Source organism: Chitinimonas arctica (assembly GCF_007431345.1).
GTDB classification, from domain to species: domain Bacteria; phylum Pseudomonadota; class Gammaproteobacteria; order Burkholderiales; family Chitinimonadaceae; genus Chitinimonas; species Chitinimonas arctica.
In genome coordinates, this window is the sequence record NZ_CP041730.1 from 4,565,399 (window position 1) to 4,678,768 (window position 113,370).

Sequence of the window (113,370 nt, forward strand, 5' to 3'; positions counted from 1 at the left end):
ATAGCTCGGCACGCCTGGAGCGTTATCTGCAGATGTGCGCCGAGCACAATGTGCAGGTGATCATGCCGTCCGAGGCCAGCCAGATGTTCCACGTGCTGCGTCGCCAGCAGCTGCGGCCTTACCGCAAGCCGCTGATCATCCTGATGTCCAAGCGCCTGCTGCGCTACAAGGATGCGATGAGCTCGCTGGATGCCTTCACCCAGGGCGGCTTCCGTCCCGTCATCGGCGATCCGGTCAATCCGGACACCAAGAAGGTGAAGCGCGTCATCGTCTGTTCCGGCCAGGTCTACTACGACCTGCACAACGCCCGCAGCGAGCGCGAACAGAAGGATGTCGCCATCGTGCGCGTCGAACAGCTCTATCCCTTCCCGACCGATGAATTGAAGGCCGAACTGGGTAAGTACACGGCCGCCAAGGAAATCATGTGGGTACAGGAAGAGCCGAAGAACCAGGGCGCCTGGCACCAGATCCGGCACCGGCTGGAAGCCTGTATGTCGGCCAAGCAGACCTTGTTGTACGCTGGCCGTCCGTCGTCCGCCTCGCCGGCGGTCGGCTATATGAGCAAGCATGCCGCCCAGCTCAAGGCCTTCCTCGACGAAGCCATGAACCTCGCCAAATAAATAAGCACCGCGAGCGGCGGTCCGGCACTCGCGCCGGATCGCCGCTCCAGCCAACCCACAAACCCAACGTAGGCCGCCAACGGAGCCGAATAATATGCTGATCGAAGTCAAAGTCCCCCAACTGCCCGAGTCCGTATCCGAAGCCACCCTTGTCAGCTGGAAGAAGAAGGTAGGCGACTATGTCGAGCGGGATGAAAACCTGATCGACCTGGAAACCGACAAGGTGGTTCTGGAACTGCCCGCCCCGCAAGCCGGTGTGATCGTCAGCCTGGTCAAGGGCGATGGCGCGACCGTGGTCAGCCAGGAATTGATTGCGACCATCGATACCGAAGCCAAGGCTGGCGCTGCCGCACCTGCCGCCGCCGCTCCCGCTCCGGCCGCTGCCGCCGAGCCGAGCCGCGTGGCAGCAGCAGCCGCCGCCGCAGGCGTACCGGAAAACGCCATTGGTTTCGGCACCGCCGTGATGCCGGCCGCCAAGAAGGCCGCCGCCGATGCCGGCGTCGATACTGCCAAGGTCCAGGGCACTGGCCGCGATGGCCGGGTGCTGAAGGAAGATGTCGTGGCTGCCGCTGCCAAGCCGGCTGCCGCCAAGCCGGCCGCGCCAGCTGCCCCGGCCGCCGCCGCACCCGCCATGGGTGACCGCGCCGAGCAGCGCGTGCCGATGTCGCGCCTGCGCCAACGCGTGGCCGAGCGCCTGCTGGAATCGCAAGCCACCGCCGCCATCCTCACCACCTTCAATGAAGTGAACATGAAGCCGGTGATGGAACTGCGCAACCGCTACAAGGACAAGTTCGAAAAGGAACACGGCATCAAGCTGGGTTTCATGGGCTTCTTCGTCAAGGCTGCCGTACACGCCCTGAAGAAGTACCCCATCGTCAACGCCTCGGTGGATGGCAGCGATATCGTCTACCACGGCTACTATGATATCGGTGTGGCCGTGGGTAGCCCGCGCGGCCTGGTGGTGCCGGTGATCCGCAATGCCGACCAGCTGAGCCTGGCGCAGATCGAAAAGCAGATCGCCGATTTCGGTAAGCGCGCGCAGGAAGGCAAGCTGACCATGGATGAGCTGACCGGTGGCACCTATACCATCTCCAATGGCGGTACCTTCGGTTCGATGATGTCCACGCCTATCATCAACCCGCCGCAAAGCGCCATTTTGGGCATGCATGCCACGCGCGAACGCGCCATGGTCGAAAACGGCCAAGTGGTGGTCCTGCCGATGATGTACCTGGCCCAGTCCTACGATCACCGCATCATCGACGGCCGCGAAGCCGTGCTGTCGCTGGTGGCGATCAAGGAAGCCATCGAAGACCCGGCGCGCCTGTTGCTGGATATCTGATCGGTCCCGAGCGGCCGGGGGCGGGCTTAGCCCGCCCGATTGCAACGGCGGGCCAGGCCCGCCTTACGTATTGGTGAAATCTATGTCCCAACAATTCGACGTCGTCGTGATCGGCGGCGGACCCGGCGGTTATGTCGCAGCCATCCGCGCCGCCCAACTCGGCTTCAAGACAGCCTGTATCGATGCCACCAGCAATGCCGAAGGCAAGCAAAGCCTCGGCGGTACCTGCCTGAACGTCGGCTGCATCCCCTCCAAGGCGCTGCTGCAATCGTCCGAGAACTTCCATCATGCCGCCCACAGCTTTGCCGACCATGGCATCAGCACCGGTACGGTCAAGATGGATGTGGCGCAGATGCTCAAGCGCAAGGAAGAGATCATCGCCAAGAACACCGGCGGTATTGCTTTCCTGTTCCGTAAGAACAAGGTGACCAGTTTTCACGGTACCGGCGCCTTCAAGTCCAAGAATGGCGACAAGTATGTGCTGGAAGCCAAGCTGGCCGACGGCAAGACCGAACTGATCGAAGCCAGCCATGTAATCGTGGCCACCGGCTCAAGCGTGCGCCAGTTGCCCGGCGTGACCATCGATAACAAGCTGGTGCTCGATAATGAAGGTGCGCTGGCCATCCCCGCCGTGCCTAAGCGTCTGGGCGTGATCGGCGCCGGCGTGATCGGCCTGGAAATGGGTTCGGTCTGGAAGCGTCTGGGCTCGGAAGTGACCGTGCTGGAAGCCATGCCGACCTTCCTCGGCGCCGCCGACGACCAGGTCGCACGCGAAGCATTGAAATTCCTGACCAAGGACACCGGCCTGGTGATCAATACCGGTGTAAAGATCGGTGAGATCAAGGTCGGCAAGAAAGATGTCACCGTCAACTACGTCGATGCCGCCGGTGCCGAGCAGAAGGCGGTCTACGACAAGCTGATCGTTTCCATCGGCCGTATCCCGAATACCGCCGGCCTGAATGCCGACGCCGTCGGCCTGAAACTGACCGAGCGCGGCCAGGTGGAAGTGGACGACGATTGCCGTACCAACCTGCCCAATGTCTGGGCGGTGGGCGACGTGGTGCGTGGCCCGATGTTGGCGCACAAGGCTTCGGAAGAGGGTGTGGCGGTGGCCGAGCGTATTGCCGGCCAGCATCCGCACGTCGATTTCAATACCGTGCCGTGGGTGATCTACACCAGTCCGGAAATCGCCTGGGTGGGCAAGACCGAGCAGCAGCTCAAGGCCGAAGGCACCGAGTACAAGAAGGGGCAATTCCTGTTCTCGGCCAATGGCCGCGCGCTGGCATTGGGCGAGGCCAAGGGCTTCGTCAAGATGTTGGCCGACAAGAAGACCGACCGCATCCTGGGCGTCCATATCGTCGGTCCATTCGCTTCCGAACTGATTTCGGAAGCGGTTGTGGCGATGGAATTCAGCGCCTCGTCTGAAGACATCGCCCGTATCGTTCACGCGCATCCATCCTTGTCCGAAGCGCTGCACGAAGCGGCGCTGGGCTGTGACGGCCGTACCCTGCATAGCTGAACGATTTTAAAGGGCGGGAACCTTGGTCGGTTGCCGCCCTATCAAGCAAATCTCTCAAAAAGGGAAAACATAATGAATCTGCACGAATACCAAGCGAAAGATCTGCTGGCGAAATATGGCCTGCCTGTACAAAAGGGCATTCTGGCCAACACGCCGGAAGAAACCGCCAACGCCTTCCGTTCCATGGGTGGCAAGTTCGCCGTGGTAAAGGCGCAGGTACATGCCGGTGGTCGCGGCAAGGCTGGCGGCGTCAAGGTCGTGAAGAGTGCCGAAGAAGCTGCCGATGTCGCCAAGACCTTGCTGGGCAAGCGTCTGGTGACTTACCAGACCGATGCCAAGGGCCAGCCGGTCGGCTCGCTGCTGGTATGCGAAGATATGTATCCGGTGCAGCGTGAACTGTACCTGGGCGCCGTGGTGGACCGTTCCACCCGCAGCATCGTCTTTATGACTTCCACCGAAGGCGGCGTGGAAATCGAAGAAGTCGCGCACAACACCCCGGAAAAGATCATCAAGACCGTGGTCGATCCGCTGGTTGGCCTGCAGCCTTACCAGGCACGCGAAGCCGGCTTTGCGCTGGGCTTGGACGAAAAGCAGATCAAGCAGTTCACCGGCCTGATGATGGGCGCCTACAAGGCTTTCGTGGAAAACGATTTCGCCCTGTTCGAAATCAACCCGCTGGCCATCCGTGGCGACGGCACCCTGTGCTGCGTGGATGCCAAGATCGGCATCGACTCCAATGCCGCTTTCCGCCTGCCGTCCATCGTGGCGCTGCGCGACAAGTCGCAAGAGAATGAGCGCGAGCTGAAGGCTTCCGAGTTCGATCTGAACTACGTCGCCCTGGAAGGCAATATCGGCTGCATGGTGAACGGCGCCGGCCTGGCCATGGCGACCATGGACATCATCAAGCTGAAGGGCGGCCAACCGGCCAACTTCCTGGACGTGGGCGGTGGCGCCACCAAGGAACGCGTGATCGAAGCCTTCAAGCTGATCCTGGCCGACGAATCGGTCAAGGGCGTGCTGATCAACATCTTCGGCGGCATCGTCCGTTGCGACATGATCGCCGAAGCCATCATCGCCGCCGTGAAGGAAGTGAACGTGACCGTGCCGGTCGTGGTTCGCCTGGAAGGCAACAATGCGGAGCTGGGCGCCAAGATTCTGAACGAATCCGGCCTCAAGCTGACCTCGGCACAAGGCCTGAACGACGCCGCCGAGAAGATCGTGGCCGCCGTCGCCATGCTCGCTTAATCACCCGCACAGAATCAGGAGTTATTCAATGAGCGTTCTAGTCAACAAGAACACCAAGGTGCTGGTACAAGGCTTCACCGGCAAGAACGGTACCTTCCACGCCGAACAGGCGCTGAAGGTCGGCACCAAGGTCGTCGGCGGCGTGACCCCCGGCAAGGGCGGCAGCGAGCATCTGGGCCTGCCCGTCTTCAACACCATGCGCGATGCCGCCAAGGCAACCCAGGCCGACGCTTCGGTCATCTATGTACCGGCGCCTTTCGCCAAGGATTCCATCCTGGAAGCCATCGATGCCGGCATCAAGCTGATCGTCTGCATCACCGAAGGCGTGCCCACCATCGATATGCTGTACGTCAAGCGCGCTGTCGATGAAGCCGGTATCCGCCTGATCGGACCGAACTGCCCCGGCGTCATCACCCCGGGCGAGTGCAAGATCGGCATCATGCCGTGGCATATCCACAATCCAGGCCGTATCGGCATCGTGTCGCGTTCCGGCACGCTGACCTACGAAGCCGTGGCGCAGACCACCGCCTTGGGCCTGGGCCAGTCCACCTGTATCGGTATCGGCGGCGACCCCATCCCAGGCACCAGCCATATCGATGCGCTCAAGCTGTTCCAGGACGATCCCGATACCGACGCCATCATCATGATCGGTGAAATCGGTGGCTCGGCCGAAGAAGAAGCGGCCGAATTCGCCAAGGCCTATGTGACCAAGCCAGTGGTCGGCTACATTGCCGGCGTCACTGCCCCCAAGGGCAAGCGCATGGGCCACGCCGGTGCCATCATCTCCGGCGGCAAGGGTACGGCCGAAGAGAAGTTCGCGGCTTTCGAGCGTGCAGGCATCGCCTACACCCGTAGCCCGGCCGAAATCGGCAAGACCATGTTCGAGCTGCTGAAAAGCAAGGGCATGATCAAGTAAGACGGCAGTATCGGTAACAAACGGCAACGCCACCTTAGGGTGGCGTTGCCGTTTGTGGTTCTCCCCGGCCTTCCGTGCCTGCTTGAATCCAGCGGGGGCGGCAAAGAGTGGTGATGAATATCGGAGCGAACGCTGTGAAAAGAATCAAAGCGGCGTGGGCGTTCAGGATTGCCGCTCCCTTAAGGCACTATCTTCCGATAGCGTATAGGCGTGTAATCCGCCAACTCCACCGCGGAATAGGTCGTTTCGCAAACGCCCCCGCAACTGACCGAGGATTCCAGCATCTTGAAGCGGATATCCGTTCCACTGCTCCGGCCGATATAGAGCCGGGCATGGTGTTGGCGCCAGACCAGGGCATCGCCGGGTTCCAGGGCCTCCAGCGAGGGGAGCGGCGTCGATACCCTGAATAGCGCATCGGTGGTGTGATGAGGTATGCCCCATGCATTGGAGACGTAGCCGGAGCAATCCACGCCGGTTGCGATACGCGTGATGCAAAACCTTCTGTGCGGGTCGCGGCAGCTACAGATATCGCCGGCCAGCGCACCCTTGGCGATCCTTTTCCGGAATTGCTCCGGCGAGTTGTCGCCACCCCATTGGTAGGGCATGGCGGTAATCTCCTGGCCCTGGCGGCCCTCGAGCTGCTTTGGACGTTGCCAGTACTTGCCAGCCCCGACATCGCATTCAGAGGGTATGTTGGGGTGGGCATAGTTTCGTTCGCCCAGTACCCAGGTCATGCTGAGATACCGATAAGCCTCGGCCAGTACATCGCCGCGAGGGCGGGGCGGGTAGCCATCCAAGGACTGCGGCGGCAGCGCGCCATTCTCCTGCGCACTCTGCTCGCGGAAGGCTTGCTCCAGTTCATCGTCCGATTGCTGTTCGTCCTGAGGCGTCACCACGGGCGGCGCCGGCCGATGCAACACGGCGTCCTCGGGCGAGGTCAGCTCAAGTGGCAGCAGGAAGGCTTGCTTGCCCGCGGCGCCTTGGAAATAGGCCCGGCCGTCCGGCGCAAGGGCCACATACCGTGCCGGGAGTTGCTCGGCCAGCTCGGTGGGTACGCGGACCAACCGGGACAACCGTCCCTCCGGGGTGAAGCGTCCGACCCAGGCAGTGGGACGAGGCTCGGACAGTTCCTCCCACCAGAGCAGGATGGCGCCATCGGCAAGTGTTTGTACGCCATTTACCGAAGCCGCTTTTCCGCCCAGCAGGGAAGGTAGACCCACCCGCCAGTCCCGTCCAGCCGCGCCCCGGCCCGATGTAAACAGGGTGCCGTCGCTGCTACGTTCAACCTTGAATGAGGGTGGCTGGCGGCGCACGAGGTAAGTGCCTGCCGGCAAATCGCGTGGCGGGATCTGCCAGGCGATCTTCCCGCCCGCCGCGACCGCTACCGTGTCGACCTCGGCCAGTATTTCCCCCTGGCGTGAAAGCAATGCAAGCAAGCCGTTTTCCACCTTCAGGGAAGTGGCCTGGCCGGCTATTTTCGGTAGGGGGATTTCATCGGTGTGCCCCCCGTCCACCGCCACGCGCAGCAAGCGCTGCCGGACGACATCGAGCGTAGCCAGGTTGGCGGCATCCAGCATGACAATACCACCCGGACCGATACCGGCTTGATCCGGCTCGTTCGGCACGACGGATAGTGATGGCAGCAACAGCTTTTCGGCAGCCATGGTCGGCGTGGCGTAATTGAGGATGGCCAGCATGGCTACGTGACGAAAAGCCGTTGCCAACAAGCGGCGAGTCTTCAACATATTCGTCTCCATCTAACAGGGTTTAGGTCCCGATGGAGGAGGCTCGCTTTGCCGGGCGCTATCGCATAAAGACGTGACTATCAAAAACCGCCGCATCTCTTGGCGATGCCTGGCCCCGCCAGTGCGAACGGCCGTGGGTAAGACGCCTTGCCAAACGGCCCCGCATACGCTCAAATTCACCGTCGGCCATCCGGCCTAAACGAGATTTCTTGCCATGAAAAATCTGCTCGTCCTGTGTTCCCTGCTGGCTGGCCTGTATTCCCACGCCGGCGAGATGCCCTACAACGAGTCCAGCGATGCCAAGCGAGATGTCAAACAGGCGCTGATCGAGGCCGCCAAGGCGAAAAAGCCGGTATTGCTGGTATTTGGCGCCAACTGGTGCGAGGACTGCCGGGCCTTGGATACTTCACTCAAGACCGACAGGAACGCCAAGCTGATGGCCGAGGAGTTCAAGGTGGTGAAGATCGATGTCGGCCGCTTCGACAAGAACCTCGATCTGGACACGGTCTACGGCAATCCCATCAAGAAGGGCATACCCGCCGTGGTGGTATTGGCGCCGGATCAGCGGGTCCTGTACGCCACCCGGGCCGGCGAGTTGGCCAATGCGAGGGGAATGGACGCGGCAGGGGTGTATGGATTCTTTCACCGCATCGTTGAAGAGGCGGCCAAGCCGGCTAAGTAAACCGGGGACATTCCGGAGAAGTTCGGATAATTTCGCCTTGGCATCAACTATACAGATTGCTTGGAACATGTTTTTTCCCATCCAAGTCTGACCTTAGGCCGGCGCATCCAACCCCGCCGGCGCCTGGTCCGCCAACGCACGCTGCCAGGCATGCTCATAGCCCGCTTCCAAAGCGCGGATAGTGGCGGCGGTATCGAACAGCGGGCAATCGAGGCGCTGGCTGGCCAGCCGCTTGCGCAATGCCGCCAGTTCGTCGGGCTGCCGTGCCAGCCGTCGTGCCAATGCGGCATAGTCGGCCAGCGTGGTGGTGACCAGCTCCGGCAAGCCGGCTGCAAGGAGGCAGCTGGCGGCCACCCGGCTGGCGAAGCTGTCCGCCGTGCAGGTCAGCAAGGGCAGGCCGGCCCAGAGAGCGTCGCTGGCCGTGGTATGGGCATTGCAGGGGAGGGTGTCGAGCGCCAGGTCGGCCAGGGCCAGGCGCGACAGGTGCTCCGCTTGCGGTAGCGGCGGCGCGAAGATCAAGCGCGCGGCTGGTACGCCCCGGCGTTCCGCTTCGTGCTGCAGGCGGCGCCGCTGGCGGGGGTGTCCGTCGAGCAGCCAGAGTATGCTGCCCGGCGTGTCGCGCAGGAGCCGCATCCAGAGATCGAACAGGCCGGGCAGAATCTTGTAGTGCTGATTGAAGCAGCAGAAGACAAAGGCGTCTTCGGGCAGTCCGGCTGCCTGGCGGTTGGAGGGAGGTGCGATGGCACGTGCCCGGTCGTTGATCTGGTAGCTGTGCGGCAAGCGGATGATGGACTCGCTGTAATGCTGTTCCATCCCCGGTGGTATTACCGTGGCATCCGCGATCAGATAGTCGCACCAGTCGGCGCCCAGTGTGCCGGGGTAGGCCAGGTAATGCATCTGGACCGGCGCCGGCCGCCAGGCCAGTACGTCGCAGCGGCTGGCACGGGTCCAGCCCTTCAGATCGACCAGGATATCGATGCCGTCCGATCGAATGCGTTGCGCCAGCGCCTGGCTATCCAGGTGCCGTACCGCTACGAATCGGTCAAAGCCGGCATCCAGGCGGGCACGCAGGGCGGAGCCATCGTTTTCGCCGTGGTCGTAGCCGAAAACCTCGAAGCGCGTACGGTCATGGCCGGAGAAGAGGCCCGCGCTTAGCCAGGCAGTGGCATGGGTATGGAAATCGCCGCCCAGGTAGCCCAGGCGGATACGTTCACCTTGGGCCGTGGGGCGGGCCGGTAGCGGCGTGGGCCGGTAGCTGCGGGCCCAGCGGCGGGCAATCGACAGCTGCCGGGCGGGATCGCTATCCAGCGCCAGCATGGCAAAGGGTGAGATGCGGGCAGCGGGATGGGCGGCCAAGGCCGTGCCTAGCTCGGCCATCTTCCGCTCCAGGCCATCCCATTCGAGCCCATGCAGCCGCATCAGCAAGGCGCCCGAGATGGCTTCCGCATAGTCGGGCCGCAGCATGGCGGCCCGCTCGTAGGCGGTCAGCGCCTCCGCGTATAGCGATTGCTCCTGCAGCAGCGCGGCGTAGTTCTTCCAGGCGATGGCATACTGCGGATCCAGCTCGATGGCGCGGCGGAAGTGGTGCATGGCCTGGGCGACCATGCCATTTTGCTGCAGCAGGGCGGCGTAATTGTTGTGCACGCGTGGCTGGCGCTCGTCCAGGCGCAGCGCATGCCGATACGCGGCCGCCGCCGCCTCGCCCTTGCCCAGATGGTGGGCGTGCATGCCCAGCTGATTCCAGGCTTGCGGCCATTCCGGCCGCAGGGTGGCGGCCCGGCGGTAGGCGAGGTGGGCAGCCGGATGCCGCTCCAGCCCATGCCAGATCTCCCCGCATGCCAGCTGCAGGTCCGCATCTTCCGGCGCCAGGCCTTGCGCCCGTGTTACCCATTCCGCCGCCTGCGCCGGTCTGCCGGCTTGCCAGGCCAGTTGGGCGCGCAACAGCCACGCTTGCGCACGGCCCGGATATTTCTCCGTCACCATGGCGGCAAAGTTGTCGGCGGCGGCGTGGTCGCCGGCCGCTTGGCGTTGCCGGGCCAGGTCCAGCAGTTCGGTGTCCGAAAGAGAAGCGTTCATCGCGCGGATTTTAGCCACCCGGGCGTAAAAAAACTCAGTGACAGGTGAGTTGTACTCCAAAAATTGGACACAGCTCCAACCTTTTAGGTGACATTCTGCGCCCATACCTGCGTAGCAGACCTATATCAATAGATCCTCCAATTTCTGATCATTCATCCCAAGAGAAGTGAATTGCTTGGCCCTGACAGCTTTTTTCCTCAAGCTAATGTTGCTGTTGGACAGGGGGCAAAACTACGCCCAGTCCAGATGGTTGGGGAAATGGATATTGGGGAGCAGGCAGGTCCATCAACTTCGCTTTCGTTGCTGCTGACACATGCTCACATAAGCCATGCTGTTGCCCTCCATAGGAATGGAGATAGGGAGCAATCAGGTCGAATCCCCGAGCATCTTGTGCTTCATCGCGACGAAAGATCCAATAGGCCACGAGGTCGGCAAGCTGGATCAATCTGGATGCTTTCGAATCAATGAACAGTGGTACCTCGGCAAAGTTTCTCAATTTCCCATTTGCATGGCCTGCATGCTTAAAATGATGGCTGAGGAACTGCACGTTATTCTCGAAGTCTGCGCGATCAAAGATTACCAGCCCGCGTGCAGCCTCACCTTTGTTGTGGTATCGCGAAGCAAGATAGCCATCGAACTGGGTGGCTACGGCTTCAAATGCCATAGGTATGACGTGCTGCGAATTTGGGACCAGCTGTTTTTCGATGACAGCGGCGAACACTTTTACCCGCAGTTGGGTACTGGACAGGAGGTGTAGCGCATCCACCACTGCTTGGACTCGGTCACTGGGTGAGAAGCGCTTCCATCCGTCACTGCCGCTTCGCATTGGATTGGCGTGGAGCTCCACATTCTCTGGTTGCGCAGGGTCAAAGCGAGCAGCGATTGGTGTCAGATGGTTATCCAACCAATGCGTCTGTCGCTCGAAAACACAGATACCACCCATCACAAAGAATTGCTGGGACTTGTCTGTCGGGGAACCCGAATCATCCAGATAGAGCAGGTACACGAGCGCTCCATATAGCTAAAGGCCGCACCAGGCGGCCTTTAGACGATATCGGTTAGTTGGGTGAGGCAATCGCTCAGCGCACCGCGATAACATTGGTCGGTGCTCCCAACCTGGGCCTGACCATACGCTATTTCTCTTTTTTGATCAACCATGCGTGTTACATCCAGGCCGGTACGTTCGAGAGAATACATGGCGTCATCAGTACAAAACTAAATGGGCTGAGTCCTGTGCGGTACAGAACTCAGCCCTTTGCGGCTTGATCCGCTTTCCTAACCGCCCAACTTCTTTGGACAGTTCAAGGGTCGCGGGTTTCTTGCCTCACGTAAATATATAAATTCAATCCACGTGGTAGTTCGGCGCTTCCTTGGTGATCTGCACGTCATGCACATGCGATTCACGGATGCCGGCCGAGGTGATCTCGACGAACTCGGCCCGTTCGTGCACTTCCTTGATGGAACCGCAGCCCAGATACCCCATGGAGGAGCGCAGGCCGCCCATCAGCTGGTGGATAGCGGCGGTCAGCGTGCCCTTGTACGGTACGCGGCCTTCGATGCCTTCCGGCACGAATTTGTCCGGCTTGCTGGTGGTGTCCTGGAAGTACCGATCGCTGGAGCCTTGCTGCATGGCGCCCAGTGAACCCATACCGCGATAGCTCTTGTAGGAGCGGCCTTGGTACAGTTCGACTTCGCCCGGTGCTTCTTCGGTGCCGGCGAACAGGCCGCCCAGCATGACGCAATGCGCGCCGGCCGCCAGGGCCTTGGCGATATCGCCGGAGAAGCGGATGCCGCCGTCGGCGATCAGCGGTACGCCGGTACCGGCCAGGGCGTCGGCCACATTGGCCACGGCACTGATCTGCGGTACGCCAACGCCGGCCACGATACGGGTGGTACAGATCGAACCCGGGCCGATACCGACCTTGACGCCGTCGGCGCCGGCATCGACCAGCGCCAGCGCGCCGGAAGCGGTGGCGATATTGCCGCCGATCAGCTGCACATCGGGGAAGTTGCGCTTGACCCATTTGATACGGTCCAGCACGCCTTGGCTGTGGCCGTGCGAGGTGTCCACCACCAGTACGTCCACGCCGGCTTCGACCAGGCCGGCAACCCGCTCTTCGGTATCGCCGCCGGTGCCTACCGCGGCGCCTACCAGCAACTGGCCCAGGCTATCCTTGGCCGCATGGGGATGCTCGACCGTCTTGATGATGTCCTTGACCGTGATCAGGCCCTTGAGCTGGAAGGCTTCGTTCACCACCAGCACGCGCTCGAGGCGGTGGGTGTGCATCAGCTCGCGGGCTTCGTCGATGCTGGCGCCTTCGCGCACCGTCACCAGCTTGGCCTTGGGCGTCATGATGGAAGAAACCGGTGCATCCAGGCGGGTCTCGAACCGCAGGTCGCGGTTGGTGACGATGCCGACCACCTGGCCATTGGCTTCCACGACCGGCAGGCCGGAGATGCGGTACTGGCTGGTCAGGGCCAGGACTTCCCGCACCAGCATATCGGGGCGAACCGTGACCGGATCCTTTACCACGCCGGATTCGTAGCGTTTGACCTTGGAGACTTCCGCCGCCTGTTGCTTGGGCGACATATTCTTGTGCACGATGCCGACGCCGCCTTCCTGAGCCATGGCGATGGCCAGACGGGCTTCGGTAACGGTATCCATGGCGGCCGAGATCAACGGCAGATTGATGCGGAGATTGCGCGTGAGCTGGGTCGAGAGATCGACATTGCGCGGCATCACAAGGGAGTGAGCGGGGACGAGCAGGACGTCGTCGAAGGTCAGCGCTTTTTGAATGACACGCATTGCTTAAGTCCTTTGCGGCAAAAATCGATTATACCGTAATTCGCCAAATGCTCCGACCCACAAGCACAATTCACACCGGGAATACCGCGTGCAGAGCCATTCACGGCGTATGCCGGCCGCGCCATGCACTATGCTGAGCGTGCAAGGTTGGCGAGCGAAAACCAAAAAGAGGGTCTGCGTTTGGAAACGAACAACCTTATCGGGCTGGTAATGTCGGGCGGGGGAGCCCGTGCCGCTTATCAGGTCGGGGTACTGCGCGCCATTGCCAAGATGCTGCCCAAGGACGCGCCTAATCCGTTCCAGATTATTTGCGGGACCTCGGCCGGCGGAATCAATGCGGCTGCCCTGGCGGCCGGCGCGCGGCAGTTTCGCAAGAGCGTCTGCAAGCTTGAATACGTCTGGAAGAACTTCCATGTGGACGAGGTGTACCGCACCGATGTCCGCACCATGTTGCGCCAATTCGGGCATTGGGTGAGTTCCCTGCTGTTTGGCGGCTTTGGCCGCCACAATCCGCGTTCCTTTCTCGATAATACGCCGCTGGACGGGCTGCTGCAGCGGCTGATCGATTTCGACGATATCGACCGGGCCATCGAAGCCGGCGCCTTGACCGCCTTGTCCATCACCGCTTCGGGTTACAACTCCGGTCAATCGGTATCCTTTTTTCAGGGCGTGTCCAGCTTGGAAGGGTGGAACCGGGTACAGCGGCTGGGTTGCCGCTCCAAGATCGAGATCAAGCACCTGTTGGCGACCTCGGCCATCCCTTTTGTTTTTCCGGCGGTCCGCATCAACCGTGAATGGTTTGGCGACGGTTCGGTACGGCAGGTGGCGCCGATCAGTCCGGCACTGCACCTGGGCGCCCACAAGGTGCTGGTGGTGGGTGTTTCGACCGCGCGCGAACCGAGCACCGAACGCTTGTATGTACCGACCTATCCAACCCTGGCCCAGGTGGCCGGCCATCTGATGAATAGCGTGTTTATCGACGGCATGGAGGTGGATCTGGAACGGATCACCCGGGTGAACCACACGATTTCGTTTATTCCGGAGGAAAGGCGCAAAGACGGGGTGAATCTCAAAAAGGTGGAAATGCTGGTCATTTCGCCCTCGAAGCCATTGGAGCAGATCGCCTCCCGCCACACCGGACATTTCCCTTGGACGCTGCGCTTTGTACTGGGAGGCTTGGGCGCCTTGAAGCGGCAGGGTTCGGTGCTGACCTCCTATCTGCTGTTCCACCGGCATTACACCCGAGATTTGATCGAACTTGGTTATAACGACGCGATGCGTCGGCGCGACGACATCGTGCGGTTTCTCGGCTATGATCCAGCCGCGCTTGCGCCCCATGAGGACTGATGCCGTGTTCCGCCGCCTGGCTTTGCTCTCCCTGCTATCGATACTGGTTGCCTGCGCCGGCTTCCCGCGCGGCAAGCTGGCCGCGGTCGCGGTGCCGCCCGGTACCAAGGTATTGCGCGCGCCGGCCGATTGGGGCGAATTGGCGCGCGATGCCGCTTTTCGCATGTCGCAGCGTGCCTCGCAGCTGAAGGACATGGGCCAGAAACCGATTTTCGTCAGCGAACCCGCCAAGCCCACCCCGTTCGCGCTGGCCTTGCGCCAGTATCTGCAAAGCAATCTTACCGAGCTCGGCCTGACCGTGGCGCAGCGCAAGGGTGAGGGCATGCTGATGCTGGACGCCGATGTGCAGTCGGTACGGTTGGCCAGCGGCCTGCAAGTGGTGGTGACCACGGCCATAGGCAACGGCAGCCGCTACCTGTTCCGCGGTACCGAGGCTTATGCCGTTGACCAGGCCGATGTGAAACTCTATGACGAGTCGCTATTGCCGCCACCTCCCGCGCCGCCCGATCCGCCCACGCCGGTCAAGCGCATCAATGTGACGGGGGCCTGAGCATGCGCGCCCTGTTGCTTTGCTGCCTGCTGTTGTCCGCCTGTGCCAGCTACCAGGCAGGGGCCAAGAATCCGCTGATCCGCGCCAGCTATGATGCCGCCGATAGGCTGGCGGCCATGGCTTATCCCATCGTCAAGGTGGACCAGCCGGTGATTGTCGCTACCTTCGTCAATATCGATCAATTGACCACGACTTCGACTTTCGGCCGTATGCTGGCCGAACAGGTGGCCAGCCGCCTGCTCTATCATCGCTACCCCATTATCGAGCTCAAACTGCGCGGCAGTGTGTTCGTGCGTGAAGGGCGAGGTGAACTTCTGCTGTCGCGCGAGGTCAAAGACATCAGCCAGGCGCACAATGTGCAGGCCGTCGTGGTAGGAACCTATGCAGTGACCCAGGACAAGATTTTTCTTAACCTCAAGGTGGTACGGCCGCTGGATAACCGCGTATTGGCTGCCCATGACCTGGCCATCGACCTTGACGATACCACTCGGGCGATGTTCGTCTCCGACGACGCCGTCTGACTCCTTCCCTTTCCTACACCTCCTCCCATTGCCATGACCCAGTTGAATTACCGTATCGGCTTCCTAGCCATTTCCCTCGCCTGCGCGGGCATGATGGGTTTTGCCCTTTACCTTCAGCACTACCAGTATTTGAATCCCTGTCCCCTGTGCATGTTTCAGCGGGTTTTCGTCGTAGCGGTGGGCGCGGTCGCCTTGCTGGGCGCCCTGCACGGTCCGGGGGTATGGCGCCACCGGGTCTACGCCGGGCTTTGCGCGCTGCTGGGGCTGGCCGGGCTGGGTGTCGCCGTGCGGCATACCGTGCTGCAGTACTGGCCGCCCGAATATCTGCCCAGCTGTGGCGCCGGTGTCTTCCAGATGCTGGAGAAGTCCCCTTGGGGCGAGGTGGCCGTGACCGTGCTGAAAGGCAGTGGCGAATGTGCGATCATCGAATGGCGCTTGCTGGGGCTGTCCTTGCCCGGCTGGACCGGCCTCTGCTTTGCCGGTCTGGTGGTGGCTGCGATCCTGTTGGCGCGTAAACGCAAGCCATGAGACAAGTGGACGGATTCGCGCCCTTCGCCTGATCGCCCAAAAAACAGCCGCCCCGCCAATTGACCTGGCGGGGCGGCTGTTTTTCAAAGGGCTGGAGGTGTCGCGCTTACTTCAGCATCTTCCACAGGAAGCTGTACTCCAATGCGGTCATATCCGCCTTCTGCTTGTTGTCCGCCGCGCCGGCATGGCCACCCTCGGTATTCTCGTAGTACCAGGTGTTCTTGATGCCCATGGCCTGCATCTTGGCCATCATCTTGCGGGCATGGCCTGGATGGACGCGGTCGTCGCGGGTCGAGGTGGTGAACAGGATGTTCGGGTATTGGCCACCCTTTTTCAGGTTATGGTAAGGCGAGTACTTGCGGATAAAGGCCCATTCGGCAGGCTTGTCGGGATTGCCGAACTCGCCCATCCACGAAGCACCGGCCAGTAGCTTGCTATAGCGCTGCATGTCCAGCAGGGGTACCTGGCAGACCACCGCGCCGAATAGATCGGGACGCTCGGTCATCATCACGCCCATCAGCAGGCCGCCATTGCTGCCGCCCATGATGCCCAGCTTCTTCGGCTGGGTGATCTTGCGGGCGACCAATTGCTCCGCCACCGCGATAAAGTCGTCGTAAGCACGCTGCCGGTTGCCCTTCAGCGCCGCCTGGTGCCAGCGCGGCCCGAATTCGCCGCCGCCACGGATATTGGCGACCACATACACGCCGCCTTTTTCGATCCAGGCCTTGCCGGCGCCGGCCGAATACCAGGGGGTCATGCTCACTTCAAAACCGCCATAGCCGTACAGCAGGGTGGGATTGCTGCCATCGAGCACCATGCCCTTCGGCTTGACGATAAAGTAGGGGATCTTGGTGCCGTCCTTTGAGGTCGCTTCGTCTTGGGCGATCTCGAAATTGCTGGCGTCGAAGAAAGCCGGGCGCTGCTTGAGCAGTTCGCGCTCATCCGTGCCGGCGTGGGCCAGATAGAGGGTGTCGGGGGTGAGGAAGTCGACATGGGTCAGGAAGTAGTCGTCGGACTCGTCCTCATCCACCGCGGTGACGCCCAGGCTGCCGAAGGAGGGGGCCGCTACGCTGCGGCTCTGCCACTTGCCTTGCTCGAATCGCCATTCCTCGATCCGGCCCTTGACCTTGTCCAGCACGCTCAACACCAAATAGTTCTTGGTCCGGGTAAAGCCATCCCGATCCAGCGCGGTGGTATCGGTCGGGGTGAATAGCGCGGTGAATTCGCGCTTGCCGGCCTGGAAGGCGGCGAAATCGGTGGCCAGCAGGCTGCCGGCCGGCCAGGTCTTGCCGCCGGCTTGCCATGGCTCGCGCAGGCTGATGACCAGCTGCGGCCCGAAGAATGACACTTCCGCATCATCCGGCACGGCGATACGGCTCAGTTTTTCCCCTTCGCGCAACCAGGTTTCGCTGGTGTAGAAGGTCACGCCACGGCGCACCAGTTCATAGCGATAGCCTTCCCGTTCCGCCACCACGGCCGAGGAGGAAATGTCGGCCTGCTTGCCTTCGTATACCAGCTTGGCATTGCCCAGCGGAGTACCGCGCTGCCACAGCTTGACCACGCGGGGGTAGCCCGAATCGGTCATCGAACCCTTGCCGAAGTCGGTGGCAACAAAAATGGCATCCTTGCCTTGCCAGCTCACCTGGGTCTTGGATTCCGGCAGGGTAAAGCCGTCCTTGACGAAGCTCTTGCTGATCAGATCGAACTCCCGCACCACCACGGCGTCGGCGCCACCGCGCGACAGTTCCAGCAGGCAGCGGTCGTGCGCCGGGTAGCGGCAGTCGCCACCCTTGTAGACCCAGTTTTCGTTCTCGGCTTTGGCCAGTGCGTCGAGATCCAGCACCGTCTCCCATTCCGGCTCGGCCGTCTTGTAGCTGGCCAGCGTGGTACGGCGCCACAAGCCACGCGGATGCTCGCCATCGCGCCAGAAGTTGTAATAGTGCTCGCCCATCTTGTTGACGTAAGGGATGCGCGCCTTGGAATTGAGGATGTCCAGCACCTGGCCGCGCAGCGGTTCAAAGCCGGCTTCCTTCTCCAGCATGGCGCGGCTGGTGGCGTTCTGCGCCTTGACCCAGTCCAGCGATTTGGGGCCGGCCACGTCTTCCAGCCATTGGAAGCGGTCCGGGGTGGCGGCTTGGCTAAGCAGGCTGGCGCTGGTAAGCGCGAGCGAAAGCAGGAACTTGTTCATGGTTCTCCTCGTTATGTCCTAGGGCAGCGCCGGCTGGGCGCGGTCAGGGGGCGGGTAGCCCAACAGCCTGGCGAGAATAAGCAAGCCGCGCGAGCGACGGCGAGTTTATGCGATGGACTGTTGTATGGGCGGATGAAGAGGGGAGGGGAAGCGCGGGGGGTGTGGTGTTGCTCAGGAGGCGTGAGAGCGGGTGCGCCGGTCCAGGAAGGGGGCGGCAAGTTGCATCAAGGCGGTTCCCAGCAGGGCGCCGCAGCCGTTGGCGAGCATGTCCATCATATCGAAACTGCGATAGGGGGTCAGGCCTTGCAGGCATTCGATCAATACACCAAAGAGCATGCTGCCCAACAGGACGTAGCCGCGCCGGCCGGTCAAGGCCAGGCTCCAGCAGGCTGCCAGCGCGGCATAGCCGCCAAGATGCATCAGCTTGTCGCCGTTTTCCACATCCGGTACCGGCGGGCCAGGCATAAGCGAACCGACGGTAATCGCCAGTCCCACGCCTATGCTGGCCAACAGGATCACCCTGTCGACCGGAATGCGCCAGTGTTCAGTCATTCGAATCCTCTTCATTCCATCCGGTTATCACGCGCCGGATGATGTCGTGGCTAAAGCCACGGGTTTGCAAAAAGCGGGCTTGCTTGGCCCGTTCCGCCGGTTCCGACGCCGGCTGCCGGAACTTCTTCAGCCAGACCGTTCGTGCGCGGCTGAGTTCATTATCCTCGCTCGGCAATTGCGCCAATGCGGCGCGGATCAACGGTTCTGCTACCCCGCGTTGCTGCAGCTCGTTCTCCAGCCGAAAGCGGCCGAAGCGGGCGGCGTTGGCATCGACATAGGCGATGGCGAAGCGCGCGTCGGATTGCCAGCCGCGGGCGGCGAAGTCGTCCAGCAGGGCATCGAGATCCTCGCGGCTTTCCTCGCCACCGGCCAATTTGCGCCGCAATTCCAGGCGGGTATGCTCCCGTTGCGACAGCAGCTTGAGCGCCTTGCTGCGTATATCAGCCATCAAGCGCGTTCGTACAGCCAGTCGATATAGCGCGACACGCCGGCCTCGACATCCAGGAAGGGTTGCTCATAGCCGCTGTCGCGCAGGCGGCTGATATCGGCCTCGGTAAAGCTTTGGTATTTGCCCAGCAGGGCGGGCGGGAAGGGGATGTACTCGATGATGCCTTCGCTTACCAGCTGTGCCAGCGGCAGGGCTTCTTTGCCTTCGTGGCGGCGGCAGGCGTTGACGTTGGCGGCGGCCAACTGGTTGAAGCTTTGCGCCTGGCCGGTGCCCAGATTGAAGATACCGGACTGCTTCGGGTTGTCCAGGAAATGCAGGTTGACCTTGACCACGTCTTCCACCGAGACGAAGTCGCGGCGTTGTTCGCCATCGGCATAGCCATCACAGCCGGCGAACAGCTTGACCTTGCCCTGCTCGCGATACTGCTGGAAGTGATGCCAGGCGACCGAGGCCATGCGGCCCTTATGGTTTTCGCGCGGGCCGTAGACATTGAAATAGCGCAGGCCGACCACTTGCGAGCTGAGGTCGTCCCAGCGGCGGCGGACGATCTGGTCGAACAGGAACTTGGAGTAGCCGTATACATTCAGTGGCCCCTCCAGCTCGCGTTCCTCGCGGAACACCCGCCCGGCGCCGTAGACCGAGGCACTGGAGGCATAGATAAAGGGGATCTCTTCGATCTGGCAGTAGTCGAGCAAGGCCAGCGAATATTGATAGTTATTGTCCAGCATGTATTGGCCGTCCTGCTCCATGGTGTCGGAGCAGGCGCCCTGGTGCAGGATGGCGCTGATGTCGTTATCGAAGTCGCCGGCATCCAGCTGTTCGATAAAGTCATCCTTGTCGATGTAGTGGGCGATTTCGCAATCGACCAGGTTCTTGAACTTATCGCCCTGCTTGAGGTTGTCGACCGCGATGATCTCGCTGATGCCGCGGGCGTTGAGCGCCCTGACGATATTCGATCCGATAAAGCCGGCTGCGCCGGTGACGACGATATACATGGTGAAATTCCGATCCGGAAAAGATTGCCGCGATTTTACCGCTGCCCGGACGTTTTGGTGGGTTCCAGATCGATGGAGGCCGAGTTCACGCAATAGCGCAGTCCTTCCGGCCCCGGACCATCCGGGAAGACATGGCCCAGGTGGGCATCGCATTCGGCACAGAGTATCTCCACCCGTACCATGCCGTGGCTAAGGTCGCGTTTCTCCGCCACCTTGCCTGGCAAGGCCTGCCAAAAGCTGGGCCACCCACAGCCGGCGTCGAACTTGGTGGTCGATTCGAACAAGGGTGTGCCGCAGCAAATGCACTTATAGGTGCCTTCGGTGGTGGTGTCACAGTAGATTCCGCTGAAAGGCGGTTCGGTATGGGCCTGCCGGGCTACGCGGTACTGGGTTTCGCTCAATTGCCGGCGCCATTCGGCATCGGATTTGCTTGTCTTGCTCATGGTCTGCTCCTCGGCGGTGCGGATCCGGCCGTTGCCGGTGCTTATCGGAATGTAGCTGGGGTTGCACGCCAGGATTGCAAGCGTGTCGCCACGCCGATTGCGGGCCTGGGCGTCATGTTAAACTAGCCGCCTTCGTCGGATCGCCGCGGTTGCTCCGCCGGCGCTTTGTTCACCGTCCCATTAGAGAACCGATATGCAGCCCTGGCAAGACTTCCACGCCCCCGCCGATTATCTGCGCGACCGCGTTATCCTGGTGACCGGGGCCGGCCAGGGTTTGGGCGAGTCCGCCGCGATGGCTTTCGCGGCGCATGGCGCGACGGTGATCCTGCTGGGCCGCAATGAAAAGAAGCTGGCCCGCGTCTATGACGCCATCGAGTCCGCCGGCGGCGCCAAGCCCGCCGCCATCCCGCTGGATATGGCCAAGATGAGCGACCAGGATTGCGTCAACCTGGCCAATCTGCTCTGGAAGGAGTTCGATCGGCTGGATGGCATTGTTCACTGTGCCAACGGGTTCAACCATCTCTCGCCGCTGGTCAACCAGAAGCTGGAAGAGTGGATGGATATGTACCGAGTCAATGTGGCCGCGCCTTTTGCCATCAGCCGGGCTTGCCTACCGCTGCTGAAACGCGCGGACGACGGCGCGGTATTGTTCGTCGGCGAACAGCATGCTTTCGACCCCAAGGCCTATTGGGGTGGTTTCGCCGCCAGCCGTGCCGGCCAGGCCGCCCTGGCCAAGGTGGCGGCGGACGAATGGGACAAGCAGCCCTTCCCCCGCGTCAATCTGTTGATTCCCGGTCCGGTGCGTAGCCCTTTCCGTACCAAGACCCATCCAGCCGAAGATCTGGATGCGCTGCCGCTGGCGGCTGATATGGCGCCGGCCTTCCTGTGGCTGATGGGTCCGGCCGCCGCCGAAGTGCGCGGGCAGACCCTGTATTTCAATGCGCAACTGTCGGACACTGTCGTTCCGGACGATGAATCCGCCAGCTGATCACGCCACCGCGCCTGTCCGCCTGGACAAATGGCTATGGGCCGCGCGTTTTTTCAAGACGCGCAGCCTGGCCACCGCGGCCATCGACGCCGGCCATGTCCGGCTCAACGACGAGCGCCCCAAGCCGGCCCGCACCGTCAAGGTCGGCGACCGGCTGCATATCCGTACCGCCGCGGATGCGTTCGAACTGACCGTGCTTGCCATAAGCGAGCGGCGCGGCCCGGCCGGCGAAGCACGCCTGCTGTATGCGGAAACCGAAGCCAGCGTGGCCGAACGCGCCCGGAACCAACAAGCCCGCGCGCTGGAGCCCGTCTTCGACCATCCCGATGTCCGCGGTCGGCCGACCAAGAAATGGCGTCGGCAATTGCACTTTTTCCAGCGCAAACAGCAGGACTGAGCCGCCGATTGCGGTCAGGCAACCACACTTCTCTCCTACATCGCACTGCAACATTGCGGACATGCTGGGGTGTTAGCTTGAATTCCTTATCATTGTTCGACCAATCGCTTGGCTGAGTCCGATCCGATCCGGACCGGTCGCGTGGTGCCCACCAAAAAAAGATGGAGAGATGAGATGGATAGACGGCAGTTTTTAAAAGTCGGTGGCTTTGTCACGGCCTCGGCCGCCACCCTGGGACTGCCCGGCTGTGGCAGTGGCGATGACTCGGCCAGTACGACCGGGCTACCCGACACCACCGCCGCCACCGGCAGCGCCTGGAAGTTTCCGCAAAGCGTCGCCTCGGGCGACCCGCAGCCGGACGCCATCATGTTGTGGACGCGGGTGGTGCCCAGCAGCGCCGACGATGTGGCGAGCGCCGCGACCCCGGCCAGTTTCAGTGTACGCGTACTGGTGACCGCTACCGACAACAGCGCCGGCTTGGGTAGCAATGGCGAGTTGAAGGGCACCATGGCGGTCAATGCCACCGTGCCGGTCTATGCCGATTACGACAATACCATCCGCCACAAGGTGACCGGCCTGGCGGCCGGCACGACCTACTACTACCAATTCGTCGCCGGCGATGCCCGTTCCCGCGTCGGCCGTTTCAAGACCGCGCCGGCCCGCGATGCCGATATCGCCAAACTGAAATTCGCCGTGATGACCTGCCAGGACTGGAGCATCAATCACTGGGGTGCCTACAGCGATGTGCTGGGCCAGGACCTCGACTTCATGGTCCACCTGGGCGACTACATCTACGAAACCGTCGGCGAGGGCTTCCAGGTCGGTGCGGTCGAAAGCCGCCATACCGCACTGGTGCTGCCGAACGGCACATTCAAAAGCGGGACGTCCGGAGCCAAGTACGCCACCACCCTGGCCGACTATCGCTACCTCTACAAGCAATACCGCACCGATAGCCGCTTGCAGGCCGTGCACGAGCGCTTTGCCATGGTCGCCATCTGGGACGACCACGAGTTCTCCGACGATTGCTGGGGCGACGCCGAGACCTATGGCAACGGCACTTTCAGTGCGACCGCCAGCGACAATACCCACCAGCCGCTTCGTCGCCGCAGCGCCAACCAGGCCTGGTTCGAATTCATGCCGGCCGATATCTATTTCACTACCTCGCTGGCAGCGGGCGTGGAAAACATCCGTATCTACCGCGACCTGCAGTTCGGCAAGCTGGCGCATCTGATCATGACCGACGAGCGCCTGTACCGCAGCGACCATATGATCCCGGAAGCGGCCGTCAACCCCGCCACCGGCCAGCAGGTCGGCAGCATCGGCAGCCGCTACATGGTGCCGGAAGCCACTTTGTACGGCGCCGAGGCGCTGAAGATCGACGGTGCCAAGCGGCTGGGCTTGCCCGATCCGCTGGTGTTTGTCTCCATGCTGGGGACCAGCCAGCGCAATTGGTGGAAGGACACGATGAAGTCCTCGCCGGCGGCCTGGAAGCTGTGGGGCAACGAAGTCTCGCTGATGCGCATGGGCGTGGACGGTAGCAATGCCATCGCGACCTTGCTGGCCTTGCAATCGGTAAGCACCCTGGCCGGCAATATCTCGGGCGCCCTGGCTTTGACCGGCGGCAATGTGCCGGTGGCCGGCGCCATCGTGGCGGCCGTGACCGCCGGCGCTGCGCAAGCCGCTGCCGGCGCGGCGGGCACCGCGATCGCTACTGCTGCCGCAACCGGTGGCGACAAGGGCGCCGCCGCCGTTGGCGCCGGCCTGAGCGCCCCGCAAGCCGGCATCGCAGTGGCCGCATTCAACGCGGCCCTGGCTGCCGCAGCAGGTGGCGCCACGGCCCAAGTGGCCGCCGCCGCCCAGACCATCGCCTTCGGTTATATCAAGCCGGATGTAGCAGCCAACAAGCAGAACTCGCCCTTCGTGATCGCGGCCGGCCAGCAAGCTGCCCTGGCACCGTTCTTCACCAAGTTCCTGCTGAATGCCGACCAGTGGGACGGCTACAACGAAGAGCGCAAGGACCTGATGAACCATATCAAGTCCACCGGCATCAAGAATGTGGTCGCCCTGACCGGCGATATCCACTCCTTCTTCGCCGGCGCGGTCAGCGACAACTTCACCGGCAGCGGTGGCGGTACCCCCGTCATGGTCGACCTGGTGACGGCAGGGATCAGCTCCGACTCCTTCTTCAGCTATCTGAAGAGCGCGGTAGGCAGCCTGTCCGCCAGCCTGGCCACCCTGGTCTACTACCCGCTGCCCGTGCCGGTGCCCGGCCTGGGCACGGTCAACCTCAATGTCAACCTGCTCGACTACACCATGGGCAAGGCCGCGCCGACGGCCGCCAGCCTGGCCGACAGCCTGCGGGTGCAATTGCGCGGCGAGTTGGGCAAGCTCGGGCTGCCGGAAGTCCAGCTGGACGCCACCACCAGCGCCGTGCTGGGCGGCTTGCAGGCCAGCGCAGCCTTTACCGGCCAATTGCTGCCGCTGGCACAGCAGCTTGCCAGCCTCAACAGCAATCCATGGCTGAAGCTGGTCAACACCGATGCCCAGGGCTATATGGTGGTAACGGTGACATCCGCTCAGCTGAGCTGCGAGTTCCGCCAGGTTAACAAGCTGGTGGGCGGGACGGCGCCGGCCACGGTTGTGGCGAAAACCACCACGGCGACGGTGATGAAGGATGTTGCGGCGGTGACGGTGGCCTGAGAAGGCTGGTAAGCAGACAAAGCCCCGCTGATGCGGGGCTTTGTCGTTAGTGCGGCTTGTAAGTAACGCTTTTCCTTAGCGACCTGCTGATTAATTGCGCCACAATCGCGCCACAAAAATGGCGCGATTAGCGTAATCGCGCCACAATCGCGCCATTCTCCTGCCGAATCGCGCCATTCCGCCATGTCTACAGCCGCGCAAGTACTGGATACCGTCCTAAACGCAACCGCCGGTCTGACGATAGGGGAGCTTTTATTGCAGCACCCCGACGTCCCCCGTCGAACTGCCCAGCGTTGGCTCAACGAGTGGGTGAAGGAAAACAAACTAGTCGCTGTCGGTACCGGTAGGACGCGGCATTATCGTGCATCCGGGACAGCGGCGCCGGCACCTGCCGAAGTTCGTACCGATGGTTTTCATGCCTCTATCCAGCTTTCGGTCGATAGCCTGGATATCGTCACTTACCTTGAGCAGCCGGTTGTAGCGCGTAGACCGGTGGGTTATCAGCGTGACCTATTGGAGACGTATCAGCCCAATGTGACCTTCCATCTGGCCGAACCACTTCGGCGGCAGCTGCATCGAATGGGCAGAACCGCCGCAATGCTTAGCCCGGCCGGCACTTATAGCCGCGCGATCCTGAACCGCTTGCTGATCGATTTGTCCTGGGCATCCAGCCATCTGGAAGGAAATACCTATTCCCGACTCGATACACGCAAGCTGATCGAGTATGGCCAGGTGGCGCAGGGAAAGGGAACGCTGGAAACCCAGATGATTCTCAACCACAAGTCCGCAATCGAGTTGCTGGTTGAGAATATCGAAACGGCAGGATTCAACCGCTTCACCTTGATGAATTTGCACAGCGCCCTGTCGGAAAACCTGCTGCCGAACCCCGCCGATGAGGGGCGCATTCGACAGCATGCGGTAGAAATCGGCAAAAGCGTGTATCGACCCCTATCCGTGCCGCAGCAGATCGATGAAATGCTGGGAATCTTGCTGGAAAAGGCTGGGCAGATTTTAGATCCGTTTGAGCAATCATTTTTTGTGATGGTGCACTTGCCGTATCTCCAGCCTTTTGCGGATATCAACAAGCGTACTTCCCGCCTGGCCGCCAATCTGCCGCTGTTCCGGGCCAATTTGTGCCCGCTGACTTTCCTGGATGTACCGGAACGAGCCTATAGCCTTGCCATCTTGGGCGTGTACGAAATGGGTCGAGTGGAGTTACTGCGCGATCTCTATTTGTGGGCCTATGAACGGTCCACGCAGGAATATCTTGCGATTAAACAAGATTTGGCAGAGCCCGATCCCCTTCGCCTGGCTTATCGTGACCTGATCAAGCAGACGATACGGGATATCGTTTCCCAACCTACGCTGGAACCGCTCGCCCTCGTCCAGCGGGCTGTGGTGGGGGTCCCTGAGACGGACCGCTCGAATATTCAGTCACTGATCGTGCAGGAGCTAGGACGTTTGCATGAGGGTGTACTTGCGCGGTATGGCTTGCGGCCCGCTGAATTGCTTGCGTGGAAGGCAGCCCAGGGGCGTTGATCGAAGCGGCAATTTGGGTTCGATCTGCGGCGATTTTTCGTGCGGCTAGACCGCGTCGCGCGCTCGACCGCCCACTGTCAGCGGCATGGGCCAACGTCCGCTCAAGACCACCCCGGCCAGCGTCAGCAATCCACCCAGCACATGGTAGCCAGCCAGTTGCTCGCGTAGGACCAAGGCCGCGATCACGGCAGTGAAAACCGGCAGCAGGTTGAAGAAGATGGCGGTCCGGCTGGGTCCAAGGCGGCCCACCGCGTGTATCCAGGCCAGGGTGGCGACCATGGAGGCGGGGATGCCGGCGAACAGGATGTAGGGGAGGTTGGTGCTGTTCACGCCGGTCTTGGGCGAGAGCAGGTACAAGGGCAACAAAGCGAGGATGGCGACCAGGATCTGCACATAGAGCAGCTGCGTGGCGGGTATCTTCAGCTGCCATTTCTTCAGCAGCACGCTGTATAGCGCGTAGGCTAGGTTGGCGACCAGCATCAAGGCGTCGCCCAGGCCGATGCCATGGGCGAACAGCCTGCCGACGCTGCCTTCCGATACCACGATCAAGACACCGGCAAAGGATAGTATCGCGCCGGCCAGTGCGCCGGCCGTGAGTTGCTGGCCCAGCATGGCGATGGAGAGGGCCAGCGCCATCATGGGCATCAGCGACAGGATGATGCCCATATTGGTGGCGCTGGTGAGATGGGCGGCATAGTAGGCCAGGCTTTGGTAGGTCGCCATGCCGAGAATGCCCAGCAGGGCGATCTTGCCCAGGTGGGGCCGGATGGCGGCCCAATTGGCCAGGACCGGCCGGAGCAGGAAAGGCGTAAACAGCACACCGGCCAGCAGCCAGCGATAGAATCCGATCTCGGCGGGAAAGATGGCGTCGGCCGCCAGTTTGCTGACGACGGTATTGCCGGCCCAAATCAGTACGGCCAGCAGGGGAAAGGCATATTGCAACAAGGAGACCTCCAATCGATGACTGGATTGTCTCCTTGTCTGTCCTAATTGATATAGTGAATTTCGGACAATCGATCCGCCATTCCGGACGATGGCGTCCCCGCCTTAACGCGCCTTGCTGAGATCCTTATAGGCGGCCGGGACATTCAGACCGGGATGGACCCAGCCAAACAGGCTATAGCCGCCGAACTCCGGCATGGCGACGGCCTTGACCGTTTGCTCCAGCGTCATGCCCTTGTCGATGGCTGCCTGGACGTTCTGCTTCACGGCACTCAGGTAGTCGAGGTGCCATTTCAGGGCTTCCCGGTCCATCGGTACCCCGTGGCCGGGGACGATGCGGGCATCCGCCGGCAGGAAGGCGTAGACCTTGTTCAGCGTATCCAGGGTTTGTGTCAGGTGGCCATCCAGCAGCCAGGGTAGGGCGGGCTTGCTGGCGATAATGGCATTGCCGGCCCACATCACCTTGGCGGCCGGGTCCCATACGAACAGATCGCCACCCGTCTGGGCAAAGCCGAAGTCGATGATGTCCACGCTGCGGCCGCCAAGATCCACGGTGACACTGCCGCCCGCGGGCACCAGGATATCGCCGGTGCGGGCCTGGATTTCCTCGATGCCGCGGCCGTTGCCGAAGTGCTTGAGCATAAAGGCTTTGTCGTCTTCCAGATGCGCCGACACATAGTTGCGGGTATTGGCGTGCTGAATGATGCGGGTGTTCGCCGGCAGATACATATTGCCGTAGGAATGGTCGCCATGTGCGCTGGTATTGATGGCGTAGGTAATGGTTTTTGCCTGGTTCTTCTTGTTCAAGGCCATGACCTGCTGGTGCAAGCGCTTGTTCAGCATGGTTTCGATCAGCAAGGCGCCTTTGCTGCCGACGATCAACCCACCACTGGTCGCGGCGGCGGCACCCTTGGCGTTCAGGTCCTTGGCATCTTGCGGATAATAGGCGTAGGCGCCGGGGGCCAACTGCTCGCTGACCATTTCGACCTTGTTGCCGTCCCAGATCGGTTCGGCAGCCTGGCTGTGGCTGGTCCAGGCGAGGGCCAGGACGGCGGTGAGGGTGGTGAGGGATTTTTTCATGATGACTCCGCAGTGTTGATCAGGGCCAAATGGCCACTATAGGCAAGGCTGGAACAGACGCTCGCGTTAAGTGGTGTTCAGCATAGCCCTTTCAAATCTGCAAATGAATCGACATAATTGATAGCCTGATTTGCAAGAATGCAATCCATGACCGACCTGAATGATTTGCGCTTGATCGCGGCCATCGCCGAAACCGCGACGCTTGCCGGCGCGGCAAGGCGGCTGGCGGTCAGCCATGCCACGGTTTTCCGGCGCTTGGAGAATATCGAAGCGGGTCTGGGCGTGCGCCTGTTCGAGCGGCGGGCCGGCCGCTATGTGGCCACGGCGGCGGGTGAGGAGCTGGCCGATGTCGGCGCCGAGATCGACCGGCTGGCGACCCGTTCGCTATTGAAGGTGGTCGGCCACGATCTGCGGCCCAGCGGCCTGGTGCGTATCACCACGACCGAAAGCATCGCCATCTGCTGTCTGGGACCGATTCTGGCCAGCTGCCGGCGGCTGCATCCGCAGATCAGCATCCAGCTATTCACCAGCAACGATATGCAAAGCCTCAGCAAGCGCGACGCCGATATCGCCATCCGGCCTACCCATCGGCCGCCCGAGGAGCTCATCGGCAAGCGTATCGGCGGCCTGGCCATGGCCGCTTACGCCAGCCGGGCCTACCTGGCCAACCACGGTGAAAGCCAGGGGCTGGCCGAGCATGATTGGCTGGCACTGGACGATTCCATGAGCCAGCATCGCTCGCTGAAGTGGTTGTCGCGCATGGTGTCGCTCGAATCCTTGCCGTTCCGTGCCAATACTTTCCCCGTGCTGCGGCAAGCTTGCGCCGAAGGACTGGGGGTGGCGCTGATGCCGTGTTTTGTCGGCGATACGCATGCCGCGCTGCAACGGGTCACCGGGCCGCTGGAAGGCCTGGATAGCGAACTGTGGCTACTCACCCACCCTGATCTGCGCGATACCGCCCGCATCAAGCTGGTATACCAGTTCCTGCAACAGCAACTGGCCGGCCTGGCACCCTTGTTCGCCGGCGATGTGCCGAACGGCAGCCATGGCGAATAACTATCTCGCCATTCCGGACTTCACCACGCTGCCGGCGCCGGTGTATTTCCGCCATGATGAATTCGGCGCCGATACCCACTCGGCGCCGCACAGCCACGCCTGGGGGCAGCTGAACTACGTGGCCAACGGTGTGATGCAACTGGAAATCAGCGGACGGCGTTTTTTGTCGCCGCCGCAATACGCGGTATGGATTCCGCCGCATGCCCGCCACAGTTGCTACAACCGCTATGCCGTCGTCTACCGTTCGATTTATCTGGCGCTGGACCTGTGCGCCGGTTTGCCGACGCAGCCGTGCACCTTGATCATCAGCCCTATCCTGAAGGCGATCCTGGCCGATTTTGCCGACAGGGATGTCAAGGTACCGGAGCGGGATGTCGATCTGCGGCTGGCTCAGGTGCTGGTGGATCAGCTGAACCTGGCCCCGGTGGAAATGCGCTACCTGCCCTTTGCCGACACCCCTATCCTGGCCACGGTATTGGAAGGTCTCCAGGCCGACCCGGGCGACAATCGCTCCTTGGCGGACTGGGCAGTCCATGTCCACAGTACGGAGCGTACCCTGGCCCGTCACTGCCAGCGCGAATTGGGCATGACACTGGGCGAATGGCGGCAGCGGCTGCGTTTCCTGCGTGCGATCGACTCGCTGGAAGCGGGCCAGACCATTCAGGCCATTGCTTTCGATCTGGGCTACAGCACCGCCTCGGCATTTATCGCGATGTTCCAGCGTCTTTCCGGTACCACGCCGGACCAATACCGCCGTATCGCCGCTGCCAAGGCGGCACCGACCAGCTAGAGTTTTGCCTGATATGTCGGAAAATCCTCAAGTCTTGCGCCTTTGCAGCCGATAAATCGTTCTCGGCCAGGAGGCGCATCATGAAAATACCATCTATCCCATCCAACGCCTTACCCAGTTCGCTAGTCCCCACACGTTCGAACAAGCCGGGTTCGACCCAGCTCGCACCAGGCCAGCAGAGCCAGGGCGAGCTTCAGACCGGTTCGGCGCAAAGCCGTAGCCTGGAAACCCTGTCGCGGCGGGTGGCCGGCCTGAACGATGCCATGACCGATATGGCCGGACAGCTGGCGCGGCAATTCGCCGGCCTGCTGCTGGGCGACGATGCCGAAGGCGCCAGCATCACCTTCGACCAGACATCATTGGCCACGCAATCGTCTTTCAGCGCGTTCAGCGCCAGCCGGAGCGATGCGAATGGCACGCAGCGGGCGGCCGGTTTCCGGCTGGACGATGCCAGCCAATTCCTCGGGCATGGCTATATCACCACATCCGATGGGCGTCGTTTCGAGTTTGAAATGGAGATACGATACGAATCCAGCCAATCGGCCACGGTGAGCGAGCAACGTTCCAACCAGGCAATTCCTGCCGGGTTGGAAACCGGTCTTGGCGCGGCCAAGCCCGCCGCAGCGAATGCCCGGCCCTTTGCGGCCGACTTCGCCGGTACGGCGGCCGATCTGTTGGAACGGCTCAGCAGCGAGCCGGTGCGCTTGCCGTTCGCACTGCAAGGCCAGGATGAGGCGGGCAGGGACACCTTGCCGCTGTTGGGTGATTTGGCGCTACGTCTGCTGGACCTGCCTGGCGGCAGCCGCTACCTGGACTTGTTGCCGGAAAAAGATCCGGCTGGCCGGCTCGATCTGCGCGCTTGAAGGGTGTAAAGATCTACCCGGTTGGGTGAAGCCAGGAACCACCTTTCCATCCCTTGGGGCAGCGCCGCGATGCTATTGGCTTTGGCGCTGACCCACCATGGCTGTCGATACGGCCGGCATGTGCTCGCAACCCCGGTTCACGGTGGCTGGGCTTATCCCTTCCACCTCGTGAGCGGGGGCGGTGCCGGGACAGAAAGGCTAGGTGGAAATATACCGTTCGCCAGTGTGAATAGGCTTTCTAATCACCTTGTGTTTGCCAGGGTTTTAGGGATATTGTTCCGGTAATTGCGGAAATTCATTAATAATCTTCCCTGGTGTACAGATGAGCGCGAAAAGCCCTACCTTGGACCCCCACAATCGCAAGATACTGCGCGAGCTGCAGAAGAACGCCCGCCTGAGCAATACCGAGCTGGCCGAGCTGGTGGGCTTGTCCACCACCGCCTGCTGGAATCGCACCCGGCAGTTGGAAACCGAGGGCTATATCCAGGGCTATGTAGCGCTGATCGACCAGCAGAAGATGGGGTATGCCGACACGGTCCTGCTGGAAGTCACCTTGGATCGCCACGAAGACGACGCCCTGGCCCGCTTCGGCGAGGAACTGGCGCTATTGCCGGAGGTGCTGGAGGCCTACCTGGTGTCGGGGGAATACGACTACCTGGTCAAGGTGGCCGTGGATGGTACCGCCGGCTACGAACGCTTTCTGCGCGAAAAGCTTTACCGGATTTCCGGTATTCGCCATAGCCGCTCGATGTTCGCCTTGCGCTGTATGAAAAAGGTATCGTCCTTACAGGTTTGATACACCGCCATGCCGGCGCTGACCGGCATGGCGGGATTCAATCAACCATTCGATTTCTTGGTCGCTACCCGCGCCGGCATGGACTTGGCTTCCAGGTCGCGGACGTGCGGGATCAGCTTGTTGACCGAGTCGAGGAAGGCGGCGGCAACGACCTTGCCTTCGTTGGTATTGGTCCAGCCGGCCATGCCGGCGCCACCGGCCGCGCCGAACATCAGCCCGGCCGTGCCCAGGTCGGTGGCGCGCGACGAGCCTTCGGCGGCGACCAGCTGTTCGGTGGTCTGCGAGTCGGTGATGGTCAACACCACCTGGGCTTCCTTGAACTTGACCCGGTCGGCCAGGCCGGCGAACTGGCCGATCACGGGAATACGGGCCAGGATGCCTTCCAGTCCGCCGCCGGCGTTCTGCTCCGAGAACACCAGGGTGGGGGTGAGGATGTATTGGGCTTCCAGCACATTCCCGCGCACATTGACCGTGGTGTTCTGCCGGGTGAGGCCGCTCTCCTGCAGGTCAAGTTCCTGCTTCGATCCCTTCAGGCCAAGACCGCGATCAACCAGGCGGAAGCAGCCGCTTTGCTGCAACATCATCCGTACCAGGGGTAGCGGCGATTCCGGCAGGTTGCCGCGGCCGCTGGTGTAGGTGTAGCCATTGGGGTTTTCAATCACGCCGATGGTGGCCAGCGGCGTTTCGCATTTCTCGATATTGCGCGATTCACCGCTGCTGCCTTTTTGTCCTGCCGCGCCGGTCACGATGCCGCCGGCGTTGCCGGTCTCGATACCGCTTTGCTTGCAACCTACGAGCGCGGCCAGCAAAAGGAGGGGGAGAGCGGAGGTTTTCATTTGAATGGACAGGTCGTGATTGAGATGGGCTCCTATCTTACAGCAGGACGAGGCTGGAAATACGGGCTCGCCTTGCCATTGGCATGGGTAATATGGCCACTTGCCAATGGCATAATATCACTTTCCGGCAAGGCCGAACCGCGCATGGCTCGCGCTGCCCCGGCCACTTAACCTTCCAGATCAAACCTGAGTTCGGCGAACACCGTCCGCTGCGTATAGGGGTGGTAGGCCCAGTACTTGGCATTGTTGAGATTGTCCACGCCCAGCGCGGCACTCCAGTGTTTGTCCAGACGGTAGCGGGTGCGGATATCGGTGACGAAATAGCGGCTTACGCCGGTATAGGTAGCCCCATTGCCGTCGCTATTGTCCAGGTTGCCATACTGCTTGCCGCTGTAGCGCATACCCAGGCTGGTCGACCACTGCGGGGTAAGGCGGTAAGTGGCCAGCAAGTTGGCGCGCCAATTCGGCACGCGCGGTTGCCATTTACCCACGCTGGCCGGGAAATTGTCGTTGCGCACGATGCGCGAATGCGCGTAGGTCAGGCTGCCGCTCACATCCAACCCCTGCTTGCCGACGTCGCTGGCCGAATAGGCGATTTCCGCGCCGCGGGTGCGGATATGCGCCACGTTCTGCACCGTACTGACCTGGGTAGCACCGAAGACGTTGATTTGCACGTAGAGCGCATCGCGGCTGTCTTCGTGGAACAGCGTGGTCCGCAGCGTGCCGTTTTCCAGGGCTCGCTCGGCCGTCAGTTCGCCGGTCCAGGATCTTTCCGCTTTCAGGGTGGGATCGTTGTTGACGATACCGGCTTGGCCATCCTTATCCATGATCACCGTGCCTTGGTACAGCTCGGCCACGGTGGGCATGCGCACGGCACGTCCCAGCGAGGTCTTGAGGGTCCAATCCGGGGTGGCTTGATAGGCTAGGGCCAGTTTGGGCGAGAAATGGCGTTCGCGGCGTTCGAATAGCGGCAGTCGGTGCAATGCCTGATCGCGCGGGTTGGCAAGGTAGCCCAGCCTGCCGCCATAGGCCTGCCAGAACTCCAGTCGACCGCCCAGCGTGGCGCGCCATTCGGGCGCGATCCGCCAACTGTCTTGCGCATAGATACCGCGCAGGCGGGTGTCGCCCCGGAAGCTGGCCAAGGGGCCTACCGCGTCGCCGCTCAGCCAGTCGGCGGTACGCGAGGTCCGGCTACGCAGCCGATAGTGTTCGGTCTGCACGCCCATATCCCAGGCATGGTCGGGCAGCATGGCCGGGCGCCAGGCGGCTTTGAGCGCCAAGGTGTCCCAGCCGCTGCCGGCCAGGTCGGTCAGTTGCCCGGCCCCGCCAGTCTCCGCTTGCGGCATAAAGACGGTAGGGGCGCGGAGCTGGTCCTTGCGATAGTCGTAGCGGCTGGCCGCCATTTCCCAGCCCAAGCCGGACTGCTCGCGTTGTTTCAGCGACAAGCCCTGCATCAGGTGGGCCAGTTGGCCGCGTCCCGGCGCAAAGTCGGCAGGGGTCAGGGTATGGATGGCACCGCCCAGGGCAATGCCGGGATTGGCTTTGCTACCGTAATACGGTTGGCCGGTGGCATCGCGCAGATAGCTTTCCACCGCACGGCGGGCGGTGTTTTGCCACCAGCCCAGCAGGTAGCTGGCCCGGATGGCCGGCGCGATATCGTAGCTGAGCTTGATCTTGGCGTGATCCTGTACCGTATGGACCTGGTTGGTCGCACCCAGGATCCACCAATCCGCCTGGCGCGGATTGCGATCCGCCACGGCGCCGCTGACAGGGACGGCGGGTGTGCCGGCCGCCGCCGGTGCCTTGCCATAGCTGAAGGCAATCGGCTGGCTTTGGTTATCCAGGCGGCTGACATGCAACCACCAGGACCCGGCTTGGGTGCGATTGCCCAGCGAGACACCAACTTGGCCGCCCGGATAGCGACTGTCGGTGCCATATTGGCGATAGCCCTGCTGGAAGCCGTTCAGCTTGAAATGGGCTTCGAAGCCGCGTGGCATGCGGGTGGCGTAATCCACCACCGCGCCCACCGAGTTGCCGGGGTAGGCGGCCGAGAACGGGCCATACAAGACATCGACCCTTTCGATTTCCTCGGCGGCCACCATGCCCCAGCGCGGTGTGAAACTGGCGCCGTTACCCAATAGGTTGGACAACAGAATACCGTCGGCGTAGACCAGCGAGCGCGCGCTATTGCCGGTGCCGGATGCGCGACTGGCCAGCACGGCGTGATCGTAATCGCCGTTGAAGCGTTTGCGGACATTCAGGCTGGGCAGATACTTCAATGCATCTTCGCTGTCGGTGGCATTGGTGCTTTCTGCCAACTGGCGGGCCGTCACGCTTTCGATGGTGCTTGGCAGGCTGGTGGGCAGGGAACTGAGCCGCTGGCCGGTCACGGTAATGGCGCCCAGCGATTTTGCGAGTGGTTTTTCGTCGCTCGCCTGGGCCTGGTAGGCCAGCGCGCTTAGCAGGGCGAGGGAAAGGGGCCGAAAACGCATGCTGAAGACTCGGGTCTGGAAACGGCGCGATTCTAGGCAAGCCGTCCATGACCGGCCTGCGACACGTTGTCGCGGCTTGCCGGCGATGTTGCTTTGGCGGCCAAGGGCGTAAACTGCGCGCCTTTCCCCTGCGCACCGAGATGGCCCTGATGAAGCCCGCTATTCGCTACGAGATTTTTCCCGCTGCGCCCGAGGCGCATCTTTTCGACGTTACGCTGACGGTGGAGCAGCCCGACAGCGCCGGGCAGGTGTTGAGCCTGCCGGTATGGATACCGGGCTCCTACCTCATACGCGAGTTCGCCAAGAATATCGTCACCCTGGTGGCGGAAGACGCTGACGGTCCGTTGGCGGTCAGCAAGCTGGACAAATGCACCTGGCAGGTCGCCCCGGCCAAGGGGGCGCTGACCGTACGCTATACCGTCTACGGCTTCGACCTGTCGGTACGCACGGCCTACCTGGACCAGACGCGCGCTTTTTTCAACGGCACCAGCTTGTGCCTGGGCGTGGTCGGCCAATTGGATGCGCCGGTGGCGGTCGAATTGCACGCACCCAGCGGTAAGGAATACCGCGATTGGCGCGTGGCCACCAGCCTCAAGCCACTCAAGGCCAAGCCCTATGCCTTCGGCAGCTACACGGCGGCCAACTACGACGAATTGATCGACCACCCGGTCGAGTTGGGTGATTTCACCCTGATCCAATTCAAGGCCTGCGGTGTGCCGCACGACTTCGTGCTGTCCGGCCGCCTGCCGCGCATCGACTCCAAGCGCCTGGCGCGCGACGTCAAGGCGATCTGCGAATACCAGATCAAATTGTTCGGCGAGCCGGCGCCGTTCGATCGCTATGTGTTCATGACCTTTGTCAGCGGCGACGGCTACGGCGGCTTGGAGCACCGCGCCTCGACAGCCCTGATGGCCAGCCGCGACAGCCTGCCGCAACCCGGCGAAACCGGCATGAAGAGCGCTTACCGGCAGTACCTGGGCCTGATCAGCCACGAGTATTTCCATACCTGGAACGTCAAACGCATCAAGCCTGCCGCCTATGCGCCGTATCCTTCCGCAGGCGAAGCCTATTCGCGCCTGCTGTGGGCCTTCGAAGGGCTGACCAGCTATTACGACGACCTGGTGCTGGTACGGGCCGGCCTGATCGAGCTCGATAGCTATCTGGAGCTGCTGTCGCAGACCATCACCGGTGTCCTGCGTACCCCGGGCCATACCGTGCAGACGCTGGAGGATTCCAGCTTCGATACCTGGATCAAATACTACCGCCCGGACGAAAACGCGCCGAACAGCATGGTGAGCTACTACACCAAGGGCGCCCTGGCCGGGCTGTGCCTGGATCTGCATATCCGCAGGCAAACCGGCGGCAAACGCTCGCTGGACGATGTGATGCGCACCTTGTGGCAACGCTACGGCCGGGATTTCTACGAGGGCAAGCCGGTGGGCGTGCCGGAAGCGGCCTGGGAGGCGGTGGCGGAGGAGGTGACCGGACTGGCGCTCAAGCCCTTGTTCGACCACTTCTTGCGCAGTACCGACGCTTTGCCGCTACAGGAGTCGTTGGCCGAGGTGGGCATCCAATGGCAGGCGCGCGGCCAGGTCGGCGCGGCGGACAAGGGTGGCTGGCTGGAAAAGAGCAAGCCGTCCGGCGTCTGGTTGGGCGCCCGTATGGGCTCGGATAGCGGCTTGGTCAAGTTGAGCCATGTGCTCAGCGATGGTCCCGCCATGGCGGCCGGACTGTCGGCCAACGATGTGCTGGTGGCCATCGATGGCCTGAAGGCAAGCCAGGCCAACCTGGATGCCGCCTTGGTCGCGGCCAAGCCAGGCGACAAGCTGGAGGTGCTGGCATTTCGCCGCGACGAACTGATGAAGTTCAAGGTGAAACTGGAAGCGGCCCCGGCCAATACGGTGGGCTTGAAGGCCGTGGAAGACGATGCCGCCAAGCTGGAAGCGCGCAAGGCCTGGCTGAAAAGGTAGGCCCGTCCTGCTGTTCAACTCCCCACGAAGTCGAACGCCAGCTCTGGCTGCTTCCCGGCGATGATATCGGCGATGGCGCGGCCGGAGCCTGGGCCTTCGGTCCAGCCCAAGGTGCCGTGGCCGGTATTCAGGTAGAGATTGGGCAAGGCCGAGCGGCCGATGATGGGGACGTTCGATGGCGTGGAAGGGCGCAAGCCGGTCCAGTATTGCACCGAGTTGGGATCGGCCGAGTTGGGAAACAGCGAGAAGTAGCGCCGCGTCAGGGCTTCGCAGCGCACCGGGTTGAGGTCGGTATTGTAGCCGTTCAATTCCGCCGTGCCTGCAATGCGGATGCGGTCGCCCAGGCGGGTGTACACCATCTTGACCGCATCGTCTGTGATGCTGATGGTGGGCGCGCCGCTATAGTCCTCGGTCGAGATCGTGGCCGAATAGCCCTTGGTGGGATAGATGGGCAGATGGACGCCCACGGGCGCCAATAATTGCGGGCTGTAGCTCCCCAGGCAAACCAGGTAGTAATCGCCCTGGACGTCTTCCTGCCGGCCCTCGCTATCGCAGATCCGTACACCGCTGATCTTGCCTCCTTCCGCATGCAGGGCGCGGATGCAGGTATTGAAGCGGAATTCCACGCCGCGCTCGGCGGCCAGCTCGGCCAAGCCCTGGGTGAAGAGGCGGGCATCGCCCGATTCGTCGTCCACCGCATAGACTGCGCCGCTGAGCCGGCCTGCCAACCCTGCCAGTGCCGGTTCCAGTTCGATGGCCCGTTCGCTTGTAATGGCCTCGCGGTGACAGTTGTATTGCCGCATCAGCGCCGAGGCATCCGAGGCGGCATCGAAACTCTGCTGGTCGAAATAGACTTGCAGGATGCCGCGGGCAAGATGGTCATATCGGATGCCGGTGGACTCGCGCAGGTAGCGCAGCGTGTCGCGGCTATACAGGCCCAGATTGACCATCTGGATGATGTTGCGTTCGGTGCGGCCGGGTGTGCACTCGCGCAGGAATTGCAGGCCCCAGGCCCATTGGCGCGGGTCGAGGCGGGGGCGGAACAGCAAGGGCGAATCGTCGCGCCACAGCCACTTGAGCACCTTCAGCGGCGCGCCGGGATTGGCCCAGGGCTCGGATTGCGATACCGAAATCTGGCCGCCATTGGCGAAGCTGGTTTCCAGCGCGGCCTCGGGTTGACGATCCAGCACGGTCACGTCAAAGCCGGCTTCGCGTAAAAACCAGGCAGAGCTTACGCCGGTTATGCCGGCGCCCAGAATCACGACTTTCAACTGCTTCTCCTTGTTGCTACTGCATGCGATGTTTGCATCACTACTCCAGCGCGCCTAATAATAAGCTAAGGATGCACTGAAATATTGCGCGAACTCAACTCGCAGCTCACCACCCGGCAAAGCCGGGTGCTAGCGGTCCGTGGTAAATCAACGATCCCTCGCTGTTTTATTCCACGCCCCCCGCCCTCGCACCCGTAAAGGGTAGGCCGTGGTTGTAAGCCCCTAAAGGGGCAACAACCACGCACCCGCCGCGAGGGAGCCTCGCTTGCGCTCGTTAGCGCATTACAATCAGAGTATTCCTAAGGAAGCGTGTTTTGACTGCGATCCAGCGGTGGAGCCGGTTTGCCGGCTGTGGCATGGTCAGGCATTGTTAGCGCTTTCGCCGGTCGCGGCAGAAAATTATCCAACAAAAATTCGGGAGCTGTTTCATGACCCTCACGCTGCGCCGCGCCGTGGTGTTCGCAATTCTGGCGGGCCTGTTGGTACCAGGTATGTTTATCAGTTATCTGACCCTGCAAAGACAGGAGGATTCGCTGATCAAGCGCCTGAGCGAGGACCATAACCGCATTACCGAGATTCTGGTGTTGGGCATGCAGGAGCCGCTGTGGAATCTGTCCCCGGATACCGGCGCGCCCTTGATGGCATCGGTGATGAGCGACGAGCGTATCGTGCGGGTGATCGTACAGGACGCCACGCTGGGTACCTTCCTGGAAAAAAACAGTCCGGAACGCCGCCAGGGCAAACTGAAGACGCTGTCGCAGAGCGTGACCAAGCAAGGCAACGTCATCGGCAAGGTGACCGTGGAGATGGACGACGGCACCGCACTGGCGTCCATACACCAATACCAGCGCTATTACTCGCTGACGGCAGTGATCCAGCTGCTGGCCAGCCTGGGGTTTATCCTGCTGATCCTGCAGAAGCGCGTGCTCAACCCCCTGCAACGGCTGATGGCGGAGTCGATCAGGCTGGCGCGGCGCGATCTTTCCACGCCCTTCGAATGGAAGCGCCAGGACGAAATCGGCAAGCTGGGCCAAAGCCTGGAAATCACCCGCCAGTCGCTGCATAGCCTGTTCGGCGAGCTGGAAAGCAAGAACAAGGAGCTGGAAGCCGATATCCAGCAGCGCAAGCAGATCGAACATGCCCTGCGTTCCAGTGAGGACAGGTATCGACGCCTGGTGGAATCGACCAATGTGGTGCCCTGGGAGGCCAACCCGGCCGAGTGGCGCTTTACCTATGTCGGCCCGCAAGCCGAGACCCTGCTGGGCTATCCGCTGCATATCTGGTACAGCGAAGGCTTTCTTACCAGTTACCTGCATCAGGACGACCGGCACCTGGCGTATAAGTTGTTTACCGAAACGCAGGACAAGGACAATACGATCGAGTTCGAATGCCGCATGCTGGGCGTGGACGGTAAAGCGGTCTGGGTGATGCTGGTCGCCACCGCGATTCCGGACGAAACCGGCGAGCGGCATCTGCAGGGTTATCTGATCGATATCTCGGTGCGCAAATCGACCGAGATCGAGCTGAACCACTATCGCAATCATCTTGAAGAGCTGGTCGAGCAGCGTACCAAGGCGCTGGCTGCTGCCAACAAGGAGCTGGAAGCGTTTTCCTATTCGGTCTCGCACGATCTGCGCGCACCGCTGCGCAGCGTGGATGGCTTCTCGCAGGTGCTGCTGGAGGATTACGCCGACAAGCTTGACGATGCCGGCCGGCAGTACCTGGGCCGTATCCGCCGCGCCACCCAGAACATGTCCAACCTGATCGACGATCTGCTCAATCTGTCCAAGTTGACCCGCAGCGAGGTGAACACTCAGCCGGTCAATTTGTCCGAAATGGCCGGCGATATCCTGCAGGAGCTGAAGCAGACCGATGCCGAGCGAGGCGTCAATATCGTCATCATGCCTAATCTGGTTACCGATGCCGACCCCAAGCTGGTCAGGGTGGCCATGCAGAATCTGCTGGCGAATGCCTGGAAATTCACCGCCAAATCAAACGCCGCCGAGATCAAGTTCGGCGCCACCCATATAGATGGGCAAAATGCCTTCTATGTATCGGACAATGGTGCAGGATTCGATATGGCCTATGCCGACAAGCTGTTCGGTGCATTTCAGCGCTTGCACAGCCCGCAGGAATTCGAGGGCAATGGCGTGGGCCTGGCGATCGTGCAGCGGATTATCAATCGGCATGGCGGCCGGGTATGGGCCAAGGGCTCGCTGGGACAGGGCGCGACTTTCTACTTCACCTTGCCGCGCCAAATGGAAAGACCGATGGGGCAATAATTCAGGCGTCGATATCAGGGAAGCGCTGGACAACCCTCACTCGCAGGGGTGTCGGCAGTTTTGCAGCGCTTCCCCAATAGTGGCGGGCGGCCAACAGGTCGCCCGCGCTTTTTTTGTATCTCATCGGCATGCGCCGGGCTGTTGTATGTGCTGCCTACACCCGATCCGCCGACAAAATTAAGGCCATCGTCTGTGCGCTGGCCTGGAGGGTTTTCCTCCTCCTCCGAGATTTCCTCCTCCTCGGGCGGATAAATGCAATATAAATACTTGCTTACCTACCGTCATCACCCATATGGTGGATAGCGTGCCATTCTTGCCGGGATATGGGGGCTAGTGGATAGAAATGCGGGGTGTTGTTGGCTGTATGCGTGGCGCCAGGCGGCTGCAGCTATCCGCGCAAGCGCTTGCTACTCCCTATATAATTATGATCAATTTTTCGCTTATCGATTCCGCTCTCTTGCTCTCCGCCTGTGCGGGCGGCGCCTGGCCGATCCGTGTCCGGAACCGGCTTTGCCGCCCCTCCCCGAATTTAAACGCTTGTGCGGGGAGGGTGGCTTGTAGAGAATGCGGGACACAAAATAATTAAGCCCAAGCATGGCAGAGAACAAACTGCGTCAATACGACCTACTGGTTACCTCCATTCACGCCGTCGTCCTTGAGCCGAATAAATGGGACGGATTGCTGCGCCGCATCGGCGAGGCCGTGAGCGCCACCTCAGGTGGTTTCTACCTGCGCGACAAAGCCACGGGTAAGCCTTTGCAATGGCATAGCTTTGGCCATAGCGAAGCAGTGATCGCCAGTTATGCCGATAAATATCTGCAGATCGACCCTTGGACGGCCATCATCGACCGTACCCCGGTCGGTGAATGGATATGTGAACACCAGCACTTCGACGATCGCTTTGTCGCCCAGAACGAGTTCTTTCAGCACTATATGTTGCCGAATGGATTGCGTAGGGTGATAGGCGCGCGCGCCTTCGACGACGGTCACAACGAGGCCATTATCGGCTTTCAGCGGGGTCTCGATGCCGCGCCGTTCAATGAAGGCGAAGCGGAGCTGTTGAAGCGCTTGTCGCCGCATATCGAGCTGGCTTGTCGCTTATCCACCGAATTTTCCCGCTTGCGCATGCAGGCGGCAGTGGCCAGGCAGGCGCTCGACCGCTTGGCAGCGCCCCTGTGGGTGGTGGATGGCGAGGGAAGGGTGTTGTTCGCCAACCATGCCGCAGAAATAGGCGGCTTGCCCGGTATATGTGTGCGGCAGGGCCGCTTGGTGGCCGACGCGCCAAATATCCATGCCCGGCTTGCTTCGCTATTGCAGCAGGCCAGCGCACGGCAGGCGCAGGGTGGCGCCCTGGCCTTGGAGCGGACCGATGGTGGCCGCCTGACCGTGCTGGTCGCGCCCCTGCCGGCCGATTCGCCCCTGGCCGCCGATTCGCAACGGCCCTTGGTCCTGCTGATGGCGCATGACCCCAGCGTCAGCGAAGCGCAACCGCTGGATGTCCTGGCCGCCCTTTACGGCCTGTCGCCGGCGGAATGTCGCCTGGCTGCCCTGTTGCTGGAAGGCTGTACCCCTTCGGAAGCGGCGGAGCGCTTGCAGGTGCAGGTCTCTACCGTCCGTACCCAGCTTAAGTCCATGTTCTGGAAGACCGGTACGCATAGGCAAGGCGAGCTGATGAAACTGCTTTCCGGCGCACTGTTGTTGAAGGTCTAAGAGCGGGCAGAAGGGGCGGCATATATTTCTGCATGGGGGCGAGGCCTATGGCAGAGACCGGTAAAATGGGCTATGTCCAGCCGCTCTTCTCCCGCTTCGGTGCTTCGCCCCCTACATACCCGCATACTGCAATCCGGCTCCTTCTGGATGTTGCTGGCATCGGTGTTGTTCGCGTGCATGGGGGCCATCGTCAAGCTGGGCTCAGCCCAATTCAGCACGGCGGAGCTGGTGTTCTATCGTTGTTTTTTCGGGCTGCTGGTGGTGGCCGGCGTGATAGGGGTGAGAGGCGGCTCCCTGCGCACCCCGGTCCTGGCCAAACAATGCACCCGGGCGATCGCAGGCACCGCCGCGCTGATGATGTCCTTCTATGCGATTTCGCACCTACCGCTCGCGACGGCCGTCACGCTCAATTACACCTCGCCCATGTTCCTGGCGCTGTTCACCACCATCTGGTTGCGTGAAAGACCCTCGTTCAACCTGCTGCTGGCCGTGGTGCTGGGCTTTTTCGGGGTGATACTGCTGCTGCATCCAACCTTTGCCCGCGAACAGTGGCTGGCCGGCTTGATCGGGCTGGGCTCGGGCTTCGGTGCCGGCATCGCCTACCTGAATGTCCGCATGCTGGGGGAGGCCGGCGAGCCGGATTGGCGCACCGTGTTCTATTTTTCCCTGATCGCCACCCTGGCGGCCGGCGTCTGGATGCTGTTCGAGCGATTCAGTCCGGTGACCGCCGACAATATCTGGATACTGCTGGGGATGGGGGCATGCGCCACCTGTGCGCAACTGGCGATGACGCGCGCCTACCGTACCGGCCGCACCCTGGCGGTAGCCAGCCTGACCTACACCACGGTGCTGTGCTCAAGCCTGTTGGGGGTGTTAATTTGGCACGACGCCTATCCGCCAAGCAATTGGCTGGCGGTGGGGTTGATCATTGCTAGCGGGTTGATTACTACGCGTCGGTCCGAATAGTCCTGCTAGGCGGTTTCTTCGCTAACCTTCACATCCTTCACATCCGGTTCATTACATTCGCACGCCGTGCAGCGAACTCGGCCTCGACTAGGTCTCCCGATAGGCCTTGGCCTTTACGCATTGAGACTCGTCCGAGCTCGACCTTGCGTTGCAGGAAAGCGTCGTACTCGCGTACTTCGTCCGAGTGTTGAATGAACTGGCGCAGCACCGACGATACTAGGCTACGTTTCAACATGGTTTGGCCTTTAGTGTCTAAAACATTCGACATATCTGTAACGGAGAAATGCCCACCGATGCTTTCGAAAAAACTCCGGGTGAGGACTTTCGGTAGATATCACTAAGATCGAATCGCCCTCGGGAAAATCGCGCGCAACAACAACATGGGCCAATCCAGGGCCCCCAGCTTTGGGCGCCGGCGGAACACATCGTAGTCGGCCGCTTCGATCTTCTTGAGAATGGCATCGCCGCCCAGCACGGTAAGACGGATCTCCAGTCCCAGCCGGCCGGGCAGGGTGGTACCCAAGGGAGAGCCGGCCCGCAGCAGCCGGCGGGTACGGTCGATCTGGAAGGCCATCAAGGCGCGCCAGTTCGCATCCACCTGCGCCGCCGCGATCTGGGCTTCGGTGACGCCGAAGCGCGCCAATTCGTCTTGCGGCAGGTAGACCCGTTGCTTTTGCCAATCCACCGCGACGTCTTGCCAGAAGTTGATCAGCTGCAGCGCCGCGCAGATGCCGTCGGACCAGGCGAGTTGCTTGCTGCCTGCCTGCCCGGCCAGATGCAGCACGATACGGCCAACCGGGTTGGCCGAGCGGCGGCAGTAATGCATGACTTCGCCGAAGTCGGCGAAGCGGGTTTTGACCACATCCTGCGAGAAAGCATCGAGCAGGTCGCGGAATAGTTGCACGGGAACCTTATGCGGCACCAGCACCTGGTCGCGCAGATCGGCGAATAGCGCGCTTTGCGGCGCCAGGCCGGCTTCCAGGCGGTCCAGCTCGGCGCGGTAGCCATCCAGCAGGGCGAGGCGCTCGGCAGGGCCATGGTCGCCCTCGTCGGCGAAATCGTCGGCGGTGCGGGCAAAGCGATAGACGATGGCGATAGGGCGCCGCATCGCTGGCGGCAGCAATAGCGAGGCGACCGGGAAGTTCTCGTAATGATCAACGGCGTAGGTATCGGACATAGCGGCCGATTATACGTGGCCGCTCCGCTGGCCGCCCGGCCCGACGATTTTCAAGCGTAGGTATCGATCTTGCCTTGGTGCGCGGAGATATTGGCGGAGGTCTGGTTCGACTGCTGCACCCGCTCCAGGCCGGCTTGTGAAATGGCCGCCTTTTTGCGGTCCAGGCGATCCGCTCCGCGTTGCACATCCTGCATCAGGATGCGGGTGGATTCCTGCAGGGTCTGCGACAGACTTGCGCTATAGGATTTGACTGCGCCCATGCTGGACATGGTTGGACTCCTGTCGAAACGGGTTTATTTTTCCATACTATATGACGGCTTCGGGGTCGTGCACAGGGCCGGCGGATAAGCGGAAGGTGCGCGCGCCGAAATTTAGGATTGTGCCGATATTGAAGGTTGACTACTCTGCCTCAACGCCATTCCGTCCCGAGACTGCATGTGAGCCGTAACAAGCGCATCAACCGCCGTATCCCGCTGGCTTGCCCGGCGCGTATACGCACCCTTGATCTTGGCCCCAGCTACTACGGCACCTGCATCGATCTCTCGGTGGGAGGGCTGACCGTGCACAGCGATTTCGTCCCTAGGCCCGGCGAAATCCTGGAAGTCACGGTCATGCCGCCGCGCACCAACGGCCTACCGTCGCAACCGATGACTGCCAGGGTCAAGGTACGTCGCTGCCACGAGCTGGAAGCGGGCCTGCGCTATGAGATCGGCTTGGAGATCGTGCAGATACTGGAGTAAGTGCGCTTCATCACGCCAGTGTCACGGCATACAACTCAAAGGACAGTGCCTCATCCTGGAATAGATTGACCTGGTCTTGTATGCACCGGGTTCGGCTTGTCCCGGTTTCGCTGTAAGTGCCGGTGCCGACATCCCCTACGTAAAATATGTCGTTGCGTCGGAAATCGACTGCAAATCCATGCCTGTCGCCTTTTAATTCCATCGAGACGTAATATATCCCCGCGTTCAGGGCATCGATTTTACTCTCCAGCGAGTCGCTGGAATCCGAATCGGACGCAAAATCGTGCATTGCCTTCCGGCAATTGGTGGCAGCCAGCTTCAGCTTGTAACCCTTTGCCAAATCAGGAAGTCCACCAGCCGAGAAACACCCGCCGTCCTGCAGTTTTTGACGCGAGGCTATTTTGTCCAGTCGCTTGGCGACCGTATAGATTTCGGCCGTTGGCGTCATGCCATTCAAGCTCTTTTTTATCCAGTCAAATGCGAACGAAGCGCATATCCCTCCGGTGGAGTGCTTTTTTGAAAGCGAAATTTGAAGTGCCTCGGATATACCTTCGCTGATCGTTTTTTTTGGCATTTCCCTTTATCCTTTCGGCATTATATGCATCGCCTATCCATGTTGCGGCGATGACGGTGCGGCTAATTATAAATATCACGCAAATATGGTCAGGCTACGCGAAAGGGGGTGGTATTTAAATAATACTTAAGTATAGGACCGACAGCGCAAGTGCTCTTGGCACTATCGATAGCGCGGGTGCAAATTCAGAAGAACATGTTCATCAATGCCTCTAAGCGATGAAGCGACATGGGAGATCGTTGCCTGTGGATCGCGGAAGGAGCTGTGATGGATCTTGTGATACCTACTCAATCTACGTATGCCGAACGATCGGCGGCGAGGGCGTCGGCGGCCGCCGCTTCTCCGGAAAGTATCACCGAGCTATGCGATTTCATCCGCCATGACGATCCACGCCATACGGAAGTCGATCTGAGCGGCAGGCGGCTGACCCGCTATGAATTGACGCAATTGAGCCAGGCGTTGCGCGGCAATACCCAGGTGCGGAAAATCAATCTGCGCAATAACGGTATCGACGCGGCCGGCGCCGCCATTCTTGCCAAGGGGCTCGGCGCCAGGCTTGTCGAACTGGATCTTGGCGGCAACCATCTCCGCGACAAGGGCGCGTCTTACTTAGCTATGCTGCTGCGGTCCACGCCGACGCTGGCTAGCCTCGACATCAGCCGGAATGGGATTGGCACGCGCGGTGCGATGCTGATTGCCGACGAGTTGCCGCTGTTATCAAGCCTGCGCAAGCTGGACATGAGCGGTAACGAAATTCACTGCGGCGGTATCTGCGTACTGGAAGCACGTTTGGAACATTCCCCCTTGCTTGCGGTTTATTTGGCCGCGAATCCCGGATGGTCGCCCTTGGACAGAAAGGGGATATTAAGGCAGCCCAGGTTGGCCAGGGTTTTTAATGCAAAAATTCCGGAGATCCACGCGCGAATCGCGGCGAACGATCCGCAGTGCACCGAGCTTGATTTGAGCGGTCGTAGATTGGCGGGCGGCGATGTTTTTATTATCTTCTGCATGCTGGAAAACAATCAGCATATATTGAAAATCAACCTCAGAAGCAATGATATCGGCCATTGCCTACCTGGCCTGATCGGCCAGGGGGGCTGTTGCCGCCTGATTGAGCTCGATCTAAGCGGCAATGGGATATTTTACAGTTCGATCAATGCGATTGCTGATTTCCTGGCGCAATCGGCAACGATTCGAAAGATGGATCTTAGCGGAAATTATATCCTGGACACCGATATGCCCCTGTTGGTTGAAGGTCTGCGCCGAAACACCAGCCTGACGCATCTGGATTTGAGTGCAAACTTATTTAAAATGCCCGGCGTACGAGTGCTAACCGCCAATTGGTCGGAAGCAGGAAATATCAGGCGCCTGGACTTGCGCGACAATAGCCTGGAAAGCGATGCCGCCAAATTGTTGGCACGATGGTTGTCGTCCAATGCCACGTTGACCGGATTGGAACTTGATCTGAGCGGAAACATTTCGATGGGTAACAGCGCCGCATTTGAGTTAGGCAAGACCTTGCCGAGCATCAAAGGGTTGCGGTGCCTGGCCTTGCAAGGGTGCGGCATCAGCGATCCAGGCGCCGAAGTCCTCGCCCAGGGACTTGGACGCAACCAGACCGTGGTGGCGGTCGATTTGCGTGGGAATTATATCGGCCCGGCGGCTGTCGGGCCGATCAAGGAAGCCTTGCGGGACAATCGCAGCCTTACCGACTTCGACCTAAGCGACAATCTCCTGCCCAGCCGTAGTGTCTGGGAACTTGGCCACCGGCTTGCAGTTCCCGAGTCGAGCTGGACTGACCGATTAAAGCTGATTTTGCAGCGATTTTCCGTTTTTTAGTGCAATGCTTGCTGAGGGAAACCCTGATTTAATACGCCTACTAGCTTCTCCCGGTATCTATTTCCGGCGTCGCAGATCGGCAGGGGGCTGGCGATCTGCGACCGTACCTACTTCAAGGATAACGAACTGCCCTTGACTTTACTGTGCGCCAACCTGTTGGATGCGATGTTTCAGGGTATCCGCCACAAAGAGGTCGCCGTATCTATTCGCAACTAAATGACGAGGTTTTTCAAACCAATCTGGCGCGCCGGTGACGGGATCGGTTAGCAGGATCGTCGTATTGGAAAATAATGCCGTAACCATCCCATTGGTAGCGATTTTTTGGATATATCCCACGCCATTATCAAGTACATAGATGTTGCCGGCGTTGTCTATGGTCAGGCTCATGGGCTCAACAAAATTCGGGGTTGCGCCCGCTCGGCTTTGAGGCCCGCCATTTATGCCTGCCAAGGTGCTAACCACGCCAGAAGGGGTGATTTTACGGATTGCGTTATTGAAACGATCCGCAACAAGGAGATTGCCCTCGGCGTCCACGACCAGGCCGCTTGGATTTCGAAAACTGGCCGCAACACCTACGCCGTCTTCCTTGCCCACGCTGCCGCTGCCCGCCAGGGTGGTGACCACGCCCGCTGGGGTTATCTTACGGATCAAGTGGTTGGCGGTATCTGCCACATAGACATTCCCGGTAGCGTCTACTGCCAGGCCCTCCGGGTTGTAGAACGAGGCCGACTCCCCCGTGCCGTCATTACGCCCATCCTTGAGGTTGCCGGCCAATGTGCTCATCACCCCGGCAGGCGTGATCTTGCGAATTCGACTGCCATCCGAGACGTATACATTGTCCAAGGCATCCACGACCAATCCGAAGGGAGAGAATTCGGATTCGTTCCGAGGAGAGCTCACGTCATTGTTTCGCTTAACGCCGCTCGCAAATGTCGTGACGACACTAGCAGGACTAATTTTTCGAACCGCGTTGCCGCTTGCAACATATAGATTGCCTAAACTGTCCAAGCCTAGTCCCGTTGGCGAAGTAAAGCGGGCTTGGAAGCCAATACCATCCTGATCTCCTGGGGTGCCGTGAATTGGAGGCCCGGCAAAGGTGGTGATGCCAAGAACCGCAGCATGGCACGATACAGCAATGTTTGAAATGTTGGCCGCCCCCATCTTGCCGGCGGCATCTCGTAGTGTGCAAACTTCCGTAAAGCCTGCCGGCTGTCCGACGACCTTCACCTCATAGTTTTCTCCGGCCTGTAATTGACCGGGAAAGGAAAAACTACTTACGTTCGGCGGTATCGTGATGATGTCTTGGCCATTCGACAGAATAAGGCCCGTAGCAGATAGACCGCTGACCGTACCGCCCAGGGTATATTTAGCACTGGGCGCCGGGTGTGATTTATCCCCGCCACCACACGCGGAGATCAAGGCGACCAAGGGGACGAGGCTGATGTAAGCGGCAATACTCTTTTTCATAATCCGAAACACGCTTTAGTAAAAAAGAGAAATTTACTCAAAAACAACATGGCTGATTGTCGAAAAGACTGCAATATTTCTGGTTTTTTGCATTGTCTGGGGCCGCACAGAGTCATCCCAGCCCTGTTGGCCCTACGGATAATTGGATAATTGAGCCGTGCATCACATAGAGAGGGCTGTGCGGTGGATTTCGTCAGGAAATAGATTTAATCAAGGAAGGAGGCCGGAGTATTAATTGACCCCCCCAAAAAAAGCGCGGGAATATTTGCCAATGGGACAGCTCTTCAACCTCGCAGGGCGGCTTCGATCGCGGCGATGTCGATTTTCCCCATCTGCATCATCGCCTCGAAGGCGCGCTTGGCCCTGGCACGATCAGGGTCGGTGTACGCGGCGGTGAGGATGCGTGGGGTGATCTGCCACGATAAGCCCCACTTGTCCTTGCACCAACCGCACTCGCTCGCCTGGCCACCGCTTTTGATGATCGCATCCCACAGGCGGTCGGTTTCGGCCTGATCGTCGGTCGCAACCTGGAAGGAGAACGCCTCGCTATGTTTGAATGCCGGACCGCCGTTCAGGCCAAGACAGGGGATGCCCATCACCGTGAATTGGACCGTCAGGACGTCGCCCTGCTTGCCATCTGGATAGTCGCCCGGCGCGCGATGGACAGCGTCCACCGTACTGTCCGGGAAGGTCTCGGCGTAGAATCGGGCTGCTTCTTCGGCGGTGCCGTCGAACCACAGGCAAATGGTGTTTTTGCTGACCATGATGAATCCTCCGATAGACCCGCTTGCGGGTCGTTTGTTGTTTTATGGGTCGCTTTCCGCGACAGGCTGAATCGCTACTCCGTCCGAAACACCGCCAAGGTCCCATCCAGCTGCTGGGAAGTCTCGCCCAATTGGCGGGCGGCATCGCCCATGCCCTCGGCTTTGTCGCGATTGGCACGCATGGTTTCGTTCAGCTCGCTCAGGGCCGTACGAATCGCGGCGACGGCCTGCCTGGCCGATTCGGCATCGGCGGCGGTCTCGCCGACCACGCCGCTGGTGTGGGCCATCAGCTCGGCGGTACTGGCGATGGCTTCATCGACCGTGCTGGAGGCGCTGACCAGGCCATCGATCTGGCGGGCCTGGTCTTCCACCTGGCCATTGGTCGCTTCGATCGTGCCGAGGATGCGGCTCACCATCGTATTGGTCTTGGCGAGGGTCTCCTGAGTCTGTCCCGCCAGTTTGCGGACCTCGTCGGCAACCACGGCGAAGCCGCGCCCTTGTTCGCCGGCCCGGGCCGCCTCGATGGCGGCATTCAGCGCAAGCAGATTGGTCTGGTCGGAGATATCGGCAATGGTGCGCAGAATGCCGGTGATCTCGCGCACATTGGCCGAGAGGGTCTGGAACGCCCCGGTGAATTCGCGGTTGGCCTGTGCGCCCGCTTCGATCTGGCCGGCCATGGCCTCGATCTGTACACGGGCTTCACTCAGCTTGGACTCCACCCGGCCGATCTCCGTTCTGAGGGAGCCGGCACGCTCGGCCGAATTGGCGGTGACCTCGGCGATCTCATCCGCCCGGCGCGTCACCTCGTCCAGGCCCTGGGCCGTCCGTACCGTGTCGGCCGACATGGCGGCGGTCTGTTCGGCGAATTGGTGCGACAGCAGGGCATTGCCGCCGGAGGTGGTCTTGGCTTCGCTCAGCGCGGTGCGAAAGCTCGCCATCAACTCGTTCAGGTTGCGGGCGATATGGCCCAGCTCGTCGCGTTGGCTGGCATCCACGGTCAAGGCCAGGTTCTTGTCGCGGGCAATACTGTCCATCGTCCGGCTGATCGCCTGCACCCTTCGCACGATAATGCCGACCAACAGGTACGATACCAGCATGCCCAGGACAAAACCCAGCGCGCCGATGGCCAGCGATTGCACCAGGGTGAAGCGCAATTCGGACTTGATCTGATCGATGCGGATATCGGCGCCGACCAGGTATTGCAAGCCGTTCTCGGTCTTGAGCGGAACAAACACCGTGCGGAAATTACCGCCGTCGGCGCTGTACTCGGCATAGGCTTGTGTGCCCTGTGCGACCGCCTTGGCGGCGCTGGCGGTGGCGTGGCCCAGCGGAGAGAAGTGTTTGCGATAGCGCTCTTGTTTTCTATCCTCGGCTGAGAAGGAAGCGGCCAGGTGGAGGAACTTGCCTTCGTGCGGCGCCATGAAGTAGAGGTAGGTCAAACCCACTTTATCGGCCAGTTGATGCAGCCGCAGTCCGTTGCGGGTGTATTCGGAGTCGGAAATGCTGCCGGCGGTATTGCCGCGCTGCAGATAGCTGTCGCCGACCAGGTCCGGCGCCGCGTTGGCCGCGGCGGCCAGGCGGCCGTCCAGCCCGGCGAAAATGGCTTGTGATTTCAGATAGTAGGCATAGCCCGTATAAAGCGCCCCGGTGATCAGGTTGGCAACAAAGAACATCGCCAGCAACTTGGCCTTTAAGGACCAGTCCTTCAGCTTGAGCATAGAGTGATCTCCGCAGGGCGGGCCATGGACTTAAAAGCCCGCTCAACCCACTATAAGCGATGAAAAGCTGGCGCGTATACTGACGCCTTTCCCGACAAGCTCCCCGCCCATGACCGTTTTTCTGCCTGCTGTTGAGCCCACTCTTCCCGCCAGCGAAGTGGTCTGGCATTTTGCCTTCGTCACCGGCAAGTTGCTGGTGCCCGACGAGGCGAACCTGCAATTGCTTACCGTCAGCCAGACGCTTTTCATGCCGTCGGCGCAGTCCCGCCACTATCTGGGGCGGCTGGAGGGCATCGACTGCTGGGCGTCTGTGCTGCCGGCCGAGCCGGTCGGCTGGAAGGCGGTGCCGCTGCGGGCCGCCATGATGCAGATGCCGGAACCGCTGATGATGGTAGCCGCGCGCGCCGCACAGGTGCTGGAGTGGGATAGGGCGCATCGGTATTGTGGCGCGTGTGCGACGCCTACCGAGATCCGCACGGGGGAGCGGGCCCGCGTGTGTCCGGCCTGCGGGCATATCGTCTACCCCCGCCTCAGCCCTGCCATGATGGCCCTGGTCTGGCGCGGCGAGGAACTCCTGCTGGCCCGTTCGCCGGGCTTCGCGCCCGGTATCTACAGCGCCTTGGCCGGTTTCGTCGAGGCAGGCGAGTCGATAGAGGATTGCGTGGTGCGCGAGGTGGCGGAGGAGGTGGGCGTGACGGTGCGGAATCTGCGCTACTACGGCAGCCAGAGCTGGCCCTTCCCGCATAGCTTGATGGTGGCGTTCACGGCCGAATGGGTGAGCGGCGAGATTGTGCCGCAGGAGGGCGAGATCGAAGCGGCCGGCTGGTTCCCCATCGATGCCTTGCCCGGCATACCGCCCCGTTTCAGTATTTCCGGCCATTTGATACGCGATACGGTTGCGGCCATCCGTGACGGGAGTCTGCGGTAACCCCCCCAGAAAAAAGGGCCCGTCAAAGACGGGCCCGAATTGCTCATGCTCAGGTCGGGCTAGTCGCCCAGATAAGCGTGCTGCACCTTCTCGTTGGCCAACAAGGCCTCGGCGGTGTCGGCAAAGGTGATTCGACCGCTTTCCATCACGTAGCCACGGCTGGCGGTCTTGAGCGCCAGTTTGGCGTTCTGTTCCACCAGCAGCATGGTCACGCCTTCGGCGGCGATCTGGCGAATGATTTCGAAGATCTTCTGCACGATGATCGGCGCCAGGCCCATCGAAGGCTCGTCCAGCAACAGCAGTTTGGGACGGCTGAGGATGGCACGGCCCATGGCCACCATCTGCTGCTCGCCACCGGACAGGGTGCCGGCCAATTGCTTGTAGCGTTCCTTCAGGCGGGGGAACAGTTCGTAGACGCGCGCCAGATCCTTCTGGATCTCGTGCTTGTCGTTACGGTAGTAGGCACCCATCAGCAGGTTTTCTTCGACGGTCAGGCGCGGGAAAATACCGCGGCCTTCCGGCACCATGGCCAAACCACGCGAGACATAGTGGTGGACCGGCAGGCGCGCGGTGTCCTGCCCGTCGTACACGATGGTGCCGGCCGCAGGCTTCACCATGCCGACCAAGGTCTTCAAGGTGGTGGTCTTGCCGGCGCCGTTGGCGCCGATCAGGGTGACCAGTTCGCCCTGGCGTATCTCCAGGTCGATGCCCTTGACGGCTTGAATGCCGCCATAGGCCACTTGCAGGCCTTTGACTTCCAACAGTTTCTTATCGTTGCTCATCTGTCCCTCAGTCCGGCGATGCGCCGAGATAGGCTTCGATCACGCGCGGGTCGTTCTTGACGGCCTCGGGCACCCCTTCGGCGATTTTCTTGCCGTATTCGAGCACGGCGATACGGTCGCACAAGCCCATCATCAGCTTCACATCATGCTCGATCAGCAAGATGGTGACGCCGTCGTTGCGGATCTTTTCCATCAGCTTCTTCAGATCCTCGGTTTCCTTGCCGTTCATACCGGCGGCCGGTTCGTCCAGCGCCAGTAGTTGCGGGTCGGTGGCCAGGGCGCGGGCGATTTCCAGCCGGCGCTGGTCGCCGTAGGAGAGGTTCTTGGCGGCTTCCTCGGCGTGCTTACGGATGCCGACGTATTCAAGCAGAGCCAGGGAGCGCTGCTTGATGTCGGCTTCCTCGGCACGGGTCTTCGGATCGCGGAAAACCGCCCCGATCACGCTGGCCTTGGTCCGCACATGGCGGCCCACCATCACGTTTTCCAGCGCCGTCATATTGTGGAACAGACGGATGTTCTGAAAGGTGCGGGCGATGCCGCTTTCCACCACGACATTGGGCTTTTGCCGGAACAGGTCGATGCCCTTGAAGGTGAACTTGCCTTCATCGGGTTGGTACAAGCCGGTCAGCACATTGAACAGGGTGGTCTTGCCGGCCCCGTTCGGGCCGATCAGACCATAGATCTCGCCCTTGTTGATCGACAAGGCGACATCGCTCAATGCGTGCAAGCCGCCGAATCGTTTGTTGATGCCGGAAATCTCAAGCAGTAGCTCAGCCATGGCTGGCCTCCTTTGCGGCGGCGTCGGCGGGCGTCGCGTCTTCCTCGTCGTGGAACTCGGCCTTGCGTTGCTTCGACGGCCATAAGCCTTCCGGCCGGACCAGCATCACGAAGATCAGGGCAATGCCGAACAGCAGCATGCGCAGGTTTTCCGGATTGACCAGACGTTCGCCCAGCAGCTTGTCCTGTAGCGGATTAACAACATCGCGCAACACTTCCGGGGTCAGGAACAGCAGGATCGCACCCAGGATCACGCCCGGGATATGTCCCATGCCGCCCAGAACGACCATGGCGAGGACCACGATGGATTCCATCAGGATAAAGCTTTCCGGCGAGACGAAGCCCTGGAAGCTGGCGAACATGGCGCCGGACACGCCACCAAAGCTGGCGCCCATGGCGAATGCCAGCAGTTTGACGTTACGGGTATTGATACCCATCGCCTGCGCCGCGATCTCGTCCTCGCGGATGGCCACCCAGGCACGGCCGATACGCGAGCTTTGCAGGCGTACCGAAACCAGGATGATCAACAAGGCCAGACCCAGGAACAGGTAGTAGTACAGATGCAGTTTCTGGAACTCGATACCGAACAGGGTGATGGATTGCGAGAACTTGTGGCCAAAAAGCGACACAGGTTCGATCAGGTTCACACCTTGCGGGCCATTGGTGATGTTGATCGGGCGATCGAGATTGTTCATGAACAGACGCACGATCTCGCCGAAACCCAGGGTAACGATGGCCAGGTAGTCGCCACGCAGCTTCAGCGTGGGAGAGCCCAGCAAGACCCCGAACATGCCCGCCAGCAATGCCGCCAGCGGCAACACCACCAGCAAAGGCATATGCAGGATCCACTCGAAACCGGTGCCCGCCAGCATGGGCACCAGGTGCGGTGAGTTGAGCAGCGCGTAGGTGTAGGCGCCGACCGCGTAGAAGGCGATATAGCCGAGGTCCAGCAGGCCGGCGTAGCCCACCACGATGTTCAGGCCCAGGGCCAGCATGATGTACAGCATGGCCAGGTCAAGATTGCGCACCCAGGTATTGCCCAGGGTGGCTCCCATCACGAAGGGCAGCACCGCCAGCACCACGGCGAAGATCGCCATGCCGGCATAGGCGGCTGTCTTGGATTGTTTGATTGCTTGCATTTGCTTTGGTCTCCCCGGATCAGGCGCGTTCGGCCACACGTTCGCCCAACAGGCCGGACGGACGGAACACCAGCACCAGAATCAGCACCATGAAGGCAAAGATGTCCTGGTAGTGACTACCCAGTACACCGCCGGTAAGTGGGCCGAGGTAACCGGCGCCAACGCTTTCGATGATGCCCAGCAGGATACCGCCGGCTACCGCGCCCGCCAGATTGCCGATACCGCCCAGCACTGCCGCGGTAAAGGCCTTCAGGCCGATCATAAAGCCCATGGTGGGGTAGGCCAGGCCATAGTTGGCGCCAACCATCACGCCGGCGACGGCGCCCAGGCCGGAGCCGATCACGAAGGTCATCGAGATGACGTAATTGATATTTACGCCCATCAGGCTGGCAACCGGCTGATTCATCGAAACCGCACGCATGGCACGGCCCAACTTGGTCTTTTCGACCATGATCAGCAAACCGCCCATCACGAGGATGGCAAGCACGATGATCACGATCTGCAAGTCGGTGATGATGGCGCCAAATACATTGTGCGGCTCATGCGGCAGCAGGTCCGGGAAGGAACGGGGGTTGTTTTTCCAGATCAGCACCGCAACCTGTTGTAGAACGATGGAAATACCGATGGCGGTAATCAGTGGAGCAAGACGGGGTGCTTTGCGCAGCGGCCGGTAGGCGACTCGCTCGATGGTGAAACCGAGCAGCATGGTGATCGGGATAGCGATCATCAAGCCCGCAATGACCATCAGGGGACCGGGCAGGTTGATACCGCTGCCGGACAAAAGACTGATAGCCGATATGGTGATCATGGCGCCCATCATCACGATTTCGCCGTGGGCGAAATTGATCAGCTGGAGAATGCCGTAGACCATGGTGTAGCCGAGTGCGATCAGCGCATAGATACTGCCGACCACCAGACCATTGATAAGTTGCTGAATGAAAATATCCACGCGTTGACTCCTCGTCTTGTTGCGTGAGGGAAAGCGATTCGTGCCAAGGAAGGCAGGCGAAACCCCATGCGCCCTATTTTTATATATCGAGCGCGGCCAGATTGTGACCGGGGTATGACTACCGTTGTAGTTAGGGAAAACCGAATTGAAAAAGGCGGCGTCTTTCGACGCCGCCTTTTACTGTTGCCGCTTTACTGCTTTTTCTCTTCTTTTTTCGCTTCGGCCGGTGCGGCGGCAGCTGCCGCGGCAGGCGCAGCGGGGGCTGCAGCCGCGCCACCCACGGTCGCGACGGTTTCCCACTTGCCGCCCTTGACCTGATAGACGGTCACGGAACCGCCGACGATGTCACCCTTATCGTCGAACTTGATCGGGCCGGTCACGCCGCTGTACTCGATCTTGGCCAGCTCAGGCAGGTACTTGGCCGGTTCGGACGAGCCAGCCTTCTTCATCGCTTCGACCATGACGCGGGTGGCGTCATAGGTGAACGGTGCGTAGATCTGGATGTCGGTGTTGAACTTGGCCTTGTACTTCTTATCGAAGTCGGCGAAGCCAGGCATCTTGTCCTTCGGCGCGCCCGGCTGCGAGGCGAACTGGCCTTCGGCGTTGTCGCCGGCCAGCTTGATGAATTCGCCGGTCTGGAAGCCGTCGCCACCCATCAGCTTGGCGGCAATGCCGAGCTTCTTGATCTGCTGCGCCATGGGACCGGCTTGCGCGTCCATGCCACCGTAGAAGATCACGTCAGGCTTCTTGCCCTTGATCGTGGTCAGAATGGCCATGAAGTCGGTGGCCTGGTTGGTCGTGAATTCACGGCCAACAACGGTCACGCCCTTGGCCTTGGCGGCCTTTTCGAACTCGTCGGCCAGACCTTGGCCGTAGGCGGTACGGTCGTCGATGATGGCGACCTTCTTGGCCTTCAGGTTATCGGCTGCGAAGGAGCCCAGCGCGCCGCCTTGCGACGAATCGTTGGCGATCACGCGGAAGGCGGTCTTGAAGCCTTGTGCGGTGTAGGTCACGGCGGTAGCCGAGGGCGAGATCTGCGGAATGCCGGCGTCGGAATACAGCTTGGAAGCCGGAATGGTGGTGCCGGAGTTCAAGTGGCCGATCACACCGACAACCTTGGCATCCACGAAGCGCTGTGCCACGGTGGTGGCGGTCTTCGGGTCGGCCTGGTCATCTTCCGAGATCATCTCGAACTTGACCTTCTTGCCGCCGATTTCGACGTTTTCGGCGTTCAGTTCCTCGATGGCGAGACGTACGCCATTTTCGTTGTCCTTGCCCAGGTGAGCGATGTTGCCGGTCAGCGGACTGGCGTGGCCGATCTTGATCACATTATCGGCAGCGGCCGGAGCGGCTGGCGCTGCAGCAGGCGCTGCGGCTTCTGCGCTGGGATCTTCTTTCTTCTCGCCGCAAGCGGCAAGCGCCAACACGGCAGAAGCAATCAGGCTGTAACGAGCCAAGGTCATGTATGTTCCCCTTTTTGACAAACGCGGTATTCCGATGGAAAAAGCCACATTAACGCGTGGCCCTTTTATCAAGGCCAAAATGCGTGCGGAATAGTGCGCCCGAGCTTTTGCGCTTGTCAACGAGGGAAAAACCGTGTGGCAAAACCGCGAATGCGGCCTGCAAAAAGGCTTGTACGGGAGTGTCCCGGACGTCCGGCGGGAATGGCCGTCGTAAACCTGCAACAATGCGCTCGGGCACCGGGCCGAAGCGGGAAAAGCCTTGATTTTTCGGCGCAGCGGCGCCTCGAAGGGTGGCTGGGGGCAGGTGTCGCCGGTCATGGCCGACGGGTCCGCCAGGGGCCATGCATATTTAAACGGTTAAATCGACCTGTTGTACCGTGCCGGCTCGGCCATTTTCGCTGAGATAGACGCCGGAACGGCGGATTTGTCCCTGCGTCCGGTTGTTTTCGTCGTTCAGCGCGAATTCTGTTGCGGTATTGCCAAGGTAGATCGCGCCGATGCCGAGCTTTTCCAGGCTGACCAGGCCGGCCCGGCCGGACGCGTCGCGGGTCCACAACTGCAGCTTGCCCCACACCGCGTCGTTCTCGTCTATCCAGCCATTGCGATCGTCGTCGTGCTCGGCCAGATCGGCGAAACCATTACCGCTTTGCGCGCCAAACAACTCGCGGCCGTCATTGATCGCGCCATCTTCATTGCGATCCAGGGCCAAGAAGCCGCTGCCGGTTTCCAGGAAGGAGATATGGTCGGCGCTACCATCGGCGTCCAGGTCGAATGCGATCTTGTCATGACTGAGGGTGGCCGATGGCGCGGCGTAGTTCAGCACCAGCGGATCCTTGCGCATGCCCGGCGTGGCAATCGATATATGTACATTGCTCTCCTGCCGGAATTGCCGTTCCAGTTCCAGGACGGCGCTGAATGCCATGCGACGGCCATCTTCGGTAACGATATGGCCGCTGGCGGCAAAACGGCTGCGTTCCACCTCCTGCAGCACCTCATGGTATTGATAGTCGGCTCGCCAGTCGGCCCGGCGGCGCGCCGATGGTGCGGCGGAAGCGGTTGCGTCAGGCGCCGGGACGGCTGGCACGCCGGCCGGCTGGGGGCTACGGCTGCGCGGGGGCGCGATGCTGGTGATATCGATATCGCGGCCGGTCAGGTTCTTGACCAGTTGTTTGATCAGATGCCAAAGCGGATGGCTTTCCAGCTGCTGTCGGATATCCAAACTGGCAGCATCCGCCTGCTGGGCGGCCCGCGCCTCCGACGATAGCTCGACCATCTGGTCGGGGGGAGGGGGAGGGTTGCGCCTGATCTCTACCCGCAGCTGTTGTTCCACGCTGTGCTGACGCGCAGCCTCGTGCTGGCCAGCGAGCTGGACCTGCGATTGCTGGATTTTCATTATCGTTCTCCCGGCCGCCCTGACTCGGCCTTTGCTTCTATATATCGGCGGGGGAGGCGATACCTTTATGTCAAACAGGGCGAGTTAGGAGTTCGCCAGATAGGCGGTAGGCGGCTCAGCGCAATCTATCCGGCGCCATATGCCCCAGCTCGGCCAGGGAGCTGACGCCGGCGCTGCAGACCACGAAATGATCGAGCAAGCAAATATCCAGCAAGGCCAGCGAGCGCTGCAGGCGGTGGGTCAGCGAGATATCGGCCGTGCTCGGTTGCGTGCAGCCGGAGGGATGGTTGTGCGCGACAATGATCGCGGCGGCGTTGCGCAGCAGCGCGCGCTTCGCCAGTTCGCGCGGATAGACGGCGGCCTGGTCCACGGTGCCACGGAATAGAATCTCGGCAGCCAGAAGCTGATGCTGGCTATCGAGGAACAAGGCCCCGAACGCTTCGCTGGTTTCGCCGCCCAGCCATAGCCGCAGGTAGTCGCGGACCGCGCGCGAGTTGATCAACGCCTGCGGTTGTCGCAATTCCTCCAGCAGCAGGCGCCGGCTGATTTCGCTGATGGCCCGCAGTTGGGTAAAACTGACAATACCCAGGCCGGCCATGGCGGTGATGTCTTGCTGGTCGGCATGGAATAGCCCGGTCAACGAACCGAATCGTGTCAACAATTCGCGTGCCAAGTCCACCGCGCTTTTGCCCGGCAGGCCGACGCGTAGGAAGATGGCTAAAAGCTCGGCATCGGAGAGGGCGCTGGCGCCTTGGTGCAGCAGCTTTTCGCGGGGGCGTTCCTTTTCCGGCCAATCGGTGATGGGCATGGCGCTTGGGCAGGGGTGAGGGTTGATCTACAATTGCCGATTTTTCCGGCATGTTTGCGAAGGAAATACGATGCGCGGGGTAAAACCATGAGCCGTCCAAAGAGAATATTGCTTGGCGTGACCGGCGGCGTGGCCGCCTACAAGTCGGCCGAGTTGACGCGCTTGTTCGTCAAGGCCGGCTACGACGTGCAGGTAGCGATGAGCGAGGCCGCCACCCGCTTCGTGGCGCCGGCCACCTTCCAGGCACTGTCCGGCCGACCCGTGTTTACCGATCTGTGGGATAACCGGATCGACAACCATATGGCCCACATCGACCTGGGCCGAGAGGCCGATATCATCCTGGTGGCGCCGGCCACGGCCGACTTTATGTTCAAGCTGGCGCATGGCGCGGCCGACGACCTGCTCTCCACCCTGTGCAGCGCGCGCGACTGCCCGCTGCTGCTGGCGCCGGCGATGAACCGGCAAATGTGGGAGAACCCGCCCAACCAGCGCAATGTGGCGCAGCTGCGGCAGGATGGCATCACCCTGTTGGGGCCGGACGAGGGCGAGCAAGCCTGCGGCGAGACCGGTTTCGGCCGCATGCTGGAGCCGGCCGCCCTGTTCGAGCATGTCGAGAACGCCTTGCAGCCCAAATACCTGCAAGGCAAAAAGATACTGATCACCGCCGGACCCACCTTCGAACGCATCGATGCGGTACGCGGCATCACCAATTCCAGCTCCGGCAAGATGGGCTTTGCCATCGCCAAGGCAGCCATCGAAGCGGGCGCCGAGGTAATCCTGGTGGCGGGCCCTACGCCGCTGCCCACCCCGCTTGGCGCACGCCGGGTGAATGTTTCGAGCAGCCAGGAAATGCTCGGCGCGGTCAACGCCGAGGTGCCGCGCGTCGATATCTTCGTCAGCGTCGCGGCGGTAGCCGATTACTACGTGCTCAATCCATCCGAGCAGAAGATCAAGAAGGATGCCCATATCCTCACCCTGGAACTGGCACCGAACCCCGACATCCTCGCCAATGTGGCCGGCCTGGCCGAACCACCATTCTGTGTCGGTTTCGCCGCCGAAAGCGAAAACCTGCTGGAGTACGGCGAGCAGAAGCGTCGGCGCAAAAAGCTTCCGCTGCTGGTCGCCAATCAAGTCCAGGACGCCATGGGCGCCGAGGACAACGAAGTCTTCCTGCTGGACGACCACGGCCAACATAAATTGAACCGGGCGCCGAAGCTGGACATCGCCCGGGCCATCCTGCAACACACTGCCAAGCTTTACCGCGAGTACCACAATCCATGAAAAGACAAATCGACGTACGCCTGCTCGACGAGCGCCTTACCGCCCAGCCTCCCGCCTATGCCACCGAGGGATCGGCCGGCCTGGACCTGCGCGCCTGCCTGGCGGAACCGCTGACCCTGGCGCCCGGCGCCACCTCGCTGGTACCCACCGGCATGGCCATCCACCTGGCCGACCCCGGCCTCGCCGCCATGATCCTGCCGCGCTCCGGCCTGGGGCATAAGCACGGCATCGTGCTGGGCAATCTGGTCGGCCTGATCGACTCTGACTATCAGGGGCAGATTTTTGTTTCCGTGTGGAATCGCGGGAACGAGACTTTCGTGATCCAGCCAATGGAACGCATTGCGCAGTTGGTGGTGGTGCCGGTTGTGCAGATGCACTTCAACCTGGTCGAGTCCTTTGATGCCAGTGTGAGAGGCGAGGGGGGCTTTGGTAGTACCGGCTTGGGGGTGTTGGCCGAGGCGCGGTAAATTGCGGCGATAGGGTGTGCGCTGCCTGGCACACCCATCTAAAAGAGAATTCAGTTTCATTTTCGTACTTGCGCATTAATTTGACGCGATAACTTCTGAATTTTCCGCAGCTTACGCAATAACATCTGAACTGGATCAACTCGCTTTTCTCGCACGTATTTTTGGCTTGCGAGTGCGGTTAAGCTGCGCCAGTTCCCATGCAACTGCTTCGTACTCGGCATCGGCCATTAGCTTGGCTTCTGGGGGTAAAAACCAACCAAGCACACAACTTGGTTCGCGCAATGCGATCTGTATATGCGTCCGGGTCGAGAATCCAGAATTCTCAGCGACTCTATCCCCTTGGGAAAAGGCACCACGCACCGCTTGATATGCTGGCTGCTTGTCTTCTACGCGAGCCTCATGAATGAATTTGAAGACCGCGCGGTCGAGTTCGCGCAATAGGATATCGACATCACTATCGCTTGCTTTATGGTTTTTCGGGAGTGGGAGCCCGACCTGCTTCATTGCTTCTAGATATGCGGTGAACTCCTGTATCGCTGGCTGAGTCGTCATGTCGAGCCAGTGACTGATTCGCAATACTGCACCGACGACAGCCGGCGCCGCGATTGGCTTCGCTGTGTACAGCTTTTCAGGATTGTCCTTTGATGCCTGCGCAAACAGTTGTGCCCGTACCGGGTCATTCTCAAAGAAGTATGCGCCAGGACCGAGCCAATCGTAGCGGTTGTTGCTTTCCGTCAATGCACCAAGTTGGCCGCTTACAAGGTCGTCTCGAACCGTGGCATCACAGCCGTGGTAAACCACTACTAGGTTGCCGTGATTCATCTCGCCTTGCTCGTCGCCTTTTGCGTAGGTTTACGTGTGGTGCTTGGGGCGATATCTTTGCTGGATAGGTTTAGCGGCACAACGCCGGCACGCTTGGCGATACGCAAGATTTTTGCCGCATCAAGATCGATTCGCGCTGTGGGTAGATCAACCGGGCCAACAACCACGTTGAAACGCTTGGACACAGCCAGAACGGACGCCCGGTACTTACGCCGCATACTTGCAAGGGCGCTCACCCCATCGAGTACATTCCCCGACTCAAGGACTTTAGACGTACGCCGATCCTCCTTGACGCTGACGAGAGGTTCAGCCAATACTTTGTTGGTTAGCCCTGCACGCTTCGCCATCTTCAACTCCTGCTGAACACCTGCATTGTCTTGACCACCTGCCCATTATGCGCGATTTCGGCAGGCATCGCAGTCACGTGCTGTGGTTGCGGCGCGCCGCGGCGCGCCGCGCCTTATGCCGAACGTAGGACAGCCCTGATCATGGCAAGTTGCATTCGCGAGGGCATATATGCGGTGTTTGGAAAACCAGCAACTGAGCCGCTTAATTCGGAGCGAACCGATAGCCTGGGGAGCGCTGCCTCGCACCCAACAAAAAGCCCAACCTCTCGGCTGGGCCATATATTTCACCTGGTTGCCGAAAGCCTAAACCCCCAGTTCCTCCACCCAAGCCAAGGCCGACACATGCGCCTTGTTCAGCATCTCCGGCGTCAGATGTAGATGCTCGCAAAGCCTCGGCACTTCCGCCATTTCCGGGTCTTCGCAAGCCTCTGCCAGCTCCAGGAAGGGACCATAGATACCCGTGCGGCCCAGCAGCGCCTCAGAGACCGATTCCGGCAGCAGCAGCGTCTCCAGGATCTTGTCCATGGGCATGTCCAACATCACATCCAGCAGCGAGAACACCCCGACGATAAACAGATTGTCGCGATCCGTGCCGTCGAGCATGTGGCTGCCCATCAATTCGACCAGGCGGCCTCGCGTGACGGCGGTTTTCATCAGCGCGGGCGGGGTGCCGGCGTCGGAGCTGGCGGTGACCAGCAGCAGGGTCAGCCAGCGATAGAGCTTCTGGTAGCCGAGGATGGTGACCGCGTGCCGGAAGGAATGGATTTCGCACGACAGACCGAAGCCGGCCGAATTGATATAGCGCAACAATTTGAACGACAGCGCCACATCGCGCTTGAGAGCGTTTTCGATGTCGTTGATCTCGGCATTGTTCCTGAGCATGTTCAGCAGCGTCAGGATATTGGCGTAGGCGGGGTTGATCACCTTGGCCGAGAGTGTTTCCGGGTGGGCGAAGTAATAGCCCTGGAAACAGTCCATGCCCACTTCCAGGCAGAACTTGAATTCGTCCTTGGTCTCGACCTTTTCCGCCACTTGCAGCACCGGGAACTTGCGCAGTTCCTTGGAAAGGCTTTTTACGTTTTCCAGACCCAGTTGCAGGATGTCCAGCTTGACGTAGTTGGCGAATTCGAGGAAGGGCGCGGTTTGCGGCGTGTAAGTAAAGTCGTCCAGCGCGATGCCGAAACCCTGGGCGCGCAATTCCTTGGCGCGGGCCAGCAGCTCGGGCGTGGCGTTGACCGATTCGACGATCTCCAGCACGACCCGTTGCGGATGCAGCAGTTCGAGGAAATTGCTTTCCAGCATCGAGGTCGCGACGTTGACGAAGGCCAGCTTGCTGCCGACCAACCAGTCCACCCCCATGTTCGACAGGGTGTTGACCAGGATATTGGTGCCGGCTTGCATATCGCTGGAAAAGTCGGCCGAGAGCGCAGCCTGGTCAAGCCGGAACAGCAGTTCGTAACCGATGATCTGCTGTTGACGGTTGAGGATTGGCTGGCGGCCGATAAAGGCGTTGTTCTGCATATTGACTCGCGGTGAACGAAAGCAGTCGGATGGGCTTAAAACAGCAACTTCATTATGCAGACCACGTTCGGCATTGGCAATTAAGCGTCATGCCTTGTGCGTCAGCATCTCCAGGAATTGCGTGGTCTTGATGGCGGACTGGTCGGAATGGCTGTCTTCCAGCAAATCCTCCATATCCAGCACCAATACCACCGAGCCGTCGCCGGACAAGGTTGCCCCGGCGACGCCGCGTGGACGGATGTTCGCCAAGGGTTTGATCACCACGTCGTCGCGGCCGATAAAGCTGTCTATGGCCAGGATAAAGCTGTTCTCGCCGGACTGCATCAGCACGCCGAACTGTGGCGTCTGGGTCTCTTCCCAGCCTAGCAGGCGGGCCAGCGAGCGCACCGACAGGATCTCGTCGCGGACGACGATGGTGGCGCGCCCGGATACCTCCTGGACCTGTTCGGACCGGAGCGGGATGATCTCGCGCACCATGGCCAGCGGCACACCGAAGGGCTGGTTGCAGACCCGCACCACCAGCACCGGCAGGATGGCCAGGGTCAGCGGCAGCGAGATGGCGAAGCGCGAGCCTTCGCCGATGACCGAATGGATATCGATGCGGCCATTCAGCTTTTGGATATTGGTCTTGACCACATCCATGCCGACGCCGCGGCCGGACACGCTGGAAATCTGGTCCTTGGTCGAGAAGCCGGGTAGGAACACCAGCTGCAAGGCCTGTTTGTCATCCATGCTGTTGGCGGTTTCCAGGTCGATCAGACCTTTCTCGACCGCTTTGCGGCGCAGCATATCCGGCCGCATACCCTTACCGTCGTCAACGATCTCGATCAGGATATGGTCGCCGACCTGGGTGGCCGACAGCTGCACGATGCTCTTGGTCGGCTTGCCGGCGGCGATGCGTTCTTCGATGGTTTCCACGCCGTGGTCCACCGCATTGCGTACCAGGTGGACCAGCGGATCGTTCAGATCCTCCAGCATGGTCTTGTCCAGCTCGGTTTCTTCGCCGCTGATTACCAGCTCGACGTCCTTGCCCAATTGCCGTGCCAGATCGCGTGCCAGGCGGGGGTACTTCTGGAACAGGCGGCCGATCGGCTGCATGCGGGTCTTCATGACCGCGTTCTGCAGATCGCTGACCAGCAGGTCGAGTTGACCGATGGCTTCATCCAGCGCTTTCAGGGTGCCGCTATCGGTCTTGCCGTTGAGGATGTCGGTGCGCAAGGTGGTGAGACGGTTCTTGGTCAGGCCGATTTCGCCGGACAGATTCAATACCTGGTCGAGCCGGTTGGTATCGATGCGGATGGTGGTTTCCTGCGTCGCCAACTGCTGGGCGGCGGGTGGCGGCTTGTTCGCCATGGCCGGCGCGGCGGCCTTGAGGCCCGTGGTGGGTGAGGCGGGCGCAGCGGGGGGAGGCGGTGCCGGCGCGGCTACTGGTGCCGCAGGCAAGGTGGCCGCTGGGGCGGGTGCGGGAGCTGGCGCCGGAGGCGCGGCTGCCATGGCCGGTGCGGCTACCGGCGATGGGCTGGCGGCTTTGGGCGCGCTGCCAGTGATAGCCTGGTGCAGTGCCGCCCAATCAGGCCCGTCGCCATGGTGGGCGGCGGCGGGAGGTGGGGCTGGGGCGTGTACCGGCGCGGGAGCAGGAGCCGGCGCCGCGCTTGCGCCGGAACGGCCTTCCAATGCCTCGTCCAACTGGAACAATAAGGCGGCGTCGGCAGGGGCGGGGGTGCGGGCCTGGGCCATGGAGCCGAACATTTCCTTCACCACGCCCGTGGCGGCGAGGATGGCATCCAGCAGTTCCGGATTGAGGGTCAGCTCGCCGTTGCGCAGCTTGTCGAACAGGTTCTCGGTACGATGGCAAAGATTCACCAGGGCGTCGACATTGAGAAAGCCGGCGCCACCCTTGATGGTGTGGAAACCCCGAAAAATGACGTTGAGCAGATTCTTGTCGTCCGGCCGCTTTTCCAACTCGACCAACTTGTTGTCCACGTCGGAAAGCAGCTCCGAGGCTTCCGTGAGGAAATCCTGGAGCAAGTCTTCCATGCCGGCAAAATCACTCATGGCATCGTCCTTCTAGGCTGAGGCCGTTCAGAAACCGAGGCTGGCGAGCAGGTCGTCGACCTGTTCCTGATTGGTTACCACATCGGTGCGCCCTTCCGAATTATAGACCGGCCCATTGAGCAGGCTTTCGTCTACTTCCGCCAATGAGGGCTTGATCGTGCCCGCCGGCGAGAACTGCACCAGGAATTCGAACAGGCTGCTTTCCATTTCCTTGGCCATTTCCACGATCTTTTTGATCACCTGGCCGGTCAGATCCTGGAAGTCTTGCGCCATCATGATTTCGAGCAGCTGCGAATTGGTCGCGCGGGCGTTGCCGGCGGACAGCTTCAGATGCTCGCGGGTACGCTGCGCCAGCTGTTTGAACTCTTCCACCGACAACTGGTTGGCGTAGAGCTTGTCCCATTCGGCCGCGAGGGCATCCGATTCGCTTTCTATCCTGTCCTGCAGCGGCTGGGCTACATCCACGGCGTTCAGTGTGCGGTTGGCGGCCTGTTCCGTCAGGGTGGCGACATAGGCCAGCCTGTCGCGTGCATCGGGGATTGCCGAAGCGGCTTTTTCCAGCGACTTGTCGTAGCCCATCTCGCGCAGCGCGTCGTGCACCTTGCGGGTCAATTGGCCGATGCTGGCGAACATCGATCTGGCCGGCTCGTGCAGCGCATCCATGTCGGTTGCCATGATGGGTGCGGGACTGGGCTCGGCTGCCTTCTCGACTGCTTTTTCCGGTACGGCTACCGGCGCGGCCTCCGCCATGGGGGCGGGTTCGGCGGCGGGTGCAGGGGAGGGTGCCGGGCTCTCCTTGCCGGCGTTCACGATGCTGTCGAACAATGCCTGCAGATCGTCGGAGTCGCCGCTGTTAATGGCTTTTTCGCTCACATTGAACTCCTGCGTGGGTTATTTGTTGAGAGCCTGGAAAATCTTGCCCAGCTTCTCATCCAGCGTGGCGGCGGTGAAAGGCTTGACGATATAGCCGCTCGCCCCGGCCTGGGCGGCTTCGATGATGTTTTCCTTCTTCGCCTCGGCCGTGATCATCAGGAAAGGCAGGTGCTTGAGGGTGGGCTCGCCCCGAACCGCCTTCAATAGCTCGATGCCGGTCATATTGGGCATGTTCCAGTCGGAGACGACGAAATCGAAGGTGGTAGATTTCAGCTTGTGAAGCGCGACTTGGCCATCTTCAGCCTCCTCTACGTTGCTGTAGCCCAGCTCTTTGAGCAGGTTGCGAACGATGCGACGCATCGTCGAAAAGTCGTCAACCACCAGGAATCGAATGTTCTTGTCCGTCATTTCTTGCTCCGAGAAACCGCGCTTGCGGGCGTGCGGCTAACCGCGTTATGTGGAATCAACTCTGCAGGAACGGTGAAATGGTTTCTGCCAGCACGAAAGGATCGAATTTCGCGACGTAGGCGTCAACTCCTACGCTGCTGCCCATGGCGCGGTTGGCATTGGATGAGAGGGAAGAATGCATGACTACCGGTATGCCCTGGAAGCGTGCGTCGGATTTGATGTGCTTGGTCAGCACATAGCCGTCCATTTCCGGCATTTCGGCATCGACCAGGATGAGTTTCAGATAGTGGCTGAGGTGCTGGCTGTCGTGCTGATAGCGGTTGGCGATGTTCTGCAGTTTGTCCCAAGCTTCCGCCCCATTGTTTGCTTGTTGGTATTTGACGCTGATCTTGTCGAGCACGCTGACGATCTCCTTGCGGGCCACCAGCGAATCATCGACGAAGAACATGAATTTTTCCTGGTCCACCCCGACCGAGGGGATGTCCGGCACGAAGGATTCGCCGATCACGCTGGAGAGGATGGCTTCCACGTCGAGGATGGAGACCAGCTTGCCGTCGTCCAGCTCGGTGATGGCGGTGATCAGGGCCTGGTGGCCGGCCAGCATGGTTTCCGGCGCCCTGACCTTGTTCCAGTCGACCCGGATGATCCGGTCCACCGAGCGGACCAGGAATCCCTGGGTGTGCTTGGAGAACTCGGTGACGATCATGGTCTCTTCGTTTTGCGCATCGAGTTCGTTCGGGCAGACGAACTTGGCCAGCGAGATGACCGGAATGATATTGCCGCGCAGCGAGATCACGCCTTCCACCCCGGTCGGCATATTGGGTGTCTTGGTGATCTTGGGGGTTTGCGATACCTCGCGCACCTTGAAGACATTGATGCCGAACGTCTCGCGGGTCCCAAGCGAGAACAACAGGATTTCCATCTTGTTCGAACCCGCCAACTTGGTGCGGGCATCTACGCTGTCGAGCAGGGTGGAATTGGTGTTGGACATGGCGTTCCCTTATTCTCGGACAGGTCGTTTACTTCTGCTGCGCCGCGTTACGCAACATGGTCGAGATGGCTTCCGTCAACTTGTGCGGCTCGAACTTGGCGACATAGGCATCCACGCCGACCGATTGCCCCAGTTTCTGGTTGGACATGCCCGACAGCGACGAATGCATCAGGATGGGGATGCCGTTGAAGCGGGGGTCGCCCTTTACCGTCTTGGTCAGCATATAGCCGTCCATCTCCGGCATTTCCACATCGGTCAGTATCATTTGCACGAAGTCCTTCACCTGCTTGCCGGTTTGCTCGGCTTGCACGGCCAGCCGCTGCAATTCGTCCCAGGCGCGCTTGCCGTTGATGGCTTCGAAATAATTCAGTTCCAGGGCTTCCAGGGTGCGCTGGATCTGCTTGCGGGCGACGGCCGAGTCGTCGGCATAGAACACGGTTTTGCCGACCAGGTCGCTGATCGGCTTGATGGTCTTGAATTCGGCGGTGTCGTCGAACTGATTGGTGTCGGCGAGGACTTTCTCGACGTCCAGCATCATCACCAGCTTGCCGCTGTCCAGCTCGGTCACCGCGGTGACCAGTCCGCGCAGGTTGTTGTTCAGCATTTCCGGCGGTACGCGCATCTGCGACCAGTCCAGGCGCAGGATGGTGTCCACCGCTTCCACCAGGAAGCCCTGGGTATGGCCGTTGTATTCGGACACGATCATGATCTCGGGCTTGCTCGCCGTCTGCACGCCGATATAGCTGGCCAGATCGATGACCGGGATAAGATTGCCGCGCAGGCTGACCATGCCTTCCACCGCCGGCGGCATTTCGGGCGCCTGGGTGATTTCCGGGGTGCGCATTACCTCGCGCACCTTGAACACATTGATGCCGAAATTCTCACGGCGATTGGAGCGTTCGTCCAAGCCGAGCGTGAACAGCAGGATCTCCAGCTTATTGGTGCCAGCGAGCTTGGTTCGAGCGTCGATTTTCTTGAGCAAGTCGGACACGGTTGCGGCTCCGTGAGTATGTTGGAGAGTACCGGTTGAGCGCTGGGCCACTGGCTTGCCACCACCGCCGATCACTTCGAATATCCTACTGTAAGGCTGAAATCGTGATGTGCCTGCGAGCAAGCCCACAACGAACCCCGACTTTGGTTTTGTTATCGACTTGTGCCGTCCAGATTGCAAGCTGTACAAACGATTTCGTCGTAGGGACGCTATTTTCGCCGACTATTTTTTCCGTCAAGCCCCAATAAAGGATGCCCAATCTTGAACGACAAAGCGGCAGCAACAGGGAAAGCCAACGAAAAAATCGACCAGGCCGGATTGGAGCAGGCCTTCTCGCTATTTACCGAAGCGTCTCGCCAATTGGTGGAGTCGTACCAGGAGCTCGAGCAGCAGGTGGGCTCGCTGACCCAGGAGCTGGCGGTCGCCAATGGTGCGCTGCGGCAACAGTTCGAAGAGAAAGCCGCGCTGTCCAGCCGGCTGGAAACCCTGCTGGCGGCGCTGCCGGGCGGCGTGGTCGAACTGGACGACGGCGACGGCGTAGTGACCAGCAACCCGGCTGCGGTGGAGATCTTCGGCCGCGAGCTGATAGGCGTGAACTGGCTGCAAACCGTCGAGCCCATGCTCACGGCCACGGCGGTGATCGATGACTGGACTTTTCTGGCGCCGGACGGCGCGGAGAAGCGTTTGAGCATCGTGGCCAGCCGCTTGCCCAGCGGCGAGCGCATCCTGCTGATTCATGACGTCAGCGAAAGCTGGCGTTTGCGCCGCCAGCTGGAGCAGCACAAGCGCCTTGCGGCCATGGGCGAAATGGCCGCCGGGCTGGCCCACCAGTTGCGCACTCCCCTGGCGACCGCCTTGCTCTATACCGCCAACCTGGCCAAGCCGCAGCTGGGCGAAAGCGACCGGTTGAAGTTCGGCGAAAAATCCCTGGCCCGCCTGCGCTATCTCGAAACCCTGATCCAGAACATGCTGCTCTTCGTGCGCGGCCACCAGGCCGAAATGGAAAGGGTGGATCTGGCGGCCGCCGCGGAAGATGCGTTGCAGACCGTGCAGCCGCAGGATACCGGCCAGACCCGGCGTTGGCGGGTCAGCTTGCCTGAGGGGCCGGCCTGGATCGAGGAAGCCAGCCGCAAGGAGCTGACCGGCGCCCTGATCAACCTGCTGGAAAATGCCATGCAGGCCACCGCCGCGGGCGATGAGATCACGCTGGATCTGGCGCGCGATGGGGTGGCCTGGCGGCTGGTGGTGGCGGACCAGGGCTGCGGTATGAGCGAGCAGGTTCGCGAGCGCCTGTTCGAGCCGTTTTTCACTACCCGCAAGGATGGCACCGGCCTGGGTTTGGCTATCGTACGCAATCTGATTACCGCTTGCGGCGGGGAAATCGACGTCTCATCCGCACCCGGAGAAGGTGCAATCTTCACTATCCTGTTGCCAGCCGCGCATTAGCTCCCTATCTTGGTAGAGTTGAATACCCCTTTCCCCCCAGATTTCGGAAATATGAATACCCATGACTGCCATTGTCGAAATTGACGGCCAGACCGGCCGCTTGTTGCTCTCCGGGCAATTTGACTTCAGTGCCCACCGTGATTTCCGCCAGGCTTGCGACGAAATCCTGGCCAGCGCTGCGGTTCGCGAGGTGCTGGTCGATTTTCAGCAGGTGGACTATCTAGATAGTTCGGCGCTAGGCATGCTGTTGCTGCTGAAAGAAAAAGCGGCGGCGGCGGGCAAGGCGCTCGCCCTGGTAAATTGTCGCGATACGGTGCGACAGGTGTTGGAGATTGCCTGCTTCGGTAAAATTTTCACGATCCGCTGAGAAGCTGAGCGAGACCCACCATGAAAGTCTTGCTCGCCGACGATGCCGAGGTCGTCAGGCTACTGATCGGCCGCTTTGTCGAATCCCTGGGTCATGAGTTGATCCTGGCTTGCGACGGTATCGAGGCGGTCGAACGCTGCATGGCCGAAAAGCCGGACATGGTCCTGATGGACATGCTGATGCCGCGCCTGGACGGGCCGGAAGCAGGACGTCAGATCAAGACGCGCATGGGTGCCCGCTGGGTGCCCATCGTGCTGATCACGGCGGTGGAGGAGGTCAGCAAGCTGGCCGACGCCATGGAGATCGGCGCGGATGACTATCTGCTCAAGCCGGTTAATTTCCGCATTCTCGAAGCCAAGATCAAGGCCATCCAGCGTACGGTCGAGCTGAACCGCAAGGTCCACGAGCAGGCCAATAAGCTGGCCGGCTATTACGACCGCGCGGAAGAAGAAAAACGGGTCGCCCGCCATTTGATGGAACAGCTGGTCAATCGCGAGCGCCTTTCCGATCCGCAATTGCATAGCTGGATCGCACCGGCCGAGAGTTTGTCCGGCGACCTGATCGCGGCGGCGCGTACGCCCGGCCAGGTCTTGCACCTGATGCTGGCCGACGGTATCGGCCACGGCTTGACCGCCGCCCTGAATGTCCTGCCGCTGACCCAGCCTTTCTACGCGATGACCGAACGGGGCTTCGCGCTGGCGGATATCCTGGTCGAAATGCATCGCAAGGTCAGGCAGGTATTGCCGGTAGGGCGTTTTGTGGCGCTGGCCTTTGTCGCGGTGGATTTCGCCAAGCGCAGCATCGAGGTATGGAACGGCGGTATCCCCGAACTCCGTTTGTACGACGGGCGCGGTGGCCTGCAGAAGCGCTGGGCCTCTCGCCATCTGCCGCTGGGCATCCTGTCGGCCGATGCGCTGGAACTGGAGACCGAACGCTTCCAGTTCAGCCAACGCGCCAATCTGGTGCTGTGTTCGGACGGTTTGTTGGAAGCGCGCAACGAAGCCGGCGAAGCCTTCGGTACCGCACGGCTGGCGCTGGCCTGTGCCGGCCAACCGGCCGCCGAGGCGCTGACCCGTACCGTGGAGGCGCTGGCGGACTTCCTGGCCGGTACCCACTGCCATGACGACGTCTCGCTGGCCATCGTCGATCTCGACCCGGATGCCACGCTGCCGCTGCCCGAACCGGCCAATCCCGGCGAGCTGCCGGAGATCGCCGGCGAAGCGCGCTGGCGCTATGCCATCTCGCTCGGGGTGGTCGAACTGAAAAGCCTGCACACCGTGCCGCTGATCATGGGCTTTATCAGCCAGATCAAGCCCTTGGCCCATGCGCACGCCGATATCTTCCTGATCCTGACCGAGCTTTTCGTCAATGCCCTGGACCATGGCCTGCTGGGCCTGTCGTCCGACCTGAAGTGCGATGCGGACGGCATGGAGCACTATCTGCAGGAACGGGCCAAGCGGCTGGCGGCCTTGCGCGAGGGCCGCATCGATATCGAGCTGGCCGGCCATGACCTGGGTGGCCGCACCATGCTGCGGGTACGCGTGTCCGACAGCGGCGCCGGCTTCGACTGGAGCTGGCTGGAAGCGCCGGACACCCATCGTCCCAGCGGACGCGGCATCGCCTTGGTGGCGGCGTTGTGCGCCTCGCTGCGCTTTTTCGGTAACGGCAATGCGGTCGAGGCCTGCTATTTGACCCGGCAGATTCCGTGACGCCGATCGATCCACCTCCCAAGCGCACGCGCGCCTTACACGAAGCCATGGTCATCACGCCCAGCCATAGTGCGGATGTGGTTTTGCCCGTGGCGGACAAGCCGCCGCGCGGACCCGCCGAGCGCCTGGTGATCGTCGGCGCCTCCACCGGCGGGACGGAGGCGCTGAAGCGCTTTCTGATCCCCATGCCGGCCGATTCGGCCCCCATCCTGATCGCCCAGCACATGCCCGAGATGTTCACGGCGCCTTTTGCCGCGCGGCTCGATAGCCTGTGCGCCATGACGGTGAAGGAAGCCGAGCATGGCGAGTTGGTCAAGGCCGGACATGTCTACGTGGCGCCGGGGCATTCGCACCTGTTGCTGGGCGTGGCGAACGGCCGCTATATCTGCGAATTGTCCCGAGCCGAGCCGGTCAATCGGCACCGGCCGTCGGTGGACGTGCTATTCCGCTCGGTAGCCAACCACGCCGGCCGGCATGCGCTGGGGGTGATCCTGACCGGGATGGGGCGCGATGGAGCGCTGGGCATGCTGGAAATGAAGCGGGCCGGGGCTTATAACCTGGCTCAGGATGAAGCCAGTTGCGTCGTATTCGGCATGCCCAAGGAAGCGATCGCCTATGGTGGAGTGGACGAGGTGCTGCCGCTGGACGAGCTGCCCAAGCGCATACTGTCCTGGCTGAAAAACCAGCCGGCCAAGAATGACGGCCTTCCAACCTAAAAGAAACCGCCCATGCCAGCACTGCCGATTCTGATCGTCGAGGACGACAACGACCTGCGCGAAGCGCTTTCCGACACCCTGGAACTGGCTGGCTACCAGGTGCTCAACGCCCCGGACGGGCAATCCGGCCTGGCCATCCTGGCGCGCCACAAGGTCGGCCTGGTGTTGTCCGATGTGCAGATGCAGCCCATGGACGGCGAGACGCTGCTCAAGGCCGTCAAGATCGATTATCCGCATATCCCGGTGGTATTGATGACGGCCTACGGCATGATAGAAAAAGCCGTGGCGGCGCTGCATGCCGGTGCCGCCCACTATCTTCCCAAGCCGTTCGAACCCGATATGCTGCTGGCGACGGTGGCCAAGTACATGCTGCCGGCGGTGGAGGACGATGCCGTGATCGCGGCGGACCCCGGCATGCGCCATTTGCTGGATATGGCACAGCGGGTCGCCCAATCCGACGCGGCGGTCATGATCACCGGCGAGAGCGGCACCGGCAAGGAGGTGCTGGCGCGTTATATCCACCGGCATTCGGCCCGTGCGAGCGGCCCCTTTATCGCCATCAATTGCGCTGCGATACCGGAACAACTGCTGGAGTCCACCCTGTTCGGCCATGAAAAGGGCGCGTTCACCGGTGCGGCCAACCAGCATATCGGCAAGTTCGAACAGGCCGACGGCGGTACCTTGCTACTGGATGAAATCTCCGAGATGCCGCTGGAGTTGCAGGCCAAGCTATTGCGGGTGCTGCAGGAGCGGGAAGTGGAGCGGGTGGGCGGCAGGAAGCCCATCAGCATCGATATCCGGGTACTGTCCACCTCCAACCGCGATATGCCGGCCGAAGTGGAGGAGGGGCGATTCCGCGAGGATCTCTACTACCGCCTGAATGTCTTTCCTTTGATGTTGCCTGCCCTGCGCGAGCGTCCCGACGATATCGTCTCGCTGGCACGCACCATGCTAACCAGACACTCGGCCTCCGGCAAACGGCGGGTGCCCACGATCAGTCCCGCTGCCGCGGCGGTGCTGACCGCCCATCGCTGGGAGGGCAATATCCGCGAGTTGGAGAACGTGATGCAGCGTGCCCTGATCCTGGCGCCCGGCGACGAGATCGAGCCTGCCCACCTGTTCTTGCCGGGAGTACGGCGGCAGGATTTGCCGGTGCCGGCAAGCATTGCCGCCGCCGGGATGCCGTTTGTCGCCGAACGCCAGCCGGCGCAGATAACCGATATCAAGCTGCTGGAGCGCCAGCATATACTGGACACGCTGAAGCTGGCCGGCGGGGTGCGCAAGCTGGCGGCGGAGAAGCTGGGCATGAGTGAGCGGACTTTGCGGTACAAATTGCAACAGTATCGCGAGGAAGGCTGGCAAGAAGAGTAGTTCTGGATGCATGGCCTGCGGTTTGCTTGCTATTGTTCAAGCGAGCCACATACAATTTCTTAGGTAGTTTCGAGGTGCATCATGAGCGTGCAGGGGATAGACAATCTGTTGGGCGAATTGAAGGCCATGTCCGCCAAGGCGGCCGGGCAGAATTCGGCTGCGGATGCCTTGCCGGAAGGCGCCGACTTTGCCTCGGTGCTGAAGTCCTCGCTCGATCAGGTCAACCAGATGCAACTCGATTCGCAGGCCAAGCAGACGGCATTCGAGGCGGGTGATCCGAATGCCAACCTGCAAGACGTGATGGTCTCGCTGCAGAAGGCGAGCTTGTCTTTTCAGACTATGGTGCAGGTTCGTAACAAGCTGGTGTCGGCATACCAGGAAGTTATGAACATGCAGGTGTGATATCGCCTGATATATGGATGATGCGGTCGTAGCGGTAGACAATCGTGACGTACAGCGGGGTGAGCGACCCAATCTCATCCAGTCCTTCAATCAACTCACCACTTTACGCAAAATACTGGTCGCGGCAGGCGCCGTCGCCGTTATCGCGGCCGTTGTCGTAGCCTTCCTGTGGCTGCGCGATCCCGGCTACAAGATCCTGTTCGCCAATGTGTCCGACAAGGACGGCGGGCAGATCGTCCAATCCCTGCAGCAGATGAATATCCCCTACAAGCTCGAATCCGGCGGTGTGATCACCGTGCCGGCCGAGCTGGTGCATGGCGCGCGCCTGCAACTGGCCTCGCAAGGCCTGCCCAAGGGCGGCACCACCGGCTTCGAGCTATTGGACAACCAGAAATTCGGCATCAGCCAGTTCGGCGAGCAGGTCAATTACCAGCGGGCGGTGGAGGGCGAGCTGGCCCGTTCCATCGAATCGCTGTCGGCCGTGGCCACGGCCCGCATCCATCTGGCCATGCCCAAGCAGACGGTGTTCCTGCGCGAACAGCAAAAGCCGACCGCCTCGGTCTTGCTGACCCTGCACCCGGGGCGCGCGCTGGATGGCGCCCAGATCGCCGGCATTATCCACCTGGTATCGAGCAGCGTGCCGGACCTGCCTATCCGCAATGTCACCGTGGTCGATCAGGACGGTAACCTGCTGTCCAATATGCCGGACCTGCTCAACGGTGGGAACGGCTCGCTGAACCAGCGCCAGATGGTCCTGGTACACCAGCAGGAAGCCCTGCTGTCGGAACGTATCCAGAAGATCCTGGAACCCATTGTCGGTACCGACAACGTCAAGGCCGAAGTGACCGTGCAGATGGACTTCTCGGAAGTCGAACAGGCATCCGAGAGCTTCAAGCCCAACTCGCCGCCGAACGCTTCCGCCATCCGCAGCGAACAGACCGCCGAGGGCAACGGCAGCACGCCCACGCCGGCTTCCGGTGTGCCCGGCGCCTTGTCCAACCAACCGCCCGGCGCCGCCAGCGCACCCATCACCCTGCCCAATCCACCGGGCGTGACGGTCAATACCGCGCCGGCCAGCACCGCGCATAAGGAAGCGACCCGCAATTACGAGGTGGATAAGACGGTCGAGCACGTCAAGCAGCAAGTCGGCGTGCTCAAGCGGGTCAATGCCGCCGTGGTGGTCAATTTCAAACGGGTGCAGCAGCGCGACGGCGGGGTCAAGTCGGTTCCGTTGACCCAGCCGGAAATCAACCAGGTCACCAATCTGGTGCAAGAGGCCATCGGCTTCAACAAGGAGCGGGGCGATTCGGTCAAGGTGGTGAATGCCGCCTTTGCCGACCGGGTCCTGGATGTGGCCGGCAAATCCTTCCTGGAGAAGCTGACCGAGTACCTGATCGCCCACACCGCCGATATCATCAAGGTGATTCTGATCGCGCTGGTGCTGGTCTACCTGATGTTCGGCGTGGTGCGACCCATCCTGCGCGATGTGATCAGGCCCAAGCAGGACAAGGGCGCCATGGGCGGCGAAGAAGGCGGCGTGGCCTTGACCGCCGAGGAATTGGCCCAGTCCGAAGTCGAAGCCGAAGTGGTGGCGGAAGCCGAGGCCGGCATGCAACTGGCGGCCTTCAGCGAACTGCTGCAGCGGGCCAAGGAAATGGCCAAGGAAGATCCCCGGATGGTCGCCACCATTATCCGCGAATGGCTGACCGCCGATCCGGGTAGCCAAAAGACGAATTAAGCTTGCGCGGACTGCATACCGTAATGCCCTCTAGGAGTTTGCATGGCCAGCAATGATGACGCCATCCGCCGCAGTGCCATTTTGCTGCTGAGCCTGGGAGAAGAGGCGGCGGTCGAGGTGTTCAAGTACCTCGGCCCCAAGGAAGTGCAGAAAATCGGTATGGCCATGGCGAGCATGGACAACGTGACCCGCGAGCAGGTCGAGGACGTGGTCGGCGAATTCCTCGGTTCCACCATGAACCGGGCCAATTTCGGCGCGGCGGACGAATACATCCGCTCGGTCCTGACCAAGGCGCTGGGGTCGGACAAGGCTGCCAACCTGCTCGATCGCATCCTGCAAGGCGGCGACAACACCGGCATCGAATCGCTCAAGTGGATGGACTCGGTGGGGGTGGCCGAGCTGATCAAGAACGAACACCCGCAGATCATCGCCACCATCCTGGTCCATCTGGAACCCGACCAGGTATCCGAAGTGCTCAATCAGTTCGTCGAGCGGCTGCGCAATGATGTGCTGCTGCGGATTGCCACGCTGGAAGGCGTGCAGCCTACCGCCCTGCGCGAGTTGAACGATGTGCTGACCCAGCTGCTGTCCGGCGCCGACCGGGTCAAGAAGTCCGCCATGGGCGGCGAAGGCATGGCGGCCGAAATTCTCAACTTCATGGGCGGCGTGGTCGAGGCATCGGCCATCAATGCCATCCGCGAATACGATCCGGAACTGGCGCAGCGCATCCAGGACAAGATGTTCACCTTCGAGAACCTGGTGGACGTGGACGACCGCGGCATCCAGCTATTGCTGCGCGAGATTTCGTCCGATTCGCTGATCACCGCCATGAAGGGCACCAGCGAAATTCTGCGCAACAAGATCTTCAAGAATATGTCGCAACGGGCTGCCGAAATGCTGCGCGACGACTTCGAAGCCAAGGGCGCGGTCAAGGTGTCTGACGTCGAAGCGGAGCAGCGCGAAATCCTCAAGGTCGTGCGCCGCCTGGCCGACGAAGGCCAGATCGCCATCGCCAAGGGCGGTAGCGAAGGCTTCGTCGAATAGGATGATTAAGCGATGAAAGCGTGGGGCAGCAAAAAAATCATCCGCCGCGAGGACCTGCCACCCCTTCAATCGTGGCATGTCGATCAATTCAGCGGCGCCTCGGTGCAGCGGCCCAATTTTATCGTGCCGGAACCCGTGCGCGCGGAGGACCCGTCGGCCGAAGCGGCCGGCATTGCCGATGAGGCTGGCGACGCCGTAGTCGAAGCCGCACCGGATGAAGCCGCCCTGGCGGCGCAGGCCGCCGCCCACGCCGAGCAGGAGCGGGGGCGCTTACAGGATGAAGCCCGCGAAACGGGCTACCAAAGCGGCTACGAGGATGGCCAACAGGCCGGCCAGGTAGCCGGCGAGGCCGCCGGCCGCGAAAGCGGTTATGCCGCCGGTTTCGAAGCCGGCCAGTTGCAGGGCCGGCAGTCGGCCGATGCCGAGGTGGCCAGATTCCAGCAGCTATGCGCAGGCTTGGCGGAAGCCGTCGCTGCCTATGAAGAGCAGTTGTCCAAACCCATTCTCGATATCGCCGTCGCGGTCGCGCGCCAAGTCCTGCGCAGCAGCCTTGCCGTCGCGCCGGAGCGCATCCTGGCGGTCATTCGCGAAGCCATCGCCAGCTCGTCGGAACTGCAGGGTCCCTTGCGGCTGGAACTGCATCCCGACGATATGAGCCTGGTCCGCACCCTGGTGGCCGACGATGCCGCTGCGATGCATTGGCGCTTTGAAGCGCAGCCGGATATGGAAAGAGGCGGGTGCCGCATCAGCACCGCCAGTGTCGAATTGGACCTGACGCTACCCACTCGCTGGCGGAGGGTAGTCCACGCCCTGGGGAGCAACGAACCATGGGCGGCAGAAGATGACGACCCCGACGCCTGAACCCGAAGCACTCTCCCGGTGGCGCCGCTATGCCGCCGACTGCCTGGAAGTGGTGCACGAAACGCGGCCCTGGCTGCCGCGCGGGCGGCTCACCCGGGTGGCCGGGCTGGTGCTGGAAGCGGTCGGCATCAAGCTGCCGGTGGGCGCCAGCTGCCATATCGTGTTGCCGTCCGGCCACAGTGTCGAAGCCGAAGTGGTGGGATTCAACGGCGACAAATTGTTCCTGATGCCGGTGGCCGAGGTGTATGGCCTGGAGCCCGGTGCCCAGGTGGTGGCGTATGAAGATGTCGTCAACCGCATGCCCTACTTTCGGCAGAGCCAGACACCGCGCCGCCGGGTCGAGGACCGGGGCCGGCAGGCCGCGGTGGGACCGCATCTGCTGGGCCGGGTGCTGGATGGCTTGGGGCGGCCCCTGGACAAGCTGGGCCACCTGCAGGTCGAAGCCCACGTGCCCTTGTTCGCCCGTTCCTTCAATCCGCTCGACCGGGTCCAGGTGCACGATGTGCTCGATGTCGGCGTACGGGCCATCAATGCCATGCTGACCGTGGGGCGGGGCCAGCGGCTGGGGCTGTTTTCCGGCTCCGGCATCGGCAAGAGCGTGCTGCTCGGCATGATGGCGCGCTATACCACCGCCGATGTCGTGGTGGTGGGCCTGATCGGCGAGCGGGGGCGCGAGGTCAAGGATTTCATCGAGAACATTCTCGGCAAGGAGGGGCTGAAACGCTCGGTCGTGGTGGCCGCGCCGGCCGATACGCCGCCGCTGTTGCGCCTGCATGGCGCCGCCTACGCCACTGCCATTGCCGAGTATTTTCGCGATCAGGGCGCGGACGTGTTGCTGATCATGGATTCGCTTACCCGCTACGCCATGGCGCAACGCGAGATCGCCCTTGCGATCGGCGAACCGCCCGCCACCAAGGGCTATCCCCCCTCGGTTTTCGCAAAGCTGCCCGCGCTGGTCGAGCGCGCCGGCAACGGCCATGCCGGCAGCGGCTCCATCACCGCTTTCTATACCGTGCTGAGCGAGGGCGATGACCAGCAGGACCCGATTGCCGACAATGCCCGCGCCATTCTCGACGGCCATATCGTGCTGAACCGGCAGCTGGCCGATGCCGGCCACTATCCCGCCATCGATATCGAACAGTCGATCAGCCGGGTGATGACCGACATCATCGATCCTGCCGAGTACGAGCTGGTGCGGCGTTTCAAGCAGCTATACTCCCGCTATCAGCGCAGCCGCGACCTGATCAATGTGGGCGCCTACGTGCGTGGTTCCGATCCGCTCCTGGACGAAGCCATCGTGCGCATGCCGGCAATGGAAGCATTTTTGCAACAAGCCATCCACGAACGTGAAAGCTATGCCGGCGCCAGGATGCGGCTGGCCGCCTTATTCTCGTAACCAGCAAAGGCGCGGGTTTCGTGGCTAAAGCCTTCCAATTCGATTTTTTGCTCAAGCTTGCCATCGACAAGCGCGAAGATGCCGCGCGCGCCATCAGTGCGGCCCTGCACAAGCTGGAGCAGGCGCGCGAGCGCGCCCGCCAGATCGACCAGTACCGCGAGGAATACCGCCGCCGCCTCGGCGATACCGCCAGTCGCGGTATGCGTATGCAGCAATGGAACGATTTCCAGCTGTTCCTGGCCAAGCTGGACCAGGCGGTGGAGCAGCAAGCCCATGAGCAAGTGCGCTGCGAAACGTTGCTGGAGACGCGTAAACAGGCTTGGCTGGAATGTGAGCGGGAAGTCAAAGCCTACGAAACCCTGCAGGATAGGCACGAGGCTAGGGAGGGACAGCGTGAGGCGAAGCTGGAGCAGAAGCAGACGGATGAGTGGGCTGCTATTTTGCAGCGGCGGCGGGATGAGCAGGCTGGTTAATGTCCCAAATCGAGCGAGTTGCACCTACGGTTGATTTGGTCTTCGTTTAGCGCGCTTCAATCGTATGGGCCTCAATACCTACCTTGAGGCGTAAACTTATCGCCCCAAAGATGGCCGCTAGGCTGTCCATGCTTGGGTTGCCTTTGGGCGAGAGCATGCGATGAAGGCTTTTGCTCGGTTTGTGGGTCAACTCGGCAAGTTGCTCGAAACCCCCGGTGGCGTTTACCAAGTCCCGCAGGATGAGGCGCGCAACGTCCGGTTCGCCATTCAGGAATGCGGTAGCGGCCTCATCTAGCATCGCCTTGGCAAACGCGGGATCTCGGTCGACGCGTTCGACAATAGTGTGTTTGAAATCTCTGGTTAGAGTCATGTCAATTTCCTTTCCGTTTACCTTGTTTGGCAACTTGGCGTGCCTTTTTTCGGGCCTTGTACTCGGCGTGCAAAGCTTTGGCTTGGTCGATATCTCTTTGCTGCCGTTGCTTAGTTCCCCCACCGAAAAAGATGATGAGCGTGTCGCCATCCTTAGCAAGATAGATACGGTAGCCTGGACCCCAGTCGATTATGTATTCACCAATTCCGTCGAACCACTTCACGCTGGATGTGTTGCCAAGCACCAACCTGACTTTGGCCGCCGCTACCTTGGCGGCGGCGTGTGCATCCAGAGCGTCGAACCATCTTTTGTAGGGGTTCGTGCCATCTTCGCGAAGATATTCTTCAATCGTGACTTCAGAATTATCATGGTAACACATATGTTACCCTCGATTGTGAGAGCGTGACGTCTCTCGGAGTACCAGATCGACCTTTCGTTCAAGCTGGCTTCGGGAAATTGCATGGAACCAGCCCTGCGGTGGGCGAGTTGCGTCAAGCGACTCCCGTAACCTTTCTGGCACTATCCTTGCTAGCACTGATGTTGACCCCGAGAGGGAACGCTTCAGCAAGGGACATCAATATGCCAACCGCCAACACCAGCACTAACGCACTAGCCAATCTTGCCGCAAGGCCGGTCAAACCCTCCGGCAATCTGCGCGGGGAAGCGATGGATGGGCAGCTGTTCGGGGATACCCTCAAACAGCAGATCCAGGCACACCAGACCACCCAGATGGCGCGCGACAGCAAGGTGTTGCGGCCGGTGGCGCCGGCACGGCCCGCCGAGCCGCAGCATGAAGTCGCCAAGGTGCCGGACAAGCCCGCCCAGGCCACGCCGGCGCCGGCCAGTCCCGAGCAGTCGGCCAATGCCGCCGAAGGCACGCCGGACGTGGACGTGAGCGACCCCAAGCGCGGTTGCGGCAAATCCACCGCCAATGACACAAAGAGCGAGAAAGAGGATACCCAGGCCGCCGATGCGCAAGCCGGTGCGGCGGCGACGGCAGCCATGCTGCTGCAGTTGCAGCAGCATGTGGACAGTGCCTTGACCCATGCTCAGGCGGCCGCCGAGGGGCAGGACGATCCTTTGCTGCAACATGCCGGGCTGGCCGCCGCGCTGCTGGACGGCCAGGGCGGATCGACCAGGGAGCGGGCCGACAAGGCGGTGGCCGAGCTGCTTGACGATACGGCGGCGAGACTTGCCGGTGAACGGCAAGACCTGCCAGCCTTGCTGGGCGGCAAGGACGAGCGTGCCGCCAATGCCTTGCAAGGCGGCTTCGGCCTGGCGCTGGAGCAACAGCTGCAATTGGCCGAGGCGGGCACGGCGCGGCAACAGGCGGGTGTGCCCAGCCTTCGCCCCGAACCGCCGCGCAGCGCCGGCGTCGAGCAATCCAGGTCGGCCTATGCCATTCATCAGCCGGTGGGTAGCGATGGCTGGGATCGCGCCATCGGCCATAAGGTCGTGATGATGGTCAGCAATCAGCAGCAGGAGGTGGAGATGAAGCTGAACCCACCCCATCTGGGCCCGCTGGAGGTCAAGCTCACCCTGGACCAGGACAAGGCCACGCTGACCTTCGTGGCGGCCCAGGCGCCGCTCCGCGAAGCCCTGCAAGCGTCCATGCCGCGCCTGACGGAAATGCTGGCGGAAAGCGGCATCCAATTGACCCAGGCCAATGTGCAGGAGCACAGCGCACAAACACAAGGCGGGCAGGGCGGTCGGGGGCAGGACGAACGGCCGGGTGGCCGGGCGGTGCGCGGCAGGGGCGATGAGCGTGAAGAAGTCGCTGTTCAAACAAGTACTTGGCGTAGCCGTTCGACAGGAGGATTGCCTGGAAACGTGAATCTATTCGTGTGATTGCGACGGAGTTTCGGGATTGTCTGTGAAACCCGCGCCAGTGCTTGTTCCTGTGGCAGGTTTGCTTTATAAATCGGCTAGGGACGCGCACTTTCGGGCGCGCTGAAATCCACTCCGACCCGCAATCCAAAAGGACTCCTTCCCATGGCAGAGGCCAAGAAACCGGCACCGCAAGCGGATGCACACGACGCGCCCAAGGCTAAGAAGAACACCGTTCTGTATATCGTGATCGGCTTGTTGGTGGTGGTGATCCTGGCGGGTGGTGGATTCGCCACCTGGCTGTTCTTCACCCTGTCGGCCAACCAGTCCTACGGCGATACGGCGGCTGCGGTGTCCGAGGGCGACGGTCATGGCGATGGCGAAACCAAGAAGGCAAAGAAGAAGGAGAAGAAGAAGGGCGAGCCTACCGAAGCACCGGTGTTCACCAAGCTCGATACCTTCACCGTCAACCTGGCCAATGGTACGGTCTTGCAGACCGAGATCCATGTGCAGGTGTTGGACGAAAAGCAGTCGGAAGTCATCAAAAGCTATCTTCCGCGACTCAGCAGCCAGGTGAACCTGCTGCTCAGCTCGAAGAAGCAGGAAGATATCGCGACCTTGGAAGCCAAGGTCAAACTGATGGACGAGATCAAGCAAACCATCAACAAGGTGCTGGGCGCGAAAGACGATGAAGATGGCGTGATGAGCGTCGAGTTCAAGACCTTTATCGTCCAGTAGGGTTTCAAGGCGGCAATAGGAACAGGGTTCGGACATGGCCGACGATATTCTCTCCCAGGAAGAGGTTGACGCCCTCTTACGCGGGGTTACGGGCGAAGACGAGGATGCGGACGAGGGACTCGATTCCTCGGCCATCCGTGCCTATGACATAGGTCGGCAGGAGCGTATCGTCCGTGGCCGGATGCCGACGCTGGAAGTGATCAACGAGCGCTTTGCCCGCAATCTACGTATCGGCCTGTTCAATTTCATGCGCCGCTCCGCCGAGATCTCGGTGGGGCCGGTGCGGGTGCAGAAGTACAGCGAATTCATCCGCAACCTGGTGGTGCCGACCAACCTCAACCTGATCCATATGAAGCCGCTGCGCGGCACCGGCCTGTTTATCTTCGATCCCGACCTGGTCTTCCTGGTGGTCGACAATATGTTCGGTTCGGACGGCCGCTACCATGTGCGGGTGGAAGGCCGCGATTTCACGCCGACCGAGCAACGCATCATCCAGCGCCTGCTGGAAGTGGTGATGGACGAATACCGCAAGTCATGGGAGCCGGTGTTCAAGACCGAGTTCACCTATGTGCGCTCGGAAATGAATACCCAGTTCGCCAATATCGCCACCCCGACCGAGGTGGTGGTGGCCTTTACCTTCAAGATCGAACTGGGCTCCGGTGGCGGCGATTTCCATGTCTGCTTCCCCTATTCGATGATCGAGCCGCTGCGCGATTTGCTATACAGCTCGATGCAGGCCGACCGCATGGAGTCGGACAACCGTTGGGTCAAGCTGCTGTCGCGCGAAGTGCAGAATTCCGAAGTGGTGCTGATCGCCAACCTGGGGTCGGCCAAGATTACGCTTGGTGAAATCCTCGACCTGAAGGTGGGCGATGTGATCGGCATCGACATCCCGCAGACCGTCACGGCGGAAGTGGATGGCGTGCCTTTGCTGGAAGGCCACTATGGTACGCTGCATGGCCAGTACGCCCTGAAGATCGAGAAACTGCTGATGACAGCGGAAAACCTCTCCATCGACGATGAGCCGCAAGAGGACTTGAGCAATGAGTGAAGAAGCCGACGAGCAGGGGCTGGACGATTGGGCCGCCGCGCTGGCCGAGCAGCAGATAGCCGAGACCGCCGCCCATGAGCAAGCCGCCGTGGCTTCGCCGTCGCCTGCGATGTCGACTGCACCGGCTGATATCTTCCAGCGCTTCGACAATCAGCCGGAAAAACCCACCGGCCCCTCCAGCATCGACATGATCATGGATATCCCGGTCTCCATGACCGTGGAGTTGGGCCGCACCAAGATCGCCATCCGCAGCTTGCTGCAGCTGGCGCAGGGCTCGGTGGTGGAGCTGGATGGCCTGGCGGGTGAACCGATGGATGTACTGATCAACGGCACCCTGATTGCCCAGGGCGAGGTGGTGGTGGTGAACGACAAGTTCGGCATCCGCCTCACCGATATCATCACCCCGGCGGAACGTATTCGCCGTCTGCACAAGTAGCCATCCCACCCATGCGTATCGACCGCTTTTTATCCGCCGCCTTCCTGTTTGCGGCGGCGTCCGTGTGCGCCCTGGCTGCCGAGCCGGCCAAGGCGGTACCACCGGTCGCCACCGGCGCCATGGCCGGGCTGATGCAGGTTGCCCTGGCGCTGGTGTTCGTGATTGCCGCGATCTTCGTCACCGCTTGGCTGATGCGCCGTTTTACCCCAGGCCAGTTCGGTAGCCAGGCCCCGCTGCGCATGGTCGGCGGCGTGATGGTCGGTAACCGGGAGCGGGTCGTGATCGTGGAGGTGGACGACACCTGGCTGGTATTGGGCGTCACCGCAGCGGGCATCAGCAATCTGCATAGCCTGCCGCGCCCGGAGGGAGCAGTAGCGACCCCGGCGGCTTCGCACGTGTTCGCCGAAAAACTGGCCACCATCCTGAAAGCGCGCAAGGCGCCCAACCCCACCCAGGATACGGCATGAGCCCACGCCGCCCGCTGATCGGCCTGCTCCTGCTGTTGTTCGGCGGCCTGCCCGTCCTGGCGGCGGAAGTCGGCCTGCCCCTGTTGAACAGCCAGCCCAGCGGTGCGGGACAGAGCTATACCCTAAGCCTGCAGACCCTGGTGATGCTCACCGGCATTACTTTTCTGCCGGCGATCCTGCTGATGATGACGGCCTTCACCCGCATCGTGATCGTCCTGTCCATGTTGCGGCAGGCACTGGGGACCATGCAGGCGCCGCCCAACCAGGTGATTGTCGGACTATCCCTGTTCCTGACCGTCTTTGTCATGTCGCCGGTATTGGACCGTATCTGGGTGGATGCCTACCAGCCCTTCAGCGAAGACAAGATCAGCTTTAACGAAGCCCTCGAGCGCGGCGGCAAGCCGCTCAAGCAATTTATGCTCAAGCAGACGCGGCAGAAGGACTTGGCGTTGTTTATCGAGCTATCGCAAAGCGAGAAACCGCAAGGGCCCGAAGAGGTCGGCTTCAAGACCCTGGTACCCGCCTATGTCACCAGCGAGCTGAAGACCGCCTTCCAGATCGCCTTCCTGGTGTTTATTCCCTTTCTGGTCATCGATATGGTAGTGGCGAGCGTACTGATGGCCATGGGTATGATGATGGTCAGCCCGGTAACCATCTCGCTGCCCTTCAAGATCATTCTGTTTGTACTGGTGGATGGCTGGACGCTGTTGATCGGCTCGCTGGTACAGAGTTTCTATACTTAGGGACACCGCGCATGCGTACCGCGCATATCTGGCTCAGCGCCTCCTGCTAAGGAATGCCATGTCCCCGGAAATGGTCATCACCGTTATCCAGCGCGCCTTCGAGGTCATGATCCTGGTCGGCGGCCCCATGCTGCTGGCCGGTTTGGTGGTGGGTTTGATCATCAGCGTCTTTCAGGCCGCCACCCAGATCAATGAAGCCACCTTGTCCTTTATCCCCAAGTTGCTGGTGACCTTCCTGGTCGCCGTGCTGGCGGGGCCGTGGATGCTGTCCATTTTGATGGACTACACGGTGCGTCTGTACCAAGCCATTCCGACCATGATCGGCTGACTGCATGATCACCGTCACCGATGCGCAGATTCAAGCCTGGCTGGGCATGCTGCTGTGGCCCTTCTTCCGCATCCTTGCCCTGTTCGCCGCCGATCCCTTTTATTCCAGCCGTAGCATCCCCGTGCGGGTCAAGGTCGGGCTGGCCTTTATGCTGGCCATGCTCATTGCCCCGGCACTACCCGCCGGACCCGATGTCGCCCCGGTGTCGCCGCTGGGCCTGCTGATATTGGCGCAGCAGCTACTGATCGGCTTCGCCATCGGCATGACCATGCGGCTGGTGTTCTCGTCGGTTGAAATGGCCGGCCACCTGGCGGGCTTGCAGATGGGCTTGGGCTTCGCCAGCTTCTACGACCCGCAGCACGGCACCAATACCGTGGTGGTAGCCCAGTTCGCCAGCCTGTTGACCATCCTGCTGTTCCTTTCCTTCAATGGCCATCTGCTGGTGATCGAGACCATCGTCAAGAGCTTTACCCTGCTGCCCATCTCGGCTGTGCCGCTGAAGACGGCAGGGTTGAAACTGCTGGTCGATTCGGCCGGCCAGATATTTACCTTGGGGCTGCTGTTGTCCTTGCCGGTGCTGGCGGCCTTGCTGATCACCAATCTTTCCATCGGCGTCATGTCGCGCGCCGCGCCGCAGTTCAATGTGTTCGCCGTGGGTTTCCCGCTGACGCTGGGGGTGGGGGTGGGGGCTTTCTATCTTTCCTTGCCGCATTTCTCGCCCCATGTGCAACGGCTGATCGATGAGGCGACCCGGCTGGCTTATAAGGTGGCGAGGGTGATGGCGGGGTAGGGGGCGCTGTGCGTTCGCATCGGCGTTTGCAGCGGTCGTGCAGCCAGACTTGACGCGGTTTTCAGGATGTTCGGATGAAATCGCCAGGGGAGAGGAGTCTGGCCCTGAGTTCGGCATACGCAGGCTGGGCGCTATGAAAACGACATGGGCATAATATTCTTTACGACAAGAAAATATTTATTTCGAAAGCAGTTTTTACTAATTAAGAGAAAAATAGACATGTTGTTTTTTTATTCATGTCGGCAACTTTGCTGATGTATCGGCTTAAGGAATGGGTTATGAATGGAGTAGTAATATCGACGCCTGTGATTTGGTCAGGTGGTCCTCGGGCGGAGCCTTCAGATAGGACGTCGGCTTCAGGAAAAAGTGCCTTAGGCTCGGAACATAAAATCGAAATTCATGAGAAAAAGGAAACGAATAATTCTCGCTGCGGGGAGAATACGCTTGCTGGAAAATTCGTCAACGCCCTTGGTAATATATTCCCCAAGGGAAATGTTTTCGAGAAAGTTGCTGGCAAGTTAAAGGTGGGTTATGAAAAGATAAGTGACTCGTTCGCATCTGTAGCGAAGAAAGTATGCTTGAGGGCGGATAAAAATGCAGATTTATCGCCCACTTTGGATTCAAGTAAGCCGAGCGTCGTTGATGGAAGGAAAGCAGGTAAGCCTCTTACGAATTCCGAAATTGTCGACGGCATTGTCAAAAATGGTGACTATATGAAGCTGTTTATTAGCTAAGTATTTTGCATGGGAGTGGCCGGTGGCGGCAACATTTCTCGCGTTAAGTGGCTGCGGTTATTTATATATCTAGTGCTGGCCAAAGGGGTAGGCAATGTCTGTTGGGTCAATGTTCGCAAGTGCGGCAAGTTTTACACGCAATTTGCTCGTTCAGGATAAAAGCAACGATACTCAAAGAAATGGAGAGGCGGAGGGGACGTTCGGTTCCAGTGTTATTAGCCTGGCAAACAACGTGCAAGATCGAATGCTCGGGGGAGTGGAAGCGCTCGGTAAAACATTTATTAGTGCGGTCAGGAATAATATGACTGAACCCGTAAGTGGCAAGATTGCTGACGCTGGTGGCAAGATAGTCAAGACTGCCGGTGAAGTTAGCGAAGCGTTGCGGCCGCGTATTCAAAGTGTAAGTGAAAGCCCGGTGGGAAGTGCGGCGAAGGAGTTGTTTAATAAGGCCGATAGAACGACACGCGCATTAACCACTTCCTTGTTGCCAACTGGAAGGGCTTTGGCGGATAGCAAGTCCGAGCAGCGTGCTGCGAGTATGAAAAGGGAGTCCATGGGACCGAGCCGGGTGCGAAATGACAATGTTGAGAGACGAAGTACTTCAATGTCAACATCGGTCGAATCTACTTCGCTGAATCCAGGTGTTGAGGAGTGTGAATTTATCCAAGACCTGGAGGAGGTGCCGCAGTCCAGTGATAATCAGTTGTATGCGAAGCTTAGTGATAGTAGGAGAGGATTATTCGACGCGTTGGAAGAAATGCAAGCGCTGGTGGACAAGTCATACGGGAGTAAGCCGAGTATTAGTGGACCATCTGAACAATCCGCTCCGAAACTAGATGGCGCCGTTGCGAGTCCAGACGTTTTGGTGCCAGAAAAACCTTCGTGGAAAAAAGGCGATGCTTGGAGCGATGTTCTGTTGGAGGCATTGGGTGAGCCTGGTGAAATTAATGTGCCGCCGGACAAGCCGGTGGATATTGACTCGCTCATTAACGAGATGTCTAACAGATACGGTCCCGGATTGGGCAATAGCGTTGCGAGCCGAGGGAGTTCGGCGCCAACAGAACCTTCTCAGACGAACGGTGGTACTTCGCTAAATTCCGATATGGGTGCGAGGAATGCTGAATGGAATAGCAAGTGGGGCGATGTTATAGCTTTGCTAACCCCGGAAGATAATATAATGAATAAAGAAGGCTGACTCAAAGGAGTCGGAATGAAGGCTGCGGCCGTCGGAGACCCAATGGTGCTTCCACGGCCGCGGCTTGATCCTTGCGGCAAGCCAGGGTTAAGCATCCCCAAAAAAATCCCTGCCTAAACCGCATCCTCCCCCGTCTCGCCCGTGCGAATACGCACAACCTGCTCCACCGAGGTGACAAAAATCTTGCCATCACCGATCTTGCCGGTGCGGGCCGCCTTGACGATGGCATCGATGGCCAAGTCCACCTTGTCCTCGGCGATCACGACCTCGATCTTGACCTTGGGCAGGAAGTCCACCACATATTCGGCGCCACGATAGAGCTCGGTGTGGCCTTTCTGGCGGCCGAAGCCTTTGACCTCGGTGACGGTCAGGCCGCTGACGCCTACCTCGGCCAGCGCTTCACGTACTTCATCCAGCTTGAACGGCTTGATGACCGCTTCGATTTTCTTCATACCCACGATGCATTTCTCCTTCAGACGTGACAAAGGGCCTGACGGCCCTTTGTGTACTTGCAAGCGTTGACCGCGCTCGATTACTCGACCTTGGCCTTGGCCTTCAGGTCGGCGATCAGCTTGTCCAGGTTCTGGCCTTGGACTTGCTGTTGCAGACCGGCCTTCACTTCGTCGAAAGCAGGGCCTTGCGGCTGGCGCACGTCTTCCAGCTTGATGACGTGGAAGCCGAACTGGCTCTTCACCGGCGCCTGGGTCACTTGGCCCTTGGCCAGCTTGACCATGGCATCGCCGAATTCCTTGACGAAGTTGGTCGGTGCGGCCCAGCCCAGATCGCCACCGTTGACCTTGCTGCCGGTGTCCTTGGACTTTTCCTTGGCCAGGTCTTCGAACTTCTTACCCTTCTTCAAGGCGGCGATCAGCTCGTTGGCTTCTTTTTCGGTTTCGACCAGGATGTGGCGAGCGTGGTATTCCTTGCTCGGCATCTGGGTCTTCAGCTTCTCGAATTCGGCCTTCAGCGCGGCTTCAGGAATGACATTGCTCTTTTGGTAGTTCTGCACGAAGGCCTTCAGCATGACGTTCTGCTGGGCCATGGCGGTTTCTACCTGCACATCGGCGTCCTTGGCCAGGCCTTGCTTGGCGGCTTCCTGGGCGATGACTTCCTTGGTGATCATGTCGTCGCGGATCTTGGCGCGCAGTTCCGGGCTGTCCTTGGCGCCGCGTTCGGCCAATTGCTTCAGGACGAAGTCCATCTGGGCTTGGGGAATGGCGACGCCATTGACCACGGCGACAGGCTTGTCGGCGGCGAATACGGAGCTGGCCAGCAGGGCGGCGATCAGGGCGGGAGCGAAAATCTTGGTTTGCATCGAATACGTCCTTCTTGGTCTTTAGAGGGTAATAGTCGTTAAAAACGGCTCAGGCATCTTCGCCGGGAGCCCGGGCATCGATGGCAAGCGCATGGATATCGCGCCGCATCAACTCTCCCAGTGTTTCGTAAACCAGTCGGTGACGTGCCACCGGCTTCAGGCCGGCAAAACGTTCGGACACGATACGCAGTTGAAAGTGCCCGCCGCCGGAAGCCGCACCGGCATGACCGACATGCTTGCCGCTGTCGTCACGCAATTCCAGCACAAGCGGACACAGGTCTGCCAGTTTCTCATGGATTTGTTCGATCGTGTTCACGTCGGCAATACCGTTCTTGAACGGCCGTACTTCCACACGCTGGTAGACCGCGGCGGTCAGATAGGGATCGGCATCGGCCCAGGCCTGGGCATCGGCCAGGCAATCGAACTCGGCCACGATCAGGCTGCCGGAAAAACCGGCGGGGCCGGGGTCCGGCGCATCGATGGCCGGGAAGGGGCCGGCCAGTACCAGCCGGCCCTGTTCCTGCAAGGCGTGCAGGCGGGCCAGATGGGCCGGGCGGTTGGCCAGCCGGGCAGCGAGGGAGTCAGGCGCGTCGTGACCGGTAATGGCATACAGCATGGCTCAGGTTTCCTTCTTCGGGCCGTCGCCGGCCGGTATCTGGCGCATCAGCCAGATGCCTTGGCAGATGGCAAAGACGAAGGGCAGGCCCAGGCCGCCGATCAGCTTGAACTTGACCCAGATGGCTTCGCCCAGGACATAGGCGACCCACAGGTTGAGCACGGCCATGAACAGGAAGAACAGGACCCAGGCCCACATCAGCGTATCCCAGGTGCGGGTGGGCAGATCCAGTTCCTTGCCCATCAACAGTGCCAGGGGCGGCTTCTTCATCACATAGCGCGAGATCAGCATGCCGCCGGCCAGCGCGACATCCAGGGCGCTGGTCTTCCAGAAGATGAAATTGGGGTTATGCAGCAACAGGGTGGCGCCACCGAATACGACGATGAGTCCCAGGCTCACCCATTGCATGGTTTCCACTGGTTTGCCGCGCAACTTCAACCAGGCCACCTGGGCCAGGGCGGCCGCCATGGTCAGGGCGGTAGCGAATTCGATAGGTTTGTTGATCCCGTATTCGGGAAAGGACAGGCCGGAAGAATAGCCCGCAACAAAGACGATGATGGGGAGTAGATCGAACAGGAATTTCATGGGGCGCGATTATGCCGATGGGCGGGCTAGGGAGCAATGAGTCTGCGACAAGCGGAGGGAAGATTGGTTTACCGACGCGCGTGGGAAGGGTACTGGACGGATAGGATTTTACGCTGCCAGCGGCTGCTAGCCGCCATCGCCCACCGCCAATTGCCAATGCCCTTCCTGGCTTTGCCAGAGCGTCAGCGGCCAGTCGTATGCCTGGCTCAGGTGGTCGGTCCGCAAGGCTTGCGCGGGTTTGCCCTGTGCCAGCAGGCGGCCGTTCCCCAGCAGCAGGACCTGGTCCGCCCAGCGGGCCGCCAGGGGCAGGTCATGCAGTACCGTGACGATGGTGCGGCCTTCCGCCGCTTCCTGGCGCAGGCGGCGCAATAGCAGCAGCTGGTGCTTCAGGTCGAGATGGTTGGTGGGTTCGTCCAGCAGCCAGATCGGTGCGTCCTGGGCCAGCAGGCGGGCCAGGCTGGCACGCTGTCGTTCGCCGCCGGACAGGGTATGCCAGCGCCGGCCGGCCAGTGCGCCCAGCTCGAAGACCGCCAAGGCGTGCTCGACCCGGGCGGCATCGTCGCTGCCGGGGCGGCCGAAGCTGCCCAACTGGGGGCGCCGGCCCAGCAGCACGTATTCGGCCACGGTCAGCGGCAGGTCCTGCGGGGGGAATTGTCCCAGCCAGCCGATGCGGCGGGCCCGTTCCGCGGTGGTCATGGCCCGCAGCGGCATGGCGTCCAGCCAGACCTCGCCGCGGCTGGGGCGGAGAAGGCCGCCCAGCAGGCGCAACAGGGTGCTTTTGCCGGCGCCGTTCGGCCCCACCACGGCGGTCACGCTGCCGCTGGCGATGCTGCCTTCCAGGCTGTCGAGCAGGCTACCGTCGCGCACGTCCAGGCCGAGCGAGCGGAATTGGATGGCGGGCGGGCTTGTGTGGATTTTCAGCGCGATGTTCATGTCAGGCTCCTGGGCCGGCGCCGGAACAGCCAGACAAAAAAGACCGGACCGATAAAACCGGCCAGCAAGCCGACCGGCAGATTGATGGGATAGGCGATGCCACGTGCCAGGGTGTCCATCAGCAACAGGAAGAGGGCGCCGACGATGGCGGAGAGGGCGATCAGTTTGCGGCGGCCGCCGCCCACCAGCAGGGCGAGGGCATTGGGTACCATCATGCCGATAAAGCCGATGATGCCGGCGACCGACACGGCCGCGCCCACCGCCAGGGAGGCGCCGATGGCGGTGAGAAGCCGCACCCGCTCAACCGGCACGCCCAAGCTGGCCGCTTCCTCTTCGCCCAGCAAGAGGCAGTCCAGATCGCGCCCCAGTCCCACCAGCATTGCCACGCCTACCACGCCAACCGGGGCCGCCCAGACCAGGGGCGCGCCGGTGCCGCTGCCCAACTGGCCGGATAGCCAGTTGATCGCGCTGCGCAGGGCCAGGTCGTCCGACATGAACAGCAATAGGCCGGTGATGGCGCCGGCAAAGCTAGCCAGCAACAGGCCCATCAGCAGCAGGGTGGTGGTGCCGCCACCTACCAGCCGGACCATGCCCAGCAACAAGCCGGTGGCGATCAGGCTGCCGCCGAAGGCCGCCGGCGGGAGCGACAACCCGGGCAGGCCCAGGGCTAGCACGGCCACCACGGCCAACGCCGCGCCGCTGGCGCTGCCTATCAGGCCGGGGTCGGCCATGGGGTTGCGGAACAGGGCTTGCAGCGCGGCGCCGGCGGCCGCCAGCGTAGCGCCCACCAAAAGGGCAGCGGCAACGCGGGGCAGGCGAAGCTGGCTGATCACCGGGTCGGCCAGGTCCGGCCACTGCCAGCCGTCGCCCTGGAAACCGACGGCGAACAACAGCAGGGCCACGATCAGCCCGCCTGCCAGGGCAGGCGGCAGGCGGCGTGGCAGGGACCAGGGGCGGCCCAGCCCGTTAGCAGGAACAGCGGTCATGCTCAATCCAGCTTCTGCGCGATATGCCACAGCACGCCGGACGGATCGACCAGCGAGAATTGCCGTAGGCCCCAGGGCTTGTCTTCCGGCGGCATGGCGCGGCTGCCGGGGTGTTGGTCCAGCAGCTCGCCGGATTTGATCCGCCGCCACCAGTCGTTCACATCCTCGACCAGCAGATGCAGCATGCAATTCTGCGCCCAGTCCTTGCGGTAGAAATCCTGCAGCAGAAAGGCGGCCTGGCCCAGCCGCAGCTCGGCCAGGTCCTCGGCTCGCCAGCTTTCGGTGAAGCCCAGGTCATGGTAGAAGCGCAAGGAGGCGGCGAAGTCGCGCGAGGGGATAAAAGGCTTTAGTTCGAGTATGTCGCTGGTCATGCTAACTCATGGCTTTCAATTTCCGCACGGCGGCGGGGCTGGCAAGGTTGATGGTGAAGAACTCGTGCACGGCCACCTCGTAGACGCGCCCGGTCTTGCCGGCCGGCGTGGCAGCGATGTCGGCGCGTTGCTTGAGCGCGGCCAGGCCGCCGTACACGGCGCGATTGTGCTCGGCCACCAGGATCAGGTCCGGTGCCAGCCTGGCCATGGCTTCGGCGTCCAGCGGCTTATAGCCATCCAGGTCCGCGGCCGCATTGATGCCGCCGGCCGCGCGTATCAGCACGTCGGCCGGCGTGGCGCGTCCCGCCACGGTCTTGCCTTCGTAGGTGATCAGGATGCGGCGGGCCGGACCGCCGGTGCTGCGCATGGCGACCTGCCAGTCGCTGGCCAGCCGTTCGGCACGGCTGTCGTCGCGGAGCAGGGCGCCGACGCGGCGTATGGTGTCGGCGTAGTCGCTGCCGTCCGGCCGGGCGCCCAGCTTTACCGCCTTCAGGCCCATGGACCGCAACTGCTCCCAGATCCCCTCCGGCATGGCCAGCTGGCTGCCTATGACCAGGCTGGGCTGCAGGCGCACGATGGGCTCGGGGTTGAGCGAACGGGACGAGCCGACTTCCTTGGCGTGGGCCAGCTCGGCCTGGGTGGCGACGCGGTCGCGGCCCACCACTTCCGGAGCGCGGCCCAATGCGACCACGATCTCGGCGACATCGGCCGTCAGTACCACGATGCGTTCGCCGGCCACTGCTCCTATGCTCACCAGCACGCTGGCGGCGGCGAATGTGACCGAGGTCAATGCTTTTTTAGTGAACATGCTGCCTTTCCACATCCGGCAGGCTATGCGCCAATTCGGTCCATTCGGGCAGTTCCGGACGTCCCGGCTTACGCTCGCCAAAGTACTGCACGATCATCTGGCCACTGGCGTCGTAGCATTCCAGCGAGGTCACCTGGCCGTCGCGGGTAGGTTTGCTGACGACGAAGGCATGTTCGAAAAGGTCCATGCGCAGGTGCAGATTGAAGCCGGGGTCCAATACATTCAGCCAGGGACCCATCGGCACGATCCGGCGGACCGGACCGGTATGGATCTGCAGGCAGCCCTGGTTGCCGGCGAAGACCATGATGGGCAGGGCGCTGGCGGCAGCGCTATGGAGCAGGATGGTCACCGATTCCAGCGATACCTCGCGGACGTGGCCGCTGGGCGCCAGGCGCAGTGCCTGGGTGCGGGTAACGTTGAAGCGGCGCATCAGCGGAAAGAAGTCGTGCGTATCGGCCATCTCCAGCCAGCCTTGGCGGAAGGCGGCGACATCGATGGCCGCGTCGGGTTGTTCGACCTGCTGGTCCTGGACCTTGTCCGGCTCCACGCAGGCGTGGCTGCTGGCGAAGCGCGATACCAGCTCGTCGTAGGCGGCCGCGTCGGAGCGGTCGGTGAGAAACACTTTATGCACGGCATCGCCGTGGCGGTCGAAAAACTGGATGGACGGACGTTCGCCGCGAACGGCGAAGCCATAGCGCCAGCTGTGCAGAAAAAAGCGCAGATCGATCTCGGGATTCAGGGCCAGGCCCATTTGACCGTTGATGCTGACGTTGGCGTAGATGCCGGTCTTTTCATGCACGGCGGCTTCGTTGCGGGTCAGCGTCATGACGGGGCCGAGAATTTCCAGGCCGCCGAGGATGTCGGCCCACTTCGGGAACAAGGTGATGGACAGCGGGTCGGCCGCCACCAGTTCGGCTTCCGAGATATTGAGCCTGGCCGCTGCGTCGCGCGCGCGGATCTTGGGTTCGCTGGCCTTCAAATGCAGATAGCTCTGCCATAGGGTCGATGCATTCATGGTCTTCTCCGACGATGGGTATGGCGATGGGAAATGCATTGGGGAGCGCCGGCTTCCCGGTCGACGCTCCCCGCTGCGCGGCCTTTCGGCCCTCCTCCTACTACGACGAAATCGCTGGTGGGCGCGCGGACGCGCCTACCGGAAAAGCGTCAGAACGTGTATTCAAGGTGAATCGAAGCGGTCCGGCCCGACTGGCTATAACGGTCGATGACGGCGGCGGCGCTGCGCGGCCCCGGGCTGACATCCAGGCCGTTTACATCGCTCCATAGCCAGTACTTCTTGTCGGCGAGGTTGTAGAGGCCGGCGCTCAGCGTGGCGTTGGCCGCCAGCTGGTAACTACCGGACAGATCAAGCACGCCATAGCCCGGTGCCCGGAACAGCGTCGCGCCGCTCAAACGGCTCTTGCGCTGCGCGCCGCGCCAGTTGAGGCTGGCCTGCCAGTCGCCATGGTGGTAGTCCACCGCCATATTGCCGCTCAGGGGCGCCACGCTAGCCAGGGGCGTGCCGTCTTCCAGGTCATCGCCCTTGGCGTAGGCCAGCGCGCCGCGTAGGGCGACATCGGTGTGCATCCGCCACAGGGCTTTCAATTCAAGGCCCTGGATACGGACCTTGCCGAGATTGCGGGCCTGGTACTCCAGGTTCACGCCATTGCCGTTGGTGTCGCGCGGAGACAGCAGCACGTTCTCGATAAAGTCGCGATAGCGGCTGTGGTAGGCGGTGACAGCCAATTGCAGGGCAGGGCCGTGATAGCGGGCGCCGACTTCCAGGCTGCGGCTGGTTTCCGACTTCAGATCGGGATTGGGCAATACCTCGTAACCCTGGGCAGGATTACTGAAGACCAGCATGGCATCGTCGAAATTGGGCGCACGGAAGCCGGTGCCCAGTTGGGCGAAGCCGGTCCAGCCCGGGCTGAGCGGCAGGCTCAGCGAGAGGCGGGGGGAGACGGCCGAATCGCGATAGTCGGCTACCCGGTAGCCGGCCGGATTGGCATTGGCGAAGCGGGCGTCCGGTTCCGGGGTGAGGGTGTAGCGGTCGTAGCGCAGCGAAGGCGTGAGGGTCATGCCGGACGCCAGGGTGATCTCGTCCTGCACGAACAGGCCGAGCCGGCCGCTGCGATTGTCCGGAAAGGCTTTCTGCGGGAAGACCTCGCCACCGACCACCTTGCTCGTGCTGCCGTCGGGGTTGTATTGGGTGCGATCGCGCGGCCGGCTCGTTTCGGTCCGGCTGTATTCGCCACCCCAGCTAAGGGTGTGCAACTGGCTGCCCAGATCGAAACGCTGGTTGATCTGGGCATCGATGCCGCGGGCGTCCTGCTCGAAGCCGGCGTTGGTGCTGCGCAGTACGCCGCCGGCGCGCGATTCCAGCGCGAATTCGCTGCTTTCGCCGTGTTGCCGGTAGAGATTGAATTTGGCGCCCACCAGGCCGCTGCCGCTGACGGCATAGTCATAGCGCAGGCTGCTGCGATTACGGCGCGACTTGTCGGTGGCGCGTTGCGACAGAATGGCGGGACTGTAGTTGCTGAGGAAGTCGCCGCGCTGGCTGCGGCTGAAGACTTCCTGGGTGATGGCCAGGCTATGGCCGGGCGCCAGTGTCCAGGCCAGTTTGCCGAGCAGCGCGTTGCTGCTCCAATCCAGCGGGTTGGCCTTGGTGCGATTGGCGCTGGTGCTGTCGTTCTCGCCCATGCTGGATTGATTGTCGCCCTGCCGGCCGGTATAGCTCAGCAGACCGCTCCAGGCGCCCTCCCGAAAACCCAGTGCGCCGCCCAGCTTGCTGCTCTTGTCCGCGCCGTAATAGCCGGTGCGCATATGGCCGCCACGGCTGGCGCCGGGCTTGAGCAGGTCGTCCACGGTCAGGCTGCGGTAGGCGACCACGCCGCCGATGGCGTCGGCGCCGTAGAGGCCGGAATAGGGGCCTTTCACCACTTCCACCGCGGACAAACTATCCAGCTCCACCATATCGCGGCCGGAAATCGCACCGCCACCGCCGCCGTACAGGGAGGGCACCGTCACGCCATCCACCTGCAGCAACACCCGGTTGCCGTCCAGGCCTCGAATATTCACGCTGCCGTTACCGCGCCGAGCGGGATCGCGGCCGACGCCGACGCCCGGCTCATCGGCGAACAGGGTCTTGATATCGCGTACCCGCGCCGCGTCGTCGCCGGCGGCGGGCAGGACGCTGATATTGGGTGCGACGGCTTCGATGGGCTTGGGCAGGCGGGTAGCCGTAATGGAAACGGCCGGCAGCGCTTCGGCTGCCGCGATATCGACACCTTCGGCCTGCGCCGCCAGGGGGAGGGTGGCCAACAGCAGGGCGAGGCGGCTGTGCTTGAAAGTGGGTTGCGGTTTGTGGCGGTTCATCAATTCCAAGTTTCCAAAAATCGCCCCGCCGCGACAGGCGCGCTCAACAAGTTGGCGGGCGTCATGCGGCGGGTGCGGAGCTTTGGCTGGCTTGGACGGCTGGTACCGCCTGGCTGGCTACGACATCACGGAGAGAGTGATAGGGTTGTGCGGACTGTCCGCAGGTAGCGTGCGTGGTTTATTTGGTCAAGATCAACTTGCCGTTGCGCGTCAAACGCAGACGGTAGATTTCCTCTCCATGGCGGATATCGATTTCGTTTCGATCCTGCATCAGCTGGCGTGCGTCCAGCGTAATCCGGGCGGGTTTGCCGGGATCGCATGCGGGCTTATCGTTGCGGGGTTGGGTGGCGGTGTCCATGAGTGGAATGATAATTGTTCTCGTTAAATAAATGCAAGTGATTCTCATCCTTATTTCTGATAGGTGGTACGGGCGCGTTGCGCTTCGTCTAACGGGGCAATGTTTGGTTTTTTAGTAGATGCTCAGGAATTGAGCGAAGGGGCCGCCATCAAGACGGCAAGCGATCACCGCTACAACAGTCGCCGCATCGCGGCTTCCAGGCCCGCCGGGGTGAGCGGGAACATCCGGTCCGCCATCAGCTCGCGCGTCATCAGCAGGCTCTCGGTGTAGCCCCAGTATTGCTCGCTTACCGGATTGAGCCAGACGGCCGAGGGGAAGTGTTCCAGCAGGCGCTTCAGCCACACGCTGCCGGCCTCTTCGTTCATATGCTCCACCGAGCCGCCGGGATAGGCGATCTCATAGGGGCTCATGGTGGCGTCGCCGACAAAGATCAGTTTGTAGTCGGACGGATAGGTGTGCAGCAGGTCGAAGGTCGCCTGCCGTTCGTGGTGGCGGCGTTTGTTGTCGCGCCAGACCGATTCGTAGACGAAGTTATGGAAATAGACGTGTTCCAGATGCTTGAACTCGCTGCGGGCGGCCGAGAACAGGGTCTCGCACACTTCGATATGGTCATCCATCGAACCGCCGACATCGAGAAATAGCAGCACCTTGACCGCGTTATGCCGTTCATGGCGAAACTGCAGCTTGAGCCAGCCGCCATTGTCGGCGGTCGCGCGTATGGTGTGGTCCAGGTCCAGCGTGTCCGCCTCGGCATTGCGGGCGAATTGCCGCAGCCGGCGGAGGGCGACCTTGAAATTGCGGGTGTCCAGCTCGCGGCTGTCGTCGAAGTCCTTGAACTCGCGCTGGTCCCAGACCTTGACCGCCCGCCGGTGACGCGACTCATGCTGGCCGATGCGGATGCCTTCCGGGTTGTAGCCATACGCGCCGAACGGGCTGGTGCCGCCGGTGCCTATCCACTTGTTGCCGCCCTGGTGTCGTTCCTTCTGCTCGGCCAGGCGTTCCTTCAAGGTCTGCATCAGCTTGTCCCAGCCCAGCCCTTGCAGTTGCGCCTTTTCCGCCTCGCTCAGCTGCTTTTCCACCAGCTTGCTCAGCCAGTCTTCGGGAATCTCCGTTTCCAGCTTTTCCAGCAGCGATTCCACGCCTTTGAAGTATTGGCCGAAGACCTGGTCGTAGCGGTCGAAGTACTTTTCGTCCTTGATCAGGATGGCGCGTGACAGATAGTAGAATTCATCCAGATTGCCGCTGACCACGCGTGCATCCAAGGCTTCCAGCAGGCTCAGCAGTTCCTTGACCGAGACGGGCAGGCGGGCATCGCGCAATTGGTAGAAGAAGTCGATCAGCATGGGGGAATCAGGCGGGAAGTGGACGGCTATTCTCGCCGCATGGCGCCGGCTTGTCACCGTCGGCGGCGGTCCGCGCCAGGCCGTCCTGGCACGATGGATCGCCGGGCCTGTTGCATGGCGGATACGGAGCATGCCTGCACTGGCGCGGCTTGCGGCGCTGCTTGTCGGATTTTCGTCGGGGTCGAGCAAACGCTCGACTGGCCTGCCTGGCCCTGCTTTAGAATGATGGACACGATAGGCAAGACCATGGGCAAGGGGGAATGTATGCAGGCGGTTTTCCAACCTCACGAGACGCAGGCCGAAACAGCAAGGCTGGTCGATCTTTATGCGCGGCAGCGAGCCGCCTTCAATGCGCAACCCTTTCCCGGCGTGGTCAGCCGTCTGCGCAGGCTGGCCAGCCTGCGCGAGGTCTTGCTCAAGCATCGCTCGAATCTGAATGCGGCCATATCGGCCGATTTCGGCCATCGCTCCAGCCACGAAACCGAACTGCTGGAATTCTTCCCCAGCCTGGCCGGCATCAAGCATGCAAGCGCCAAGCTGGACAAGTGGATGAAGCCCAAGCGACGCGGTGTCTCCATCTGGTTCATGCCGGCCAGCAACCGCGTGGTGCCGCAGCCGCTGGGGGTGGTCGGCATCATCGTGCCGTGGAACTACCCGCTGTTCCTGGCCATCGGTCCCTTGACGGCTGCGATTGCCGCCGGCAATCGGGCCATACTCAAGATATCCGAATACACGCCACGTTTTGGCGAAGCACTGCGGCTGGCCTTGCGCGAAGCTTTCGATGAGGACGAGGTGGCCGTGCTCAACGGCGGCGTGGAAGTGGCGCAGGCGTTTGCCGCTTGTGCCTGGGACCATCTGCTGTTCACCGGCTCGACCGGCGTGGGCAAGCAGGTGATGCGGGCGGCGGCGGACAATCTGACGCCGGTTACACTGGAATTGGGCGGTAAATCGCCCACCATCGTCCACGCCGACTTCCCGATCGACACGGCCGCCGAGCGCATCCTGCACGGCAAGTGCCTGAATGCCGGCCAGACCTGCGTGGCGCCGGACTATGTCTTCCTGCCCGAGGGCAAGCAGGAGGCCTTTACCGAAGCTGCCCGCGCTATCGTGGCCAAGTGGTACCCCGACGCGGGCAAGAATCCCGACTACACTGCGGTGGTAAATGGCCGTCACTTGGCGCGTCTGCAAGGCTATCTGCGCGATGCCGAAGCCAAGGGTGCCAAGGTAGTGCCACTGGCCGATATTGATCCCGCCACCGGCAAGCTGGCGCCGACCCTGGTTTTCGGGGTGACGGACGAGATGAGCCTGATGCAGGACGAGATCTTCGGACCCATCCTGCCTGTGCTTGGCTACCAGCGGCTGGACGAGGTAATCGGCTACATCAACGCGCGTCCGCGCCCCCTGGCCTTGTATTACTTCGACTACGACAACAGCCGTATCAGCCATATGCTGGGCGCGACCATCTCGGGCGGGGTGGGCATCAACGAAACCATGATGCACGTCGGCCAGGATGATCTGCCCTTCGGTGGGGTGGGGCCGTCGGGCATGGGCCATTACCATGGCCATGAGGGCTTCGAGACCTTCTCGAAGATGAAGCCGGTATTTGCCCAGAGCCGCATCAACGGCCTGTGGCTGATGCGGCCGCCCTACGGTCCCAGGGTGGAAAAACTCCTGAAGTTCATGCTGCGCTGAGCGTCGGCGCCGCGCCGCAAGAGAGGTTCAACATGCTCAATCGCCGTCAACTGCTCAAGACGGGGCTGGCCGGTGCTGCCTTGCTGGCATTCGCCCGGCTGGCCTATGGCCCGGTCGTGCCGGATCGTTTGTACGGCGTACCCGAGCAGGCCAGCTTCAAGGTGCTGGATGCCGAGGGACGCACCGCCTTGGCCGCCATTGCCCGCGTCATGCTCAAAGGCGCGCTGCCGCATGACGAAGCCGAGTTCGAGACGGCGCTCTACCAAGCCGTGCGCGGCTGCGACAGCGCTATCGCGGGCCTGCCCGGCTCGGTGCAGACCGAGGTCAAGGAGCTGCTGACCCTGTTGAATGGCCGCCTGACCCGGCGCTGGCTGGTGGGCGTGGGTCCCGCCTGGGAGCAGGCTAGCGACGAGGAGGTGAGCCATTTTCTCAATCGCTGGCGCTTTTCCTCGCTCTCGCTGCTGCGCAGTGGCTACCAGGCGCTGCACCAGATCGTGTTTGCCGCCTGGTACGGCAATCCGCAAGCCTGGGTGGGGATTGCCTACGACGGCCCGCCGGAATTCATGAAAGGTTACTGGAATGCCTAGAGATGTAATCGCCGATGGCCTGGCTTCCGGTAAGTGGATGGTGCATGACGCTTCGGCCCTGGCGGCCGACAAGGTAGTGGAAGCCGATGTGGTGATCGTCGGTAGTGGCGCAGGCGGCGGCGTGGCGGCCGATATCCTCAGCCAGTCCGGCTTGAAGGTCGTGCTGCTGGAGGAGGGCGGCTTACATTACGCCTCGCGCGATTTCAAACTGCTGGAATCTCAGGCCTATCCGATGCTCTATCAGGAGTCCGCCGGCCGCCAGACCCGCGACAAAGGCATCACGATCCTGCAAGGGCGTACCGTCGGTGGTTCGACCACGGTCAATTGGACTTCCAGCTTTCGCACCCCGCCCACCACGCTGGCTTTCTGGCAGCGCCACCTGGGCCTGGAAGGCATGACGGTAGAGGCCATGAGCCCCTGGTTCGGCAAGGCCGAAAGGCGCATGAATGTGAGCGACTGGCAGGTCGAGCCGAATATGAACAACAAGGCGCTGATGACGGGCGCCGACCGCACCGGCATCCATTGGGCAAAAATACGCCGCAATGTGAAAGGCTGCCTGAATCTGGGCTACTGCGGCATGGGTTGTCCGTCGAATGCCAAGCAGTCCATGCTGGTCACCACCATTCCTGCCGCACTGGATCGCGGCGCGGTGCTCTATACCCACGCCCGCGCCGAGCGGGTGCTGATGGATGGCGAGCAGGCGGTCGGCGTGGAGTGCCTGGCGATGGATGACGCCGGGCTATATCCAAATGGATTCCGCCTGACCGTGCGGGCCAAGACGGTCGTATTGGCCGGTGGCGCCATCAATACCCCGGCACTGATGCTGCGATCCAGGCTGCCCGATCCGCAGGGATTGATCGGCAAGCGGACCTTTCTGCATCCGGTCAATATCTCCGGCGCCATCATGCCCTACAAGGTGGAGGGCTGGAGTGGCGCGCCGCAAAGCATCTATTCCGACCACCATCTCGATACCCACCCGGTCGATGGTCCCATGGGCTACAAGCTGGAGGTTCCGCCGCTGCATCCGGTATTGACGGCGATCACCATGAGCGGCTTCGGCGAGAAGCATCGCCAGGTCATGGCGAACTTCGACCGCCTGCAGGTGGTATTGGCGCTGATGCGAGATGGTTTTCACGAAGCGAGCCAGGGCGGTACGGTCGGCTTGAAGGCGGATGGCACCCCCTTGCTCGACTATCCCATCAGCGACTATGTCTGGCAGGGTATGCGGCATTCCTTCCTGACCATGGCGGAGTTGCAATTCGCCGCCGGCGCTACCCGCGTCATGCCCATCCACGAAGATGTCGGGGCTGATGGTTACGCCAGCTGGGCCGAAGCCAAGGCGGGCATCCTGTCGCTTCCCATGGAAGTGCTGCGCACCAAGGTGGTGTCCGCCCATGTGATGGGCGGCGCGGCCATGGCGGCCCGGGCGGAAGACGGGGTGGTGAACGAATACGGCCGCCACCATCAACTTGAGGGTTTGTACGTGATGGACGGATCGGTGTTTCCCACCTCGATCGGCGCCAATCCGCAGCTATCGGTCTATGCCTTCGCCGCCCGCAATGCCAGCAAGCTCGCGCAGACGCTCACCGGTCGGGATGTGGCTTGGCCGTGATTCCCAGGTTGGGGCGTGCTGATTAAATGCGCTATCGAGCGTTAGCGAGGCTCCCTCGCGGCGGCGAGGGCGAGGGCGGGGGAGTTGGGCTATATCAAGCGAGGGGGCGGTTGACATGTCACGGACCGTTAACGCCCGGCTTTGCCGGGTGGTGAGCCACGGCTTGAGTGCGCGCAATGTTTCAGTGCATCCCTAATAGCGCGCTGCGATTTCTTCGAACACCGCCATGAATGACGGCTGCACGTAAGGCCTGAACAGGGCCAGCACCTGGCGGGCGCCTTGCTTGCCGGTTTCTTCGCTGATAGGCCGGTGCGGATGGATGGTCTGCTGGAAGGCGAACCAGAACTTGACCACCATCCAGGTATTGGTGGCGAGCGGGATGATGTCGGTGGGGCGCACATCGATGAAACCGATGGCGGCGAACTCGCCGAAAGCCTTGGCCAGGATGGGCGTCAGCTCGTTCTTGACGTAGCCGTGGTAGTCGTCCTGCAACTGCGGGCTGCGGCTCAGCAGGCCGGGCAGGTCATAGAACATGAAGCGGTACTGCCACATTGCCGCGAAGGCCGCGTCCAGGTAGCGGGCCAGGTCTTCCGGTTCCAGCACGCGATGTTCCGGTACCTGCAGGTGCTCGCGCATGTATTCCAGATACAGCCGGAAAATCTGATAGACGATCTCTTCCTTGTTGCGGAAGTGATAGTACAGATTGCCTGGGCTGATGCCGAGGTGGGCCGCGATGTGATTGGTCGTGATCGGACGCTCGCCGTGCTCATTGAAGAGCGCGAGGCTTTCCTGGACGATACGATCATATGTCTTCATCTGCATGGGCTTGTAGCGTAAGGATGACGTAAGTTTACCTCAGTTCGAGTATTTACTCTAAAACGAACTGATTAGGGAAAACGGCAGGGTGAAGAAGAGGTGCCGCGAACGGGCGGATAAAACAAGAGAAGGGGAGGTGGCGAGCCCGACCCCCGGCACTTGCCTGCATCGTTGTGGCTGCTTCCTTCCGGACCTGACCAGGTTCACGACTCGGCAATGCGGGGAGACCCGCCATTGAGACAACATTCGCCACCAGCGCGACGAACGGCGCATTCTAGCACCGCGTTCCGTATCCGTCGAATCAAAAACAAGCGCTTTGCCCCTGGTACGGGATTAAACGGCCGTCAACTCGCCGCGCAGGCTGACCGGCAGAAGGTCTTCCGGCCCCAGCACGCCCGGCTTGAGCGACAGCAGGAAGTAAAGCTTGGCCAGTGCGGCCTCGGGTGTCATGTCCCAGCCCGACACGAGGCCGGCGCGTGCCAGGGCAGAACCGGCGGCGTAGCTTTCCATCGCCACCTTGCCGGACATGCATTGGGTGATATTGACCAGCACGGTGCCGCGCTCGCTGGCCTGCCGAAGCGCTGCAAGCAGGGCTGCGTCGGCATCCGGCGCATTGCCGGCGCCATAGCTTTCCAAAACCAGGCCGGCCGGGCCGTCCGCCAACATCCGCTCGATCAGGCGCACGCTGAAACCCGGATAGAGCTTGAGCCCCGCAACGGTCAGCTCGGCGTTGATACGGTGCATCCTGAAGGGCGCGCCAGGGCGGGGCAGGCAGAGCGCCGGGTTGAATTCATGGTGGCCCTGTACCCGGCCGAGAATGGGATAATTGGGGGAGCCGAATGCACCCATCTCCGCGCCCCATAATTTACGGGAACGATTTCCCCGTAGCAGGAGTCGATTGAAGGCTACGCAAACTTCGTGCAGATTGCTCTCGCAGGCCCAGTGGAAGGCATCCAGCAAGTTCTGTTCGGCATCGTTGGGATGCTCGCACAGCGGCACCATGGAACCGGTCACGATCACCGGCTTGGCCAGGTTCTCCAGCATGAAGCTGAGGGCCGAGGCGGTGTAGGCCAGCGTATCGGAGCCATGGATCACCACGAAGCCATCGTAGTCCGCATAGTTCGCGGCGATATCTTCCACCATTGCATTCCAGTGTGAGGGATGCAGATTGGACGAATCGATCAGCGGCGCATATTCCTTCAGCGTGTAGCGGGGAAGTTCGGCGTGCGGTCGGCGATGCGTGCCAATTCGGCCGGCAGGAATCCCGCCACCGGACGGTAACCGGCGGCGCTGGCCTGCATGCCGATGGTGCCGCCGGCGTAAATGACGAAGAGGCGCTTCTGGGGCATGTCGTGATCTATTCAGGTAATATCCGCGCTTCGATTTCAACGCTTTTTTAAAAGGCCGGCAAGGGCCGCGACGGCAGGAACTTTACCGCGCTCTCTTGTCCGCATCCAGCTATGTCTATTGTTGATAACCGCAAAGCCTTCCACGATTACTTCATCGAGGAAAAATACGAAGCCGGCCTGGTATTGGAAGGCTGGGAGGTCAAGGCCATCCGTGCCGGCAAGGTGCAGATCAAGGAGGGCTACGTGGTGCTGCGCAACGGCGCCTTCTGGTTGATCGGCGCGCATATCTCGCCGCTCACCAGTGCGTCTACCCACGTGGTGCCCGATCCTACCCGCAGCCGTAAGCTGCTGCTGAACCAGGCCGAGATCAATAAGTTGATCGGCAAGGTGGAACGTTCCGGCTATACCTTGACCCCGCTGGATATGCATTACAAGGCTGGCCGGGTCAAACTGCAGATCGGCCTGGCCAAGGGTAAGAAACTGCATGATAAGCGCAACAGCGAGCGCGACAAGGATGCCCAGCGCGAAGTGCAGCGGGCGATGAAGGTGCATCGAGGCTAGCGCGTCTCCGGCGCGCGGGCATTTTTACTATAACGCTCCCATGAATCCAGCCCGCCGCGCCATCACTTCCCACGCCTTCCCCCTTGCATGGATATGGGCGGCGTCCCTGTGGGCCAGGGGCTGCCGGGCGGGAGGCGCATGAGCTATCCCGATATCTCCACCCTGATCCTGGCCGAGTCGCTGATGCTATTGCAGTTGGCGGCCTTGGTCTTCGTCACCGGCATACGCGTGCAAGGGGTGATGCAAGGGCCGCGTGCCTGGTCGATCGGCCTGTTGGCCTATGCCTTGGCCGAATTCAGCTTCACCATCGTGTTGAAAGGTTCGCCGCAGGCGGCGTTCCTGCCCGACCTGCTGGCCACCATCGGTTGCGGCGCCTTTATCATTGGCTTGGACGATTTTGCCGACCGGCCACGGCGCTGGCCGCTGATCATGACCATGCTGGGCGTTCATGTAGTGAGCCTTTACGCCTTCAGCGTCCTTTGGCCCAGCTATCACGCCCGCCTGATGGTGTTTTCCGCCATGCAGGTAATTTTCTGCGCCGCCGTGCTGATCTCCCTGACCATGCGCGTGCAACCGCAGCGCCGCCTGGGACTGTCGCTATTCCGTAGCCTGGCCTATGGCTGGAGCGTGATCAATATGCTGCGCATGGCGCTGGCCTTGGTCTTTCCGCTGGAAGGCAGCGAGCTGCACCATCTGCGCGAATTGATCTTCTATGTCTTGGTACTGTTCTTCGGGATATGGCTGGCTTTGGGCTGTCTCTTGCTGATTCACGAGCGCATCGCTTCCGATCTCCTGTACGCAACCAAGATGGATCTGCTGACCAACTGCCTGAATCGGCGCGGCTTTACCGAGGCCTTGCAGTTGGAAAAGCGGCGCTTGGTACGCAGTTGGATGCCCACCTCCATCCTGGCCATCGAGATCGACCTGTTTGCCGAACTGGTGGACAAGCACGGCCAGGAAAGTGCCGACGAGGCGCTGATGCAGTTCGCCAAGGTGGTGAGGGAGGAATTGCGCGATGTGGACGGCTTCGCGCGCATGGGCGGTGAATCGTTTGCCGTGCTGCTGCTGGATGCCGACCGGGCCGGCGCGCACAAGGTCGCGGAGCGGCTACGCCGGCGGGTGGAGGATCTGGTGCTCTATACCGCCAGCGGCCCGCTATGGTTCACCGTCAGCATCGGCGTAGCCGGATTGCCGCCGGTGACCTTCGAGCTGGAAAACACCCTGGAAGAGGCGCAGCAGGCGCTGATTGCGGCCAAGCAAGCCGGTTGCAATGTGGTCGCCCTGGCGGAGGGCCGGTTACCGGCAAACGCGTAAGTTCCCCGGGGGGCTCAGGCGACTTACCGCGAGCGGTCCGGCTCCTGTAAAATCCGGTTTTTGCACGAAAGCCGCCCGCACCATGGACAAGATTCTCATCCTCGACTTCGGCTCGCAAGTCGCCCAACTTATCGCCCGCCGCGTTCGCGAAGCACATGTTTATTGCGAACTTCACCCCTACGATATGTCGCTGGCCGATATCAAGGCATTTGCACCGAGCGGCATCATCCTTTCGGGCGGCCCCAATTCGGTATACGAAAGCGACTACCAGGCCGATGCAGGCCTGTTCGAGTTGGGCATCCCGGTGCTGGGCATCTGCTACGGCATGCAATGGATGGCCCAGGTATTGGGCGGCAAGGTAGAAGCCGGCGCCACCCGTGAATTCGGCTACGCGGAAATCCGCACCCAGGGCCTTTCGCCCTTGTTCGAAGCGCTGCAGGACCGCAGCAACGAGGCCGGCGACAGCCTGCTGGACGTATGGATGAGCCATGGCGACAAGGTTACCGCCATGCCGGCGGGCTTCAAGCTGATCGCCGAAACGGCATCCTGCCCGATCGCCGCCATTGCCGACGTGGACCGTAAGTTCTATGCCGTGCAATTCCACCCGGAAGTGACCCACACCCGCCGTGGCACCGATATCCTGCATCGCTTTGTGTTGGGTATCGCCGGCGCAAAGCCGAGCTGGACCATGCCCAACTACATCGATGAAGCGGTCAAGAAGATCCGCGAGCAGGTGGGCGACCAGGAAGTTATCCTCGGCCTATCCGGCGGCGTCGATTCCAGCGTCGCAGCCGCTCTTATCCATCGCGCCATCGGCGACCAGCTCACCTGCGTTTTCGTGGACCATGGTTTGTTGCGCCTGAACGAAGGCGATATGGTGATGGACATGTTTGCCCGCGGCTTGGGCGTCAAGGTGATCCGTGTCGATGCGCGTGCCGAGTTCATGGGCCACCTGGTAGGCGTGACCGACCCGGAAGCCAAGCGCAAGATCATCGGCCGCGAGTTCGTCGAAGTGTTCCAGCGCGAATCGGCCAAGCTGCCCAATGCCAAGTGGCTGGCACAGGGCACCATCTACCCCGATGTGATCGAATCCGCCGGTAGCAAGACCAAGAAGGCCCACACCATCAAGAGCCACCACAACGTGGGCGGCCTGCCGGAAACCCTCAAACTGAGCTTGCTGGAACCGCTGCGCGAACTGTTCAAGGACGAAGTGCGCGAGCTGGGCGTAGCGTTGGGCCTGGCTCCCGAGATGGTCTACCGCCATCCTTTCCCCGGCCCCGGCCTGGGCGTGCGTATCCTCGGCGAAGTAAAGGCCGAATACGCCGAACTGTTGCAGCGCGCCGATGCGATCTTTATCGAAGAGCTGCGCAATACCCGCGACGAAGCCACCGGCAAGACCTGGTATGAACTGACCAGCCAAGCCTTTGCCGTGTTCCTGCCGGTGAAGTCGGTCGGCGTCATGGGCGACGGCCGCACCTATGAGTGGGTGGTGGCGCTACGTGCCGTGGTGACCAGCGACTTTATGACGGCCCACTGGGCCGAGCTGCCTTATTCGCTGCTGGGGCGGACGTCGAACCGCATCATCAATGAAGTACGCGGCATCAATCGGGTTGTTTACGATGTGTCGGGGAAGCCGCCGGCGACGATTGAGTGGGAGTGAGTCGTCTTAACCTATTGATTTTCTATGGTTGACCCCGTGCCATTGATGATATTGACTATCATCAATGGCATTTTTCATGGCACACCAAATGCGTGCATGCGTCATCCCTGTCGATGCCATGTCCGCCCAGGCATTCGCGCCATGGCATCGGTGCTTTCGAACGACACGGCCGCCCGATTCGCTACGATTGTTTGACGAAGTCGGTCACAACATCGAAGTCACACTGGACGTGTATCTTTTCCGCGCCGCACACCGTCGCATCGAATAGCGGCAGCAGCCGCTCGCCCGCCTTGACGGACAGGAGTGAGCGCGCAATGCCATTGCTGACGCAAGCGTCGCTAGGCGAGGAGGCCGGCAGCGCCGCTGCGTTGAACGCGAAATGCCCCGCGGCATGGACCCGCTTGAATCCAGGCTGCGGCGCGTCCGAGACAATCATTTTGTCTACTTGAACTTTGAGCTTCGCCTCTGGATCGTTCTCGATCGGTGAGAACTGCTGGCTATACGTGCCGCCGTTGTACCCCCTGAGCAAATCGCCTTCCGTGGTCCTGATGTTGTAGAACGCCAGCGACATGCCCGGTACCGCCAGTGACGGAAAGTGGTAGGTGCCGGCCCGCATCGGCAAGGGCATCAGGGAGCTTGAAACCTGGTGCACCTTGCCCGCACGCTCAACGTTTAGGCTTAGGGCAAAGGCGTTGAGGGTATCGCCTTGGATGCCGAAACCACCGACCTCGACTGCTGGTGCACCGGTGCCGGAGAGTTTGAGGCCGCCGGCAACACAGCTCATTGTGTTTCCGTCGGTCTGCGCTGCAGGCTTGTCCTTGGACGATGCCGCGGCGATCTGATCGCAGGCTGTAAGCAGGAGCAAAATGGGCAGGATGGGCAAGATGGCAACGAGCTTCATGGCGTCCAATTTTGATAAAAAAGAAATTATGGCACGGTTAGGTTTTGTGCAAAGGAGGTCAGGGATATGCTTCCATGCAGAAGGTGTGCCGTAGTCTTCCTTGTTCTTCGCTGGGTCCCTTCGGGACGGCCGTTTTTTCGCCTTATTTATTTAGTGACTCTGTCCTTCTGCGCGCGCTCGTATACCGGGCAAGCCCCTCCGCTTTATAGACGGCATTTCATGCACCTCCGATACTGCCTCTGGTCCCGTCCACGGGAAAGGTCGCTATCGATAACACCCCGAAAACCCCGGTGCGCAGGTTTTTTGCATTGTGACACTCAGGGTCGCCCGTTCTGGTCGGCTCTCTGCTTATGTGGAAGATCGCAGTGGGTTGATGATCCCGACGCCTTCGAAAGCCTTCTGGTTATCGGTGGCGATCACGCACGCATTTGCCTCCACGATCGTGGCGATGATTGTAGTCCTGCGCACTGCGCGGGCGGCCGCGTGCCTTCCCATTCATCGTCTTGTCCAAACCATCCGGTGTTCTCTGCGGCCTTCGTCTTGGGACTGGGTCAGGTCTAGTTTGGCACCTGCAAGTGGAGAGCGCCCAGGCGCTGCGAGAATACCCCCTTTTCCGGGGCGGCTCACCGGCTACCGACCTGGATGACAGCGGCGTGTAATTTGGATGCCTCGGGCATGTCCTCTGCAAGTCGCCGAGCGATCGAAATAGCTACACAATCTACTTAAATGTCAGAAGACAAAAGCGAACAAATTTGCTTAGTTGACCACTCGGCCATGAAGGGACGCCAACTACACAAGCCTAGAAATGATCCATGGGATATCCCCGCCCTCAAGAACCAACCTGCTGAGCAAGACAGAATCTGGAGGCGTTGGTGGAGCGTTTGGTCGATGTCGGCTGGGGATGGGGCAGTCGACATACTTGGTTAGATGGGTCCACTTGGATACTGGAGGCGCAGGTGATTGGGGAAATAATTTGAAAAAGTATAGGTAGTCGCAGTTTGGCTACGATAATTTCTAATTATATAAAGTGAATTTTCCAAGCGTGCCGAAGGATGGTGTTGTCGCGTCGAAGTTGGTGTCGGCCATTGAGCCTAAGAGATAGAATTGAAATATTTTTTGAAAAGTTGTATTAATCGTAGTATGGCTACGATTAAGCAAAGTAAACTAAATTCGCTATACACCCGGCTGGTGCCGGGTGCGCCGCTCACATCCGAAGATTTATCGACGTTGGGTATCTCTGCAGACTTGGCCGTCCACTACGTGCGCGCCGGCTGGCTCACGCGCCTGATGCGTGGGGTGTACTGCCGCCCGAATGACACCTTGGCCTTGCATCCCAGTCTGCTGCTGTTGGAGCGCAATCTTGTGGGCTTGCACGTGGGAGGGAAGTCCGCACTCGATTGGTATGGCCTGCGCCAGTATGTATCGCAACAGCCGCTGCTGCACTTATACGGATGGGTGGCCGGGCGCCTGCCGGGGTGGTTCATCGAGCGCTTTCCGGCGGAGTACCACCGTAAGCGCTTGTTTGACGAGTGCCCTGATAGTTTGCTGTACGTTGATTCCTTCGAGAAGCGGAGTGGGGCGCCGCAGGTCTCGGCTCCGGAGCGCGCGCTCCTGGAGATGCTAAGTGACATTGGCGTGCGCCAATCGATGCAGGAAGCCCGCGAACTCGTCGAAAGCGCCTACAACCTGCGCGCGGATGTGTTGCGCGAGCTGCTGCAGCGATGCACGAGTGTAAAGACCGTGCGTTTATGCTTACAGCTTGGCTGCGAGGGTGCGCTACCTTGGGCGGCCAAACTCGATCCGGCCACGTTGCCAACGGGCAGTGATCGGTTGTGGGTGTCCAAATCGGCTGACGGCCTACTGGTGCTAAAGCCATGAACCAGATCTATCTTGATACCGCACGCCTGCTGACGCAGGTGGCGCCGCTGGTGTTCGTTGACGACACCTTTGCGCTAAAGGGCGGTACTGCGATCAATCTTTTCATACGTGATATGCCGCGCTTGTCGGTAGATCTTGATCTGGTGTTTCCGGACCACACGTTGTCTCGCGACCAGGCATTGGCACGCATCAAGGACGCCATCCGGCAGGCAGCCGAGCGTTTGAGCAGGCACGGGTTCCAAGCGCATATTCCACCGGCCGCAGCGGGAGAGACAAAACTACTGGTGCGTCGGGGCCGCATTGAAGTCAAGATCGAGGTCAATTTTGTGATGCGCGGCACAGTGCATCCGGTGGCGCGCGCCTCTCTCACCCCCGTTGCTCGCGATTTGCTGCTGGCCGACTTGGATATCCCGGTGGTATCTCTTGAGGATGTATATGGCGGCAAACTCGTTGCCGCGATGGATCGACAGCACCCGCGCGACCTGTTCGATGTGCTGCAGCTCTTCGCGCATGAAGGCATTACGCCAGGCGTCCGGCGTGCCTTTGTCGTCTACCTGGCTAGTAGCAACCGGCCGGTTCACGAAGTGCTATTTCCTCCTCTGCGCGACATTCAGTACGACTATGAATTCAACTTTCAAG

At 61.2% G+C, this 113,370-nt stretch carries 109 protein-coding genes, 1 other RNA gene and 1 pseudogene (2 of these 111 only partly in view); 56 read left to right on the top strand and 55 right to left on the bottom strand.

The window, feature by feature from the left end; genetic code table 11:
* The 5 genes from FNU76_RS20835 to sucD all read left to right on the top strand — a co-directional run.
* Positions 1–620, top strand: the 3' end of a protein-coding gene (locus FNU76_RS20835; protein WP_144279982.1) for a 2-oxoglutarate dehydrogenase E1 component. 2,203 nt of this gene lie to the left of the window's left edge; the window shows 620 of its 2,823 coding nt (coding positions 2,204–2,823); the start codon falls outside the window, past its left edge; the stop codon is at positions 618–620.
* Between the two features lie 94 nt (positions 621–714).
* Positions 715–1,959, top strand: coding sequence for a 2-oxoglutarate dehydrogenase complex dihydrolipoyllysine-residue succinyltransferase (gene odhB, locus FNU76_RS20840; protein ID WP_144279983.1), 1,245 nt, complete (start codon positions 715–717; stop codon positions 1,957–1,959).
* Positions 1,960–2,041: 82 nt separating this feature from the next.
* Entirely contained in the window at positions 2,042–3,478 is a 1,437-nt protein-coding gene (gene lpdA, locus FNU76_RS20845; protein ID WP_144279984.1) for a dihydrolipoyl dehydrogenase, read from the top strand.
* A 72-nt stretch (positions 3,479–3,550) separates the two neighbouring features.
* A complete protein-coding gene (gene sucC, locus FNU76_RS20850) occupies positions 3,551–4,723 on the top strand; it encodes an ADP-forming succinate--CoA ligase subunit beta (RefSeq protein WP_144279985.1) in 1,173 nt (390 codons plus the stop codon).
* Positions 4,724–4,751: 28 nt separating this feature from the next.
* The gene (gene sucD, locus FNU76_RS20855) at positions 4,752–5,639 is read left to right on the top strand and encodes a succinate--CoA ligase subunit alpha (RefSeq protein WP_144279986.1); all 888 of its coding nucleotides are present in this window, start codon (positions 4,752–4,754) and stop codon (positions 5,637–5,639) included.
* A gap of 179 nt (positions 5,640–5,818) precedes the next feature.
* Here sucD and FNU76_RS20860 read toward each other — a convergent pair whose 3' ends face one another.
* Positions 5,819–7,384: an NlpC/P60 family protein gene (locus FNU76_RS20860; RefSeq protein WP_144279987.1), complete on the bottom strand. Its 1,566-nt coding sequence runs from the start codon at positions 7,382–7,384 to the stop codon at positions 5,819–5,821.
* A gap of 214 nt (positions 7,385–7,598) precedes the next feature.
* Here FNU76_RS20860 and FNU76_RS20865 point away from each other — a divergent pair, with 214 nt between their 5' ends.
* On the top strand, positions 7,599–8,066 hold the full coding sequence (locus tag FNU76_RS20865; RefSeq protein WP_144279988.1) for a thioredoxin family protein: 468 nt from the start codon (positions 7,599–7,601) through the stop codon (positions 8,064–8,066).
* Between the two features lie 93 nt (positions 8,067–8,159).
* Here the strand turns inward: FNU76_RS20865 and FNU76_RS20870 are convergent, their stop codons facing one another.
* From FNU76_RS20870 to guaB, 3 genes are all read right to left on the bottom strand, one after another.
* Positions 8,160–10,142, bottom strand: a complete 1,983-nt coding sequence (locus FNU76_RS20870; protein WP_179958225.1) for an O-linked N-acetylglucosamine transferase, SPINDLY family protein — start codon at positions 10,140–10,142, stop codon at positions 8,160–8,162.
* A gap of 202 nt (positions 10,143–10,344) precedes the next feature.
* Positions 10,345–11,148 (bottom strand): DUF3800 domain-containing protein, encoded by an 804-nt coding sequence (locus FNU76_RS20875; protein ID WP_144279990.1) that lies wholly within the window; start codon positions 11,146–11,148, stop codon positions 10,345–10,347.
* Between the two features lie 336 nt (positions 11,149–11,484).
* Positions 11,485–12,948 (bottom strand): IMP dehydrogenase, encoded by a 1,464-nt coding sequence (guaB, locus tag FNU76_RS20880; protein WP_144279991.1) that lies wholly within the window; start codon positions 12,946–12,948, stop codon positions 11,485–11,487.
* Positions 12,949–13,128: 180 nt separating this feature from the next.
* Here guaB and FNU76_RS20885 point away from each other — a divergent pair, with 180 nt between their 5' ends.
* The 4 genes from FNU76_RS20885 to FNU76_RS20900 are packed head-to-tail and all read left to right on the top strand — an operon-like array spanning position 13,129 to position 15,894.
* A complete protein-coding gene (locus tag FNU76_RS20885) occupies positions 13,129–14,295 on the top strand; it encodes a patatin-like phospholipase family protein (RefSeq protein ID WP_223879122.1) in 1,167 nt (388 codons plus the stop codon).
* On the top strand, positions 14,285–14,845 hold the full coding sequence (locus FNU76_RS20890; RefSeq protein ID WP_144279993.1) for a hypothetical protein: 561 nt from the start codon (positions 14,285–14,287) through the stop codon (positions 14,843–14,845). The genes FNU76_RS20885 and FNU76_RS20890 overlap by 11 nt, the downstream gene beginning before the upstream one ends.
* A gap of 2 nt (positions 14,846–14,847) precedes the next feature.
* Entirely contained in the window at positions 14,848–15,366 is a 519-nt protein-coding gene (locus FNU76_RS20895; protein ID WP_144279994.1) for a FlgO family outer membrane protein, read from the top strand.
* A 33-nt stretch (positions 15,367–15,399) separates the two neighbouring features.
* Positions 15,400–15,894, top strand: a complete 495-nt coding sequence (locus FNU76_RS20900; RefSeq protein WP_144279995.1) for a disulfide bond formation protein B — start codon at positions 15,400–15,402, stop codon at positions 15,892–15,894.
* Between the two features lie 106 nt (positions 15,895–16,000).
* Here FNU76_RS20900 and FNU76_RS20905 read toward each other — a convergent pair whose 3' ends face one another.
* The 5 genes from FNU76_RS20905 to msrB form a co-directional block, all read right to left on the bottom strand.
* Positions 16,001–18,082 carry a prolyl oligopeptidase family serine peptidase gene (locus FNU76_RS20905; RefSeq protein ID WP_144279996.1) on the bottom strand — a complete coding sequence of 694 codons (2,082 nt, stop codon included), beginning with the start codon at positions 18,080–18,082 and terminating at the stop codon, positions 16,001–16,003.
* A 171-nt stretch (positions 18,083–18,253) separates the two neighbouring features.
* Complete coding sequence (locus FNU76_RS20910; RefSeq protein ID WP_179958226.1) at positions 18,254–18,634, bottom strand: VanZ family protein; 381 nt, start codon at positions 18,632–18,634, stop codon at positions 18,254–18,256.
* Positions 18,627–19,082, bottom strand: coding sequence for a recombination regulator RecX (recX, locus tag FNU76_RS20915; RefSeq protein WP_144279998.1), 456 nt, complete (start codon positions 19,080–19,082; stop codon positions 18,627–18,629). The genes FNU76_RS20910 and recX overlap by 8 nt, the downstream gene beginning before the upstream one ends.
* Positions 19,082–20,077, bottom strand: a complete 996-nt coding sequence (gene rfaD, locus FNU76_RS20920; protein ID WP_144279999.1) for an ADP-glyceromanno-heptose 6-epimerase — start codon at positions 20,075–20,077, stop codon at positions 19,082–19,084. The genes recX and rfaD overlap by 1 nt, the downstream gene beginning before the upstream one ends.
* 35 nt (positions 20,078–20,112) lie before the next feature.
* Entirely contained in the window at positions 20,113–20,520 is a 408-nt protein-coding gene (msrB, locus tag FNU76_RS20925; RefSeq protein WP_144280000.1) for a peptide-methionine (R)-S-oxide reductase MsrB, read from the bottom strand.
* Between the two features lie 193 nt (positions 20,521–20,713).
* Between msrB and FNU76_RS20930 the strand changes: the two genes are divergently transcribed.
* The 4 genes from FNU76_RS20930 (at position 20,714) to FNU76_RS20945 (ending at position 26,144) form a co-directional block, all read left to right on the top strand.
* The gene (locus FNU76_RS20930) at positions 20,714–21,508 is read left to right on the top strand and encodes an SDR family NAD(P)-dependent oxidoreductase (protein ID WP_144280001.1); all 795 of its coding nucleotides are present in this window, start codon (positions 20,714–20,716) and stop codon (positions 21,506–21,508) included.
* Positions 21,492–21,905: an RNA-binding S4 domain-containing protein gene (locus tag FNU76_RS20935; protein ID WP_144280002.1), complete on the top strand. Its 414-nt coding sequence runs from the start codon at positions 21,492–21,494 to the stop codon at positions 21,903–21,905. Before FNU76_RS20930 ends, FNU76_RS20935 begins: the two co-directional genes overlap by 17 nt.
* 174 nt (positions 21,906–22,079) lie before the next feature.
* Complete coding sequence (locus FNU76_RS20940) at positions 22,080–24,605, top strand: alkaline phosphatase D family protein (RefSeq protein WP_144280003.1); 2,526 nt, start codon at positions 22,080–22,082, stop codon at positions 24,603–24,605.
* 183 nt (positions 24,606–24,788) lie between these two features.
* Positions 24,789–26,144 (top strand): Fic family protein, encoded by a 1,356-nt coding sequence (locus FNU76_RS20945; protein ID WP_144280004.1) that lies wholly within the window; start codon positions 24,789–24,791, stop codon positions 26,142–26,144.
* 45 nt (positions 26,145–26,189) lie between these two features.
* On the opposite strand, the gene FNU76_RS20950 is transcribed toward FNU76_RS20945, so the two are convergent.
* Both FNU76_RS20950 and FNU76_RS20955 read right to left on the bottom strand, forming a co-directional pair.
* Positions 26,190–27,089 (bottom strand): DMT family transporter, encoded by a 900-nt coding sequence (locus FNU76_RS20950; protein WP_223879123.1) that lies wholly within the window; start codon positions 27,087–27,089, stop codon positions 26,190–26,192.
* Positions 27,090–27,191: 102 nt separating this feature from the next.
* A complete protein-coding gene (locus tag FNU76_RS20955; RefSeq protein WP_144280005.1) occupies positions 27,192–28,166 on the bottom strand; it encodes an MBL fold metallo-hydrolase in 975 nt (324 codons plus the stop codon).
* A gap of 147 nt (positions 28,167–28,313) precedes the next feature.
* Between FNU76_RS20955 and FNU76_RS20960 the strand changes: the two genes are divergently transcribed.
* The 4 genes from FNU76_RS20960 (at position 28,314) to FNU76_RS20975 (ending at position 31,671) form a co-directional block, all read left to right on the top strand.
* On the top strand, positions 28,314–29,222 hold the full coding sequence (locus tag FNU76_RS20960) for a LysR family transcriptional regulator (RefSeq protein ID WP_179958227.1): 909 nt from the start codon (positions 28,314–28,316) through the stop codon (positions 29,220–29,222).
* A complete protein-coding gene (locus FNU76_RS20965; RefSeq protein ID WP_144280007.1) occupies positions 29,212–30,012 on the top strand; it encodes an AraC family transcriptional regulator in 801 nt (266 codons plus the stop codon). Before FNU76_RS20960 ends, FNU76_RS20965 begins: the two co-directional genes overlap by 11 nt.
* An 80-nt stretch (positions 30,013–30,092) precedes the next feature.
* The gene (locus FNU76_RS20970; RefSeq protein WP_144280008.1) at positions 30,093–30,875 is read left to right on the top strand and encodes a hypothetical protein; all 783 of its coding nucleotides are present in this window, start codon (positions 30,093–30,095) and stop codon (positions 30,873–30,875) included.
* Positions 30,876–31,197: 322 nt separating this feature from the next.
* Positions 31,198–31,671, top strand: a complete 474-nt coding sequence (locus FNU76_RS20975; RefSeq protein WP_144280009.1) for an Lrp/AsnC family transcriptional regulator — start codon at positions 31,198–31,200, stop codon at positions 31,669–31,671.
* 41 nt (positions 31,672–31,712) lie between these two features.
* Here FNU76_RS20975 and FNU76_RS20980 read toward each other — a convergent pair whose 3' ends face one another.
* Positions 31,713–32,507, bottom strand: a complete 795-nt coding sequence (locus tag FNU76_RS20980) for a CsgG/HfaB family protein (RefSeq protein WP_179958228.1) — start codon at positions 32,505–32,507, stop codon at positions 31,713–31,715.
* Between the two features lie 167 nt (positions 32,508–32,674).
* The gene (locus FNU76_RS20985; RefSeq protein ID WP_144280011.1) at positions 32,675–34,999 is read right to left on the bottom strand and encodes a TonB-dependent receptor; all 2,325 of its coding nucleotides are present in this window, start codon (positions 34,997–34,999) and stop codon (positions 32,675–32,677) included.
* Between the two features lie 149 nt (positions 35,000–35,148).
* On the opposite strand from FNU76_RS20985, the gene FNU76_RS20990 reads away from it, so the two are divergent.
* The gene (locus FNU76_RS20990; RefSeq protein ID WP_144280012.1) at positions 35,149–36,969 is read left to right on the top strand and encodes a M61 family metallopeptidase; all 1,821 of its coding nucleotides are present in this window, start codon (positions 35,149–35,151) and stop codon (positions 36,967–36,969) included.
* Positions 36,970–36,983: 14 nt separating this feature from the next.
* Here FNU76_RS20990 and FNU76_RS20995 read toward each other — a convergent pair whose 3' ends face one another.
* Complete coding sequence (locus FNU76_RS20995; RefSeq protein WP_308418651.1) at positions 36,984–38,231, bottom strand: D-amino acid dehydrogenase; 1,248 nt, start codon at positions 38,229–38,231, stop codon at positions 36,984–36,986.
* Between the two features lie 437 nt (positions 38,232–38,668).
* Here FNU76_RS20995 and FNU76_RS21000 point away from each other — a divergent pair, with 437 nt between their 5' ends.
* The 3 genes from FNU76_RS21000 (at position 38,669) to FNU76_RS21010 (ending at position 43,198) form a co-directional block, all read left to right on the top strand.
* A complete protein-coding gene (locus FNU76_RS21000; RefSeq protein ID WP_144280014.1) occupies positions 38,669–40,522 on the top strand; it encodes an ATP-binding protein in 1,854 nt (617 codons plus the stop codon).
* A gap of 594 nt (positions 40,523–41,116) precedes the next feature.
* Complete coding sequence (locus tag FNU76_RS21005; RefSeq protein ID WP_144280015.1) at positions 41,117–42,232, top strand: helix-turn-helix transcriptional regulator; 1,116 nt, start codon at positions 41,117–41,119, stop codon at positions 42,230–42,232.
* Positions 42,233–42,304: 72 nt separating this feature from the next.
* Positions 42,305–43,198 carry a DMT family transporter gene (locus FNU76_RS21010; protein ID WP_223879124.1) on the top strand — a complete coding sequence of 298 codons (894 nt, stop codon included), beginning with the start codon at positions 42,305–42,307 and terminating at the stop codon, positions 43,196–43,198.
* A gap of 337 nt (positions 43,199–43,535) precedes the next feature.
* Here FNU76_RS21010 and hpnC read toward each other — a convergent pair whose 3' ends face one another.
* Both hpnC and FNU76_RS21020 read right to left on the bottom strand, forming a co-directional pair.
* Entirely contained in the window at positions 43,536–44,375 is an 840-nt protein-coding gene (hpnC, locus tag FNU76_RS21015) for a squalene synthase HpnC (protein ID WP_144280016.1), read from the bottom strand.
* 50 nt (positions 44,376–44,425) lie between these two features.
* A complete protein-coding gene (locus FNU76_RS21020; protein WP_144280017.1) occupies positions 44,426–44,644 on the bottom strand; it encodes a hypothetical protein in 219 nt (72 codons plus the stop codon).
* 168 nt (positions 44,645–44,812) lie between these two features.
* Between FNU76_RS21020 and FNU76_RS21025 the strand changes: the two genes are divergently transcribed.
* A complete protein-coding gene (locus FNU76_RS21025; protein ID WP_179958229.1) occupies positions 44,813–45,115 on the top strand; it encodes a PilZ domain-containing protein in 303 nt (100 codons plus the stop codon).
* A gap of 10 nt (positions 45,116–45,125) precedes the next feature.
* On the opposite strand, the gene FNU76_RS21030 is transcribed toward FNU76_RS21025, so the two are convergent.
* Complete coding sequence (locus FNU76_RS21030; RefSeq protein ID WP_144280019.1) at positions 45,126–45,689, bottom strand: hypothetical protein; 564 nt, start codon at positions 45,687–45,689, stop codon at positions 45,126–45,128.
* A 267-nt stretch (positions 45,690–45,956) separates the two neighbouring features.
* On the opposite strand from FNU76_RS21030, the gene FNU76_RS21035 reads away from it, so the two are divergent.
* Positions 45,957–47,528 (top strand): leucine-rich repeat domain-containing protein, encoded by a 1,572-nt coding sequence (locus FNU76_RS21035; protein ID WP_179958230.1) that lies wholly within the window; start codon positions 45,957–45,959, stop codon positions 47,526–47,528.
* Between the two features lie 138 nt (positions 47,529–47,666).
* Here the strand turns inward: FNU76_RS21035 and FNU76_RS21040 are convergent, their stop codons facing one another.
* From FNU76_RS21040 to FNU76_RS21050, 3 genes are all read right to left on the bottom strand, one after another.
* On the bottom strand, positions 47,667–48,995 hold the full coding sequence (locus FNU76_RS21040) for an NHL domain-containing protein (RefSeq protein ID WP_144280021.1): 1,329 nt from the start codon (positions 48,993–48,995) through the stop codon (positions 47,667–47,669).
* Between the two features lie 284 nt (positions 48,996–49,279).
* Positions 49,280–49,759, bottom strand: coding sequence for a VOC family protein (locus FNU76_RS21045; protein ID WP_144280022.1), 480 nt, complete (start codon positions 49,757–49,759; stop codon positions 49,280–49,282).
* A 74-nt stretch (positions 49,760–49,833) separates the two neighbouring features.
* Complete coding sequence (locus FNU76_RS21050; RefSeq protein ID WP_144280023.1) at positions 49,834–51,477, bottom strand: methyl-accepting chemotaxis protein; 1,644 nt, start codon at positions 51,475–51,477, stop codon at positions 49,834–49,836.
* Between the two features lie 109 nt (positions 51,478–51,586).
* Here FNU76_RS21050 and nudC point away from each other — a divergent pair, with 109 nt between their 5' ends.
* Positions 51,587–52,405, top strand: a complete 819-nt coding sequence (gene nudC / locus FNU76_RS21055) for an NAD(+) diphosphatase (RefSeq protein WP_144280024.1) — start codon at positions 51,587–51,589, stop codon at positions 52,403–52,405.
* Positions 52,406–52,464: 59 nt separating this feature from the next.
* Here nudC and FNU76_RS21060 read toward each other — a convergent pair whose 3' ends face one another.
* The 7 genes from FNU76_RS21060 to radC all read right to left on the bottom strand — a co-directional run bounded on the left by FNU76_RS21060 (position 52,465) and on the right by radC (position 59,716).
* Positions 52,465–53,187, bottom strand: a complete 723-nt coding sequence (locus FNU76_RS21060; protein WP_144280025.1) for an ABC transporter ATP-binding protein — start codon at positions 53,185–53,187, stop codon at positions 52,465–52,467.
* 7 nt (positions 53,188–53,194) lie between these two features.
* Positions 53,195–53,965, bottom strand: coding sequence for an ABC transporter ATP-binding protein (locus FNU76_RS21065; protein ID WP_144280026.1), 771 nt, complete (start codon positions 53,963–53,965; stop codon positions 53,195–53,197).
* Positions 53,958–55,103: an ABC transporter permease subunit gene (locus FNU76_RS21070; RefSeq protein WP_144280027.1), complete on the bottom strand. Its 1,146-nt coding sequence runs from the start codon at positions 55,101–55,103 to the stop codon at positions 53,958–53,960. Before FNU76_RS21070 ends, FNU76_RS21065 begins: the two co-directional genes overlap by 8 nt.
* Positions 55,104–55,122: 19 nt before the next feature.
* Positions 55,123–56,052 carry a branched-chain amino acid ABC transporter permease gene (locus tag FNU76_RS21075; RefSeq protein ID WP_144280028.1) on the bottom strand — a complete coding sequence of 310 codons (930 nt, stop codon included), beginning with the start codon at positions 56,050–56,052 and terminating at the stop codon, positions 55,123–55,125.
* A 191-nt stretch (positions 56,053–56,243) separates the two neighbouring features.
* Positions 56,244–57,515: a branched-chain amino acid ABC transporter substrate-binding protein gene (locus FNU76_RS21080; RefSeq protein WP_144280029.1), complete on the bottom strand. Its 1,272-nt coding sequence runs from the start codon at positions 57,513–57,515 to the stop codon at positions 56,244–56,246.
* A gap of 349 nt (positions 57,516–57,864) precedes the next feature.
* Positions 57,865–58,908, bottom strand: coding sequence for an SPM autocatalytic domain-containing protein (locus tag FNU76_RS21085; RefSeq protein ID WP_144280030.1), 1,044 nt, complete (start codon positions 58,906–58,908; stop codon positions 57,865–57,867).
* Positions 58,909–59,023: 115 nt separating this feature from the next.
* Positions 59,024–59,716 carry a RadC family protein gene (gene radC / locus FNU76_RS21090; RefSeq protein WP_144280031.1) on the bottom strand — a complete coding sequence of 231 codons (693 nt, stop codon included), beginning with the start codon at positions 59,714–59,716 and terminating at the stop codon, positions 59,024–59,026.
* Positions 59,717–59,803: 87 nt separating this feature from the next.
* Here radC and coaBC point away from each other — a divergent pair, with 87 nt between their 5' ends.
* On the top strand, positions 59,804–60,997 hold the full coding sequence (gene coaBC / locus FNU76_RS21095; RefSeq protein WP_144280032.1) for a bifunctional phosphopantothenoylcysteine decarboxylase/phosphopantothenate--cysteine ligase CoaBC: 1,194 nt from the start codon (positions 59,804–59,806) through the stop codon (positions 60,995–60,997).
* Positions 60,994–61,464: a dUTP diphosphatase gene (gene dut / locus FNU76_RS21100; RefSeq protein WP_144280033.1), complete on the top strand. Its 471-nt coding sequence runs from the start codon at positions 60,994–60,996 to the stop codon at positions 61,462–61,464. The genes coaBC and dut overlap by 4 nt, the downstream gene beginning before the upstream one ends.
* A gap of 135 nt (positions 61,465–61,599) precedes the next feature.
* On the opposite strand, the gene FNU76_RS21105 is transcribed toward dut, so the two are convergent.
* The 8 genes from FNU76_RS21105 to FNU76_RS21140 all read right to left on the bottom strand — a co-directional run bounded on the left by FNU76_RS21105 (position 61,600) and on the right by FNU76_RS21140 (position 69,472).
* Entirely contained in the window at positions 61,600–62,286 is a 687-nt protein-coding gene (locus FNU76_RS21105) for a hypothetical protein (protein WP_144280034.1), read from the bottom strand.
* Positions 62,283–62,633, bottom strand: a complete 351-nt coding sequence (locus FNU76_RS21110; RefSeq protein ID WP_144280035.1) for a hypothetical protein — start codon at positions 62,631–62,633, stop codon at positions 62,283–62,285. The genes FNU76_RS21105 and FNU76_RS21110 overlap by 4 nt, the downstream gene beginning before the upstream one ends.
* Positions 62,634–62,936: 303 nt before the next feature.
* Positions 62,937–64,154 carry an EAL and HDOD domain-containing protein gene (locus tag FNU76_RS21115; protein WP_144280036.1) on the bottom strand — a complete coding sequence of 406 codons (1,218 nt, stop codon included), beginning with the start codon at positions 64,152–64,154 and terminating at the stop codon, positions 62,937–62,939.
* An 87-nt stretch (positions 64,155–64,241) separates the two neighbouring features.
* Entirely contained in the window at positions 64,242–66,209 is a 1,968-nt protein-coding gene (locus tag FNU76_RS24950) for a chemotaxis protein CheA (RefSeq protein WP_144280037.1), read from the bottom strand.
* Between the two features lie 27 nt (positions 66,210–66,236).
* Positions 66,237–67,082, bottom strand: a complete 846-nt coding sequence (gene cheZ, locus FNU76_RS21125) for a protein phosphatase CheZ (protein ID WP_144280038.1) — start codon at positions 67,080–67,082, stop codon at positions 66,237–66,239.
* Positions 67,083–67,100: 18 nt separating this feature from the next.
* Entirely contained in the window at positions 67,101–67,490 is a 390-nt protein-coding gene (gene cheY, locus FNU76_RS21130) for a chemotaxis response regulator CheY (RefSeq protein WP_144280039.1), read from the bottom strand.
* Positions 67,491–67,545: 55 nt separating this feature from the next.
* Positions 67,546–68,481, bottom strand: coding sequence for a chemotaxis protein (locus tag FNU76_RS21135; protein ID WP_144280040.1), 936 nt, complete (start codon positions 68,479–68,481; stop codon positions 67,546–67,548).
* Positions 68,482–68,509: 28 nt separating this feature from the next.
* The gene (locus tag FNU76_RS21140; protein WP_144280041.1) at positions 68,510–69,472 is read right to left on the bottom strand and encodes a chemotaxis protein; all 963 of its coding nucleotides are present in this window, start codon (positions 69,470–69,472) and stop codon (positions 68,510–68,512) included.
* A gap of 261 nt (positions 69,473–69,733) precedes the next feature.
* Here FNU76_RS21140 and FNU76_RS21145 point away from each other — a divergent pair, with 261 nt between their 5' ends.
* The 11 genes from FNU76_RS21145 (at position 69,734) to fliJ (ending at position 80,995) form a co-directional block, all read left to right on the top strand.
* Positions 69,734–70,918 (top strand): sensor histidine kinase, encoded by a 1,185-nt coding sequence (locus FNU76_RS21145; RefSeq protein ID WP_144280042.1) that lies wholly within the window; start codon positions 69,734–69,736, stop codon positions 70,916–70,918.
* Positions 70,919–70,979: 61 nt separating this feature from the next.
* Positions 70,980–71,285, top strand: a complete 306-nt coding sequence (locus FNU76_RS21150) for an STAS domain-containing protein (RefSeq protein WP_144280043.1) — start codon at positions 70,980–70,982, stop codon at positions 71,283–71,285.
* 20 nt (positions 71,286–71,305) lie between these two features.
* Entirely contained in the window at positions 71,306–72,994 is a 1,689-nt protein-coding gene (locus FNU76_RS21155; protein ID WP_144280044.1) for an ATP-binding SpoIIE family protein phosphatase, read from the top strand.
* A complete protein-coding gene (locus tag FNU76_RS21160) occupies positions 72,991–73,710 on the top strand; it encodes a chemotaxis protein CheB (RefSeq protein ID WP_308418576.1) in 720 nt (239 codons plus the stop codon). Before FNU76_RS21155 ends, FNU76_RS21160 begins: the two co-directional genes overlap by 4 nt.
* 12 nt (positions 73,711–73,722) lie before the next feature.
* The gene (locus FNU76_RS21165; protein ID WP_144280045.1) at positions 73,723–75,081 is read left to right on the top strand and encodes a sigma-54-dependent transcriptional regulator; all 1,359 of its coding nucleotides are present in this window, start codon (positions 73,723–73,725) and stop codon (positions 75,079–75,081) included.
* An 81-nt stretch (positions 75,082–75,162) separates the two neighbouring features.
* Complete coding sequence (gene fliE / locus FNU76_RS21170; protein ID WP_144280046.1) at positions 75,163–75,483, top strand: flagellar hook-basal body complex protein FliE; 321 nt, start codon at positions 75,163–75,165, stop codon at positions 75,481–75,483.
* Between the two features lie 13 nt (positions 75,484–75,496).
* Entirely contained in the window at positions 75,497–77,221 is a 1,725-nt protein-coding gene (gene fliF, locus FNU76_RS21175) for a flagellar basal-body MS-ring/collar protein FliF (RefSeq protein WP_144280047.1), read from the top strand.
* A 42-nt stretch (positions 77,222–77,263) separates the two neighbouring features.
* On the top strand, positions 77,264–78,265 hold the full coding sequence (gene fliG, locus FNU76_RS21180) for a flagellar motor switch protein FliG (protein ID WP_144280048.1): 1,002 nt from the start codon (positions 77,264–77,266) through the stop codon (positions 78,263–78,265).
* A 12-nt stretch (positions 78,266–78,277) separates the two neighbouring features.
* Positions 78,278–79,126, top strand: a complete 849-nt coding sequence (fliH, locus tag FNU76_RS21185; RefSeq protein ID WP_144280049.1) for a flagellar assembly protein FliH — start codon at positions 78,278–78,280, stop codon at positions 79,124–79,126.
* The gene (fliI, locus tag FNU76_RS21190) at positions 79,107–80,522 is read left to right on the top strand and encodes a flagellar protein export ATPase FliI (RefSeq protein WP_144280050.1); all 1,416 of its coding nucleotides are present in this window, start codon (positions 79,107–79,109) and stop codon (positions 80,520–80,522) included. Before fliH ends, fliI begins: the two co-directional genes overlap by 20 nt.
* 20 nt (positions 80,523–80,542) lie before the next feature.
* The gene (gene fliJ, locus FNU76_RS21195) at positions 80,543–80,995 is read left to right on the top strand and encodes a flagellar export protein FliJ (RefSeq protein ID WP_179958231.1); all 453 of its coding nucleotides are present in this window, start codon (positions 80,543–80,545) and stop codon (positions 80,993–80,995) included.
* A gap of 46 nt (positions 80,996–81,041) precedes the next feature.
* Here the strand turns inward: fliJ and FNU76_RS21200 are convergent, their stop codons facing one another.
* Positions 81,042–81,365, bottom strand: a complete 324-nt coding sequence (locus FNU76_RS21200; RefSeq protein WP_144280052.1) for a helix-turn-helix domain-containing transcriptional regulator — start codon at positions 81,363–81,365, stop codon at positions 81,042–81,044.
* Between the two features lies 1 nt (position 81,366).
* Positions 81,367–81,744 (bottom strand): type II toxin-antitoxin system RelE/ParE family toxin, encoded by a 378-nt coding sequence (locus tag FNU76_RS21205; RefSeq protein ID WP_144280053.1) that lies wholly within the window; start codon positions 81,742–81,744, stop codon positions 81,367–81,369.
* Positions 81,745–81,944: 200 nt separating this feature from the next.
* On the opposite strand from FNU76_RS21205, the gene FNU76_RS21210 reads away from it, so the two are divergent.
* The 10 genes from FNU76_RS21210 to FNU76_RS21255 all read left to right on the top strand — a co-directional run bounded on the left by FNU76_RS21210 (position 81,945) and on the right by FNU76_RS21255 (position 89,674).
* Complete coding sequence (locus tag FNU76_RS21210) at positions 81,945–83,213, top strand: flagellar hook-length control protein FliK (protein WP_179958232.1); 1,269 nt, start codon at positions 81,945–81,947, stop codon at positions 83,211–83,213.
* Between the two features lie 144 nt (positions 83,214–83,357).
* Positions 83,358–83,930 (top strand): flagellar basal body-associated FliL family protein, encoded by a 573-nt coding sequence (locus FNU76_RS21215; protein WP_144280055.1) that lies wholly within the window; start codon positions 83,358–83,360, stop codon positions 83,928–83,930.
* Positions 83,931–83,964: 34 nt separating this feature from the next.
* Complete coding sequence (fliM, locus tag FNU76_RS21220; RefSeq protein ID WP_144280056.1) at positions 83,965–84,981, top strand: flagellar motor switch protein FliM; 1,017 nt, start codon at positions 83,965–83,967, stop codon at positions 84,979–84,981.
* Complete coding sequence (fliN, locus tag FNU76_RS21225) at positions 84,974–85,417, top strand: flagellar motor switch protein FliN (RefSeq protein ID WP_144280057.1); 444 nt, start codon at positions 84,974–84,976, stop codon at positions 85,415–85,417. Before fliM ends, fliN begins: the two co-directional genes overlap by 8 nt.
* A gap of 11 nt (positions 85,418–85,428) precedes the next feature.
* Positions 85,429–85,884 (top strand): flagellar biosynthetic protein FliO, encoded by a 456-nt coding sequence (gene fliO / locus FNU76_RS21230; RefSeq protein WP_144280058.1) that lies wholly within the window; start codon positions 85,429–85,431, stop codon positions 85,882–85,884.
* Positions 85,881–86,627 carry a flagellar type III secretion system pore protein FliP gene (gene fliP, locus FNU76_RS21235; protein WP_144280059.1) on the top strand — a complete coding sequence of 249 codons (747 nt, stop codon included), beginning with the start codon at positions 85,881–85,883 and terminating at the stop codon, positions 86,625–86,627. The genes fliO and fliP overlap by 4 nt, the downstream gene beginning before the upstream one ends.
* Before the next feature lie 58 nt (positions 86,628–86,685).
* Entirely contained in the window at positions 86,686–86,955 is a 270-nt protein-coding gene (gene fliQ, locus FNU76_RS21240) for a flagellar biosynthesis protein FliQ (RefSeq protein WP_144280060.1), read from the top strand.
* A 4-nt stretch (positions 86,956–86,959) separates the two neighbouring features.
* Positions 86,960–87,745 carry a flagellar biosynthetic protein FliR gene (fliR, locus tag FNU76_RS21245; protein ID WP_144280061.1) on the top strand — a complete coding sequence of 262 codons (786 nt, stop codon included), beginning with the start codon at positions 86,960–86,962 and terminating at the stop codon, positions 87,743–87,745.
* A gap of 278 nt (positions 87,746–88,023) precedes the next feature.
* Complete coding sequence (locus FNU76_RS21250) at positions 88,024–88,479, top strand: hypothetical protein (protein ID WP_144280062.1); 456 nt, start codon at positions 88,024–88,026, stop codon at positions 88,477–88,479.
* A gap of 94 nt (positions 88,480–88,573) precedes the next feature.
* A complete protein-coding gene (locus FNU76_RS21255; protein ID WP_144280063.1) occupies positions 88,574–89,674 on the top strand; it encodes a hypothetical protein in 1,101 nt (366 codons plus the stop codon).
* Between the two features lie 113 nt (positions 89,675–89,787).
* On the opposite strand, the gene FNU76_RS21260 is transcribed toward FNU76_RS21255, so the two are convergent.
* The 13 genes and pseudogenes from FNU76_RS21260 to FNU76_RS21315 form a co-directional block, all read right to left on the bottom strand.
* Positions 89,788–90,126 carry a P-II family nitrogen regulator gene (locus FNU76_RS21260; protein ID WP_144280774.1) on the bottom strand — a complete coding sequence of 113 codons (339 nt, stop codon included), beginning with the start codon at positions 90,124–90,126 and terminating at the stop codon, positions 89,788–89,790.
* Between the two features lie 80 nt (positions 90,127–90,206).
* On the bottom strand, positions 90,207–90,989 hold the full coding sequence (locus FNU76_RS21265; RefSeq protein WP_144280064.1) for a peptidylprolyl isomerase: 783 nt from the start codon (positions 90,987–90,989) through the stop codon (positions 90,207–90,209).
* Between the two features lie 49 nt (positions 90,990–91,038).
* On the bottom strand, positions 91,039–91,341 hold the full coding sequence (locus tag FNU76_RS25085; protein ID WP_308418652.1) for a BolA family protein: 303 nt from the start codon (positions 91,339–91,341) through the stop codon (positions 91,039–91,041).
* Positions 91,321–91,605: pseudogene (locus FNU76_RS25090) on the bottom strand (YciI family protein); the annotation flags it as partial. The gene FNU76_RS25085 and the pseudogene FNU76_RS25090, both read right to left, overlap by 21 nt.
* Before the next feature lie 3 nt (positions 91,606–91,608).
* Entirely contained in the window at positions 91,609–92,190 is a 582-nt protein-coding gene (locus FNU76_RS21275) for a septation protein A (protein ID WP_144280066.1), read from the bottom strand.
* A 126-nt stretch (positions 92,191–92,316) separates the two neighbouring features.
* The gene (locus FNU76_RS21280; protein ID WP_144280067.1) at positions 92,317–93,123 is read right to left on the bottom strand and encodes an ABC transporter ATP-binding protein; all 807 of its coding nucleotides are present in this window, start codon (positions 93,121–93,123) and stop codon (positions 92,317–92,319) included.
* The gene (locus tag FNU76_RS21285) at positions 93,120–94,109 is read right to left on the bottom strand and encodes a FecCD family ABC transporter permease (protein WP_144280068.1); all 990 of its coding nucleotides are present in this window, start codon (positions 94,107–94,109) and stop codon (positions 93,120–93,122) included. Before FNU76_RS21285 ends, FNU76_RS21280 begins: the two co-directional genes overlap by 4 nt.
* 2 nt (positions 94,110–94,111) lie before the next feature.
* A complete protein-coding gene (locus FNU76_RS21290) occupies positions 94,112–94,480 on the bottom strand; it encodes a VOC family protein (RefSeq protein ID WP_144280069.1) in 369 nt (122 codons plus the stop codon).
* A gap of 1 nt (position 94,481) precedes the next feature.
* Positions 94,482–95,288 carry a heme/hemin ABC transporter substrate-binding protein gene (locus tag FNU76_RS21295; protein WP_179958233.1) on the bottom strand — a complete coding sequence of 269 codons (807 nt, stop codon included), beginning with the start codon at positions 95,286–95,288 and terminating at the stop codon, positions 94,482–94,484.
* Positions 95,278–96,303: a hemin-degrading factor gene (locus tag FNU76_RS21300; RefSeq protein WP_144280071.1), complete on the bottom strand. Its 1,026-nt coding sequence runs from the start codon at positions 96,301–96,303 to the stop codon at positions 95,278–95,280. The genes FNU76_RS21295 and FNU76_RS21300 overlap by 11 nt, the downstream gene beginning before the upstream one ends.
* 149 nt (positions 96,304–96,452) lie before the next feature.
* Positions 96,453–98,660 (bottom strand): TonB-dependent hemoglobin/transferrin/lactoferrin family receptor, encoded by a 2,208-nt coding sequence (locus tag FNU76_RS21305; protein ID WP_144280072.1) that lies wholly within the window; start codon positions 98,658–98,660, stop codon positions 96,453–96,455.
* 178 nt (positions 98,661–98,838) lie between these two features.
* Complete coding sequence (gene hemP, locus FNU76_RS21310; RefSeq protein ID WP_144280073.1) at positions 98,839–99,018, bottom strand: hemin uptake protein HemP; 180 nt, start codon at positions 99,016–99,018, stop codon at positions 98,839–98,841.
* Positions 99,019–99,188: 170 nt separating this feature from the next.
* Positions 99,189–100,361: a vWA domain-containing protein gene (locus tag FNU76_RS21315; protein WP_144280074.1), complete on the bottom strand. Its 1,173-nt coding sequence runs from the start codon at positions 100,359–100,361 to the stop codon at positions 99,189–99,191.
* Between the two features lie 222 nt (positions 100,362–100,583).
* Between FNU76_RS21315 and FNU76_RS21320 the strand changes: the two genes are divergently transcribed.
* From FNU76_RS21320 to FNU76_RS21330, 3 genes are read left to right on the top strand one after another with little or no spacing between them, the layout of a single operon-like run.
* Positions 100,584–102,053, top strand: coding sequence for a coniferyl aldehyde dehydrogenase (locus FNU76_RS21320; protein WP_223879125.1), 1,470 nt, complete (start codon positions 100,584–100,586; stop codon positions 102,051–102,053).
* Positions 102,054–102,085: 32 nt separating this feature from the next.
* The gene (locus FNU76_RS21325) at positions 102,086–102,640 is read left to right on the top strand and encodes a hypothetical protein (RefSeq protein WP_144280075.1); all 555 of its coding nucleotides are present in this window, start codon (positions 102,086–102,088) and stop codon (positions 102,638–102,640) included.
* Positions 102,633–104,252: a GMC family oxidoreductase gene (locus FNU76_RS21330; RefSeq protein WP_144280076.1), complete on the top strand. Its 1,620-nt coding sequence runs from the start codon at positions 102,633–102,635 to the stop codon at positions 104,250–104,252. Before FNU76_RS21325 ends, FNU76_RS21330 begins: the two co-directional genes overlap by 8 nt.
* 192 nt (positions 104,253–104,444) lie before the next feature.
* Here the strand turns inward: FNU76_RS21330 and FNU76_RS21335 are convergent, their stop codons facing one another.
* The 4 genes from FNU76_RS21335 to FNU76_RS24750 form a co-directional block, all read right to left on the bottom strand.
* Positions 104,445–105,068, bottom strand: coding sequence for a TetR/AcrR family transcriptional regulator (locus FNU76_RS21335; RefSeq protein WP_223879126.1), 624 nt, complete (start codon positions 105,066–105,068; stop codon positions 104,445–104,447).
* Between the two features lie 135 nt (positions 105,069–105,203).
* An RNA gene (gene ffs, locus FNU76_RS21340) (signal recognition particle sRNA small type) lies at positions 105,204–105,301 on the bottom strand.
* 100 nt (positions 105,302–105,401) lie between these two features.
* Positions 105,402–106,331: an asparaginase domain-containing protein gene (locus FNU76_RS21345; RefSeq protein ID WP_223879382.1), complete on the bottom strand. Its 930-nt coding sequence runs from the start codon at positions 106,329–106,331 to the stop codon at positions 105,402–105,404.
* Positions 106,268–106,417 carry a hypothetical protein gene (locus FNU76_RS24750; RefSeq protein ID WP_223879390.1) on the bottom strand — a complete coding sequence of 50 codons (150 nt, stop codon included), beginning with the start codon at positions 106,415–106,417 and terminating at the stop codon, positions 106,268–106,270. The genes FNU76_RS21345 and FNU76_RS24750 overlap by 64 nt, the downstream gene beginning before the upstream one ends.
* Positions 106,418–106,528: 111 nt before the next feature.
* Here FNU76_RS24750 and smpB point away from each other — a divergent pair, with 111 nt between their 5' ends.
* The 3 genes from smpB (at position 106,529) to guaA (ending at position 109,952) form a co-directional block, all read left to right on the top strand.
* A complete protein-coding gene (gene smpB / locus FNU76_RS21350) occupies positions 106,529–106,978 on the top strand; it encodes an SsrA-binding protein SmpB (RefSeq protein ID WP_144280078.1) in 450 nt (149 codons plus the stop codon).
* Positions 106,979–107,116: 138 nt separating this feature from the next.
* A complete protein-coding gene (locus FNU76_RS21355) occupies positions 107,117–108,292 on the top strand; it encodes a GGDEF domain-containing protein (RefSeq protein WP_179958234.1) in 1,176 nt (391 codons plus the stop codon).
* 82 nt (positions 108,293–108,374) lie between these two features.
* Positions 108,375–109,952 (top strand): glutamine-hydrolyzing GMP synthase, encoded by a 1,578-nt coding sequence (gene guaA, locus FNU76_RS21360; RefSeq protein ID WP_144280080.1) that lies wholly within the window; start codon positions 108,375–108,377, stop codon positions 109,950–109,952.
* Between the two features lie 181 nt (positions 109,953–110,133).
* Here the strand turns inward: guaA and FNU76_RS21365 are convergent, their stop codons facing one another.
* Complete coding sequence (locus tag FNU76_RS21365) at positions 110,134–110,853, bottom strand: hypothetical protein (protein ID WP_144280081.1); 720 nt, start codon at positions 110,851–110,853, stop codon at positions 110,134–110,136.
* Between the two features lie 1,104 nt (positions 110,854–111,957).
* Between FNU76_RS21365 and FNU76_RS21375 the strand changes: the two genes are divergently transcribed.
* Together FNU76_RS21375 and FNU76_RS21380 are read left to right on the top strand one after the other, a co-directional pair.
* On the top strand, positions 111,958–112,731 hold the full coding sequence (locus FNU76_RS21375) for a type IV toxin-antitoxin system AbiEi family antitoxin domain-containing protein (RefSeq protein ID WP_308418577.1): 774 nt from the start codon (positions 111,958–111,960) through the stop codon (positions 112,729–112,731).
* On the top strand, positions 112,728–113,370 hold the 5' portion of the coding sequence (locus FNU76_RS21380; RefSeq protein ID WP_144280082.1) for a nucleotidyl transferase AbiEii/AbiGii toxin family protein. Its footprint extends 287 nt past the window's final position; 643 of the gene's 930 nt are visible here — the first part of the coding sequence; its start codon is at positions 112,728–112,730; its stop codon lies off the right edge, out of view. Before FNU76_RS21375 ends, FNU76_RS21380 begins: the two co-directional genes overlap by 4 nt.

Bases quoted from the DNA above. Each gene is read 5' to 3' on its own strand.
- odhB (WP_144279983.1), top strand. From the start codon at position 715: ATGCTGATCGAAGTCAAAGTCCCCCAACTGCCCGAGTCCGTATCCGAA.
- FNU76_RS21110 (WP_144280035.1), bottom strand. From the start codon at position 62,633: ATGGCGAAGCGTGCAGGGCTAACCAACAAAGTATTGGCTGAACCTCTC.
- FNU76_RS21320 (WP_223879125.1), top strand. From the start codon at position 100,584: ATGATGGACACGATAGGCAAGACCATGGGCAAGGGGGAATGTATGCAG.
- fliH (WP_144280049.1), top strand. From the start codon at position 78,278: ATGAAAGCGTGGGGCAGCAAAAAAATCATCCGCCGCGAGGACCTGCCA.
- FNU76_RS21290 (WP_144280069.1), bottom strand. From the start codon at position 94,480: ATGACCAGCGACATACTCGAACTAAAGCCTTTTATCCCCTCGCGCGAC.
- FNU76_RS20930 (WP_144280001.1), top strand. From the start codon at position 20,714: ATGCAGCCCTGGCAAGACTTCCACGCCCCCGCCGATTATCTGCGCGAC.
- fliF (WP_144280047.1), top strand. From the start codon at position 75,497: ATGGATGATGCGGTCGTAGCGGTAGACAATCGTGACGTACAGCGGGGT.
- FNU76_RS21000 (WP_144280014.1), top strand. From the start codon at position 38,669: ATGACCCTCACGCTGCGCCGCGCCGTGGTGTTCGCAATTCTGGCGGGC.
- FNU76_RS20900 (WP_144279995.1), top strand. From the start codon at position 15,400: ATGACCCAGTTGAATTACCGTATCGGCTTCCTAGCCATTTCCCTCGCC.
- FNU76_RS21305 (WP_144280072.1), bottom strand. From the start codon at position 98,660: ATGAACCGCCACAAACCGCAACCCACTTTCAAGCACAGCCGCCTCGCC.
- FNU76_RS20940 (WP_144280003.1), top strand. From the start codon at position 22,080: ATGGATAGACGGCAGTTTTTAAAAGTCGGTGGCTTTGTCACGGCCTCG.
- FNU76_RS21080 (WP_144280029.1), bottom strand. From the start codon at position 57,515: ATGACCTTGGCTCGTTACAGCCTGATTGCTTCTGCCGTGTTGGCGCTT.
- FNU76_RS21365 (WP_144280081.1), bottom strand. From the start codon at position 110,853: ATGAAGCTCGTTGCCATCTTGCCCATCCTGCCCATTTTGCTCCTGCTT.
- FNU76_RS21165 (WP_144280045.1), top strand. From the start codon at position 73,723: ATGCCAGCACTGCCGATTCTGATCGTCGAGGACGACAACGACCTGCGC.
- hemP (WP_144280073.1), bottom strand. From the start codon at position 99,018: ATGGACACCGCCACCCAACCCCGCAACGATAAGCCCGCATGCGATCCC.
- FNU76_RS21155 (WP_144280044.1), top strand. From the start codon at position 71,306: ATGAAAGTCTTGCTCGCCGACGATGCCGAGGTCGTCAGGCTACTGATC.
- FNU76_RS20860 (WP_144279987.1), bottom strand. From the start codon at position 7,384: ATGTTGAAGACTCGCCGCTTGTTGGCAACGGCTTTTCGTCACGTAGCC.
- FNU76_RS20910 (WP_179958226.1), bottom strand. From the start codon at position 18,634: ATGACTGAACACTGGCGCATTCCGGTCGACAGGGTGATCCTGTTGGCC.
- FNU76_RS20945 (WP_144280004.1), top strand. From the start codon at position 24,789: ATGTCTACAGCCGCGCAAGTACTGGATACCGTCCTAAACGCAACCGCC.
- fliP (WP_144280059.1), top strand. From the start codon at position 85,881: ATGAGCCCACGCCGCCCGCTGATCGGCCTGCTCCTGCTGTTGTTCGGC.
- smpB (WP_144280078.1), top strand. From the start codon at position 106,529: ATGTCTATTGTTGATAACCGCAAAGCCTTCCACGATTACTTCATCGAG.
- FNU76_RS21030 (WP_144280019.1), bottom strand. From the start codon at position 45,689: ATGCCAAAAAAAACGATCAGCGAAGGTATATCCGAGGCACTTCAAATT.
- FNU76_RS21065 (WP_144280026.1), bottom strand. From the start codon at position 53,965: ATGGCTGAGCTACTGCTTGAGATTTCCGGCATCAACAAACGATTCGGC.
- FNU76_RS20865 (WP_144279988.1), top strand. From the start codon at position 7,599: ATGAAAAATCTGCTCGTCCTGTGTTCCCTGCTGGCTGGCCTGTATTCC.
- msrB (WP_144280000.1), bottom strand. From the start codon at position 20,520: ATGAGCAAGACAAGCAAATCCGATGCCGAATGGCGCCGGCAATTGAGC.
- radC (WP_144280031.1), bottom strand. From the start codon at position 59,716: ATGCCCATCACCGATTGGCCGGAAAAGGAACGCCCCCGCGAAAAGCTG.
- FNU76_RS21260 (WP_144280774.1), bottom strand. From the start codon at position 90,126: ATGAAGAAAATCGAAGCGGTCATCAAGCCGTTCAAGCTGGATGAAGTA.
- FNU76_RS21250 (WP_144280062.1), top strand. From the start codon at position 88,024: ATGAATGGAGTAGTAATATCGACGCCTGTGATTTGGTCAGGTGGTCCT.
- fliI (WP_144280050.1), top strand. From the start codon at position 79,107: ATGACGACCCCGACGCCTGAACCCGAAGCACTCTCCCGGTGGCGCCGC.
- FNU76_RS21355 (WP_179958234.1), top strand. From the start codon at position 107,117: ATGAGCTATCCCGATATCTCCACCCTGATCCTGGCCGAGTCGCTGATG.
- nudC (WP_144280024.1), top strand. From the start codon at position 51,587: ATGACCGTTTTTCTGCCTGCTGTTGAGCCCACTCTTCCCGCCAGCGAA.
- FNU76_RS21215 (WP_144280055.1), top strand. From the start codon at position 83,358: ATGGCAGAGGCCAAGAAACCGGCACCGCAAGCGGATGCACACGACGCG.
- FNU76_RS20975 (WP_144280009.1), top strand. From the start codon at position 31,198: ATGAGCGCGAAAAGCCCTACCTTGGACCCCCACAATCGCAAGATACTG.
- FNU76_RS20970 (WP_144280008.1), top strand. From the start codon at position 30,093: ATGAAAATACCATCTATCCCATCCAACGCCTTACCCAGTTCGCTAGTC.
- FNU76_RS21255 (WP_144280063.1), top strand. From the start codon at position 88,574: ATGTCTGTTGGGTCAATGTTCGCAAGTGCGGCAAGTTTTACACGCAAT.
- hpnC (WP_144280016.1), bottom strand. From the start codon at position 44,375: ATGTCCGATACCTACGCCGTTGATCATTACGAGAACTTCCCGGTCGCC.
- FNU76_RS21330 (WP_144280076.1), top strand. From the start codon at position 102,633: ATGCCTAGAGATGTAATCGCCGATGGCCTGGCTTCCGGTAAGTGGATG.
- FNU76_RS21205 (WP_144280053.1), bottom strand. From the start codon at position 81,744: ATGTGTTACCATGATAATTCTGAAGTCACGATTGAAGAATATCTTCGC.
- FNU76_RS21265 (WP_144280064.1), bottom strand. From the start codon at position 90,989: ATGCAAACCAAGATTTTCGCTCCCGCCCTGATCGCCGCCCTGCTGGCC.
- FNU76_RS21295 (WP_179958233.1), bottom strand. From the start codon at position 95,288: ATGTTCACTAAAAAAGCATTGACCTCGGTCACATTCGCCGCCGCCAGC.
- FNU76_RS21060 (WP_144280025.1), bottom strand. From the start codon at position 53,187: ATGAGCAACGATAAGAAACTGTTGGAAGTCAAAGGCCTGCAAGTGGCC.
- FNU76_RS24750 (WP_223879390.1), bottom strand. From the start codon at position 106,417: ATGCCCCAGAAGCGCCTCTTCGTCATTTACGCCGGCGGCACCATCGGC.
- FNU76_RS21105 (WP_144280034.1), bottom strand. From the start codon at position 62,286: ATGAATCACGGCAACCTAGTAGTGGTTTACCACGGCTGTGATGCCACG.
- recX (WP_144279998.1), bottom strand. From the start codon at position 19,082: ATGGCTGATATACGCAGCAAGGCGCTCAAGCTGCTGTCGCAACGGGAG.
- dut (WP_144280033.1), top strand. From the start codon at position 60,994: ATGAAAAGACAAATCGACGTACGCCTGCTCGACGAGCGCCTTACCGCC.
- FNU76_RS20955 (WP_144280005.1), bottom strand. From the start codon at position 28,166: ATGAAAAAATCCCTCACCACCCTCACCGCCGTCCTGGCCCTCGCCTGG.
- FNU76_RS21300 (WP_144280071.1), bottom strand. From the start codon at position 96,303: ATGAATGCATCGACCCTATGGCAGAGCTATCTGCATTTGAAGGCCAGC.
- FNU76_RS21010 (WP_223879124.1), top strand. From the start codon at position 42,305: ATGTCCAGCCGCTCTTCTCCCGCTTCGGTGCTTCGCCCCCTACATACC.
- FNU76_RS20985 (WP_144280011.1), bottom strand. From the start codon at position 34,999: ATGCGTTTTCGGCCCCTTTCCCTCGCCCTGCTAAGCGCGCTGGCCTAC.
- lpdA (WP_144279984.1), top strand. From the start codon at position 2,042: ATGTCCCAACAATTCGACGTCGTCGTGATCGGCGGCGGACCCGGCGGT.
- rfaD (WP_144279999.1), bottom strand. From the start codon at position 20,077: ATGTATATCGTCGTCACCGGCGCAGCCGGCTTTATCGGATCGAATATC.
- FNU76_RS21135 (WP_144280040.1), bottom strand. From the start codon at position 68,481: ATGTCCAACACCAATTCCACCCTGCTCGACAGCGTAGATGCCCGCACC.
- fliO (WP_144280058.1), top strand. From the start codon at position 85,429: ATGCGTATCGACCGCTTTTTATCCGCCGCCTTCCTGTTTGCGGCGGCG.
- fliQ (WP_144280060.1), top strand. From the start codon at position 86,686: ATGTCCCCGGAAATGGTCATCACCGTTATCCAGCGCGCCTTCGAGGTC.
- FNU76_RS20935 (WP_144280002.1), top strand. From the start codon at position 21,492: ATGAATCCGCCAGCTGATCACGCCACCGCGCCTGTCCGCCTGGACAAA.
- FNU76_RS21285 (WP_144280068.1), bottom strand. From the start codon at position 94,109: ATGACCGCTGTTCCTGCTAACGGGCTGGGCCGCCCCTGGTCCCTGCCA.
- FNU76_RS20905 (WP_144279996.1), bottom strand. From the start codon at position 18,082: ATGAACAAGTTCCTGCTTTCGCTCGCGCTTACCAGCGCCAGCCTGCTT.
- guaA (WP_144280080.1), top strand. From the start codon at position 108,375: ATGGACAAGATTCTCATCCTCGACTTCGGCTCGCAAGTCGCCCAACTT.
- cheY (WP_144280039.1), bottom strand. From the start codon at position 67,490: ATGACGGACAAGAACATTCGATTCCTGGTGGTTGACGACTTTTCGACG.
- FNU76_RS21005 (WP_144280015.1), top strand. From the start codon at position 41,117: ATGGCAGAGAACAAACTGCGTCAATACGACCTACTGGTTACCTCCATT.
- FNU76_RS21115 (WP_144280036.1), bottom strand. From the start codon at position 64,154: ATGCAGAACAACGCCTTTATCGGCCGCCAGCCAATCCTCAACCGTCAA.
- FNU76_RS20990 (WP_144280012.1), top strand. From the start codon at position 35,149: ATGAAGCCCGCTATTCGCTACGAGATTTTTCCCGCTGCGCCCGAGGCG.
- FNU76_RS21020 (WP_144280017.1), bottom strand. From the start codon at position 44,644: ATGTCCAGCATGGGCGCAGTCAAATCCTATAGCGCAAGTCTGTCGCAG.
- fliN (WP_144280057.1), top strand. From the start codon at position 84,974: ATGAGTGAAGAAGCCGACGAGCAGGGGCTGGACGATTGGGCCGCCGCG.
- sucC (WP_144279985.1), top strand. From the start codon at position 3,551: ATGAATCTGCACGAATACCAAGCGAAAGATCTGCTGGCGAAATATGGC.
- FNU76_RS20870 (WP_179958225.1), bottom strand. From the start codon at position 10,142: ATGAACGCTTCTCTTTCGGACACCGAACTGCTGGACCTGGCCCGGCAA.
- FNU76_RS21200 (WP_144280052.1), bottom strand. From the start codon at position 81,365: ATGACTCTAACCAGAGATTTCAAACACACTATTGTCGAACGCGTCGAC.
- FNU76_RS21085 (WP_144280030.1), bottom strand. From the start codon at position 58,908: ATGAAAATCCAGCAATCGCAGGTCCAGCTCGCTGGCCAGCACGAGGCT.
- FNU76_RS20890 (WP_144279993.1), top strand. From the start codon at position 14,285: ATGAGGACTGATGCCGTGTTCCGCCGCCTGGCTTTGCTCTCCCTGCTA.
- FNU76_RS21210 (WP_179958232.1), top strand. From the start codon at position 81,945: ATGCCAACCGCCAACACCAGCACTAACGCACTAGCCAATCTTGCCGCA.
- FNU76_RS20960 (WP_179958227.1), top strand. From the start codon at position 28,314: ATGACCGACCTGAATGATTTGCGCTTGATCGCGGCCATCGCCGAAACC.
- FNU76_RS21275 (WP_144280066.1), bottom strand. From the start codon at position 92,190: ATGAAATTCCTGTTCGATCTACTCCCCATCATCGTCTTTGTTGCGGGC.
- FNU76_RS21045 (WP_144280022.1), bottom strand. From the start codon at position 49,759: ATGGTCAGCAAAAACACCATTTGCCTGTGGTTCGACGGCACCGCCGAA.
- FNU76_RS21315 (WP_144280074.1), bottom strand. From the start codon at position 100,361: ATGCTGATCGACTTCTTCTACCAATTGCGCGATGCCCGCCTGCCCGTC.
- FNU76_RS21280 (WP_144280067.1), bottom strand. From the start codon at position 93,123: ATGAACATCGCGCTGAAAATCCACACAAGCCCGCCCGCCATCCAATTC.
- FNU76_RS21325 (WP_144280075.1), top strand. From the start codon at position 102,086: ATGCTCAATCGCCGTCAACTGCTCAAGACGGGGCTGGCCGGTGCTGCC.
- FNU76_RS21040 (WP_144280021.1), bottom strand. From the start codon at position 48,995: ATGAAAAAGAGTATTGCCGCTTACATCAGCCTCGTCCCCTTGGTCGCC.
- FNU76_RS21035 (WP_179958230.1), top strand. From the start codon at position 45,957: ATGGATCTTGTGATACCTACTCAATCTACGTATGCCGAACGATCGGCG.
- sucD (WP_144279986.1), top strand. From the start codon at position 4,752: ATGAGCGTTCTAGTCAACAAGAACACCAAGGTGCTGGTACAAGGCTTC.
- FNU76_RS21070 (WP_144280027.1), bottom strand. From the start codon at position 55,103: ATGCAAGCAATCAAACAATCCAAGACAGCCGCCTATGCCGGCATGGCG.
- coaBC (WP_144280032.1), top strand. From the start codon at position 59,804: ATGAGCCGTCCAAAGAGAATATTGCTTGGCGTGACCGGCGGCGTGGCC.
- fliM (WP_144280056.1), top strand. From the start codon at position 83,965: ATGGCCGACGATATTCTCTCCCAGGAAGAGGTTGACGCCCTCTTACGC.
- fliG (WP_144280048.1), top strand. From the start codon at position 77,264: ATGGCCAGCAATGATGACGCCATCCGCCGCAGTGCCATTTTGCTGCTG.
- guaB (WP_144279991.1), bottom strand. From the start codon at position 12,948: ATGCGTGTCATTCAAAAAGCGCTGACCTTCGACGACGTCCTGCTCGTC.
- FNU76_RS20895 (WP_144279994.1), top strand. From the start codon at position 14,848: ATGCGCGCCCTGTTGCTTTGCTGCCTGCTGTTGTCCGCCTGTGCCAGC.
- fliE (WP_144280046.1), top strand. From the start codon at position 75,163: ATGAGCGTGCAGGGGATAGACAATCTGTTGGGCGAATTGAAGGCCATG.
- fliR (WP_144280061.1), top strand. From the start codon at position 86,960: ATGATCACCGTCACCGATGCGCAGATTCAAGCCTGGCTGGGCATGCTG.
- FNU76_RS21050 (WP_144280023.1), bottom strand. From the start codon at position 51,477: ATGCTCAAGCTGAAGGACTGGTCCTTAAAGGCCAAGTTGCTGGCGATG.
- FNU76_RS24950 (WP_144280037.1), bottom strand. From the start codon at position 66,209: ATGAGTGATTTTGCCGGCATGGAAGACTTGCTCCAGGATTTCCTCACG.
- FNU76_RS20980 (WP_179958228.1), bottom strand. From the start codon at position 32,507: ATGAAAACCTCCGCTCTCCCCCTCCTTTTGCTGGCCGCGCTCGTAGGT.
- FNU76_RS20965 (WP_144280007.1), top strand. From the start codon at position 29,212: ATGGCGAATAACTATCTCGCCATTCCGGACTTCACCACGCTGCCGGCG.
- FNU76_RS21150 (WP_144280043.1), top strand. From the start codon at position 70,980: ATGACTGCCATTGTCGAAATTGACGGCCAGACCGGCCGCTTGTTGCTC.
- FNU76_RS21335 (WP_223879126.1), bottom strand. From the start codon at position 105,068: ATGAAGACATATGATCGTATCGTCCAGGAAAGCCTCGCGCTCTTCAAT.